General features: G+C 61.8%; 109 protein-coding genes, 3 tRNA genes and 1 pseudogene (2 of these 113 running past the window's edge). 45 read left to right on the top strand and 68 right to left on the bottom strand.

Annotated elements, in window-relative coordinates:
* The 17 genes from J7I86_RS03820 to J7I86_RS03900 all read right to left on the bottom strand — a co-directional run.
* On the bottom strand, positions 1-190 hold the 5' end (the start) of the coding sequence (locus J7I86_RS03820; RefSeq protein ID WP_214815715.1) for a LacI family DNA-binding transcriptional regulator. The gene continues 794 nt to the left of window position 1, outside the view; 190 of the gene's 984 nt are visible here — the first part of the coding sequence; the start codon lies at positions 188-190; its stop codon lies beyond the left edge, outside the window.
* 39 nt (positions 191-229) lie between these two features.
* Entirely contained in the window at positions 230-1,513 is a 1,284-nt protein-coding gene (gene mmsB, locus J7I86_RS03825; protein ID WP_214815719.1) for a multiple monosaccharide ABC transporter permease, read from the bottom strand.
* 5 nt (positions 1,514-1,518) lie between these two features.
* The gene (gene mmsA / locus J7I86_RS03830; protein WP_214815722.1) at positions 1,519-3,048 is read right to left on the bottom strand and encodes a multiple monosaccharide ABC transporter ATP-binding protein; all 1,530 of its coding nucleotides are present in this window, start codon (positions 3,046-3,048) and stop codon (positions 1,519-1,521) included.
* 128 nt (positions 3,049-3,176) lie between these two features.
* Positions 3,177-4,325, bottom strand: a complete 1,149-nt coding sequence (chvE, locus tag J7I86_RS03835; RefSeq protein ID WP_214815725.1) for a multiple monosaccharide ABC transporter substrate-binding protein — start codon at positions 4,323-4,325, stop codon at positions 3,177-3,179.
* Positions 4,326-4,614: 289 nt separating this feature from the next.
* Positions 4,615-6,900, bottom strand: coding sequence for a gluconokinase, GntK/IdnK-type (locus J7I86_RS03840; protein ID WP_286179271.1), 2,286 nt, complete (start codon positions 6,898-6,900; stop codon positions 4,615-4,617).
* Between the two features lie 7 nt (positions 6,901-6,907).
* Positions 6,908-8,137, bottom strand: a complete 1,230-nt coding sequence (manD, locus tag J7I86_RS03845; protein ID WP_214815728.1) for a D-mannonate dehydratase ManD — start codon at positions 8,135-8,137, stop codon at positions 6,908-6,910.
* A 38-nt stretch (positions 8,138-8,175) separates the two neighbouring features.
* Positions 8,176-9,546, bottom strand: coding sequence for a mannitol dehydrogenase family protein (locus J7I86_RS03850; RefSeq protein WP_214815730.1), 1,371 nt, complete (start codon positions 9,544-9,546; stop codon positions 8,176-8,178).
* Positions 9,543-10,949 carry a glucuronate isomerase gene (uxaC, locus tag J7I86_RS03855; RefSeq protein WP_214815733.1) on the bottom strand — a complete coding sequence of 469 codons (1,407 nt, stop codon included), beginning with the start codon at positions 10,947-10,949 and terminating at the stop codon, positions 9,543-9,545. The genes J7I86_RS03850 and uxaC overlap by 4 nt, the downstream gene beginning before the upstream one ends.
* Positions 10,950-11,041: 92 nt before the next feature.
* Complete coding sequence (locus J7I86_RS03860) at positions 11,042-12,088, bottom strand: LacI family DNA-binding transcriptional regulator (RefSeq protein ID WP_309476659.1); 1,047 nt, start codon at positions 12,086-12,088, stop codon at positions 11,042-11,044.
* A 75-nt stretch (positions 12,089-12,163) separates the two neighbouring features.
* Positions 12,164-13,330 (bottom strand): Gfo/Idh/MocA family protein, encoded by a 1,167-nt coding sequence (locus tag J7I86_RS03865; RefSeq protein ID WP_214815739.1) that lies wholly within the window; start codon positions 13,328-13,330, stop codon positions 12,164-12,166.
* A 42-nt stretch (positions 13,331-13,372) separates the two neighbouring features.
* Complete coding sequence (locus tag J7I86_RS03870) at positions 13,373-14,233, bottom strand: sugar phosphate isomerase/epimerase (RefSeq protein WP_309476660.1); 861 nt, start codon at positions 14,231-14,233, stop codon at positions 13,373-13,375.
* 62 nt (positions 14,234-14,295) lie between these two features.
* Positions 14,296-15,183 (bottom strand): ATP-binding cassette domain-containing protein, encoded by an 888-nt coding sequence (locus tag J7I86_RS03875; protein WP_214815742.1) that lies wholly within the window; start codon positions 15,181-15,183, stop codon positions 14,296-14,298.
* Positions 15,180-17,084, bottom strand: coding sequence for a dipeptide/oligopeptide/nickel ABC transporter permease/ATP-binding protein (locus tag J7I86_RS03880; RefSeq protein ID WP_214815744.1), 1,905 nt, complete (start codon positions 17,082-17,084; stop codon positions 15,180-15,182). The genes J7I86_RS03875 and J7I86_RS03880 overlap by 4 nt, the downstream gene beginning before the upstream one ends.
* Positions 17,081-18,022, bottom strand: coding sequence for an ABC transporter permease (locus tag J7I86_RS03885; RefSeq protein ID WP_214815747.1), 942 nt, complete (start codon positions 18,020-18,022; stop codon positions 17,081-17,083). The genes J7I86_RS03880 and J7I86_RS03885 overlap by 4 nt, the downstream gene beginning before the upstream one ends.
* Before the next feature lie 5 nt (positions 18,023-18,027).
* Complete coding sequence (locus J7I86_RS03890) at positions 18,028-19,566, bottom strand: ABC transporter substrate-binding protein (RefSeq protein ID WP_214815750.1); 1,539 nt, start codon at positions 19,564-19,566, stop codon at positions 18,028-18,030.
* Positions 19,567-19,735: 169 nt separating this feature from the next.
* Complete coding sequence (locus J7I86_RS03895) at positions 19,736-20,743, bottom strand: Gfo/Idh/MocA family protein (RefSeq protein ID WP_214815753.1); 1,008 nt, start codon at positions 20,741-20,743, stop codon at positions 19,736-19,738.
* A 47-nt stretch (positions 20,744-20,790) separates the two neighbouring features.
* Positions 20,791-21,636 carry a sugar phosphate isomerase/epimerase gene (locus tag J7I86_RS03900; protein WP_214815756.1) on the bottom strand — a complete coding sequence of 282 codons (846 nt, stop codon included), beginning with the start codon at positions 21,634-21,636 and terminating at the stop codon, positions 20,791-20,793.
* A gap of 226 nt (positions 21,637-21,862) precedes the next feature.
* Between J7I86_RS03900 and J7I86_RS03905 the strand changes: the two genes are divergently transcribed.
* The 7 genes from J7I86_RS03905 (at position 21,863) to J7I86_RS03935 (ending at position 27,865) form a co-directional block, all read left to right on the top strand.
* On the top strand, positions 21,863-22,882 hold the full coding sequence (locus tag J7I86_RS03905) for a LacI family DNA-binding transcriptional regulator (protein WP_214815760.1): 1,020 nt from the start codon (positions 21,863-21,865) through the stop codon (positions 22,880-22,882).
* Between the two features lie 67 nt (positions 22,883-22,949).
* Entirely contained in the window at positions 22,950-23,771 is an 822-nt protein-coding gene (nadE, locus tag J7I86_RS03910) for an ammonia-dependent NAD(+) synthetase (RefSeq protein WP_214815762.1), read from the top strand.
* Between the two features lie 304 nt (positions 23,772-24,075).
* A complete protein-coding gene (locus tag J7I86_RS03915; RefSeq protein ID WP_214815765.1) occupies positions 24,076-24,714 on the top strand; it encodes a PadR family transcriptional regulator in 639 nt (212 codons plus the stop codon).
* A 77-nt stretch (positions 24,715-24,791) separates the two neighbouring features.
* Positions 24,792-25,550: a MerR family transcriptional regulator gene (locus J7I86_RS03920; RefSeq protein WP_214815768.1), complete on the top strand. Its 759-nt coding sequence runs from the start codon at positions 24,792-24,794 to the stop codon at positions 25,548-25,550.
* 44 nt (positions 25,551-25,594) lie between these two features.
* Positions 25,595-26,200, top strand: a complete 606-nt coding sequence (locus J7I86_RS03925) for a TetR/AcrR family transcriptional regulator (protein ID WP_214815771.1) — start codon at positions 25,595-25,597, stop codon at positions 26,198-26,200.
* A gap of 89 nt (positions 26,201-26,289) precedes the next feature.
* Positions 26,290-27,210, top strand: a complete 921-nt coding sequence (locus tag J7I86_RS03930) for a hypothetical protein (RefSeq protein ID WP_214815774.1) — start codon at positions 26,290-26,292, stop codon at positions 27,208-27,210.
* A 91-nt stretch (positions 27,211-27,301) separates the two neighbouring features.
* The gene (locus tag J7I86_RS03935) at positions 27,302-27,865 is read left to right on the top strand and encodes a hypothetical protein (RefSeq protein WP_214815777.1); all 564 of its coding nucleotides are present in this window, start codon (positions 27,302-27,304) and stop codon (positions 27,863-27,865) included.
* A gap of 52 nt (positions 27,866-27,917) precedes the next feature.
* On the opposite strand, the gene J7I86_RS03940 is transcribed toward J7I86_RS03935, so the two are convergent.
* A complete protein-coding gene (locus tag J7I86_RS03940) occupies positions 27,918-29,504 on the bottom strand; it encodes a molybdopterin-dependent oxidoreductase (RefSeq protein ID WP_286179273.1) in 1,587 nt (528 codons plus the stop codon).
* Between the two features lie 125 nt (positions 29,505-29,629).
* Between J7I86_RS03940 and J7I86_RS03945 the strand changes: the two genes are divergently transcribed.
* From J7I86_RS03945 to J7I86_RS03955, 3 genes are all read left to right on the top strand, one after another.
* Positions 29,630-31,141, top strand: a complete 1,512-nt coding sequence (locus J7I86_RS03945; RefSeq protein WP_214815780.1) for an aldehyde dehydrogenase family protein — start codon at positions 29,630-29,632, stop codon at positions 31,139-31,141.
* Positions 31,142-32,794 (top strand): GMC family oxidoreductase, encoded by a 1,653-nt coding sequence (locus tag J7I86_RS03950; RefSeq protein ID WP_214815783.1) that lies wholly within the window; start codon positions 31,142-31,144, stop codon positions 32,792-32,794. It abuts the gene before it with no gap.
* A 145-nt stretch (positions 32,795-32,939) separates the two neighbouring features.
* Positions 32,940-34,517: an APC family permease gene (locus J7I86_RS03955; protein ID WP_214815786.1), complete on the top strand. Its 1,578-nt coding sequence runs from the start codon at positions 32,940-32,942 to the stop codon at positions 34,515-34,517.
* Between the two features lie 25 nt (positions 34,518-34,542).
* On the opposite strand, the gene J7I86_RS03960 is transcribed toward J7I86_RS03955, so the two are convergent.
* Positions 34,543-35,760: an acyl-CoA dehydrogenase family protein gene (locus J7I86_RS03960; RefSeq protein WP_214815789.1), complete on the bottom strand. Its 1,218-nt coding sequence runs from the start codon at positions 35,758-35,760 to the stop codon at positions 34,543-34,545.
* A gap of 133 nt (positions 35,761-35,893) precedes the next feature.
* On the opposite strand from J7I86_RS03960, the gene J7I86_RS03965 reads away from it, so the two are divergent.
* Positions 35,894-37,612 carry an AMP-binding protein gene (locus J7I86_RS03965; RefSeq protein ID WP_214815792.1) on the top strand — a complete coding sequence of 573 codons (1,719 nt, stop codon included), beginning with the start codon at positions 35,894-35,896 and terminating at the stop codon, positions 37,610-37,612.
* A gap of 40 nt (positions 37,613-37,652) precedes the next feature.
* Positions 37,653-38,162 carry a MarR family winged helix-turn-helix transcriptional regulator gene (locus tag J7I86_RS03970; protein ID WP_214815795.1) on the top strand — a complete coding sequence of 170 codons (510 nt, stop codon included), beginning with the start codon at positions 37,653-37,655 and terminating at the stop codon, positions 38,160-38,162.
* 19 nt (positions 38,163-38,181) lie between these two features.
* Here J7I86_RS03970 and J7I86_RS03975 read toward each other — a convergent pair whose 3' ends face one another.
* Positions 38,182-39,537: an HNH endonuclease signature motif containing protein gene (locus J7I86_RS03975; RefSeq protein WP_214815798.1), complete on the bottom strand. Its 1,356-nt coding sequence runs from the start codon at positions 39,535-39,537 to the stop codon at positions 38,182-38,184.
* Between the two features lie 147 nt (positions 39,538-39,684).
* Between J7I86_RS03975 and J7I86_RS22610 the strand changes: the two genes are divergently transcribed.
* On the top strand, positions 39,685-40,179 hold the full coding sequence (locus J7I86_RS22610; protein ID WP_286179274.1) for an MFS transporter: 495 nt from the start codon (positions 39,685-39,687) through the stop codon (positions 40,177-40,179).
* Between the two features lie 41 nt (positions 40,180-40,220).
* Entirely contained in the window at positions 40,221-40,871 is a 651-nt protein-coding gene (locus J7I86_RS22615) for an MFS transporter (RefSeq protein WP_396019855.1), read from the top strand.
* 48 nt (positions 40,872-40,919) lie between these two features.
* Here J7I86_RS22615 and J7I86_RS03985 read toward each other — a convergent pair.
* A pseudogene (locus J7I86_RS03985) lies at positions 40,920-41,812 on the bottom strand (helix-turn-helix transcriptional regulator).
* Positions 41,813-41,903: 91 nt separating this feature from the next.
* Positions 41,904-42,779: a universal stress protein gene (locus J7I86_RS03990; RefSeq protein WP_214815801.1), complete on the bottom strand. Its 876-nt coding sequence runs from the start codon at positions 42,777-42,779 to the stop codon at positions 41,904-41,906.
* 107 nt (positions 42,780-42,886) lie between these two features.
* On the opposite strand from J7I86_RS03990, the gene J7I86_RS03995 reads away from it, so the two are divergent.
* Complete coding sequence (locus J7I86_RS03995; protein ID WP_214815804.1) at positions 42,887-43,552, top strand: TenA family protein; 666 nt, start codon at positions 42,887-42,889, stop codon at positions 43,550-43,552.
* A gap of 81 nt (positions 43,553-43,633) precedes the next feature.
* On the opposite strand, the gene J7I86_RS04000 is transcribed toward J7I86_RS03995, so the two are convergent.
* From J7I86_RS04000 to J7I86_RS04010, 3 genes are all read right to left on the bottom strand, one after another.
* Positions 43,634-44,143, bottom strand: coding sequence for a dihydrofolate reductase family protein (locus J7I86_RS04000; RefSeq protein WP_214816886.1), 510 nt, complete (start codon positions 44,141-44,143; stop codon positions 43,634-43,636).
* A gap of 171 nt (positions 44,144-44,314) precedes the next feature.
* Positions 44,315-45,058: a hypothetical protein gene (locus tag J7I86_RS04005; protein ID WP_214815807.1), complete on the bottom strand. Its 744-nt coding sequence runs from the start codon at positions 45,056-45,058 to the stop codon at positions 44,315-44,317.
* Positions 45,059-45,205: 147 nt separating this feature from the next.
* Entirely contained in the window at positions 45,206-46,441 is a 1,236-nt protein-coding gene (locus tag J7I86_RS04010; protein ID WP_214815810.1) for a VCBS repeat-containing protein, read from the bottom strand.
* 319 nt (positions 46,442-46,760) lie between these two features.
* On the opposite strand from J7I86_RS04010, the gene J7I86_RS04015 reads away from it, so the two are divergent.
* Positions 46,761-47,336: a GNAT family N-acetyltransferase gene (locus J7I86_RS04015; protein ID WP_214815813.1), complete on the top strand. Its 576-nt coding sequence runs from the start codon at positions 46,761-46,763 to the stop codon at positions 47,334-47,336.
* 63 nt (positions 47,337-47,399) lie between these two features.
* Here the strand turns inward: J7I86_RS04015 and J7I86_RS04020 are convergent, their stop codons facing one another.
* From J7I86_RS04020 to J7I86_RS04055, 8 genes are all read right to left on the bottom strand, one after another.
* Complete coding sequence (locus J7I86_RS04020) at positions 47,400-47,618, bottom strand: SDR family oxidoreductase (RefSeq protein ID WP_286179276.1); 219 nt, start codon at positions 47,616-47,618, stop codon at positions 47,400-47,402.
* Positions 47,619-47,686: 68 nt separating this feature from the next.
* A complete protein-coding gene (locus J7I86_RS04025; RefSeq protein WP_214815816.1) occupies positions 47,687-48,466 on the bottom strand; it encodes an enoyl-CoA hydratase in 780 nt (259 codons plus the stop codon).
* A gap of 62 nt (positions 48,467-48,528) precedes the next feature.
* Positions 48,529-49,470: a 3-hydroxyisobutyrate dehydrogenase gene (mmsB, locus tag J7I86_RS04030; RefSeq protein WP_214815819.1), complete on the bottom strand. Its 942-nt coding sequence runs from the start codon at positions 49,468-49,470 to the stop codon at positions 48,529-48,531.
* An 11-nt stretch (positions 49,471-49,481) separates the two neighbouring features.
* On the bottom strand, positions 49,482-50,549 hold the full coding sequence (locus tag J7I86_RS04035) for an enoyl-CoA hydratase/isomerase family protein (RefSeq protein ID WP_214815822.1): 1,068 nt from the start codon (positions 50,547-50,549) through the stop codon (positions 49,482-49,484).
* Positions 50,549-52,048: a CoA-acylating methylmalonate-semialdehyde dehydrogenase gene (locus J7I86_RS04040; protein ID WP_214815825.1), complete on the bottom strand. Its 1,500-nt coding sequence runs from the start codon at positions 52,046-52,048 to the stop codon at positions 50,549-50,551. Before J7I86_RS04040 ends, J7I86_RS04035 begins: the two co-directional genes overlap by 1 nt.
* A gap of 122 nt (positions 52,049-52,170) precedes the next feature.
* Entirely contained in the window at positions 52,171-52,743 is a 573-nt protein-coding gene (locus J7I86_RS04045) for a hypothetical protein (protein ID WP_286179279.1), read from the bottom strand.
* A 43-nt stretch (positions 52,744-52,786) separates the two neighbouring features.
* On the bottom strand, positions 52,787-54,181 hold the full coding sequence (locus tag J7I86_RS04050; protein WP_214815828.1) for a deoxyribodipyrimidine photo-lyase: 1,395 nt from the start codon (positions 54,179-54,181) through the stop codon (positions 52,787-52,789).
* A gap of 93 nt (positions 54,182-54,274) precedes the next feature.
* On the bottom strand, positions 54,275-54,613 hold the full coding sequence (locus J7I86_RS04055) for a hypothetical protein (RefSeq protein WP_214815831.1): 339 nt from the start codon (positions 54,611-54,613) through the stop codon (positions 54,275-54,277).
* Between the two features lie 280 nt (positions 54,614-54,893).
* Here J7I86_RS04055 and J7I86_RS04060 point away from each other — a divergent pair, with 280 nt between their 5' ends.
* Entirely contained in the window at positions 54,894-57,062 is a 2,169-nt protein-coding gene (locus tag J7I86_RS04060; protein WP_214815834.1) for a glycogen debranching N-terminal domain-containing protein, read from the top strand.
* A gap of 19 nt (positions 57,063-57,081) precedes the next feature.
* Here the strand turns inward: J7I86_RS04060 and J7I86_RS04065 are convergent, their stop codons facing one another.
* Both J7I86_RS04065 and J7I86_RS04070 read right to left on the bottom strand, forming a co-directional pair.
* Positions 57,082-58,491 carry a ferredoxin reductase gene (locus tag J7I86_RS04065; protein ID WP_214815837.1) on the bottom strand — a complete coding sequence of 470 codons (1,410 nt, stop codon included), beginning with the start codon at positions 58,489-58,491 and terminating at the stop codon, positions 57,082-57,084.
* Positions 58,488-59,789, bottom strand: a complete 1,302-nt coding sequence (locus tag J7I86_RS04070; protein ID WP_214815840.1) for an SRPBCC family protein — start codon at positions 59,787-59,789, stop codon at positions 58,488-58,490. Before J7I86_RS04070 ends, J7I86_RS04065 begins: the two co-directional genes overlap by 4 nt.
* A 162-nt stretch (positions 59,790-59,951) precedes the next feature.
* Between J7I86_RS04070 and J7I86_RS04075 the strand changes: the two genes are divergently transcribed.
* Entirely contained in the window at positions 59,952-60,884 is a 933-nt protein-coding gene (locus J7I86_RS04075) for a LysR family transcriptional regulator (protein ID WP_214815844.1), read from the top strand.
* A 26-nt stretch (positions 60,885-60,910) separates the two neighbouring features.
* Here the strand turns inward: J7I86_RS04075 and J7I86_RS04080 are convergent, their stop codons facing one another.
* From J7I86_RS04080 to J7I86_RS04090, 3 genes are all read right to left on the bottom strand, one after another.
* The gene (locus J7I86_RS04080; RefSeq protein WP_214815846.1) at positions 60,911-61,135 is read right to left on the bottom strand and encodes a hypothetical protein; all 225 of its coding nucleotides are present in this window, start codon (positions 61,133-61,135) and stop codon (positions 60,911-60,913) included.
* Positions 61,136-61,140: 5 nt separating this feature from the next.
* Complete coding sequence (pdxS, locus tag J7I86_RS04085; RefSeq protein ID WP_309476661.1) at positions 61,141-62,055, bottom strand: pyridoxal 5'-phosphate synthase lyase subunit PdxS; 915 nt, start codon at positions 62,053-62,055, stop codon at positions 61,141-61,143.
* Between the two features lie 150 nt (positions 62,056-62,205).
* A complete protein-coding gene (locus J7I86_RS04090) occupies positions 62,206-62,886 on the bottom strand; it encodes a GntR family transcriptional regulator (RefSeq protein ID WP_214815849.1) in 681 nt (226 codons plus the stop codon).
* Positions 62,887-63,007: 121 nt separating this feature from the next.
* On the opposite strand from J7I86_RS04090, the gene purU reads away from it, so the two are divergent.
* The 10 genes from purU to J7I86_RS04140 all read left to right on the top strand — a co-directional run bounded on the left by purU (position 63,008) and on the right by J7I86_RS04140 (position 76,717).
* On the top strand, positions 63,008-63,922 hold the full coding sequence (gene purU, locus J7I86_RS04095; RefSeq protein WP_214815852.1) for a formyltetrahydrofolate deformylase: 915 nt from the start codon (positions 63,008-63,010) through the stop codon (positions 63,920-63,922).
* A 57-nt stretch (positions 63,923-63,979) separates the two neighbouring features.
* Positions 63,980-66,472: an FAD-dependent oxidoreductase gene (locus tag J7I86_RS04100; RefSeq protein WP_214815854.1), complete on the top strand. Its 2,493-nt coding sequence runs from the start codon at positions 63,980-63,982 to the stop codon at positions 66,470-66,472.
* A gap of 143 nt (positions 66,473-66,615) precedes the next feature.
* The gene (locus tag J7I86_RS04105; protein ID WP_214815857.1) at positions 66,616-67,242 is read left to right on the top strand and encodes a cyclodeaminase/cyclohydrolase family protein; all 627 of its coding nucleotides are present in this window, start codon (positions 66,616-66,618) and stop codon (positions 67,240-67,242) included.
* On the top strand, positions 67,239-68,123 hold the full coding sequence (locus tag J7I86_RS04110; RefSeq protein ID WP_214815860.1) for a bifunctional 5,10-methylenetetrahydrofolate dehydrogenase/5,10-methenyltetrahydrofolate cyclohydrolase: 885 nt from the start codon (positions 67,239-67,241) through the stop codon (positions 68,121-68,123). Before J7I86_RS04105 ends, J7I86_RS04110 begins: the two co-directional genes overlap by 4 nt.
* Before the next feature lie 11 nt (positions 68,124-68,134).
* Complete coding sequence (locus J7I86_RS04115; RefSeq protein ID WP_214815863.1) at positions 68,135-70,453, top strand: FdhF/YdeP family oxidoreductase; 2,319 nt, start codon at positions 68,135-68,137, stop codon at positions 70,451-70,453.
* A gap of 173 nt (positions 70,454-70,626) precedes the next feature.
* Positions 70,627-71,844 (top strand): formaldehyde dehydrogenase, glutathione-independent, encoded by a 1,218-nt coding sequence (fdhA, locus tag J7I86_RS04120; RefSeq protein WP_214815866.1) that lies wholly within the window; start codon positions 70,627-70,629, stop codon positions 71,842-71,844.
* A gap of 103 nt (positions 71,845-71,947) precedes the next feature.
* Positions 71,948-73,138 carry a molybdopterin molybdotransferase MoeA gene (locus J7I86_RS04125; protein WP_214815869.1) on the top strand — a complete coding sequence of 397 codons (1,191 nt, stop codon included), beginning with the start codon at positions 71,948-71,950 and terminating at the stop codon, positions 73,136-73,138.
* 128 nt (positions 73,139-73,266) lie between these two features.
* Complete coding sequence (locus J7I86_RS04130) at positions 73,267-74,073, top strand: IclR family transcriptional regulator (protein ID WP_214816909.1); 807 nt, start codon at positions 73,267-73,269, stop codon at positions 74,071-74,073.
* A gap of 386 nt (positions 74,074-74,459) precedes the next feature.
* Positions 74,460-76,481: a BCCT family transporter gene (locus J7I86_RS04135; RefSeq protein ID WP_286179282.1), complete on the top strand. Its 2,022-nt coding sequence runs from the start codon at positions 74,460-74,462 to the stop codon at positions 76,479-76,481.
* Between the two features lie 41 nt (positions 76,482-76,522).
* Positions 76,523-76,717 carry a hypothetical protein gene (locus J7I86_RS04140; protein ID WP_214815874.1) on the top strand — a complete coding sequence of 65 codons (195 nt, stop codon included), beginning with the start codon at positions 76,523-76,525 and terminating at the stop codon, positions 76,715-76,717.
* Between the two features lie 110 nt (positions 76,718-76,827).
* Here J7I86_RS04140 and J7I86_RS04145 read toward each other — a convergent pair whose 3' ends face one another.
* Positions 76,828-77,514, bottom strand: coding sequence for a fasciclin domain-containing protein (locus J7I86_RS04145; RefSeq protein WP_214815877.1), 687 nt, complete (start codon positions 77,512-77,514; stop codon positions 76,828-76,830).
* A gap of 231 nt (positions 77,515-77,745) precedes the next feature.
* On the bottom strand, positions 77,746-78,120 hold the full coding sequence (locus J7I86_RS04150) for a VOC family protein (protein ID WP_214815880.1): 375 nt from the start codon (positions 78,118-78,120) through the stop codon (positions 77,746-77,748).
* 213 nt (positions 78,121-78,333) lie between these two features.
* Here J7I86_RS04150 and J7I86_RS04155 point away from each other — a divergent pair, with 213 nt between their 5' ends.
* Positions 78,334-78,906, top strand: a complete 573-nt coding sequence (locus tag J7I86_RS04155; RefSeq protein WP_214815882.1) for a GNAT family N-acetyltransferase — start codon at positions 78,334-78,336, stop codon at positions 78,904-78,906.
* Here J7I86_RS04155 and J7I86_RS04160 read toward each other — a convergent pair.
* Complete coding sequence (locus J7I86_RS04160) at positions 78,903-79,688, bottom strand: IclR family transcriptional regulator (protein ID WP_214815885.1); 786 nt, start codon at positions 79,686-79,688, stop codon at positions 78,903-78,905. The genes J7I86_RS04155 and J7I86_RS04160 overlap by 4 nt on opposite strands.
* Before the next feature lie 157 nt (positions 79,689-79,845).
* On the opposite strand from J7I86_RS04160, the gene J7I86_RS04165 reads away from it, so the two are divergent.
* From J7I86_RS04165 to J7I86_RS04175, 3 genes are read left to right on the top strand one after another with little or no spacing between them, the layout of a single operon-like run.
* A complete protein-coding gene (locus tag J7I86_RS04165) occupies positions 79,846-80,577 on the top strand; it encodes a CoA transferase subunit A (protein ID WP_214815888.1) in 732 nt (243 codons plus the stop codon).
* An 18-nt stretch (positions 80,578-80,595) separates the two neighbouring features.
* Positions 80,596-81,297, top strand: a complete 702-nt coding sequence (locus J7I86_RS04170; RefSeq protein ID WP_214815891.1) for a CoA transferase subunit B — start codon at positions 80,596-80,598, stop codon at positions 81,295-81,297.
* On the top strand, positions 81,294-82,508 hold the full coding sequence (locus J7I86_RS04175) for an acetyl-CoA acetyltransferase (RefSeq protein ID WP_214815894.1): 1,215 nt from the start codon (positions 81,294-81,296) through the stop codon (positions 82,506-82,508). Before J7I86_RS04170 ends, J7I86_RS04175 begins: the two co-directional genes overlap by 4 nt.
* Here J7I86_RS04175 and J7I86_RS04180 read toward each other — a convergent pair whose 3' ends face one another.
* Together J7I86_RS04180 and J7I86_RS04185 are read right to left on the bottom strand one after the other, a co-directional pair.
* Positions 82,509-83,204, bottom strand: a complete 696-nt coding sequence (locus tag J7I86_RS04180) for an ankyrin repeat domain-containing protein (RefSeq protein ID WP_214815896.1) — start codon at positions 83,202-83,204, stop codon at positions 82,509-82,511. It abuts the gene before it with no gap.
* A 2-nt stretch (positions 83,205-83,206) separates the two neighbouring features.
* On the bottom strand, positions 83,207-83,794 hold the full coding sequence (locus tag J7I86_RS04185; RefSeq protein ID WP_214815899.1) for a heme-binding protein: 588 nt from the start codon (positions 83,792-83,794) through the stop codon (positions 83,207-83,209).
* Between the two features lie 193 nt (positions 83,795-83,987).
* Between J7I86_RS04185 and J7I86_RS04190 the strand changes: the two genes are divergently transcribed.
* From J7I86_RS04190 to J7I86_RS04210, 5 genes are all read left to right on the top strand, one after another.
* Entirely contained in the window at positions 83,988-85,232 is a 1,245-nt protein-coding gene (locus J7I86_RS04190) for a sensor histidine kinase (protein ID WP_214815902.1), read from the top strand.
* Positions 85,229-85,855, top strand: a complete 627-nt coding sequence (locus J7I86_RS04195) for a response regulator transcription factor (protein ID WP_214815905.1) — start codon at positions 85,229-85,231, stop codon at positions 85,853-85,855. Before J7I86_RS04190 ends, J7I86_RS04195 begins: the two co-directional genes overlap by 4 nt.
* 52 nt (positions 85,856-85,907) lie before the next feature.
* Positions 85,908-86,450, top strand: a complete 543-nt coding sequence (locus tag J7I86_RS04200; protein WP_286179283.1) for an HdeD family acid-resistance protein — start codon at positions 85,908-85,910, stop codon at positions 86,448-86,450.
* Positions 86,451-86,544: 94 nt separating this feature from the next.
* Entirely contained in the window at positions 86,545-87,351 is an 807-nt protein-coding gene (locus J7I86_RS04205) for an exodeoxyribonuclease III (protein WP_141286107.1), read from the top strand.
* Between the two features lie 32 nt (positions 87,352-87,383).
* Positions 87,384-88,271 (top strand): hypothetical protein, encoded by an 888-nt coding sequence (locus J7I86_RS04210; protein ID WP_214815911.1) that lies wholly within the window; start codon positions 87,384-87,386, stop codon positions 88,269-88,271.
* Here J7I86_RS04210 and J7I86_RS04215 read toward each other — a convergent pair.
* The 4 genes from J7I86_RS04215 to J7I86_RS04230 all read right to left on the bottom strand — a co-directional run bounded on the left by J7I86_RS04215 (position 88,268) and on the right by J7I86_RS04230 (position 92,800).
* Entirely contained in the window at positions 88,268-89,317 is a 1,050-nt protein-coding gene (locus J7I86_RS04215; RefSeq protein ID WP_214815914.1) for a LacI family DNA-binding transcriptional regulator, read from the bottom strand. The two genes, J7I86_RS04210 and J7I86_RS04215, sit on opposite strands and share 4 nt — an antisense overlap.
* A gap of 115 nt (positions 89,318-89,432) precedes the next feature.
* Positions 89,433-90,398: a carbohydrate ABC transporter permease gene (locus tag J7I86_RS04220; protein WP_214815917.1), complete on the bottom strand. Its 966-nt coding sequence runs from the start codon at positions 90,396-90,398 to the stop codon at positions 89,433-89,435.
* Positions 90,395-91,360, bottom strand: coding sequence for a carbohydrate ABC transporter permease (locus tag J7I86_RS04225; RefSeq protein ID WP_214815920.1), 966 nt, complete (start codon positions 91,358-91,360; stop codon positions 90,395-90,397). Before J7I86_RS04225 ends, J7I86_RS04220 begins: the two co-directional genes overlap by 4 nt.
* A 96-nt stretch (positions 91,361-91,456) precedes the next feature.
* The gene (locus J7I86_RS04230; RefSeq protein ID WP_214815925.1) at positions 91,457-92,800 is read right to left on the bottom strand and encodes an ABC transporter substrate-binding protein; all 1,344 of its coding nucleotides are present in this window, start codon (positions 92,798-92,800) and stop codon (positions 91,457-91,459) included.
* 249 nt (positions 92,801-93,049) lie between these two features.
* Between J7I86_RS04230 and J7I86_RS04235 the strand changes: the two genes are divergently transcribed.
* On the top strand, positions 93,050-93,451 hold the full coding sequence (locus J7I86_RS04235; protein WP_214815928.1) for a helix-turn-helix transcriptional regulator: 402 nt from the start codon (positions 93,050-93,052) through the stop codon (positions 93,449-93,451).
* Positions 93,452-93,477: 26 nt separating this feature from the next.
* Here J7I86_RS04235 and J7I86_RS04240 read toward each other — a convergent pair whose 3' ends face one another.
* The 8 genes from J7I86_RS04240 to J7I86_RS04275 form a co-directional block, all read right to left on the bottom strand.
* Positions 93,478-94,119: a DNA alkylation repair protein gene (locus J7I86_RS04240; protein ID WP_214816912.1), complete on the bottom strand. Its 642-nt coding sequence runs from the start codon at positions 94,117-94,119 to the stop codon at positions 93,478-93,480.
* Between the two features lie 152 nt (positions 94,120-94,271).
* On the bottom strand, positions 94,272-94,883 hold the full coding sequence (locus J7I86_RS04245) for a hypothetical protein (RefSeq protein ID WP_214815931.1): 612 nt from the start codon (positions 94,881-94,883) through the stop codon (positions 94,272-94,274).
* Positions 94,880-95,527, bottom strand: a complete 648-nt coding sequence (locus tag J7I86_RS04250) for a DUF6286 domain-containing protein (protein WP_214815934.1) — start codon at positions 95,525-95,527, stop codon at positions 94,880-94,882. Before J7I86_RS04250 ends, J7I86_RS04245 begins: the two co-directional genes overlap by 4 nt.
* Positions 95,524-95,904, bottom strand: a complete 381-nt coding sequence (locus J7I86_RS04255) for a hypothetical protein (protein WP_214815937.1) — start codon at positions 95,902-95,904, stop codon at positions 95,524-95,526. Before J7I86_RS04255 ends, J7I86_RS04250 begins: the two co-directional genes overlap by 4 nt.
* Positions 95,901-96,092: a DUF2273 domain-containing protein gene (locus J7I86_RS04260; protein ID WP_018779541.1), complete on the bottom strand. Its 192-nt coding sequence runs from the start codon at positions 96,090-96,092 to the stop codon at positions 95,901-95,903. The genes J7I86_RS04255 and J7I86_RS04260 overlap by 4 nt, the downstream gene beginning before the upstream one ends.
* Entirely contained in the window at positions 96,089-96,535 is a 447-nt protein-coding gene (locus tag J7I86_RS04265) for an Asp23/Gls24 family envelope stress response protein (protein WP_159735739.1), read from the bottom strand. The genes J7I86_RS04260 and J7I86_RS04265 overlap by 4 nt, the downstream gene beginning before the upstream one ends.
* Before the next feature lie 91 nt (positions 96,536-96,626).
* Complete coding sequence (locus J7I86_RS04270; RefSeq protein ID WP_214815940.1) at positions 96,627-97,139, bottom strand: hypothetical protein; 513 nt, start codon at positions 97,137-97,139, stop codon at positions 96,627-96,629.
* 265 nt (positions 97,140-97,404) lie between these two features.
* Positions 97,405-97,635, bottom strand: coding sequence for a hypothetical protein (locus J7I86_RS04275; RefSeq protein WP_214815943.1), 231 nt, complete (start codon positions 97,633-97,635; stop codon positions 97,405-97,407).
* Between J7I86_RS04275 and J7I86_RS22620 the strand changes: the two genes are divergently transcribed.
* Positions 97,586-97,999: a DUF6318 family protein gene (locus tag J7I86_RS22620; RefSeq protein ID WP_286179366.1), complete on the top strand. Its 414-nt coding sequence runs from the start codon at positions 97,586-97,588 to the stop codon at positions 97,997-97,999. The two genes, J7I86_RS04275 and J7I86_RS22620, sit on opposite strands and share 50 nt — an antisense overlap.
* Positions 98,000-98,001: 2 nt before the next feature.
* Positions 98,002-98,952, top strand: coding sequence for a PKD domain-containing protein (locus tag J7I86_RS04280; RefSeq protein ID WP_286179286.1), 951 nt, complete (start codon positions 98,002-98,004; stop codon positions 98,950-98,952).
* Here J7I86_RS04280 and J7I86_RS04285 read toward each other — a convergent pair.
* From J7I86_RS04285 to J7I86_RS04320, 8 genes are all read right to left on the bottom strand, one after another.
* Positions 98,949-99,797 (bottom strand): sugar phosphate isomerase/epimerase, encoded by an 849-nt coding sequence (locus J7I86_RS04285; RefSeq protein WP_214815946.1) that lies wholly within the window; start codon positions 99,795-99,797, stop codon positions 98,949-98,951. The genes J7I86_RS04280 and J7I86_RS04285 overlap by 4 nt on opposite strands.
* A 2-nt stretch (positions 99,798-99,799) precedes the next feature.
* Positions 99,800-100,636 (bottom strand): carbohydrate ABC transporter permease, encoded by an 837-nt coding sequence (locus J7I86_RS04290; protein WP_214815949.1) that lies wholly within the window; start codon positions 100,634-100,636, stop codon positions 99,800-99,802.
* Positions 100,630-101,601 (bottom strand): carbohydrate ABC transporter permease, encoded by a 972-nt coding sequence (locus J7I86_RS04295; RefSeq protein WP_214815952.1) that lies wholly within the window; start codon positions 101,599-101,601, stop codon positions 100,630-100,632. Before J7I86_RS04295 ends, J7I86_RS04290 begins: the two co-directional genes overlap by 7 nt.
* Positions 101,602-101,612: 11 nt before the next feature.
* A complete protein-coding gene (locus J7I86_RS04300; RefSeq protein WP_286179287.1) occupies positions 101,613-102,938 on the bottom strand; it encodes an ABC transporter substrate-binding protein in 1,326 nt (441 codons plus the stop codon).
* A gap of 202 nt (positions 102,939-103,140) precedes the next feature.
* Positions 103,141-104,247 carry a LacI family DNA-binding transcriptional regulator gene (locus tag J7I86_RS04305; RefSeq protein ID WP_214815955.1) on the bottom strand — a complete coding sequence of 369 codons (1,107 nt, stop codon included), beginning with the start codon at positions 104,245-104,247 and terminating at the stop codon, positions 103,141-103,143.
* Positions 104,248-104,333: 86 nt separating this feature from the next.
* Entirely contained in the window at positions 104,334-105,224 is an 891-nt protein-coding gene (locus J7I86_RS04310) for a PfkB family carbohydrate kinase (protein WP_214815958.1), read from the bottom strand.
* 80 nt (positions 105,225-105,304) lie between these two features.
* Positions 105,305-106,306, bottom strand: coding sequence for an SIS domain-containing protein (locus J7I86_RS04315; protein ID WP_214815961.1), 1,002 nt, complete (start codon positions 106,304-106,306; stop codon positions 105,305-105,307).
* Between the two features lie 155 nt (positions 106,307-106,461).
* The gene (locus J7I86_RS04320; protein WP_286179288.1) at positions 106,462-107,103 is read right to left on the bottom strand and encodes a TetR/AcrR family transcriptional regulator; all 642 of its coding nucleotides are present in this window, start codon (positions 107,101-107,103) and stop codon (positions 106,462-106,464) included.
* A gap of 75 nt (positions 107,104-107,178) precedes the next feature.
* Here J7I86_RS04320 and J7I86_RS04325 point away from each other — a divergent pair, with 75 nt between their 5' ends.
* Positions 107,179-107,679, top strand: coding sequence for a cupin domain-containing protein (locus J7I86_RS04325; protein WP_214815967.1), 501 nt, complete (start codon positions 107,179-107,181; stop codon positions 107,677-107,679).
* A gap of 355 nt (positions 107,680-108,034) precedes the next feature.
* Positions 108,035-109,447, top strand: coding sequence for an MFS transporter (locus tag J7I86_RS04330; protein WP_214815970.1), 1,413 nt, complete (start codon positions 108,035-108,037; stop codon positions 109,445-109,447).
* Positions 109,448-109,699: 252 nt separating this feature from the next.
* Here J7I86_RS04330 and J7I86_RS04335 read toward each other — a convergent pair.
* The 3 genes from J7I86_RS04335 to J7I86_RS04345 form a co-directional block, all read right to left on the bottom strand.
* Positions 109,700-109,775, bottom strand: a tRNA-Phe gene (locus J7I86_RS04335).
* Between the two features lie 46 nt (positions 109,776-109,821).
* Positions 109,822-109,895: transfer RNA gene (locus tag J7I86_RS04340), tRNA-Asp, on the bottom strand.
* A gap of 84 nt (positions 109,896-109,979) precedes the next feature.
* Positions 109,980-110,052, bottom strand: a tRNA-Glu gene (locus J7I86_RS04345).
* 314 nt (positions 110,053-110,366) lie between these two features.
* Between J7I86_RS04345 and J7I86_RS04350 the strand changes: the two genes are divergently transcribed.
* Positions 110,367-111,320: a DMT family transporter gene (locus tag J7I86_RS04350; protein WP_214815973.1), complete on the top strand. Its 954-nt coding sequence runs from the start codon at positions 110,367-110,369 to the stop codon at positions 111,318-111,320.
* Here J7I86_RS04350 and J7I86_RS04355 read toward each other — a convergent pair.
* Positions 111,317-112,240: a carbohydrate kinase gene (locus J7I86_RS04355; protein ID WP_214815976.1), complete on the bottom strand. Its 924-nt coding sequence runs from the start codon at positions 112,238-112,240 to the stop codon at positions 111,317-111,319. The two genes, J7I86_RS04350 and J7I86_RS04355, sit on opposite strands and share 4 nt — an antisense overlap.
* Positions 112,241-112,332: 92 nt before the next feature.
* On the opposite strand from J7I86_RS04355, the gene J7I86_RS04360 reads away from it, so the two are divergent.
* Both J7I86_RS04360 and J7I86_RS04365 read left to right on the top strand, forming a co-directional pair.
* Positions 112,333-112,833 (top strand): metallopeptidase family protein, encoded by a 501-nt coding sequence (locus tag J7I86_RS04360; RefSeq protein WP_214815978.1) that lies wholly within the window; start codon positions 112,333-112,335, stop codon positions 112,831-112,833.
* A gap of 10 nt (positions 112,834-112,843) precedes the next feature.
* Positions 112,844-113,764, top strand: a complete 921-nt coding sequence (locus J7I86_RS04365; RefSeq protein ID WP_214815981.1) for a cation diffusion facilitator family transporter — start codon at positions 112,844-112,846, stop codon at positions 113,762-113,764.
* A 32-nt stretch (positions 113,765-113,796) separates the two neighbouring features.
* On the opposite strand, the gene J7I86_RS04370 is transcribed toward J7I86_RS04365, so the two are convergent.
* Positions 113,797-114,332, bottom strand: partial view of a PEP/pyruvate-binding domain-containing protein gene (locus tag J7I86_RS04370; RefSeq protein WP_214815984.1) — the 3' end only. Its footprint extends 2,278 nt past the window's final position; the window shows 536 of its 2,814 coding nt (coding positions 2,279-2,814); its start codon lies beyond the right edge, outside the window; its stop codon occupies positions 113,797-113,799.

The raw sequence follows: 114,332 nt of genomic DNA on the forward strand, positions 1-114,332 counted from the left end.
AGGCGAGCACGCCAATGGTCCGGGACCGCCGGGTCACCAGGCTGCGGGCTGCGGTGTTCCGGCGGTACCCAAGCTGCGCGATGGCTGATTCCACGCGCTGTTTCGTGCGGACACTGACGTTCGGATGGTTGTTCAGGACGCGGGAGACGGTTTGATGTGAGACTCCTGCCATCCTGGCAACATCACCCATGACGGGAGGCCGGGGCTCTCCCCCTGTGGACATGAGCGGCTATTTCGCGTCGACCGCGACCGGCTCAGACGTGGCAGGCGTGGACGTTTCGGTTGCCGGCGGGGTTGTCTTCCACTTGAAGCGGCGGCCCATGGAGGAGCCTCCGCCGGAACCGGTGCGGTTCTTGTTGAAGATGTCGAAGCCGACGGCGAGCAGCAGCACCAGGCCCTTGATGAGCTGCTGGTAATCCGTGCCCAGGCCAAGGATGGACATGCCGTTATTGAGGACGCCCATGATCAGGCCGCCAATCATGGCTCCGGCTACTGTTCCAATGCCACCCTGGACTGCGGCGCCACCGATGAAGGCGGCAGCGATGGAGTCGAGTTCGAAGCCGGTACCACCAGCGGGCTGTGCCGAGTTCAGGCGTGCAGTGAAGACCAGCCCGGCCAAGGCAGCGAGGACACCCATGTTGACGAAGAGGCGGAAGGTGACCTTCTTGGTCTTGATGCCCGAGAGCTCAGCGGCGTGGAGGTTTCCACCGATCGCGTAGGTGTGGCGGCCGAAGATGCTGTTGTTCATCAATGCCGAGTAGACGATCACCAGGACAGCAAGGACGATCAGGACAATCGGAGTGCCACGGTAGCTGGCCAGGAGGAAAGTAATGATGAGCATCAGTACGGCGATGAACCCGTTCTTGACGGCAAACCATGCCATCGGTTCATTCTCCAGGTTGAACTTCCGGCGAACCCGGCGTTCCTTCAGTGCTTGGAAAAGAATGGCTGCCGTGCCGCCGACGCCCAGGATCACTGTCAGCCATTCCAGGACGGACGTGCCGCCGGAAATGTCAGGCAGGAAGCCGCCACCCAGGGCACGCAACTCGTTGGGGAACGGAGTGATCTGCTGGTTCTTGAGGGTAATGAGGGTCAAACCACGGAAGATCAGCATGCCGGCAAGAGTGACGATGAAGGCCGGAATGCCAACATACGCAATCCAGTAGCCTTGCCACGCACCCACCAGCGCACCCACCAGGAGGCAGGCCGGGATGGCGAGCCACCACGCCCAGCCCCAATGGACGATCATCACGCCTGCAACGGCGCCGATGAAGCCAGCGATGGAACCGACGGAGAGGTCGATGTGGCCGGCGATGATGACCATCACCATGCCGATGGCCAGGATCAGGATGTAGCTGTTCTGGACCACCAGGTTGGTGACGTTCTGCGGCTGGAGCAGGATGCCGTCAGTAAGCACTTGGAACAGAATGACGATCAGGATCAGGGCGACGAAGATGCCAACTTGGCGGAGGCGGCTTGTGAGGAAGCCAAGGGATTCTCGTAGGGCGGGCATGTTCGCTATTCCTTCTCTTTGGTCATGTAGTGCATGAGGGTTTCCTGGGTGGCTTCGGCGATGGGGACTTCGCCGGTGATGTGGCCTGCGGACAGCGTGTAGATCCTGTCGCAAATGCCCAGGAGCTCCGGAAGCTCAGAGGAGATCACAATGACGGCTTTTCCTGCCGCTGCGAGCTCCGCGATGATCGTGTAAATCTCAAATTTGGCGCCGACGTCGATTCCACGGGTTGGCTCGTCCAGGATGAGAACGTCGGGGTCTGAGAACATCCATTTGCTCAGCACCACTTTTTGCTGGTTTCCACCCGAGAGTTTGCCGGTGATGGCAGCAACGGAAGGAGCCTTAATGTTCATGCTCTTGCGATAGTGGTTGGCTACGGTGGTCTCTTTGTTGCCGTCAACCCAACCCCGTTTGGCGAGCTTGTTCAGCGCCGCCATGGAGATGTTCCGTTTGATGTCCTCGATCAGGTTCAGGCCGTAGTGCTTCCGGTCCTCGGTTGCGTACGCGATCCCGTGGTCGATTGCGTCAGAGACGGTTGAGGTATTGATCTCCTGTCCGTACTTGTAGACCTTGCCGGACACGGCCCGCCCGTACGTCCGGCCGAAGACGCTCATGGCCAGCTCGGTCCGGCCGGCGCCCATGAGTCCGGCCAGGCCTACTACTTCACCCTTGCGGACGTTGAGGCTGGCGTTGCTCACCACCATGCGGGAATGGTCTTGGGGGTGCTGGACAGTCCAGTCCTCGATCCGAAGGACTTCCTCGCCGATGTTGGGGGTCCGGTCCGGGTAGAGGCTTTCGAGGTCGCGGCCCACCATGCCGCGGATGATGCGTTCCTGGGTGATCTGGCCTTGGTCCAGGCGCAGGGTCTCAATGGACTTGCCATCGCGGATGATGGTGACGGCGTCAGCCACTTTGCGGATTTCGTTGAGTTTGTGGCTGATGATGATGCAGGTGACGCCCTGGCCCTTGAGGTGGAGGATGAGGTCCAGCAAGTGGTCCGAGTCTTCATCGTTCAGTGCCGCTGTGGGCTCGTCCAGGATGAGGAGCTTCACCTCTTTGGACAGCGCCTTGGCGATTTCCACCAGCTGCTGCTTTCCGACGCTGATGTGCTGGATCGGAGTGATCGGGTTTTCGCTCAGGCCTACCCGGGCCAGCAGCTTGGCGGCTTCCAGGTTGGTCTTCCGCCAGTCCACCCAGCCGTTCTTGGCAAGCTCGTTACCGAGGTAGATATTCTCGGCAATGGACAGGTACGGACTCAGCGCCAGTTCCTGGTGGATGATCACGATGCCGCGCTTCTCGCTGTCCGTGATGCTCGAAAATTCGCAGGGCTCGTTCTCGAAGAGGATGTCGCCGTCGAAAGTGTTGTGCGCGTAGACGCCGGACAACACTTTCATGAGGGTGGACTTCCCTGCCCCGTTTTCGCCGCAAATGGCATGAACCTCACCGCGGTTGACGTCCAGGGTGACGTCCTGAAGGGCTTTTACCCCGGGGAAGGTCTTGGTGATTCCTCGCATTTGAAGAATGGGTACGTTCATCGTCAATTCCCGCTGACTGGTTGGTACTTGGCCGGGCCGAGGACTCGACAGGCTCTAAGGGGAGGCTGTGGCCCCGCCGCGTTGCGCACTGCAACACAAAGCGGTGGGGCCACAGACCGGGGACGTAATTACTTGACGTCGGATTCCTTGTAGTAGCCCGAATCGATCAGTTCCTTCTGGAAGTTGTCCTTGGTGATGATGACGGACTTCAGGAGGAAGGCCGGGACAACCTTGACCTTGTTGTTGTAGGTCTTGGTGTCGTTGGTCTCCGGCTCGGTGCCCTTGAGGACAGCGTCAACCATCTTCACGGCCTGAGCGCCGAGCTGGCGGGTGTCCTTGAAGATGGTGGAGTACTGCTCGCCGGCGATGATGGACTTCACGGAGCCCTTTTCAGCATCCTGGCCGGTAACAACGGGAAGGTTGCCGGTGGAGTAGCCGCCGGTGCTGGACAGTGCGGAAATGATGCCGATGGACAGGCCGTCATACGGGGAAAGTACGCCGTCCAACTTGGTTCCGGAGCTGTAAGCGGAGGTAAGGATGTCTTCCATGCGCTTCTGGGCTACGGGTGCCTGCCAGCGCAGGATGGCTGCCTGTTCAAACTTGGTCTGGCCGCTGGGAACCTTCAAGGTGCCTGCATCCATGTACGGCTTCAGGGTGTCCATGGCGCCGGTCCAGAAGAAGTTGGCGTTGTTGTCATCCGGGCTGCCCGCAAACAGTTCAACGTTGAACGGGCCCTTGCCCTCAACCTTCTTGCCACTAGCGTCAACCAGGCCGAGGCCCGTCAGCAAGGAGGTAGCCTGCTGGACACCCACGGTGTAGTTGTCGAAGGTGGTGTAGTAGTCAACGTTCGGCGTTCCGTTGATGAGGCGGTCGTAGGCGATGACCTTGACGTTCTGCTCCTTGGCCTTGGCAAGGACATCGGTCAAGGTGGTGCCGTCGATGGCTGCGATGATGAGCGCCTTGGCACCCTTGGTCAGCATGTTCTCAATCTGGGAAACCTGCGTGGGAATGTCATCATTGGCGAACTGGAGGTCGGTCTTGTAGCCAAGGTCCTTCAGGGACTTCTCAACGTTGGCGCCGTCGGCGATCCAACGCTCGGACGTCTGCGTGGGCATCGAAATGCCTACCAGTGAATCGCTGGGATTCGCACTGCTGCTGGACTCCGCAGTGCCACCGCGACTACCGCAGCCTGTGGCTCCGACGGTCAAGGTAAGGACAACCGCTACGGCGCCCAGGAGTTTCTTCAATCTCACGATGCTCTCCTTCCGCGGCAGCATTGCCGCGAACTCTGATGCAGCCGGAGCATCTGCGCGTCCGGCACGGTGAAGCGTTTTGTGGTCTGCGGCCAGCTGGATGCCTCATGCCACGAAAGGTAATGCGAATGCCATTGTGAACGCTAACAATACCGCTGGTCAAGTGCTGTGGATCACGAAATGATTGCAGCCTCGAACCCCTCCCCTGAGTCTTGACTTGAAACGTTGTTAGCGTTCAGAATTGGCGACTTTACTGATGAAAGGGAAAAAGCCCGGCACCGCCTTGTAGGCAGTACCGGGCTAGTGCCTCACATCAGAGGCGAGTGTCGAACGAATCGCAGAAGACGTTTTGATTGAACGTTCCCAGGAATTCGGACTTGCCCTGGATCTTTTGGATGGTTGCGCGGATGGCTTCGCGCGTTGCTGCGTGTGCGTGGATAACGGTCTTGACCATGGGCACATCGATCAAGTGGTTCGGCTGGTTCAGCGAGACAAACACCGTGGGGACTTCCGTGGCGTACCAGGGAATTTCGGCTGCCATTGGCGAGGACCACTTGATCCGGATGGAAGCCTCCTGTGCGAAACCCTTCACGTTGGCGAAGACGAAAGCAGCGTCATACCGCTCCGCGTAGTCGCCGGTGGCTTCCTCGGACACGACTCGCATGAAGTTCATACCCGGCTCCCCTGCTGCTTCTCGCTGCTCGGCGGTCTTGAACACGCTGACGTCAAAACCAGCAGCTTCCAGCTCTTCCCGGACGGTGTCCAGGTAAGCCAACGGATCGGCGCGGGTGAAGTCGGCGCCACCGGAGATGCCATAGAGACGGATCCGTGGATGTGTCTGAGGCGTGATCGGCAGGTTGTGCGCCGTGTCCTTCACCAGGGTGACGGTCTTCTCAGCCACCTCGGCGGCGATTGCGCGGTGGGCTTCACTGCCGATCACAGCCAAGGCATCGGCTGCAGGAACCAAAGATTCCCGGGAAGCGAGGTGCAGTCCGAGGCTCGCTTTCAGGCCAAGAATCCGGCGCAGGGCATCCTGCAATCGCCCTTCGGTGATCACGCCGGACTTGTAGCCATCCAGCATGTATCCGAAGTCTTCCTCGAGGTTCCGGAAGAACAGGAACATGTCGCAGCCGGCCGCAATGGTCGCAGGTACCAGGTCGCGCCGCTTCATGGCCTGCGTTAGGCCAACCATCAGCGAAGCGTCCGTGAGGACGAGTCCGTTGAACCCAAGCTCGCCTCGAAGCAGATCCTGCAACAGTTCCGGAGCAAGGGTCGCCGGCAGGATGTCAGCATCGGACAAACCTGGACGGAAATGCCGGGACACCTCCGGAGCGCCTATGTGGCCCACCATGATGGACTGCACGCCGTGACCAATCATTTCGCGGTATACATGCCCGTAACTGGCGTCCCACTCGTCATAGCCAAGGGTGTTGTAGGACGTGACCACGTGCTGATCGCGCTCATCAATACCGTCGCCGGGGAAGTGCTTCATGGCGCAAGCTGTGGGTGATTCACTGATTCCGTCGAAGTACTCCTTGGCCCGTTCCACCACAACTTCCGGGGTGTTGCCAAAAGCACGCGTGGAGATGACCGTGTTCCGCCAGCTGTAGTGGATGTCCACGATCGGAGCGAAGGCCCAGTTGCACCCGAGAGCGGCAGTCTCGACGCCGGCCACCCGGCCCATTTGCTTGGCAATGTTCTTGTCCGGATGCGAACCTGCCTGCAGGTGCGTGGACACGAACGTGCCGTCGTCGCAGCTGCCCGCGCCACCCATTTCCGGGTTGGACGCAATCAGCAGCGGAATCCGGGTTTTGGACTGCGCATAGCGGATATGTTCCTGCACGGCCGATGAAGGACCGGGACGGTAGCGCATACCGCCCACGTGGAAGTTCTCCAGCACGCCGTCGAGGTACGCCGGGGAGTAATCGTTGTTGTGGTTGATGAACAGCTGACCGATTTTCTCTTCCAGCGTCATGGAACCGATGGCGCTCTCCACCCACTCCACCGCGGCGTCGTCAAGATTGAACGGGGCCGCTTTGAGGTCCACAAGGAACGGTCCCGAGGATGCCCCCGGCAAGGCATTGAGCCCCGCGACTGCTTCATTCACCATGTCCTCCACGGAGTTGTCGATATCCACCACCATCCCTGCTTCGTGGTCCTGTAACGGTTCCAGAGTGGCCAGCTGCGAGTCGAGGAGCGAGGCCGGCATGAAGTGTCCGGGCCGGGCAGTCATGCGCGCGTTCAGTAACTCGCGTGTGCCGTGCAGGTGCACGAACACCACGGACGGATCGGCGCTGCGGATGATGTCCCGGTACGAGCGCTTGAGCGCGCTGCACGCGATGACAAGAGCAGAGTTCGACGCCGGGAATCGCCTGCCGATTTCGGCCAACCACGGCGCGTGGTCGTCGTCGTTCAGCGGAGTACCGGAGGCCATCTTGTCGATATTCGCATGGGGGTGCAGCGAATCGCCGTCGAGAAATTCAGCGCCGAGGCGTTCCGCGAGGGCGGCTCCGATGGTGCTCTTGCCGCAGCCGGCCACGCCCATCACCACGATGTGGTGGCGGCGTCCGGCTGCAAACGAATTAGATTTACCAGTCATGACTGTCTCACCAATCATGAACCGTACCGTCCACGAGGCGGTTGTACGGCAGGTAGGCCTGCTGGTACGGGAAGGCCGCGGCGGCTTCTTCGTTGAACTCGACGCCGATGCCGGGGTTGTCGCCCGGGTGCAGGTAGCCGTCCTTGAAGGTCATGGACTGCTGGAAGACCTCGTTGGTCTTGTCCGAGTGCTGCATGTATTCCTGGATGCCGTAGTTGTGGATGGCCAGGCCTACGTGCAGCTGGGCGGCGAAACCTACCGGGGAGATGTCCGTGGGACCGTGGAAACCGGATTTGATCTGGTACTGGGCCGCGAAGTCCATGACCTTCTTCAGCGGTGAGATACCGCCAAAGTGGGTGGAGGCTGCGCGGACGTAGTCGATCAGTTGTTCCTTGATGAGGGTCTGGAAGTCGAATACGGTGTTGAAGATTTCGCCGATAGCCAGCGGGGTGGTGGTGTGCTGGCGGACCAGACGCAGGCCTTCCTGGTTCTCGGCCGGGGTGCAGTCCTCCAGCCAGAAGAGATCGTATGGTTCCAGCGCCTTGCCGAGCTTGGCGGCTTGGATTGGCGTCATACGGTGGTGGCCATCATGCAGCAAGGGAATTTCCGGGCCGAACTCGTTGCGGACAGCCTCGAAAACGGTGGGCAGGTGGCGGAGGTAGGCGCGGGTGTCCCAGTCCTCTTCCAGGGGGAAGTTTCCGCGGCCCGCGGGCTCGTAGTCATAGCGCTCACCCGAGGCCTGGGCCTGCGCAGCCACACCGTAGACGGCCTTGATGCCAGGTACTGCTGTTTGGATGCGGATGGACTTGTAGCCCAGTTCAAGGTGCTCACGCACGGAGTCGAACAGGGACGGAATGTCCGCGCCCGAGGCGTGGCCGTAAGCGCGCAGCCCGTTGCGGGAAGCGCCACCCAGCAGCTGGTAAACCGGCATGCCCGCGATTTTTCCCTTGATGTCCCACAGAGCCATGTCGACAGCGGCAATCGCGGCCATGGTCACGGGCCCGCGGCGCCAGTACGAGCTGCGGTAAAGGAACTGCCACGTGTCCTCGATCCGGTGCGGATCTTTGCCGATCAGCAGCTGCGCCACGTGCTCTCTGAGGTAGGCGGCGACGGCGAGTTCACGGCCGTTGAGCGTGGCGTCACCGATGCCCGTCACACCGTCCTCCGTGGTGATGCGCAGGGTGACGAAGTTGCGGGACGGGCTGGTCACAAAGACTTCAGCGGCAATGATTTTCACAGCTTTTCCTTTCGGGATGTGGCTGGGTCAGTACAGTTTTAGCTTCGATTGCCAACGGTGGCAATCGGTTGCATTGCTCTTGCGAATTCATGGCTAAGCTTGTGGACGAGCTCCACTACCGCAGAATCCCGGGCGAGCTCAGAATCGAGCAACGCTACAAGCGCAGCAGTGCGCCCAAGGCCGGCAAGCTGGTTGGCCTCCGCCACCGCGCCGGACTGCGGGTCCTGCAGGCCGGGGTTCGACTCCACGTACGCGGCCCACACGGCGATCATTCGGGCCGCACCGACGCCGCTCCGGCCCGCCTCACGCTCAGCGCGGAGCACAGGGATGGCCCGCATCCGGAGCTTGGTGCTGGCGTCCATGGCGATTTGAGCCAGGTGGTGGGCGATCCGTGAATTACTGAAGCGGTCCAGCAATGCCTCCCTGTACTCGGGGATGCGCAAATCATCGCCGGCAAGGTGGCGGGATGCTTCATCCCAGAACTCCTCCACAGCTTGCAAGCACACCGGATCAGCCAAGGCTTCGGCAACAGTAGTGTGTCCGCGAAGCTGGCCAGCATAGGCCAGGATGGAGTGCGCGCCGTTGAGGAGCCACAGCTTGCGGTTTTCGTAGGGCTCTATGTGGTCCACGAACACTGCGCCGGCATCCTCCCAGCGGGGCCGCCCTGCGGGGAAGTGACCGCTGAGCACCCAGTTGCGGAAGGGCTCGGCCACCACCGGCGCTTCATCCCGGTAGCCGCACTCGCGGGCTACCAACTGAACATCCTCAGCGGTGGTGCGCGGGGTGATTCTGTCCACTGAGGTGCTCACGAAGCTGACGTTGGCATCAACCCAGTCCGCCAACCCGGCGTCGAACCCGCCGGCAAGGTTGACTACCGCATGGCGCGCCACATTGCCGTTGTCCGAGAGGTTGTCGCAGGAAACAACGGCGAGGGGACCGGCGTCGGCGTCCCTGCGTGCGGCGAGGCCGCGGACCAATCGCCCCAACGGCGTCGTGGGATCCTGGCCGGAAAGGAGCAGCCTGACGTCGTCGGCACCAAACCCGTAGGCGGCTTCGGTGATGGTCAGCGTGACCACAGCCGTTTCGGGCGCTGCCACCAGTTCAACCAAGCGCTGTACGTTGGCACCATCCACGGCTTCCACGATGCTGCCCACCACCTCGAACGAGTCGCCCGAGTCAGCACGCTCCACTACGGTGAATAGCCCGTCTTGGGCGGCCAGGACCTTGGCAGCATCCGGGCGGCGGCCGGTGAAGGAGGCAATGCCCCACTCCCCCGCGTCGCCCGCGTGCTGCGTAAACCACGCCTGATGCGAACGGTGGAACGCACCAAGACCCAGGTGGACAATGCGCACGGGAGCCTTGGGGTGAGGGGCAACGTCGTGGCCAAGGCGCGGAAGTTCGGCGGTCATAGCTTGAATACCCGTCGGGGTGAGGTATCGACGACGTCGAGGATCAGCTCGTGCGCACGGTCTTCAGTAACGCGGTGTTCGGCTACAAGGCGCGCGAGGAAGGACGCCTCGATCCTGCGGGAGGCGTCGTGCCGTGCGGGAATGGAGCAGAACGCACGGGTGTCATCAATGAAGCCGGAGGACCGCGAGAAGCCGGCAGTCTCTGTCACTGCGGAGCGGAAGCGCAACATGGCGTCCGGGGCATCGAGGAACCACCACGGCGCACCGATGTAAACGGACGGGTAGAAACCGGCCAACGGCGCGAGTTCCCGGGAGAAAACGGTCTCATCCAGGGTGAAGAGCACCAGGTGGAAATCCTTGGCCGTGCCGAAGTCCTGCAGCAACGGTCGGATGGCCTCGGTGTAGTTCACCGCAAACGGAATGTCGTGGCCGGTGTCGGCGCCAAACTCAGTGAACGTAGGTTCATGGTGGTTCCGGTAGGAGCCCGGGTGGATGGTCATGACCAAGCCGTCGGCCACTGACATGCGCGCCATCTGGTACATCATGTGGGCCTCGAACGCATCACGTTCAGCAGCCGTTGCCTTGCCGGCACGCGCCCGGTCAAAGAGTGCTTGCGCTTCTGCGGCATCCAGTTTGAGGGTGGCCGGGGTGCGGACGCCGTGGTCTGCCGACACCGCGCCGTGCTCCACAAAATAGCGACGGCGGTTTTCCAGGGCCGCGATGTAGCCGGCGTAGCCGGCTGCACCGTCGGCCGCGGTTTCGATCAAACGGTCAACGTTGGCGCCCCAGTTGGGGTGCGCCACGTTCAGGTAGGCGTCGGGCCGGAACGTGGGGAGCACGCGGCCGTTGAAGCTGGGGTCCTCAGTGAGGGCCTTGTGGCTGGCGAGGTTGTCCAGGGGGTCATCCGTAGTAGCCAGGACCTCAATGTTGAAGTCCTTAAAGAGCTGCCGCGGACGGAAGTCCGGCTCAACCAGCTTTGCGGAGATAGCGTCATAGCTGGCGTCAGCCGGCATCTCGCTGAGATCCGCGCCGAGTTTGAACACATCGTTGAATTGGGTGCGCAACCAGTAACCGGAGGCAGTGCCCTCGAACAACGGCCAGGCCTGAACGAACTGCCTCCAGATCTCCCGCGAGTCGGGGGCGGAAGCCGTCCCTGTCAGTAACTGATCCATCGGAACACCGTTGGCGTGAATCAAGCGGGTGACGTAGTGGTCCGGGCTGACCAGGAGTGCTGCGGGATCGGGGAACGGCGTGTTCTGTTCGATGACAGCAGCGTCAACGTGGCCGTGCGGAGAAATGATGGGCAGGTCCTGGACGCGCTCCAGCAAGGACCGCGCGATGCTGCGCGTCCCGGGATCTGCGGGCAGGAGCCTGTCAGGGTGTGCGGCAATGGACTGTGACATAGGTCAATCTTGCGTTCCGGTTCCACAGTTTGTCAACCGGTTGCCAAATATTGCCACCCTGTTGCATTCAGTTGTTCAGCAGGACGCTGTGGTTAGGCGAGGAGCCGTCCGCTGGACCCTCGCACTACGAGTTCCGTTTCCACCCGGACAGCCTCGCCCGGGGCCTCATGGCCCTGCAGCATATCCAAGAGGATGGTCACGGCGCGGGTGCCGCACTCCCCCAAAGGAGAGCGCACTGTGGTCAACGCGGGCGTAGTGAAATCGGCCCCAAAAATGTCGTCGAAGCCAACAATGCTGATCTGGTCCGGGACGCTCATTCCGCCGGCCTGAAGTTCCTGCATCAAACCGATGGCCAGGAGGTCGTTGTAGGTGATCACCGCCGTCGCCCCGCTCTCCAGCACGTCGCGCGCAACTTGCCTGCCGCCGTCCACCGTTGGTTTGGACGACTCAAGGCGCACCGCGCTGAGCTTGGACCACTCAGCAGCGGCTTTGACGCCGTCCCATCGGCGGGCAGTCATCCAGGACTGCTTGGGACCGGCAACGTAGGCGAGCTTTTCGTGGCCGTTGGCGGCCAGGCTGCGTACGGCTTCGCTGATGCCCTTGTTGACATCCGGAACCACACACGGGACACCGGTGATCTCACGGTTGATGACGGCTACGGGCTTGTCAGCAGCCAAGGCCCGGATCTGGTCATCGTCCATGCGGGGACTCGCCAGGATGAGTCCGTCCACGGTGCTCAGCAGGCGCCGGGCGGCGGTTACTTCGGTTTCCGGTGACTCCGCGGACTCAGCCAGAACCAGCGTGTAATCACGGGCGGATCCGGTGGTTTCCGCGCCGCGAATGATGTCAAAGAACGTGGGGTTGGTGATGTCTGCCACGATCAACCCGATGGTCTGGGTACGGCCGGTGGGGAGGGCACGGGCAAACGGATTGACCTGATAGTTCAGCTCAGCCGCGGCGTCCTCAATGATCTTCTGCGTCTTGGCGCTAACGCGGCCCGGCTTACTTAGGGCCCGGGACACGGTAGAGGGATTCACGCCCGCCAACTTGGCGATGTCGTAAATCGTGGCAGAGGACTTCTCCCCCCGGCCTCGTCTGGTGGGGGTGGTCGCTGCTCCAGCGCTCGTCAGGTCAGTCACCGCTCCATCGTAGACCGCTTGGCAACAAAAAAAGCCGGTTGCCATGCATTGATCACGGCAACCGGCCCGCTCTGGCTATGAACGCTCGGGGAACTTGCCCTCTTCAGCGATGCGCTTGTTGAGCTCCTGCAGGAATACATCCTCGTCAAAGTCCAAGGACACTTCCTTTCCCGTCCAGCTGGAAAGGTGGATGGCGTTGGCCAGGCGAACGCCGTTGATGCCGTCTGAGCCTGGAGCCAGCAGCGGAGTTCCGTCCAGGATGTTGGCCGCAAAGTTCTCCAGGACGCCGGCGTGCTGGCCGCCCCACGCAGACTCGAACTCGATCACCTCGCTGTTGTACAACTCCTCGCGGTTCAGCTGGCCCATGAAGAGCTTGCGGACGCCGTCCATATCCATTGAGTCGCTGATTTCCCGCTCGGGTTTGACCAAGCGGGTGACGGTGGCAACCTTGCTGTCCTCCACCACGATCTTGCCTTGGTCGCCCAGGATTTCGAACCTGTCGGTTCCCACGATGTCGTGGGTGGCTGTCACGAAAACGCCCGTGGCGCCGTCGCCGTAGTCCACAACTGCCGTGACTTCATCTTCGACGGCGATGTCACGGCGGAAACCGTACGCCACCTTGGAGTACACGGACTGGGGGACGCCACAGATCCACTGCCAAAGGTCCAGCTGGTGCGGGGCCTGGTTGACCAGGACGCCACCGCCCTCACCGCCCCACGTAGCGCGCCACTCGCTGGAGTTGTAGTAACCCTGCGGGCGCCACCAGTTGGTGATGATCCAGTTGGAGCGGCGGATCTTGCCGATCTCGCCGTTATCGACGATTTCCTTGAGCTTCTTGTACAGGGGGTTGTTGCGCTGATTGAACATGATGCCGAAGGAAAGTTCCGGCTTGGAGGCGGCGAACTCGTTCAGTTCCTTGACCTGCTTGGTGTAGACACCGGCGGGCTTCTCCACGAGCGCGTGGATGTTGCGCTTAAGGGTTTCGATGCCCATCTCCGGGTGAAGGAAGTGCGGCACGCAGGTGACGATCGCGTCCACGGAACCGCTTTCGAGCAGGGCGATGTAGTCGTCAAAGAACGGGACATCCGGGTACAGCGAGGCGGCGAGTTCCTTCTTGGCGGGATCAATATCGCAGATGGCGCCGATTTCCATGTTGGGCACCAGGCCGTCCGTGATGAACTTGGCGTAGGCGCCGCCTTGCTGGCCCAGGCCGATGATGCCGAGGCGTACTTTCTTGCTCATGAATGCAATCTCCTGTGCTGAAAACTTCGAAGGTATTGAAATCTAGAAAAGGTCGGCGTGGCCCATGGCCACCAGGTTGTCGTACGAGGTCTGGAGTGCATCCCAGACGGTCCGGCCATACAGTTCGTCCTGCTCCACCAGGAGATACCGGGCACCTGCAGCTATGGCGGCAGGAATGATGGAGGGGAAGTCCAGGTTGCCCTCGCCCACTTCGGCGAACTGCACCACATTGCGGAACTCGGCCATGAACCCGGGGAAGTCGCCCTTCTCCAGGAGCCCGAATGACGATTCCGGCATCTGACCGATCCTGTAGTCCTTGAGGTGCACCATGGCAGTATTGCCGGCGTACTTTTCGAGGGTCCGCACGGGGTCCAGGCCACCGCGCTGCACCCAGTGGACGTCAATCTCCATGCCCATGGCCGGGGAGTTTTCGGCGATGATGTCCAGCATGTATTTGCCATCGAACTTTGCGAACTCGATGTGGTGGTTGTGGTAGTACAAGCTGATGCCGTGTTCCTGCAGCCGCTCGGCATAACCGTTGGCTTGCTTGGCAAATTCAACCACCGAGTCCAGTGATTTCATGGCCCCGAACGGAAGCATCCCGATGCGCAGCAGCGAGCTGTCCAGCCGCTTGGCGTCGTCCACGATCTTGTCGAAGTTGTCCGCCAGTGATTCCACAGGCATGCCTTTGCGGCCTTCAATGTTGACCGAAAGCGCGGCGATGTCCATGCCCAGCTCCGTGCGGGAGCGCTCCAGTTCGCCCACGTTCTCCGGGGTCATGGGGATCTGGGAAATCTCGACGGCGTTATAGCCGATCGCGCTGACCTTGCGGAGCGTTTCGAATGCTCCAACGTCAGCAAAACTGTTCTTCAGCATCATGGCTTGGACGCCTATAGTGGCCACTTTTTCCTCCGGGGTTTCCGGGCCCTTCCAGGCCCTGGATGTGTGTTGGGATGCGGGGCTGTTCAGGCCACGGCACCTTGCTGTTCGGTTTGGCTGTGTTGGTTGGCAAGCAAGCGGTGGCGGTCTGCCCGGCGTTGTTCCTGCCGGTCCGGATCGGGCACGGGCGAGGCCAGCAGCAGCCGTTGGGTGTAAGGGTGCTCGGGATCGCGGGTGACTACCTCGGCGGGGCCTTGTTCCACGATCTCGCCGTGGTACATGACGGCCACCCGGTGGCTGATGTGCCTCACGACGTCGAGGTCGTGCGAGACAAACAAATACGAAACGCCAGTGTCCTTCTGGATCTGCAGGAAGAGGTCCAGCACGCGGGCCTGGGTGGAGAGGTCCAGTGCGCTGACAGGTTCGTCGCAGACAATGAGCTTCGGGGACAGGGCGAGAGCCCGTGCAATCGCAACGCGCTGGCGCTGGCCGCCGCTGAACTCACGTGGCAGCCGGTGGATCGCGTCCGTCGGCAGGCCCACCTGGTCCAACAGTTCCTTGACACGTTTCTTGGCCGCCGCAGGCGCCATGCCTTGCACGCCTAGCGGCTCAGCGAGGATGTCGCCGATTTCCAGCGCCGGGTTCAGCGAGGTGTACGGGTCCTGGAAAACCACTTGCAGGTCACGGCTGAGCGTCCGGCGTTCCTTGCGGGACGCGTTGCTGATGTCGTTGCCCTCGAAGATCACCTTTCCGGCGGTGACCGGTGCCAAGCCCAGGACGGCGCGGCCCAGTGTGGTCTTGCCCGAACCTGACTCCCCCACCAAACCCAGGGTTTCGCCCTGGCCGATGGTGATGTTGATATCCGTCAGCGCCCGGAAAGGTTTGGCCCGGAACCGCTTGCTGGGGTATTCCACCACCAGGTTCTCCACGGACAGGAGCGGGGACTTCTGCGATGAGTCAAGAGAGGCGCTCATGCCACCGGCTCCTTCTGTGCTGCTGATCCGGACTGTGCTGCCGATCCAGCCTTCGATACAAGCATGGTCATGGGGGTCTTGCCTTCGAGCATGGACCTCAGCAGGGTCTGCGTGTATGGCTCCTTCGGGTTCCGGAGGATCTCGCGGACGGTTCCTTCTTCCACGAGCCGGCCATTCTGCATCACGGCCACGCGATCACAGAGATCGGCGACTACGCCGAAGTTGTGGGTCACCAGGATCACGCCGATGTTCAGGCGTTGCTGCAGCTCGCGCAGCAGGTCCAGCACATCGGCCTGCACGGTGACGTCCAAGGCGGTGGTGGGTTCGTCAGCAATCACCAGGTCCGGTTCGCAGCTGATGGCACCGGCGATCAGTACACGCTGGGCCATGCCGCCGGAGACCTCGTGCGGGTAAGCGTTGAAAGTGCGTTCCGGGTTGGCAATGCCGACGTCGGTGAGCAGCTTTAGCGCGCGCTGGCGGGCTTCTGCCTTGGAGACTCCCAGGACACGGACCATGGGGGTGACCAACTGGTAGCCGATGGTGAAGGCAGGGTCCAGGTTGCTCATGGGTTCCTGCGGAATGTAGGAGATCCGCTTGCCGCGCAGCTTGGACAGCCTTTCCTGGCTGACGCGGTCATCGCCGGGAGCCACCGTGTAGTTGCCATCGAACTGGATGGAACCGCCCACAATCCGTGCGTTGTCCGGCAGCAGGCCCAGAATGGAGAACGCGGTCTGGGACTTGCCCGAACCCGATTCGCCCACGATCCCCAGGATTTCGCCGCGGTCCACGTGGAACGAGACGTCGTCCACTACCTTCTTGATGGAGCCGTCAGCCTGCGGATAGCCGACGCCGAGATTGGTCACCTTCACCAAGTGGTGCTCGGTTCCGGCGTCGACGGCGGCCACGGACTTCCGTGACTGGCGCGCCTTGGCGGGGGCCGGCGTCGTGCTTTCTGCTGTTGCAAGGGCCCGCTTTTTGCGGTGCTTGATCTTTTCGCCGTCCTCCAGGGCGTCGCGGATGGCGTTGCCGAGGAGGACCAGACCGCCGATGGTGAGCGCCATGGCCAGTGCGGGCCAGAGCAGCAAGGTAGGCGTGAGATAGACGTTCTTGAAGCCTTCGGAGAGCATGACGCCCCAGGTGGCTTTGGTGGGATCACCCAAGCCCAGGAATTCGAGGCCGGACTGGATGGCGATGGCAACCCCGGCGATTGCGGCGGTTTGGATGATGATGGGTGCGCGTACCACGGAGAAGATGTGGCGGGCGATGATGCTCAGATCGGACAGGCCGGAGACCCGGGCGGCGTCCACGTAAAGCTCGTTCCGGACCGACTGCACTGCGGTGCGGGTGAGCCGGAAGTAGGAAGGACTGATCAGCACTCCGAAAGCGATCATGGAGATCCATACTGAAGGCCCGAAGGCTGCACGGATGGTGAGCAGAACGATCAGGCCGGGCAGGCTCATGAGGATGCTGACTACCCAGTTGGAGACAGCTTCGAACTTACCCGCGTAGTAGCCCGCAATCAGCCCTGCCGGGAGTCCGATTGCAATTGCAACACCGGCGCAAAGCAGCGCTGACAACAACGTCAGCTGAGCGCCGAAGAGCAAGCGGCTCCAAGTATCCCGCCCCGCGCTGTCCGTCCCCATGATGTTGACAGAATCAGGAGCGGCCAGGGTCTTGGAAATATTGGCGAAGTTCTCTTCGAACGGCGCGATTAACGGCGCCAGGATGGCCAGCGCAGCGATTGTCACCAGGATCACCAGCGAGGCGATGCCCATGGGGTTCTTCAGGAGGCGGCGCATCACGGTGGAACGGACCACCGTGCCGCTCTGGCCTGATTCGGGCTTCGCTGCCAGGCCCATGGAGTCTGCGGATACTGCTGCTGAATCTACGGAGTCGCTCATGAGACACGTACTTTCGGGTTGAGCCAACCATTGAGGATGTCCACCAGGAGGTTCACGACGATGACCACCACCACGGTGTACATCACCACTCCCATGACCACGGGAAGATCAGTTTGGGTGGTAGCGGCAACGGCCAGCGGACCCATTCCCGGGAGGGCGAAGATCTGCTCGATGATCACCACACCACCCAGCATGCCGATCAGCTGCAGGCTCAAGACCGTAAGACCCGCGGGTGCAGCGCTGCGGAGCACGTGCTTGAAGAGGATTTCGCGCTCGCCGATGCCGCGGCTGCGCAGCGTCCGGACGTAGTCACGCTCAAGCTGCTTGATCACGGCGGAGCGGATCTGTTGGGCGCCGCCTGTCACACCGTTGATCAGCAACGCGATCACGGGAAGGGTCATGGAATAGACCCAGGCCTCCGGACCCGCCTCCGGGGAGATGGTGCTGGTGGCGGGGAAGAAACCCAGCTGGATGGCCAGGATGGTTACCAGGAACACGCCGATTACATACCCGGGGATGGAGTCCCCAACGATCGCGCCAATCTGGACTACCCTGTCCACCCAGCCGCGCTTCACGGCTGCGGCAACACCGATCAGTGCTGCGCAGATGGCGATCAGGATCATTGCGGTGAAAACCATGGTCATGGTCACCGGGATGCGGGTGGCCAGGGAGTTTGCCACCGGCTCCGAGGTGAACCAGGAGGCTCCAAGGTTGCCGGTGAGGGCATCGCCCAACCAGGCGAAGTAGCGGACAAAGAGTGGCTGGTCGAGGCCCAGTTCCTGTTCCTTCAAGACAACCTGTTCAGGTGTTGCCTGATCCCCCAGGATGTTCTGGGCAATACTTCCGCTGGAGGTGTACAGCAGGGTGAAGGTGAGGACCGAGACTACGAACAACACCACCAGACCACTGCCCAGTCTTTTCGCAATGAACTTGATCATGGTTCCTACTTGGCGGGCGAGTAGTTGTAGATGGACGGAACGGCCTGCTGGACCTGCGGGACCACGTTCACTTTGTCGTTGTGGTAATACATCTGGTTTACGCGGAACAGCGGGGCGAACCAGGCTTGTTCCACCACGTATTTATTGACTTCCTGGGCCAGCTTGCCGGCCTCAGCACCACCGGTGCGCACGGCCGCGATCTTGGCCTCAAGCTCAGGGGTGGTGGTCTTGAACGGGTTGTAGAGGGCCTTGGTGGAGACGATCTGGTCGATCGCCACAGTGGGCTCACCCTGGAAGAGGTTGAAGAAGAGCGCGGGGTACTTCTGGGCGGCAACGTCAGAAGTGAAGGTGTTGGTGATGGCTGCACCCGGGTTCAGCGTAATTCCCACGTCTGCAAGCTGCTGCTTCATGACGGAGATCAGGGTTTCCGCGCCGGGAAGGGTGGGAACTTCGAAGCTGACCTTGCCCTCGAATCCGGATTCCTTCAGGAGCTGCTTGGCTTTCTCGGGATCATAGCTGTAGTAGTTCTCCAGCTCCTCGGTCCAGGCACCGCTGTCCTTGCCAAATGGCTGCGTGGTGGCAGTGCCCTGGCCCAGCATGACCTGATCCAGGATGGTCTTCCGGTCAAAGGCGTGGTTGATGGCCTGGCGGACCTTAAGATTGGCCAGGGCCGGGTTCTTAGTGCCGTCACGGTCCAGAAGAAGCAGGCCGGACCAGTCAACCTGGTTGGTTTCGAGCTTCATCTTGGCGCCCTCGGCCTGCTTGCCGTTCTTGGGGTCCAGCAGCGTGGCGTCGATCTGGCCGGACACCAGCGCATTGGTGCGGGCCGTGGGGTCAAGGAGGACCTTGAGGGTTAGCTTCTTGTACTTCTGGAGGTCCTTGTTCCAGTAACCCTCGCGTGCGGTAAAGACTGTCTGGGAATCCTTGACGGAGGCTGCCTTATCCATCACGTACGGGCCGGAGCCTACCGGGACGGTCTTGATGGCATCGGTGCCCAGTGCTGCGGGGCTTCCCATCAGGCCCGCGGCCTGGCTCAGGAAGTATTCAAGGGCCGGCTCCGGTGCGCTGAGGTTGATGTCGATGGTGTCGGCGTCCACCACTGCGACGTCGGAAACTGAACCCAGTTGGGCCATCTGCGGGCCGTTGGCCTTCTTGAAGTGGTCCATGTTGGCTTTGGCGGCAGCAGCGTCGAACTTGGCTCCGTCGCTGAACGTGACGTCCGTGCGGAGGTCAACAGTGAGCTTGGTGTTGGTGTCGTTGTACTTCCAGGCGGTTGCCAGCATGGGGCTGAGCTTGCCGTCCGGTTCGCGGAGGATCAGGGAGTCGTAGGCTGCCTGATACGGCTGGAGGGCGTGGCCTACGTGAGCCTGCGCCGGGTCCCAGGAGGTAAGGTCCCGCAGGGTGCCCAGCGTCAGGGCGGTGACGGTCTTGGTGCCGCTGGTGGAACCAGTTCCGGCGCCGGCATTCCCGCCGCCACAGGCGGTGAGCGCCAGGGAGGCGCTAAGTACGATGGCGGCTGCTGCCGCCTTGGGACCTAACTTCATTGTTGGCTCCTACTGAGTCTTTGCCTGATGCGAGTCAGAGCTTGGGGCGTGTGGCCTGCACCACACTTTTCTGAGGTGTGAGTTTTACAGTACGGACTTTGCGCGATCTTGGCAACCGATTGTCAAAAGTTTCTTAGATTGTTGCCAAGATGGCACCCGAGGGTGGTTCTCAACCCACCCGGTCGGCCATCTCCGGGTAGCTTTGGGCATAGATCTCCTTGATGATCCTCAAGGATTTTCCGGCTTCTGCGGGGTTGATCCAGAACGGCCCGGCCTCGTGGAGCTTGTTGTAGAAATCCGCGATCAGGAGCTCATGGGACACACCCCAGTAGGACCTGCCACCGCTTTCAGCCACCCTCTCCGGGATGACATCAACCCTGCCGTCGGAGTAGCTCACCGTGAGGTCACCACGCAGGCTGAGCGTCGCCTTCTCTGTAACGATGTCCAAGGTAACCGGCGCATTCACCGCATTGGCCAGCGTTGCGTAGAAGACGCTTCGTGCACCGTTCACATGCTCGGCAACGAACTCCGCGGTGTCCTCCACCTCGATCACGCCGCCCAAGGAACGGGTGGACGCATGGCCTTCCACCTTGGCAACATCACCCACCAGCCACTGCAGAAGGTCCACGGTGTGTATGGCCTGGTTCATCAGCAGACCGCCGCCGCCCTCCGCCCAGGTGCCGCGCCACGGGCGGCTGCGGTAGTAACTGCCGTCCCGGTGCCACATGACGGTTGCCGAGGCGCCGATCACCTGACCCAGCGTGCCGCCGTCGAGCAGTTCATGCATTGCTTGCGACGTCGCGTTGTAGCGGTTCTGGAAACAGACGGCGATCTTCGCATCGCTTCGCTCCGCAACGTCAATCAGCCGACGCCCCTCTGCCGAGGTGTGAGCCAGCGGCTTCTCAACAATGACGTTGACGCCGCGCTCCAAACAGTCGGCGGCCACCGAGGCGTGAAGGTGGTGCGGCGTACAAACATGCACGACGTCGGGACGCACCTTTTGGAGCATGTCCAGGTAGTCCGCGTAGCCGGTGACGCCGTGGGCGGCTGCCGCCGCTTCCAACCTCTCCGGATCGGTGTCGCAGACCGCCACTAAGTCGGCAGTTTCCATGGTGGCCAGTGCTGCGAAGTGGATGGTGGAGATATCACCGCAACCAATGACTGCTGCTGTAGGCATACCTGCTCCTTTGAAGGTTGATGCTGGGTAAGTTGGATGCCGGGCCGTTAGGCCAGGGTTACGCCGTTCTTGACTGCGAGGCCCGCAAAGGCACGGGCTGCGATTCCGAAAGCAACCGGACCGGAGTATCCGCCGAGCTCGTGGGCGCTGGCCAGGTGGGGCTCAAGTGAAGCGAAGCCGGTGTAGCCGTCGGCGGCAAGGGCGCTGATGGTCGCGTCCAGCTCGCCGTCACCTTCGCCGGAAGGAACCACTTCGCCGGTGGCGGCGATTGCATCCTTAACCTGCAGGTACTCAAGGTATGGACGCAGGATGGCATAACCCTCGGTATAAGGCTTGACGCCCACTTGGACGAAGTTGGCGTTGTCCCACGCCACCCGGAGCGCCGGCGAGTTGACCGTTTCCATGATGTCCAGGACGCGATCAGGGGTATCGCCGTAGATGCCCTTCTCGTTTTCGTGCAGCAGGACAATGCCGTGGGCTGCGGCTTCTGCAGACAGTGCGGACATGCGCTCCATGACGGCCTCACGGATGTCTTCCTGGCTCTGCTCCTCGCCGCGGTAGAAGGAGAAGATGCGGACGTACTTGGTGTCCAAGGCTTTGGCAACGGAGATGATCTGGCGAAGCCGGGTCACCTCATGGTCCACGGGAAGGCTGACGTCCACCTTGCCAATGGGGCTGGCAACAGCTGAAACCTTGAGGCCACTCTCGTCCAGGATGTCCTTAAGCCGAAGCACAGCGTCATGCTCGAGTTCCGAAACATTGGTCCCCCACGCGCTGCGGACTTCGATGTGGCTCGCACCCAGAGCCAACAGCACTGCGGCCTGGATGGCGGGATCGGGGTCTACTTCGTCGCCGAAACCGGACAGGCTCCACACGGCGCTGGGTTGAGTCACGAAATCTCCTTGGTCGTCCTGTTGCGGCACACGAGGGGCGTGGTGACGCAGTTCACAGGCAGGTCTTGTCCCTCGAGTTTAGCCATCTTGGCACGGACTTGACAACCGATTGCCATTATCTGCCGTCCTATGGCATCCTTGTTCAACGGTGTGGCAGTAGTCACAGCCGGACGAATTGGTCGTTCTGAAAGGAACGCCTATGTCTGCCGTTCAGAGAGGAACGCCCATGGCGACGCAACCCATGGCAACAGGCCGGCCCGCCACCATCCACGACATCGCTGCGCTCTGTGGCGTCGCAGCGTCCACTGTTTCCAGGGCTCTTGCCAATCCGGAGCGCGTCAATATCCGCACCCGCGAGCGGATCCAAGCCGCCGCCGTCGAGCTTAATTACACGCCCAACTCCCAGGCGAAAGCGCTCAGCTCCGGCAAGACAGGTGCCGTGGGCGTCCTGGTTCCGGATATCACCAACCCGTTCTACTTCGACCTCATCAGGGGAACGCAGCTTCAGTTGAAGGCAGCCGGTTACACGCAGTTGCTGGTTGATACGGAGGAATCAGACGAGGTGGAGGCCAGCACGCTGGAGCAGCTACGCAAAAGTGCCGACGGCGTCGTTGTGGCGGCGTCCCGCCTCAACGACGAAGCACTTGCTGCTGCGGCGGCCCGCATGCCCATGGTCACCGTGAACCGCGACGTCGACGGCGTCCCGGCAGTCCTCATCGACACCCCCTCAGCCATGCCTCAGGCATTGGACCACCTGATTTCCCTGGGCCACACTTCAGTTGCCTACGTCTCCGGGCCCGCCGTTTCGCAATCCAGTGCCCGGCGCTGGATTGCCTTGTCAGAAGCCGCCGAGGAACGCGGGGTTGATGTCCGCAGAATCGGACCCTTCGCACCAAAGACCCAATCCGGCGCAGCTGCGGCAGATGCCGCCGTGCACAGCGGGGTAACTGCGTGCATCGTCTTCAATGACCTCATTGCCATCGGCATGCTGCAACGGCTCCGCGAACGTGGACTTCGAGTACCGGAGGACATGAGCATCGTGGGCTGTGATGACATCTTTGGGGCAGACTTCTGCAATCCGCCACTGACCACCATGAGCTCGCCCATTGAGCAGGCAGGACGTGTGGCGGTGTCCATGTTGCTGGCCCAGCTGAATCCGTTGGCCGGCGGCGGGAACCGCAGCCGCTCCGTCATGCCCACCCACCTCACCGTCCGCGGTTCCACAGGTTCGGCCCCTTCCAACTAGCTGACATGTGGGCTGTAAGTGAGCAATATGGTTGAGCGTCCGCAACCATGCTGACTAGTGTTGGAGCATGCGCGAACTCCAGGCAAAGATCATTGAAGAAATGGGCGTCCAGCCCCGGATCGATCCTGCGGAGGAGATCCGCAAACGGGTCGCCTTCCTCAAGGACTACGTGAAAGCGACGGGCACCATGGGCTTCGTCCTGGGGATCTCCGGCGGGCTGGATTCCACCCTTGCCGGCAGGCTTGCCCAGCTGGCCGTGGAAGAGCTGGCCGCCGATGGCGTGGACGCGAACTTCGTAGCCGTGCGACTCCCCTACGGGATCCAGCACGACGAAGACGACGCGCAGGCAGCCTTGGACTTCATCAAGGCCAAGACCGAGTGGACCTTCAACATTTCCCGGGCCGTTGACGGTTTCGAGGAAGAGTTCGAGAAAACCACCGGCGCCGAAATTTCCGATTTCCACAAGGGCAACACCAAGGCCCGCGCCCGCATGATCGCCCAATACGCCTTGGCCGGCGAGCACAACTACCTGGTGATCGGCACAGACCATGGCGCCGAGTCCGTGACCGGCTTCTTCACCAAATTCGGCGACGGCGGCGCTGACATCCTCCCGCAGTTCGGCCTGAACAAGCGCCAGAACCGCGCAATCCTGGCCGAGCTGGGCGCTCCCGCCCGCCTTTGGCAGAAGGTGCCCACGGCCGACCTCCTGGACGACAAGCCCGGCCGCACTGACGAGGACGAGCTCGGCATCACGTACGACCAGATCGACGATTACCTTGAGGGCCGCGACGTCGCCGACGGCGTTGCCGAGATTCTCGAGCAAAAGTACCTCCGCACGCGCCACAAGCGCACCGTTCCGGTCACCATCTTCGACACGTGGTGGAAATAGCCACTAGTCTTTACAACCACTAGTCTTTACAACCACTAACGACGGCGGGTGCCGGCTTCCCCACGGAAGCTGCCACCCGCCGTCGTGCTTTAACCGTCCCTCTCTCACATCCCTCAAGCTTCCCGCCGTCCCTCTCTCACATCCCTCGGGCTTCCCGCCGTCCCTCTCTCACATCCCTCGGGCTTCCCGCCGTCCCTCTCTCACATCGCGCTTCCAGGGTCTTGACGTTGCGATAGTTACCGATATATCGTTAACTATCGCCGATACTTCTTCGGCGACATTCAACCGAAAGGACGATGCTGCTATGAAAGGCATCAACGAACACAACAATTCATTCCCCGAGCACGACCATGGACATCCCGAACACGGACATGGCCGGGGTCGCTTCAACCGAGGCAAGGGCCGGCGCGGACCGGGCGGACACGGCGGAGGCGGATTCGGACCCGGCTTCGGCCCCGGCGGTTTCGGACCCGGCTTTGGACCAAGGAGCTTCGGTCCAGGCGGTTCACGACGCGCCAACCGCGGCGACGTCCGCGCAGCGATTCTCTCGCTCCTGGCTGAAGCCCCGTCCAACGGCTACGGCCTGATCAAGACCATCGCCGAGAAGACGTCCGGCGCCTGGCGTCCCAGCCCCGGCTCGGTCTACCCCACCCTGCAGCAACTGGTGGACGAAGAACTGATCGTCGCCGTCGGCGAGGGTCGCCGTACCGAGTTCACCCTCACGGACGACGGCAAGGCCTATGTAGCCGAGCATGAGGAAGAACTCGCCAACGCCTGGAATACCGAGGCTGATGGAACCGGTGCAGCTTTCCACCAAAGCGTCGGAAAGCTCATGGGAGTCATCCACCAGTTCCGCGGAGCCGCTACCGACGAACAGCGTCAAGCGGCCATCGAGAAACTGGACGAAACCCGCCGGGCGCTCTACCTGATTCTGGCTGACTAAATGCTGGTCACCATCCCCTTGACCTTGACGTAACGTCAACCTCTACTGTCGAAGAATAAGCACACGACGGAGGACGTATGGACTGGTCAATTCAGGAGATCGCCAAGATTGCAGGGACCACCAGCCGCACGCTGCGTCACTACGACGACATCGGGCTGCTGAAACCAAGCCGGACCGGCCATAACGGCTACCGCTACTATGACGGTCCGGCACTGGTTCAGCTCCAGCGCATCCTCCTGCTCCGGGAACTAGGGCTCGGCTTGCCGGCCATTACCGAAGTTCTTGACCGCGAGACGGACACCGTCAAAGCGCTGAGTAGTCATCTGGAATGGCTTGCGCAGGAGCAGGACAGGCTGACCCGGCAGATCGCCTCTGTTCGGCAGACCATCGACACTATGAAAGGGGATGGAAAGTACATGGCACACAACATGTTTGACGGCTTCGACCACACTCAGTACAAGGACGAGGTGGAGGAGCGTTGGGGCAAGGATGCCTACGCCGCCAGTGATTCATGGTGGCGCGGAATGCACGCCGAAGAAAAGCAGCAGTGGAAGGACCGGGTCCAGAAGCTGGGCGCGGACTGGATCTCAGCCGCAGACTCAGGAGTTTCGCCGGACAGCGCCGAAGCGCAAGACCTGGCGCGGCGCCACGTCGAGTGGCTTAGCGGAATTCCAGGAACCCCGACGGCGGCACCTGGCGGAGACGTCAAGGGTTACGTCACAGGACTCGGCGAGATGTACGTTGCCGATCCGCGGTTCGCCGCCAACTATGGTGGCGAATCAGGGGCGACCTTCGTCAGGGATGCCCTGCGGGTTTACGCGGAAAAGAACCTGTAGAGGGTCAGGATGCGCTGATCTGGGTTAGGCAATAGTCTGGCCGAATGGGTACAAGCACCGTAAAGTCCGGCGAACAGGTTGACAGGCAGAAACGCATTCTCGACGCGGCCCTGGAACTGCTGTCCCGCCACGGCATTTCGGGCATCAATATGCGTGCCGTGGCGCGTGAAGCCGGCGTCGCTCTTGGGCTTGTGAACTACTACTACGAAGACAAGTCGAGTCTGATCCGCGCGGTGCTCCACCAGATTGAAGAGCACGACCTCCTGCTGGTGGAGCCGCAGGCTACGTCAACACCGGACGAGCATCTCCGGGAGTCCCTGCGGCGCGTGGCGGATCCGGGGCTCCTGACCACACCGTACCTATCGCTCCGCCTCCATTTGTGGGCCCTCGCCCAAGCAGATGAGGACTTTGCCCGAATCAATGCCGCGGCCTTTGAAAGATACCTCCAAGGGCTCGCGGCTTTGATCGGCAATGCAATTCCGGGGCTTTCCCCCGAGGAATGCCGGGAGCGGGCGGCGGACGTCGTTGTAGTGCAGAATGGCATGTGGCTTACCACGCTGTTGGGCATAGACAAGGCAGCAATTGAGCGCGGGATTGCCCGGACGGAAGAGATCGCTTTCGCCCCTACGCGGCAAAACGGGCGGCGGTGACGGACCAGGTGGGCAGTTCGCCCCATAGCGTGAGGGGCCGGCTGTGCCCGAGTATCGAGTGACTACCAATCGGACTTTGGGGGATGTCCATGAAACTCACCACGAAACTGTTCGGGGGCCTCGCCGCGTGCGCACTGGCACTCTCCGGCGCCGCGCCTGCGAGCGCCGCCACTGCTTACCCCACTCCCACCCCGACGCCCACCGACTGCTACGGCGGCCTGCTGAGCATGGAACCGAACGGGAATCTCGGTGCCGTCTTCCTCAGCGGCGGTGAGGTCCGCTGGGAGAACAACAGTTGGTCCTCGCCCGTTCCGTTCGATGCGACGTACCTGACGCAGACCGGCGGGTTAGGGGACGAGACCTTCGGCAAGTTCTCCTACTTCGGCACCTCTTCGGACGGCAAAGCGAAGTTCTACAACCAGCGGCAGGACCTCCAGGCGGACGGCACATGGAAGCACTCCATCGACGGACCGGTGACGACCATCGGTAACGGCTGGTTCCAGAAGTCCATCACCACCACATACAGTGGCACAGCCGACGTCCAGGGCCAGCAGTTCATCTTCCGGCTCACCAGCGGCGGCGAACTCTACCGTTACACCCTGGACACAAACGCCCGGACCATCACCGGCACGGTCAAGGTATTCGGTGGAGGCGCTTCCATCACATCCATCGGCTCGGCGCCTTCAGTCGCCGTCAACGGCAGGCCTGTGGCCGTGTTGATGGCCACCCTCTCAACCGGCGAGCTGCGCCAGTACATCATCCCGGATGCAACACCCACCCAGTGGAGCTCCAAGACCATCCGCCCGGCTGCGGGGAACGGCTGGCAGAACTTCACGGCCATCACCGCCAGGAACTGCGATTCAAAGGGCCAGATAGTCCTTGGCTACATCAAGCAGCGCTTGGTTGCCGCCTACTACGATCCCACCGGCCTGACTGCCAATGACAAGGACCTCGGCGGCGGAGCCTCCTCCATGCCGGCGCTACCTGAAGGTACCCGGGTGTTCGGATAGCCACTACCTGCGGACTGTAGTAGGAAGCCAACGACGACGGGCACAGTTAGACTCTCAACCCATGGGGACCGGGGGGAGAGTGAAGAGTTCGATGAACATTCCGGTGCTGCAACGCCTGGAGGCAGTGTGCCTGGCAATTGCGTCGGTGGCGGCCATGGCGCAACTTGGCTCGCTGCTCTGGGTTGTGGGCGAGACAGTACTAACCTTCTGGGCTCTCAGTGGCATTCTGCTGGCCACCTCCGTAACGCTTCGTCTGGTCTCCAGCCGGGCAGCTCGCGGCGCTGGCGTGCCACCGTTTCCATTGCATGTCCGGCTGATGCGCAGCACCGTGGCCGCTGTGGTGTGCGTCCTCTTCCTAGTCGGTGCCTTCAGCGACATGGGCGCCAGCTACCGGGTCTTGGACCCTCCTGCGGCCAACGGTTGCCGTGCCGTTGTGCGCGAGGTTTCTTTCCTTTTCGCTGGTAGGGGTGACGTATACGCGATGAGGTTCGGCGGGATCGGACTGCACAAAAGTTCGTGGACCACGGACGACGGGTATGAACCGGTTGCCCACGGCTCATACACCCTGGACTGGGATGGGAACGAAGGCGTCCTGGATCTCATCGGAGGCATTGACCCGGTCTGGCCCACCGTCCATGCGATCTCCTGTAGCTGATATCGGTTTCAAAGGCCGCCGGACCTGGTCCGGGTGGAACAGGACCGAGCAATTACTCCACCGTCACCATCACCGACGGCCAGCCCGAGGCTCCGTCGGGAACCGGATCGGCGCGCTTTTCCGTCTGGGTTTCGCCGGTGGCGTCGGTGGCGCGGGCTTTCACGTAGTGGATGCCGGGTGTGGCGTCCCATTCGTAGGACCATTGGCGCCAGGTAACGGTGGATGCTTCTGTGGAAAGGGTTGCTTCCACCCAGTCGCCGTCGTCGATCTGTACTTCCACCTTGGTGATTCCGCGGGTCTGCGCCCATGCGGTGCCGCCCACGGCCACCTTCCCTGCCTTCAACTTCGCGAAGGACCCGGGCACGTCCACACGTGCCATGGTCTTGATGGGGCCGCGTTCTGACCAGCCGCGATCGGTCCAGTAAGCCTTGCTGTCTGCGAAGCGGGTGACTTCCAGGTCCATTACCCATTTGGTGGCGGAGACGAATCCGTAGAGTCCCGGAACCACCATCCGCACGGGGTATCCGTGCTCTATGGGAAGGGGCTCACCGTTCATGCCGATGGCCAGCATGGCATCGCGGTCATCCTGTAGGACCTCCAGCGGGGTGGAGGCACTGAAACCGTCAATGGATGTTGAGAGCACCATGTCCGCGCCATCTTTCGGTTTGGCCATGGCCAGGACTTGGCGGATGGGCATGCCCAGCCATTTGGCATTTCCGGCGAGCTTTCCGCCCACCGGGTTGGAGACGCAGGTGAGGGTGACGTGCGATTCGATGAGATCGGCGTCGAGCAGGTCCTGGAAGGTGAGGGTTACTTCCTTCTCAACCATTCCGTGCACCCGCAGTACCCAGTCTTCGACGTTGATTTCCGGGACACTCAGGGCGGTATCAATGCGGTAGAACTCGTTGTTCGGTGTCAGCCAAGAGGAGACTCCTGCCACCGGGGACTGGACGCCGGCTGGAACAGGGGGCGCAGCCTTCAAAGGCGACGGCAGACGGAGTGCATCCCGAGCCTGCGCAACATTGTTTCGGGCGGCACCCAGCAGCCGCCCACCGGTCGCCGCGATTCCGGCAGCTACCGCGGTGATCCCGGCAGCAGCGAAGAAACGACGGCGGCTGGTACCGGCGCCCCCAACCTGGGCATCGGCGTCGGCCGCCATATCGGCGGGGGCTTCAGGCCACGCTTTCATCCTCCACAACGGCAGCATGAGACGGCGCAGGACGATGAGGCCTGCAATGGTTCCCAGCACGGAGGGGATGGCGTCGGCAGGCCCCACACCGGCACGGGTCAGAACGGCGGCCACAATCACCGCACCCATGAAGAGGACGCCCAGGACGCCAAGTGCCCACTTCCGGTAGGCCACAACGCCCAGAACGCAGGCCAGGACGGCGATGGTGAGGCCCATGCCTACGAACAGCGCGGCTTTGTCGTTGGTGCCGAACGTTGCAATCGCAAAATCCTTCATCCACGGCGGCGTGAAGTCGATGAAGGTTGATCCCAGCGCAAACACCGGGGTTGCCCTGGCGGTAAAGAATGCGCCGATCAGCTCGGCAACGGCGAGTACGACGCCGGCCGACACCACGCCTGCCAGCGCTGCCATGGTTTCGGGGCCTTTGGTCCGGAGTCCGAGCTTTTTCATGTCAGTGGTTCGTAGCGGCAGGGAGCAGGGATGGGTGGGAGAGTCCCCCGACACACAACAGCACTTTGAACATTTGTTCATAATTTTTCTTGAACGGACGTTCAAAGTGCACTAGCCTGCTTCGTATGACCCAAGCCACATTTTCCGATTCCGCCTCCACTCTTTTCATCAACGGCGCATGGGAACCGGCCGCTTCCGGTGCGGTGCGCGAAATCCACAACCCGGCCGACGGCGAACTCGTCGCCACGGTCTCAGAAGCCGGCCGCGAAGATGCCGAGCGCGCCATTTCCGCCGCCCGCGCAGCCTTCGACTCCGGCGTCTGGGCTTCAGTCCCGGCGCCCGAGCGAGGCGCTTTCCTGCTCAAGGTCGCCGCGGAACTTCGGGAACGGCGAGAAAAGTTCGCCCGCGCCGAATCCTTGGACACCGGCAAGCGAATCATCGAGAGCCGCATCGACATTGACGACATCGCCGCCTGCTTCGAATACTTCGGTCGCCTCGCCGGGCAGTCAGCCGGCCGGGTGGTGGATGCCGGAGACCCCGCCGTCGTGAGCAAAATCGTCTATGAGCCCGTGGGCGTCTGCGGCCTGATCACGCCGTGGAACTACCCGCTGCTGCAGGCGGCGTGGAAGATTGCGCCGGCGCTGGCGGCCGGTTGCACCTTCGTCCTGAAGCCCGCCGAGCTGACCCCGTCCACCGCCATCCTTGCCATGCAGTTGCTTAAGGATCTTGGACTGCCGGACGGCGTCGCAAACCTGCTGACGGGCCCCGGCGCAAAAGCGGGCGCACCGCTGTCGGAGCACCCAGACATTGACCTGGTTTCCTTCACCGGTGGGCTGGAAACCGGCAAGCGCATTGCCGCAGCCGCGGCCGGCACCGTAAAAAAGGTGGCACTGGAGCTCGGCGGCAAGAACCCCAACGTCGTGTTCGCTGACGCTGACTTCGACGCCGCCGTCGACAATGCGCTGAACGGCGCCTTTGTGCATTCAGGGCAGGTTTGCTCGGCCGGGGCGCGGCTGGTGGTGGAGGAATCCATCGCCGAACGCTTCGTCGATGAACTGGTCCGCAAGGCCAAGAACATCCGCCTTGGCGGTCCGTTCGACGAGTCCGCCGAAACCGGACCACTGATTTCCGCAGCCCACCGCGAGAAGGTGGACGCCTACGTCCAACGTGGTGTGGCCGAAGGCGCGCGGCTGCGGTGTGGCGGTGCGGCGCCTGTTGGCGAAAAGTTCGACGCCGGTTTCTACTACCAGCCCACCATCCTGGACCGCGTGACCAGGGGAATGTCGGTAGTCATCGACGAAGCTTTTGGCCCGGTAGTAACAGTGGAGACCTTCCGCACGGAAGACGAAGCCGTAGCCACTGCCAACGACACCATCTACGGACTGGCGGGCGCGGTCTGGACCCAGGATGCCGGCAAGGCGCAGCGGGTTGCGGGCCGTTTGCGGCACGGCACGGTGTGGATCAATGACTACCACCCCTATCTTCCTCAAGCCGAGTGGGGCGGCTTCGGCCAGTCCGGCGTTGGCCGTGAACTCGGTCCCACTGGACTGGGTGAATACCAGGAAGCCAAGCACATCTACCAGAACACCAGCCCGCAGGTAACCGGCTGGTTCGCAGACCACGGCAAGGAGAAATAGATGCACGTTGACAACATTGAGAACCTCAGCGAGCGCGGGTTCGATTACGTCGTCATTGGTGGAGGATCTGCAGGAGCTGCCGTCGCCGCCCGGCTGAGTGAGGACCCGGCCGTCACGGTAGCTTTGGTGGAAGCCGGCCCGGACGACCGGAACTTGCCTGAAATTTTGCAGCTGGACCGCTGGATGGAACTGCTGGAATCGGGTTACGACTGGGACTACCCGGTGGAACCGCAGGAAAACGGCAACTCTTTCATGCGCCATGCCCGCGCCAAGGTGATGGGTGGCTGCTCCAGCCACAACTCCTGCATTGCTTTCTGGGCTCCCCGCGAGGACCTTGATGAGTGGGAGTCGAAGTACGGTGCCACCGGCTGGAATGCTGCTGCCGCCTGGCCTTTGTACCAGCGTCTGGAAACCAACCAGGACGCGGGTCCGGAAGCTCCCCACCACGGCCACGATGGCCCGGTGCATTTGATGAACGTTCCCCCGAACGATCCCGCCGGCGTCGCACTCCTTGATGCTTGTGAGCAGACCGGGATCCCCCGGGCGAAGTTCAATGACGGCACCACGGTGACTAACGGCGCCAACTTCTTCCAGATCAACCGCCGCTCGGACGGCACACGTTCTTCCAGTTCCGTCTCCTACATCCACCCCATCGTGGATCGCGAAAACTTCACGCTGCTGACAGGCCTGCGGGCCCGCCAGCTGGTGTTCGACGCAGACAAGCGCTGCACCGGCGTCGACGTTGTGGACTCGGCTTTCGGCCGGACGCACAGGCTCTCAGCACACCGAGAGGTCATTCTGTCCACCGGAGCAATCGATTCCCCCAAGCTGCTCATGCTTTCCGGCATCGGCCCGGCCGCTCACTTGGCTCAGCATGGCATTGAGGTCCTGGTGGATTCCCCCGGCGTCGGCGAGCACCTGCAGGACCATCCGGAAGGCGTGGTGCAGTTCGAGGCCAAGCAGCCGATGGTTCAGAAGTCAACCCAATGGTGGGAGATCGGCATATTTACTCCCACCGAAGAGGGCTTGGATCGCCCGGACCTGATGATGCACTACGGCTCTGTCCCCTTCGACATGAACACCCTGCGCTACGGCTACCCCACCACTGAAAACGGCTTCAGCCTGACTCCGAACGTTACGCACGCCCGTTCCCGTGGAACGGTCAGGCTGCGTAGCCGGGATTTCCGCGACAAGCCCATGGTGGACCCCCGCTACTTCACCGATCCGGAGGGCCACGACATGCGCGTCATGGTGGCCGGCATCCGCAAGGCCAGGGAAATTGCGGCGCAGCCGGCCATGGCTGAGTGGACCGGACGGGAGCTCTCCCCCGGCATCGAGGCACAGACCGACGAGGAACTGCGGGACTACATCCGCAAAACGCACAACACCGTCTACCACCCCGTGGGCACAGTCCGCATGGGACCTGTGAGCGACGATATGTCACCCCTGGATCCCGAACTACGGGTCAAGGGCGTTACCGGATTGCGCGTGGCAGACGCCTCCGTCATGCCGGAACACGTCACCGTGAACCCCAACATCACCGTGATGATGATCGGAGAACGCTGTGCCGACCTCATCAAGGCCCACCTCAGTGCCAGCCGGGTGGAGGAAACCACGACGACGGAGGCGGACTTCAGCTTGTCCCTCGCCTGAACAGGCACCCTGCTTTTAGACCCACGCAACAAACAATGGGGGAAACAGCCGTAGGCACACCGTGGTGCCCGGCTTTTGATATCGACTGCGTCCTATGGCGGCCGCGGGCTATCACCATTCATGCATGTCTGAACTAGGAGTTCGAATGTTAGAACCCAGCAAAACAGGACCCTGCAAGAGCGATGCAAGCGGTATGGACGAGTTTGGCTATGCCCAAACCCTTGACCGCAGCATCGGTAAGTTTGCCAGCTTCGCCGCCGGCGTCAGCTATATCTCTATCCTCACCGGCGTTTTTCAACTGTTTTACTTCGGATTTTCGACGGCGGGACCCGCCTATGCGTGGTCGTGGCCCATAGTTTTCGTCGGCCAGCTCATGGTGGCCCTGTGCTTTGCAGAACTGGCCGGCCGCTACCCGGTGGCCGGATCGGTGTACAACTGGGCCAAGAGGCTCTCCACCGGAACGTGGGCCTGGTTGGCTGGCTGGTTGCTGTTGCTCTCCTCCATCATGGCCTTGGGGTCCGTTGCCTTGGCCCTTCAAATCACCTTGCCGCAGATCTGGAGCGGTTTCCAGCTGGTGGGCGACGGAACGGGTCCTTACGACTTCGCCGTCAACGGGGTCATCTTGGCCAGCATCATGATCGGCATTTCCACACTCATCAACGCGTTCGGCGTGAAACTCATGACCATGATCAACAGCGTGGGCGTGTTCGTGGAACTGGTTGCTGCCGTCCTGCTTATTGCGGCGCTCATCTGGCACTCCGTGCGCGGACCCGAAGTCCTCCTGGATACCGCTGGATTCGGCGAAGAGCATCCGCTGGGATTCTTTGGAGTGTTCCTCATTGCCGCCATGGCTTCCGGCTACGTCATGTACGGATTCGACACCGCGAGCTCCTTGGGTGAAGAAACCAAGGACCCCAAGAAGACGGCTCCCCGGGCGATCCTGCGCGCCGTCACGGCCTCCTTCCTCTTGGGAGGTCTGCTCCTGCTGGGCGGAATCCTGGCCGCACCGGATCTTTCCGATCCCAAGCTCGGAGCGGCCGATGGCGGACTGCAGTACATCGTGCTGTCGGTGCTGGGCGGCCCCTTCGGCAAAGCCTTCCTGGCGTGCATCGTGGTAGCCGTTGTGGTTTGCACGCTGGCCGTCCACGCAGCAGCCATCCGGATGATGTTTGCCATGGCCAGGGACAACAACCTTCCCTTCAGCCGTCAGCTCAGCAAAGTACACCCCACCCGGAAAACCCCCACGGTGGCTGCGATCGTGATTGGCGTGGTGGCCGTCATTCCGCTGATCGTCAACATCTCCCAGCCGGCCATCTTCACCATTCTGTCCAGCATCAGCATCGTTCTGATCTACCTGTCTTACCTGCTGGTGACCGTGCCCATGCTGCGGCGCCGGTTCTTGAAGAAGTGGCCCCTCAAGGACGACGCCACAGAACCCGGATTCAGCCTCGGCAAATGGGGATTGCCCGTGAATATTCTCGCCGTGCTGTGGGGCGGCGCAATGACGCTGAACCTTGTGTGGCCGCGGTCGGAGATCTACAACTCGGTACCGCCTTTCGAGTGGTACCTGCAGTGGGGCGGCGTCATCTTTGTCGGCACGGTCATCATTGGCGGAACGCTGCTCTACCGCCTTCGCATCCGGCACCACACCGGAGTCTTGGCCGAGCACGCCGCCCTGGCCACGCCCCAGGAGTCTCCCCAAGTGGTAACCCAAAGCTCCTAGCTCCCACTTCAAACCAGCGCAGGACTTAGACGAACGCCGACTTCCCCGTCACCGCGCGGGCAACAATCATCGAGTTGATCTCGTAGCTGCCCTCGTAGGTGTAGAGGATTTCGGCATCGCCAAAGAGCTTGGCCATCTCGTAGTCCGTGGTGATCCCGTTCCCGCCCAAGAGGGAACGGCCCATCGCCACGGACGCGCGGGCCAGCCGTGTGGTGGTGGCTTTGCACATGGCCGCCTGAACCATTTCGAGCTTCCCGGCCTGCTGGATTCGGGCCAATTCCACCATCATGGACAGTGAGGCGTTGGCGTTGCCCAGAATGTCGGCGAGCTGCTGCTGCACTAACTGAAACCGTGCCAGTTCCTTGCCGAATTGCTTGCGCTCCAACGCATAAGAACGGGCGATATCAAAGGCTGCCAACTGAATTCCGGCGGCCTGCCATCCCACCCAGGCCCGGGAATCGCGCAAAAGATCGTTGGCGCGGGAAAACTCTGTAGCACCCGGAAGGAGGTTCTCCGCCGGAATGCGGACCTCGTCCAAGACGATGTCCGCATTCTGCATGATACGCAGGCCGATCTTGTGGGAGATCTTGGTGGCCGAGTAGCCGGGGCGGTCCGTTTCCACAATGAAGCCTTTGATGTGGCCGTCGGATTCGTCCCGGGCCCAAACCAATGCGAAGTCGGCAATCGTCCCGGCCCCAATCCAGCGCTTGGCACCGTTGATGACCCATTCGCCGCCGTCGCGTCGCGCCGTCGTCGAGAGTCCTCCGGCGATGTCCGAGCCGTGGTCCGGTTCGGTGAGGGCGAAGGCGCCCAGCTGGGTAAACGCCTCCAGCCCGGGCAACCATTTGCGCTTCTGATCAGGAGAACCAAGCTCGTCGATCATGCCGACGATGAGCTCGTTGTGGATCCCTACCAGCGCCGAAAGAGACACATCCGCGCGGGCCACCTCCGTGTACATGAGGCCCTTGAACAGCTTTGAGGAGCCGTCCGTTTGCAGCCCGCCCAGCCCGTATTTGGCCATGTCGGCCAACAGCCCGAAGGGAAATTCCTCCCGGTTCCAATAGTCGATGCTCGCAGCCCGGATCCTTGTTTGAAGGAACTCCCTGATCTCGAGGTACCGAGCACGCTCCTCCGGAGGGAGCAGGTCAATGACGTGCATCAAGTCCGCCTCCGGATAAGGAGGCAGGACGCGTTCTGATGCCGCACCGTTGGTAACGGTACCGGCAGCTTTTTCGTCGAGCATTGGACCCCTTCGTCATGTCCCGCTTAGGCTCTTCCAAACCCTTGGATGTCCTAGTATATTGCAAGGTGATGTGGATCACTAGGCGGGATGCTTCGGCAAGGATGCCAGGGAACCCGAACGCGAAAGGCGGACTATGACAGTCACAGAAGACTTCCGTGCGGCCCGCGACAGGCTGCTGGAACTGCGCGAAGACTACAAGTTGGCTCACGCCGAATTCCAATGGCCACGCTTTGAAGAATTCAACTTCGCACTCGACTGGTTCGACAAGCTCGCGGCAGACCAGACCAGGGGCAACAAGCCGGCACTAGTGATCGTGGAACAGGACGGCAGCTCCACCCGCCGCACGTACAAGGACCTCTCCCAACGCTCCTCCCAACTCGCCAACTGGCTGCGGGAGCAAGGAGTCAAGCGCGGCGACCACATGATCATCATGCTCGGCAACCAGGTTGAGCTGTGGGAACTCATGCTGGCCGGCATCAAGCTGGGCATCGTTATGATCCCCACCACCACCCTCATGGGCGCCCGCGATCTTCAGGACCGGGTGGAGCGCGGCGGGGCCACCTGGGTAGCCGTGGGAAGTGCGAACATAGGCAAGTTCGCCGACGTCGCGGGCGGCTACACACTGATTGAGGTCGGCTCTGGAAGATCCAACGCAGAGGCAAAACAATACGCAGACTCGTACGACGCCGGCACGGACTTCACGCCCGACGCCGCCACAAAAGCCGATGAGACCCTACTGCTGTACTTCACGTCCGGCACCACCTCGCGCGCCAAGCTTGTGGAGCACACCCATACGTCCTACCCCGTGGGCCACCTGTCCACCATGTACTGGATCGGCTTGGAGCCCGGCGACGTCCACCTGAACGTCGCCTCCCCGGGCTGGGCGAAGCACGCCTGGTCCAACGTCTTCACGCCGTGGATCGCCGAGGCCACCGTCTTTATCTACAACTACGAACGGTTTGACGCCGCCGCCCTCATGGATCAGATGGGCCGCGAAGGGGTCACGAGTTTCTGCGCCCCTCCCACCGTGTGGCGCATGCTCATCCAAGCGGACCTCACCCAGCTCACCACCCCGCCACTCAAGGTGGTTTCGGCTGGCGAGCCACTCAATGCCGAGGTCATCGGCCAAGTGGAAAAAGCCTGGGGCGTCACTATCCGCGACGGCTTCGGCCAGACCGAGTCAACAGTCCAGATTGCCAATACCCCTGCCCAGCCGGTGAAGATCGGCTCCATGGGGCGGCCGCTCCCCGGATACGACGTGGTCTTGGTGGACCCGATCACCGGTAAGGAAGCCGACGACGGCGAGCTCTGCTTGCGCTTGGAACCCCGGGCCGTGGGACTCATGAAGAGCTACTTCGGAGACGAAGCCAAGACGGCCGATGCTTTCCGCGATGGCTACTATCACACGGGCGACATGGCGAGCCGGGACTCCGCCGGGGTCATTACGTACGTTGGACGGGATGACGACGTCTTCAAGTCCTCCGACTACCGGTTGTCGCCTTTCGAACTCGAAAGCGTCCTGATCGAACACCCCGCAGTGGCGGAAGCCGCCGTCGTGCCTTCGCCTGATGCTGTAAAGCTATCGGTGCCCAAAGCGTTCGTCGTGTTGGCTGCGGGCTATGAAGCCGGGCCGGCGGTTGCCGAGGATATTTTGAAGTATTGTCGGGAGCACTTGGCGCCGTTCAAGCGCATCAGGCGGCTGGAATTCGGCGAACTGCCCAAAACGATTTCCGGCAAAATCAGGCGCGTGGAGCTGCGCGGGACCGAAGTAGCCAGGCACGGTGACGGTCCGCTGCCCTCCGGGTTGGGTGTCGAATACACGGAGGAAGAGTTCCCGAATCTGAAAGACTAGCCACCCGAACAGTAGGCCAACCAAGCAACGAAGGAGGGCCATGGGCACCCCACTCCCCCGAGACCCCATCGCCGACGCCCAGCGCAACTGGGAACGGCATGGCTGGGGCGATGTCGCCGCGCCCATGGCTGCCATTACCGCGATCATGCGCACGCAACAGATTCTGCTCGCGCGGATCGAAACGGTGCTCAAACCGTTCGGACTGACCTTCGCCCGCTACGAATTGCTGGCGTTGCTGAGTTTCGCCCGTAGCGGCGCGTTGCCCATGAACAAAGCCAGCGCGCTCCTGCAAGTCCATCCCACCTCGGTGACCAACGCCGTCGACCGTTTGGAAAAAGCCGCCCTGGTTGCCCGTTCTGCACACCCAACAGACGGACGCACCACCTTGATCGAGCTCACCGCAGATGGCCGCACCTTGGCCAAAAAGGCGACGGCAGCGCTCAACGCCGAGGTTTTCGGCAAGTCAGGTTTCGGGCCCGACGACGTCGATCACCTCATCCGCGTCTTGGGCACCTTCCGCAGGGATGCCGGGGACTTCACGGAGGAATAGAGGATTCATCCCCAAGAGCCTACGTTCGGGAAGGCCGATGTCCAGGCAGTGGTGGAGCTTTTGATTGGTAGCTGTGCCCAGTGGGGGTGCTGATTTCCAGCGTGTGGACGTCGGCATGTACAGCCCGGGTGGTCCAGCCCGGGTTTTCTTTGGTGTGGTTGCACGCTTCGCACAGTCCTGCGCCGTTCGAGAGACTGGTCTTGCCTCCCGAGTGCCACGGCACCACATGGTCAATGTGCCGGATAGGCGCATCACAGTACGGCGTCCGGCAGGTGTGATCACGGGTTTCGATGAAACGCCGGAGCCGGCCGGTAAAGAGCCGGGCTTTGGAATCGGCGGCCAGGAGTTCTCCCGTGCCCGGCGCGGTGTACAGCCGACGAAGCCAGACAGTGAGCTCTGTGTCCGACGTTGTTGCGTGATCTTGGCCGGCTTGCCCCAAGCCGAGAAGTTCCCTTCCCCATTCCGCCGGGACGATTCCGTAACCCTGAAGCCGTGCTGGTTCGCTGTCCCCTTGGAACAGGGTCCGGTCCGTCATGACCAGGTCCAGGTTAATTCCGGAGAACCCGCCCGGAGTTCCGGTGACACATTCGACCAAGGTGTCAGCCATAACCTGACCACGGCCCCTGATAACCCCGCCAGTCTCTGCTTCCCCGGTGGAACGGGCCGAATCAGCCGCCCGGCTCAACGCGGCATACACAGCCACACCCTGGGCGACCGGCAACAGCGCAGTCAGGTACGTCATGGTATCCGGCGCCGGACGCAGGCTCACCGTCCGCTCCGCGACGGCACGGCTGGCCCGCCCGGCCACCGACCGCGGATCACGACGGTACGCAGCAGCCTTCGCCGCCGCAACGATCGCCTTATCCCCGGCCCCGTCGAAGGTCCCGGTATCGGGGGCAAGTTCCTCATCCACAGCACACCGGTCCTCAACAGAAAGACACGCGGTCTCCTTCACCAACAACGTGGCCCGCCACTCATTCAAGAGCCCGGACTGTAACGCAGCCAAAGTCCGTGGCATCTCCATCACCAGGGCCTTCGCCAAACCCAACAACCTAGACCCGCGGTTCGGGGACTCCCGCCGCGCCAACGCCACCTGAGCACCCACCCCCTGACCACGCTCCGACGCAGGAACACCAGCCTCAGCCTGCTCGGCACGCTGAGCAAGATCAAAAGCCACAACCACCCGCGCCTGCAAAGCCGAGATAGCCGACTTCATCTCCTCCAGCACCCGCAACTGCTCAATCAAGTCACCACTCACCGTCCTCGCCGGAACAGTGTTGGCCGGATCCGCCCCGGGTTGGAAGGAATCCGCAAGCACGGGAGCGTGCCCAAGCGCCACTACTGCGCCTGCTCGACTCTCCCCAATTCGCTCCATGCCCTAACTCTGGCAGCAGGCACGGACAATATAACGTCAGTGAAAGCAGGGGAACCCAAATCGCGGGGCGCTCAGAGAGAGAGTCCTTTGGAGGACCTCCCTTAAGCGGGACTCCCTAACACTCCGTAAACCTGATGTTCTGAAGTCATGACCACTACCCTTTCAACCACCAAGACCCGACGTTTGCCGCTGGTGACCTACGTTCTGGCTGCGGGTGTGTTCCTCATGGGGACTACCGAGTTCATTGTGGCGGGCATTCTGCCTGAGATTGCGGGCGACCTCGAGGTGTCCGTGGCAAGCGCCGGTCTCATGATCACGGTCTTCGCGGTGGGCATGATCGTCGGCACCCCCAGCATGTCCATCCTGACGCTCAAGCTGCCACGTCGCCTGACGCTGAGCCTCGCGTTGGTGGTCTTTGCCGTGGGCCACGTGGTCGTTGCCCTTACTTCCGACTTCACGCTGATCCTGGTGGCTCGTTTCGTGACGGCCTTGGCGACGGGCGCTTTCTGGGCGGTAGCCGCCGTCGTGGGTGCGAAAGCCGCGGGCGCGGCGTCAGCGTCCCGTGCACTGGGTGTTGTGTTGGGCGGTGGCATGCTGGCCAACGTTGTTGGTGTGCCGGTTGGTGCCTCGCAGGCCAGGTAATTGGCTGGCGCGGCCCTTTCTGGGCTCTGGCTGTTCTCGCGCTGGGGGCGGCTGTTGCGGTGTACCGGCTGGTGCCGGTCGGGCCGGAATCCGGAGCCACTCCGTCTGTGCGCGCTGAACTTGCCAGCATGCGCGACGCGAGGGTCTGGCTTGTCCTGGCCGGCTGCGCGATCGTGTGCGGCTCGTCCCTGGCTGCCTATAGCTTCATCTCTCCACTACTTACTGAGAACACGGGACTGGCCGCTTCCGTCGTCCCGTTGGTTCTGGTGGCGTACGGCGTGGGCGCGTTCATCGGCTCAAATCTGGGAGGCCATTTCGGGGCGCACCGCCCCTATCCTGCACTGTTCATCTCCGCGGGTATGACCTTCCTGATGCTGGCCGCTCTTTCCCTCTTTTCCCGCTACGCCGTGGTGACAGTGGCGCTGATCTTCCTTCTGGGGCTCTTCGGCATGGCCACCAATCCGATCCTGATCGGCAAAGCCGTTGGTTATGCGGGGCACGCACCCACGCTGGCATCGGCACTGAGCACCTCGGCGTTCAACCTCGGCACAGCCGTGGGATCCTGGATCGCCGGTTACGCCTTGGAGTCCGCGCTTGGAGCCACGGGTCCGGTGCTGGTGGGGACAGGTATTGCCGCGCTCTACTTCGTGCCGCTCACCATCTTGATGCTTAAAGATCGACTTGATGCTTAAAGATCGAAAGGATGCCAGCCTCGCCGAGTAGCGGCAGCGCCGCCGTCGTCAGCTGTCCGTTCGTGTCTTTTCCGACGCCGCCTGGACGCCTTGTCCGTATTCGCTGGCTGCCCACGATGCGAGGAGCTGCAGGCGCTCGGCCGACGGCGACCCGGGTTCCGCTGCGTAGATGGTCAGGGTCAGTCCGGGTTCCGCGGCCATTTCCAAGCCCTCGAAGGCGAGTGTCATTTCGCCCACCACCGGGTGATTGAACGTCTTGAACCCCGTGCCGTGATGACGGACGTTATGCGCGCCCCAGCGAGTGCGGAATTCCTCGCTGCGGGTGCTGAGCTCACCAATGAGATCGTGCAGTTCCTTGTTATGGGGGTCGCGTCCGGCCTCCGTGCGAAGAATGGAAACCGTTACCTCCGCAAAGGCGTCCCAGTCCGGGTAGAACTCAAAGGCGCGTTGATCCAGGAACGTGAACCTGGCGATGTTGGGCGCCTGGCCCGGCATGTCATAGCAGTCCTTGTAGAAAGCCCTGGCCAAGGGGTTCACGGCCAGCAGATCCATCCGGCCGTTCCGTACAAACGCGGGTCCGGCCGTGACAGCATCCAACGCCCACTGCAGGCTCTGGTGGGGAACATAGGATTTCGAGCTCCGGCGCCGCGGCGGTCTGGCAACTGGACTTGCCGCGTGCGCAAGATCGAACAAGTGAGCGCGCTCAGCGTCATCCAGGTTCAGCGCACGGGCGATGCTCTCAAGGACTTGCGGGGAGGCGCCACTGATGGCGCCGCGTTCCAAGCGGGTGTAGTACTCAACGCTCACCCCGGCAAGGGTGGCCACTTCGCTGCGGCGCAGCCCCTTGACCCGCCGGTTGGATCCCGTAGGCAGCCCCACTCCGGGGCCACGTGGGCACGCCGGGAGATCAGAAATTCGCGTACTTCCGCCCGATTATCCATGCCCTCCACCATAGGTCCGGTTCATTGCCGGAGGGAGTCCCTGTGAGGGCCTCCAAAATGTCGGATCCGTACTCCCCGGGAAGCCAGGGCCCTACGTGACCTCGGAGGTGGCCTTGCGACGGGAGACCAATACGGGACTATGGGCATGGTGGAGCACGGCGTGGGCCGTGGAGCCAATGGTGCCCTTAATCAGACCGTGTCCTTTGGTCCCCACCACCGTGATGCGCGCCCCTTGTGAAGCCTCGACCGCCGCTCGTGAAAATGATGTGTCGAAGAGCAGCTCTCCGCCCACAGTGATCCCGGGGGCTTTATGGCGGGCCCGGCTCAGCACGGCATCAAGCATCGCTTCAGCGTCCGGATATGATTCCACGGGCTCACGCAGCCGCCGGTACCCCTCGGGTTCGTGCAGTACGTGAACGATTCTGAGCTCGGCACCTGTTGCTGCTGCGAAAAGGCAGGCGTCGTCTAGGGCAGCCGGTGATCCCGAGTCGTCAACTGCAAGCAACACGGGACCCTCCGGGTGGTCATCGGCACGGATCACTGCCACCGGGCACTCTGCGGTTGCTGCCATCTCCAAACTCACAGACCCCACCAGCAAGCCCATGAACCCGCCGAGGCCGCGGCTTCCAAGCACCAACATCTCGGCACCCGTCGAGACGTGGGCCAGATGATCGCGCGGCATTCCATGAAGCAAAGTGGTGCGGACCTCCAGCTCCGGGGCGGTCTCCTTAGCGAGCATCATCCCTTCTTCTAGGACTTTCTGAGCGGCCCGTTCCAGGCCGCTATCGGCAACGCCAGGAACGGGGCCCCTGTTGTGGGACAGCAGCACCCATAGGGAACAGTGCACAACGTGAAGGGAACACTTCCGCAGGATCGCGTGCTTGGCGGCCCATTGGACGGCGCGGTGTGATTCTTCGGATCCGTCATAGCCAACCACGATCGTCTTCGATGCGCCCTCGTTCGTCATGGCCCGAGCCTACGCTGGCACCAGAACCGGCACCATAGCGTAACGCCCGCCTCAACAGAGCGGCACGCTGCTAGGCTCCGAGTGCTGACATCTCAGGAGGAAACACCGTGAGCTTTGCCAATGAACTCAGGAACCAGCACGCCGAGGACTGGGACGCCGCCGTCAACCATCCGTTCGTGGACCAGTTGCTGGATGGGTCCCTTTCCGATGAAAACCTGCGCCGCTACCTCGTTCAGGACTACCAGTTCTGCGATGCCTTCACAGCGCTCCTGGGCCAAGCCGTCGCATCGGCACCTTCGCTGCCGTCGCGGCTGGTGTTCGCCCGGGTTCTGGGGGCCTTCGCTTCGGATGAGAACACGTACTTCCACGATTGCTTCAGTGAGCTGAGCGTTCCCGAGTCGGAGCGAACCGCGCCCACGCTGGGGTCTGCCACGCGGGATTTCGACAACCTAATGCGCAGCACCCTCGCCACGCGTTCCTACCCGGAGGTCCTGGCAGTGCTGCTGGTCGCGGAGTGGCTCTACGGAGATTGGGCTGCCCGCGCCGGCGACCCCACCCAATGGCCCGCCCACGCAAAGCATGCCGAATGGATCCGTCTCCACAACAACCCTGAATACAACGCATGGGTGACTTGGCTACGCGACGAATTCGACGCCGTCGAGCCTGCCGACGCCGCAGCACGCGAGCGCGTTGCTGGCACCTTCGCCGAAGCGGTGCGGCTGGAGCGGGCGTTTTTCGACGCGGCTCTTGTGCCGGCGGATGCGTCGGTTTAGGGCTGTTTCCGGAAGGTGTAGTTGAGCTCCACAAGGCCTTGGTCGTAGGTGTTCACGTCCACGAGCTTCAACAGGGCAGGATCATGTCCCGCCGGGAATACGCCCCCTGCCTGAGCCCTGGCCTACCGGCATCACGACAAGCCGGACGGCGTCCACTTCACCCGCAGCGAAGAACGTCTCTCCAAGCGACAAGCTCTCCCAGAGCACGATGTCCTTTGCGGACTCCTGCTTGATGCGGCGGATCGCCTCGATCGCGTCGCCGGACTCAATGGTCGACGGCGGGAAGTCGCCCCAAGGAGCTTCCTTCAACTGGCGTGAAAACACATGACGGCGGAGCGAGTTGAGAGCCGGTGCGATGATCTCGCCGTGAGATGCTGGCGTGGGCCAGAATTCAACGAAATACTGGTACGTGTTGGCGCCCAGAATAATGGCTTCAACGGTGCCGAGCCATTCAAGTTGAGCCCGGTCAAACTCGGCCGTACCCCCTTCCAGTAGTTCGTAGGCTTTGAACTCGTTGTTGGTGTCGGCGGCGAATCCGTCGGCGGTAACAAAATCCTGGACGATCAGCTGTCCCTGAGCGAACTCCTCGATCCGGTGATGGCCCGCAGGATCCTACGCCGCGAAGAATGAGTCGACAACCCCTCGAGGCCAGAGTGACCGAGTATCTGAGTCAATGTCTCATTGCCGGAGATAGACTCCCGTCCCGGATTCCGCCGTCCTAATGTCGGCCTAAGGAACGGACCGGGCGCCGCGGCGCGGGCGTCAAAGCGCGTTGATAGTGACGTTCTTGCGGATCTCAGGCAGGGTGACTTTGAGGGTTTCGAGACTCGGACACAATGCTTCGACCTTGAGCGTGACCGCCGGCTTGCTAAAGGTCCGTGCCGCCGTATAGCCGTAGCTGTCACCTGATGTGTACGTCAGCGACAGCATATCCACCTCAGGGTTGCCGGCCATGCCGTAGCCCAAAGTTGTGTCCTTAACTTTTGCGGCGAGGTCCGTCTGGCCGGGGATGAGGATGGCGAGGACCTTTAAGGTGGACGCCCTGTCGTCACCGGGCACCAGTTCGGAGGGTTGGTTGCGCACCTGAATCGTCCGTACCTTGCATTGCGTGTTCTCGGAAGTGAAGGTCATTATCCCGTCTGTCGCCATACGGCTGTAGTCGCCCTTCCACCCAGCCGTCGGGTCCGTCAGGGAGCTGCCGATATCAGGAGTGTGTCCACCGTTCTCATCTCCCAGGATCCTGTTGCCGTTGTCCCAGGACAGATTTTCCGTGGCCGGGTCGAGCCTTCCGCCGGCCTGGTCATTGCCAACGATCGCTTCCGCCGTGGGTGAGGCTGCACTACCGCTGAAGCTTGGGTTCTGCGACAGGGTAGAGCTTGCCTCAGCAGTGGCGGGAACGTCGGCGGGGGCCGGTGCCCCGGCCGCGCAGCCTCCCAGTGCCACGATGGCAAGAACAGACGTGAACAACGTAAAGGACAGCTTCCGGGATGGGCTCAGGGTCTTCATGACGATCCTTTGAGGTGCGGGGTACGTGCGGGAGCCGAACCGGCTGATTCCAATTCAATATATCTACCAACTTGATTAACCTACCAGTCGGCAAGTGGTGCCTGCCATGCGTACCCGCAACTATGGCGTCCGAATTCAAACCAAGAATCAGATGAGAGTGTTAAGGATGTCCCAGCCGTTACCGATGTGGTGTCCGCCGTAGAGTCCCCCCGGTTCCCGCGACCCGTAGTAGTGGCGCAGGTACCCTTCCTTGTCTATTGCGGTGATGTCATTCATGGGGAAGCCGGAGTCATATATGCTCGCTGGTCTAAAGTTCAGGCGGCCCGGATGGAACGTGCCGGCGCCGATGATTTCGGTCATGACCTCCCACCCGGGGCCCCCAACAGACGGTGCTTTCCATGCGCCATGCCCGTCGCTTGGGTATTGATGCAAAACGCCGCTGGGTTTGCGGGCGAAAACATCCATCGCACCGTCGCCGTCCGTGTCGGCGGAGGCAACGATCTTGTCGAAAACCTGCCAGCCCACACCAACCTTTTTAGGCGCCAGCCAACCCCCGTCACCATCGCCGGGATAGAGGAACAGGTCTCCCACGCTGTCCCGGGCCAGGACATCATTATTTCCGTCGCCGCTGAAATCTCCGCCAGCAATGATGGAATCGAAGATGTTCCAGCCTGCGCCGACTTGTACAGTGGGCAGCCAGTCTCCGGCACCGTTGCCTGGGTAGAGGAACAAATTTCCCGCGCTGTCCCGGGCTAGGACGTCGTTGTGTCCGTCCCGGTCGAAATCACCCGGGGAGAAAACAATATTGAAGATCGCCCAGCCCGTTCCGACTACCCTTGGCGTATCCCACGAAGAGGTGTAGTAGCGATCTCTCGCCCAAAAGCCCCCGTCCTGCCAGTGGGACTCGTAAGTCCGCGGGTACAGGATCAGCTCGCCGCTGTCAGTGCGGCCCAGAAGCTCATAATTACCGCGGCCTGTCCAGCCCATGGCTCGGTTGGACGCGGCGATGGGAGGTGTCGCTATGCTCTGAAAGACCTCCGATGCAGAACACTCGCCGTGAACATTGAAGGAGATACGGTTTCCCTGGTCCTCGGTGGTGAGCTTCAGAAACTCCCCCTGCCGTTCGGCAGGCAAGGGAACACCATTGCTAAGCCATTCCAAGACGAAGCCCTGAGGGGCTTCCTCCGTCGGAGGGCAGTCAATCAGATCTGTCCTGGTTTCCCCTATGGTCAATTCCGAGCCGACGTAGGCCATTCCCTGCAACGGAGGGATCCACTCTTCAGACGCGGCCTGCGCGGATGGAGCTACGCTTACCAGCGTTGAACCCGCCAATAACGCGGCAAGAGCCGCCGATTTCAACGCAAACGCGCGAAAATTTCCCATGATCCCCCCAAGTTCTGCCCCAACAGAAAATTCGTGCCGAGCCCAAAGCTGAGTGACTTTCGGCTAGCGGCTGGTTACAGTGTGCGGGCGAACCGTTGCCAGGGCAATGGGAAAAGGTCAACCATTGAGTGGAGAGCAATTTCCAGCGCGGCAGGGGTCGAACGCCAATAACGCGGTTCACCGGATTGGAACCAAGCAAGGCTGTGCGAGAAGCGGCACGTTTGGTACTGAAAACGGACTTAGCATGGCGGGTCACCACACTGGTATTCGCATATCGAGTTCCGTAGCAAACCAGGAACGGTTCTTGAATGATGGTTACATGCCGCTGACTACGCGCTTACTCACCCTTGAGACCTGGCCCGACTTTAGCGCCGTTGTGGAGGCCAACAACGGCGTGTGGGGTGGCTGCTGGTGCATGGCGTTCCATCCCGAAGGCGTAGGCCCGGGACACTCGGTCGAGGGAAACCGCGAAGCCAAGCGCCAACACGTCGAAAACCGCACCGTGCGCCAGGTCCTTGTCTACGACGACGACATCTGCGTCGGTTGGTGTCAGTTCGGCCGGCCCGTCGAACTGCCCAACATCAAGAACCTCCGCACGTACGAAAAGGGAGACGAGGGTCCGCCCGACTGGCGCATCGGTTGCGTATTTACGAATCCAAAGCACCGCGAGACGGGCGTTGCAGCCGCTGCGGTTGCTGCAGCACTCGAACACATCGCTTCCCTAGGCGGTGGGATCGTGGAGGCATACCCCGAACAGACTGAAGACCGACCGGAACAGCGGGGCGCCTACCTCCACACCGGGCCTGAAGCACTTTTCGAGAAATACAACTTCACTCGGGTGCGGAAGATCGCGAAATGGCGCTGGGTCGTGCGCGCCCACATAACAGCCACCTAAACAAGCAAAGAGCCCGGCCCGCTCATCGTCCCGTCGTCAACGGGGCCCGGGCGGTCTCCATTACTAAGTCGGCCACCCATCAGGACGAGTCCGGCACCGACTATTGCCGTCACTTTGCCCACCGTCCACCGGAAGGTCCGCACCGGTGACGAATGCAGCCATGGGACTAAGGAGGAACAGCACGACGGCGGCCACTTCCTCGGGCGTTCCGGTACGGCCAAGCGGGGTCTCGAGCTGACGGTAGGTGATGCGATCCGGGTGTTCGATGATCGCAGTCTCCATGTCAGCAGAGGCCCGCGGTCAGGTCCGTTGCGATCACTCTGGCCCCGGCTCCAGCCCCGCAAATCAAGCTACCGGTGCTTGAACTCCGGCTGGCGCTTCTCGCTGAACGCGGCCATGCCTTCCTTCTGGTCCTCGGTGGCGAAGAGCGAGTGGAACACCCTGCGCTCAAACAGCACACCCTGTGACAGACCCATCTCAAAGGCTGCGTTCACGGCCTCCTTGGCCACCATCGCGGCCGGCTTGGACTTGGATGCGATGACTTCGGCCGCCTTGAGGGCTTCTTCGATCACCTCTGCAGCGGGTACGACGCGGGACACCAGGCCGGAGCGTTCGGCCTCTTCAGCATCCATGAAACGCCCCGTGAGGACCATGTCCATGGCTTTCGCCTTGCCCACAGCCCTGGTGAGCCGCTGGGAGCCGCCCATTCCGGGGATTACACCCAGGTTGATCTCGGGCTGGCCGAACTTGGCGTTGTCGCCCGCAATGATGAAGTCGGCCATCATGGCCAGCTCACAGCCACCGCCCAGGGCGAAGCCGGACACTGCAGCAACAACAGGGATGCGCAGACGGGTGAGGTCCTCCCAACGCCGGAACCAGTCCGCCGCGTACATTTCCATGTAGCTGTTGGAGGACATTTCCTTGATGTCAGCGCCGGCAGCAAACGCCTTGGCCGAACCCGTGATCACCACGGCCCCAAGGTCCGGATCAGTGTCCATCGCAGTAACAGCGTCCACGAGTTCGTTCATGAGCGCGGTGTTCAGCGCGTTCAGCGCATCCGGCCGGTTCAGTGTCACCAAGCCAACCCGTCCCCGACGCTCAACCACAATGTTCTGATACTGCTCCGTCATGCTCTCCCTCTCGCCAAAGTCCAACAAACCCGCCAAACTCATCAACTACCGACTCAAACCTCTCACACAGACTTATCGCGGATCTCCGTGATGATCCCCGAGAAGTCCCTTCCAGCCCCATCCCCGGCGGCAAAGGAGTCGTAGATACGCGACGCCAGGGGGCCCATTTCCGCAGCAACCCCCGTGCTTTCCAAGGCGTTCAGTGCCAGACGCAGATCCTTGGCCATCAACGCACCGGCAAAGCCCGGCTGGTAGTCACGGTTGGCGGGGCTGGTGGGCACCGGGCCCGGAACTGGACAGTTGGTGGTCAGCGCCCAGCATTGGCCGGACGCGTTGGAGGCGACGTCGAACAACGCCTGGTGCGTAAGCCCAAGCTTCTCGCCGAGCACAAATGCTTCGGCAACGGCGATCATGGACACACCCAGAATCATGTTGTTGCAGACCTTGGCGGCCTGCCCGGCCCCGTGATCACCGCAGTGGACAATCCTTTTGCCCATGAGCTCCAAAATGGGCTGCACGGTCTCGAAATCCTCCGGCAAAGCACCCACCATAAAGGTCAAGGTTCCGGCTTCAGCCCCCACCACTCCCCCGGAAACAGGGGCATCCACGGATCGATGACCGGCTTCCACGGCCAGAGCTGCAGCCTCGCGGGCTTCGTCAACGTTGATGGTGGAACAGTCCAGGAACAGCGTGTTCGGCTTGGCGATGGAAAGTAGCCCCGGCCCATCCACCCCGCGGTAGGCATCCAGAACATGCCTGCCACTGGGCAGCATGGTCAACACCACGGCCGCCTCCGCAGCAGCGTCATGCGCCGTGGAAGCCATGGGAATCCCATGAGCCAAAGCGGCCTCAACTGCCGCCGGAACGGGGTCGTAACCGATCACGTCGTGCCCGGCTTTGATCAGGTTGGCGGCCATGGGACCGCCCATATGGCCCAGACCAAGGAAAGCGATGAGTCCCGTTGCCGGGGCTTGGATATCTGACGTGGCTGCGTTCTCTGTCATGATCGTCTCCTTCAATTCGCTTGGACTGGACTGGCCGAAAGCCCCAGCTCCCGTTCGCCGAGCGGCGCAAAGTAGCCCTCGACGTCGGCCTCCCGGACTTCGGCGAGGGTCGGCGGCTTCCATTGCGGGTTGCGGTCCTTGTCCACCACCTGCGCGCGGATGCCCTCCCGGAAATCAGGCCCGGCCAGGCACCGCAGCCCCACGCGGTATTCCTGGTCAAGCGCCTCCTCCAAAGAGAGTCCCCTGACCCGTCGCAGCGATTCCAAAGCGACCTTTACCGACGTCGGCGATTTCGCCTCGATCGTGTCCGCTGCAGCGGCTGCGTCGTCGCCCAAAGATCGCAGGCTCCGGACGATCTCTTCCGCGTCGTCATGCACATAAGCGGCGTCGATCCACTCGCGCTGCTCCGCCAAGGCCGAGTCCGGCGCGGCTTGGGCAAAGCGCTCGACGGCGGCCTCCGCCGTCGAGCCTTCCAACGCTTCCGCCAGCGCGGGCAGGTTTTTGGACGGCACGAAGTGGTCCGCGAGCCCCAGGAAGAGCGCGTCCGCACCGGACAAATGTGCTCCGGTCAACGCAGCGTGCGTTCCTGCCTCCCCCGGTGAGCGTGAAAGCAGTAGCGTGCCGCCGACGTCGGGCACGAATCCGATGGTGGTTTCCGGCATGCCGGTGCGCGTCCGCTCGGTAACTATGCGAACGGAACCGTGCGCCGAGATGCCCACGCCGCCGCCCAGGACGAGCCCGTCCATGAAAGCGACGTACGGCTTGGGATAGTGCGAGATCAGCGCGTTGAGCCGGTATTCGTCAGCCCAGAACTCCGCCGTCTCGGTTCCACCGTGCAACATGTCTTTGTAAATCGCCACGATGTCGCCCCCGGCGCACAGCCCACGGTCGCCCGCGCCGCGCAGCAAAACGGTGGCAACGGCGTCGTCGTCAGCCCAGGCGGCCAGCTGCTGGAGCATGGCTTTTACCATTCCCAGGTTCAGCGCGTTTACTGCCTTGGGCCGGTTGAGGGTCACGATGCCGAGGTGGCCGCGACGCTCAAACAGAACGTCTTCTGCCTCTACCTTTTCAGACCCCATCAGCTGCCTGCCGGCATGATGAAGCTGGCGCCCTGGCGAATGCCGGAGGGCCACCGCGACGTCACCGTCTTGGTCTTGGTGTAGAAGCGGAACGCGTCGGCGCCGTGCTGGTTGAGGTCGCCGAAACCGGACGCCTTCCAGCCGCCGAACGTGTAGTACGCGATCGGCACGGGGATGGGCACGTTGATGCCCACCATGCCTACCTCAACGCGGCTGGCAAAGTCGCGGGCGGAGTCGCCGTCGCGGGTGAAAATCGCGACGCCGTTGCCGAACTCATGCTCGCTGCAGAGCCTGAGCGCTTCGTCATAGTCAGCCGCGCGCAGCACGCTGAGGACGGGACCGAAGATTTCTTCCTTGTAGATCTTCATGTCCTTGGTGACGTTGTCGAAGAGCGTGGGGCCCACCCAGAAGCCGCCGTCGTAGCCGTCCACGGTGAGGCCGCGACCATCAGTGACCAGCGTTGCGCCTTCATCAACGCCGGATTGGATGTAGCCCTCGATCCTCTCCTTGGCGGAAGCAGCCACCACGGGGCCGAAGTCTGAATCCTTGTCCAGGCTGTGGCCCACTTTCAGGTCCTTGACGCGTTCGGTCAGCTTGGCCACCAGAGCGTCCGCGGTTTCCTGCCCAACGGGCACGGCTACGGAGATCGCCATGCATCGTTCGCCGGCGGATCCGTACCCGGCACCAATCAGGGCGTCGGCAGCCATGTCAAGATCGGCGTCGGGCATGATCACCATGTGGTTCTTCGCCCCGCCGAAGCACTGAGCGCGCTTGCCGTGCGCAGCTGCCGTTGCGTAGATGTACTGGGCGATCGGCGTGGAGCCCACAAAGCCGATGGCCTTCACCCGAGGATCTTCGAGCAGAGCATCCACGGCTTCCTTGTCACCGTTGATCACGTTGAAGACGCCATTGGGCACGCCGGCTTCGCTGTACAACTCGGCCAGGCGCAGTGGAACGGAAGGGTCCCGCTCGGAGGGTTTGAGAATGAAGGCGTTTCCGGCTGCGAGCGCAGGACCGGACTTCCAGAGCGGGATCATGGCCGGGAAGTTGAAGGGCGTGATGCCTGCGACCACACCGAGTGACTGGCGGAGCGAATGGACATCAATCCCTTGGCCGGCGTTGTCCGAGAATTCGCCCTTGAGCAGGTGCGGTGCGCCGGCTGAGAATTCCACTACCTCGATACCGCGCTGGATATCGCCCTTGGCGTCCGCGAAGGTCTTACCGTGTTCGGAGGACAGGAGCTTGGCGAGCTCGTCCATGTTTTCGTTGACCAGGTCCACGAACTTCAGGAGGATGCGCCCCCGGCGTTGGGGGTTCATTGCCGCCCATTCGAGCTGACCCTTTTCGGCATTTGCGACGGCGTTGCGAACCTCGTCCGCGCTGGCCAGCGGAAGCCGCGCCTGGACCTCGCCCGTGCAGGGATCATAGACATCACTGAACCGACCGGATGTGCCGTCGATCCTCTGGCCGTCGACGTAGTGGGAAAGCTCGCGCACCATGGTGAAATGCTCCTTTGCATCGGTGAATGACTGCCGTGCCGCCGGGTGCTGGGACCGTCGCGGAACACGTGACCAACTGTGATCCAGGTCATCTCTGAGTCCGAATATACTCGGACTTCCTACTAATTTCCAGAGGGGTATTTCTCCGTCCCTTGCCCTCCGCTCAGCACATCCGTGCGGGCAGGCCAGTGGCCGGTGACCTGATGAAAATCGATGGCCCGCAAGAGCGGCGTCATGCCATAGGCCCTGATATTAAGGCTGAGCTTGACGCCCTCGGCCGACTTGACCGTTAGGTACGGCTGCCCCTTCATTGTCTGGAAGCTGTAGTGGGCAATGTCGCTGTAGGAAAGAAGGTGCTCTTTGCCGAACACGCTGCGGAAGGCCACCTCGAAGTCGCGGGGTGCCACATAGAAGTTGCGGTACATCAGCACGAAAACCAGTCCGCCCAGAACAAGGGCAACAGCCGTGATCCGGGCCCCCAAAGGAGTAGGAGCATAGGAGAACGAGACCAGGCTCATGAGGAAGCCGAAACTCAGGAATACCCAGCCCACAATCGGCACAACCTTGGGCATGCGAACCTGCTCCGGGTACTGCTTGGACCTGTTGGGGTGCTTCCGCGCCCACCAGGCAATCGCTGCGATAAACATGGCCACGAACGCCATGATGAGGACCTTGAGGATGGACTCTGCTGACATGAACCCAGCCTATAGCCGACCCCTGCCGAGTCTGCGGAACCCCTCAGTGGACCTCCCTCATCTCCTTGTACGCTTCCAGCGCTTCCGCCCTGGTGGTCTTGAGATCCACAATTCCCTCGGGGTATTCCGGTGTCCCGAACTCCGGAATCCAGTGGGCGATGTACTTCCCCTGAGGATCGAACTTCACGCGCTGAGCCTCCGGATTGAAGATCCTGAAGAACGGTGAAGCATCCGCCCCGGAGCCGGCTACCCATTGCCAGTTGGCGGGGTTCGACGCAGGATCGGCATCCACCAGGGTGTCCCAGAACCACTGTTCCCCGAGCTGCCAATGAATGCCCAGGTTCTTCACCAGGAAACTGGCCGCAACCATGCGGACGCGGTTGTGCATCCAGCCCGTGTGCCACAGCTGCCGCTGCCCCGCGTCCACCATGGGGAACCCGGTGCGGCCCTGCTGCCAAGCCCGGAACTCCTCGGGTGCTGACTCGTGGCCGGGATGCTTGTTATTGCCACTGTTATCGCTACCCGGCCACGCCCACGGAAAGCGATCAAATTCAGTTCGAAGGTTTGCCGTTGCGAGCGTGGGATTGTGGAAGTACTGGTGCCAGCAGAACTCACGCCAGCCTAATTCGGAAGCGTAAATCGAGGCGCTTTCGGACCGCTTGGAACCTAGGGCATGCCACACCTCAAACGGGCTGAGCTCACCCCAGCGAAGGTAAGGCGAGAGGCAGCTGCTTCCATCCGTATCCGGACGGTTGCGGCCCTCGCTGTAGTTGGACAGGCCGTTTGCCACGAATTCGGCGAGCCGCCTGTGCCCGGCGGCGGCGCCCGGCGCCCACATTTCGGCCAGTCCCCCGGACCAGTCCGGCTTTGCGGGCAGCAGATGCCACGATTCCAACTGGTCGTACACGGGTAGCTTTCCGGTGAATCCGTGGCCCGCTTCCGGGACGGCCAGCGGCTCGCGGAAGTCCTGCGCAGAAACGGTCCGCCAGAAAGGGGTGAAGACCTTGTACTGCCCACCCGTCTTGGTGGTCACTTCCCACGGCTCATGGAGGAGGGAGGCCTGAAAGCTCGCGACATGCAGGCCTGTCTCACCCGCCCAAGCCTTAATGCCGGCGTCGACCGTTCGCTCAGCGGAACCGTACCGCCGGTTCCAGAACAGCCCGCCGGCGCCAATCTCCGTCGTGGTTTTATGAACGACGTCCGCTGCCGGCCCACGGCGGAGGAGCAGAGGAACACCAAGCTTGTCCAACTCCTCGCGGAGCTTGGTCAGCGAGTGGTGGAGCCACCAGCGCGCAGCGCCGCCGTGGGGGCGGATACCGGGCGATTCTTCGTCAAGGACGTAGAGGGCAACGGCCGCGCCGTCGTCGACGGCGGCACGCAAGGCCGGGTTATCGGCGACCCGCAGATCGTCGCGAAACCAAACGATGGACGGTTTCATGAGTACCTTTCAGCGAAAGCCCCTTGGAAACAGGAACAGCCCATGCCCCCTAAGAATCCTAGGGGCATGGGCTGGAAGCTCGCCGGTATGAAATCAGGCGATGGAAGCCAACGCTTGTTGGCGGATCTCAGAAGCCGGGATATCAGCTTCTGTTTCGCTCCACAGGGGAACGCTATTCACCACGTAGTCTCTGGCGGCCGGACCCACCATGGTCATGCCGGGGTAGATCCTCCGGCCATTTTCTTTGATTGGCTTGTGGCCCTCGAGTTCCAGAGCGGTCTTGAAGGCGGAGTCGGGAATGGGGATTTTGCGTCCTAGGACACACCAGCTGATGTACAGGCCGTAGAAAGTGTCAAAGTCCAAGCCGTTCTCAGTGTCGTCCTCAAACACCACGCAGTCGCGAATAAAGCTGCCAATTTGGGTGTCGGTCATTACGGGGCCTCCGGCGTCGGAAGAAATATCGGGCCGCCGGGCTGCATCAGCGAATGTCCTGTTCCCTCACTATAGACCCGTTCCGGTTGCGCGGACGAGGAAATGAGGTTAACTCTGGGTTGCATGCTGGAATTATCCGCCGTGGATGCGCCGGGATTCCCGGCTGACTCTGGTGCCCGCACGCTCCCCGGCGTACCGTCAGTTACATCCATGCAGGAGGCCGCCACGGACGGGCCACCAGGCTCAAGCGATCCGCAGGCTCAGTGGTAAGGAGCATGAAGTGGCTGGATGGAATGCCGACACAGCAGCGGGGCCGCTGGGCTCTGGAACTGTCACGTTGGTGGAGGGCTCGTCCTTCTGCATTTCTTCTGCCAACGGGGACATCCACCCCGGGCTTCCCCACGGCGTCTTCCATCTGGACACCCGCATACTGTCCCGATGGGAACTGACCGTCAACGGCCAGATGCTCGAACCGTTGGCAGCTGAAACCCGGGAACCTTACCGTGCCATGTTTGCGGGCCGGGTACCTCGTCCGGATGGGTACGCGGACAGCCCCTTGCTGGTGGAACGGCTGCGGGAGGTCGGGGCGGGAATCCTTGAAGAGATCACGGTCCGCAACTATTCCAAACGGCCCGCGGAGTGCCGGATCCTGCTGACTGCAGAGTCGGATTTCGCGGACCTCTTTGAAGTGAAGGAAGCCCGCGTCACCCGGGAGTGGACGGAAACCCGAGTCCCGGACGGCGATTCCCTGGAGATCCGCGGAAAGTGGGAGGGCATCCGCAAGGGCGTGGTCATCCGGGCCGAGGGCGCCGGCGCCGGGGCCAGGGCGTTGGGTTTCACGGCCAAGATTCCACCTTCGGGCAGCTGGAGCACCCGGGTGAGCGTCGTGCCCACCGATGGTGCAGTTCCTTCCCTTGGCGGTGCCAGGCCTTTCGCCCACCCGCCCCGCGGCGAGATGTCTCCCAGCGATCGTCGCCGGGAGGAATGGGTGGCCAAAATTCCCCGCCTGCAGGTGGGGAATCGCTCCATCGAACGCACCCTGAGACGCAGCTATGAGGATCTGGGCGCTTTGAGGATCCAGGACCCGGACCATCCCAGCAGGGTGGTTGTGGCCGCCGGAGCGCCCTGGTTCATGACCCTGTTTGGGCGCGATTCCTTATGGGCGTCGGAGATGGCGTTGGCCGTTGACCCATCCTTGGCCTTGGGAACCCTCCGTACGCTGGCTGACCGTCAGGGAACGGTGGTGGACACCACCAGCGAGGAAGAACCGGGCAAGATTCTGCATGAAGTCCGGCTGGATGTCTCCAGCGGTCTGGCTCTGGGCGGCAAATCCGCGTACTACGGCAGCGTCGACGCCACTCCCCTCTTCGTCACGGTCCTGGGTTCAGTCAGCCGCTGGGGATTCGCCAAGGATGTGATTTCGGAGCTGCTCCCCAACGCTGATCGCGCGCTCGAATGGATCAGGGACTACGGAGACCGGGATGGCGATGGCTTCGTGGAGTACGGGCGCCCCAACGAGCACGGGCTCATCAACCAGGGCTGGAAAGACTCCTGGGACGGGATCAACTTTGCCGATGGCACCATCGCCGAGCCGCCGTTGGCGCTTTGCGAAGTCCAGGCATACGTTCACGGCGCCTACATGGCGCGCGCATGGATGGCGTACGACGACGGCGACCTCACCTTGGCAGCTGAACTCCGGGAACGCGCGGATCGCCTGAAGAAGAAGTTCAACGAGGAGTTTTGGCTCCCGGACAAGGGCTACTACGCGGTGGCCCTTGATAAGGACAAGCGGCCCGTGGATGCCTGTGCTTCAAACATGGGGCATTGCTTGTGGTTTGGCCTGGTTGATGAAGACAAGGCTCCCCTGGTGGTGGAGCGGCTGATGTCTCCGGAAATGTTCAGCGGCTGGGGCGTCCGGACACTGGCCAGCGACATGGGCGCCTACAACCCTGCCAGTTATCACAATGGATCGGTCTGGCCACATGACAACGCGCTGATAGCGGCCGGGCTGCTCCGTTACGGCTTCGTGGAGGAGGCGCAGCGTATCGCCACGGCCCTTTTTGAAGCTGCCGAGTTTTCGGGCGGCAGGCTCCCCGAACTCTTCTGCGGTTTTGACCGCGAACAGTTCAGGGAGCCCGTGCCGTACCCCACGGCCTGCTCCCCACAAGCATGGGCTGCAACTACTCCCATCCAGCTGATCACCGGACTCATGCGCTACGACGCCCACATTTCTTTGGGCGGTGTCTGGCTCGATCCAGTATTGCCGGAGTCTTACGGTGACCTGCACATCAGCAACGCCCCCATGGGAAGCGGACGCATCACTATCGACGTCATCGGTTCTACATCCCAGGTCCAGGGACTTCCGGACGGCCTGACACTCCACCGTGCGCAACGGCCGTGGATCACCGAGCTCGTGGAAAAGGCCGAGCTGAGGCGCGCCGATCCTTAGCAAGCCAATCCCCTGGGATCTAGGCGTCAATCACCATGTCGGTCCGTGCGGTGGAGCAGCAGGGAAGGAACTTTCCTGCATCGATCTCACGCGCCCGAATGCCGCCTTGGTGATTCATCTCCACTTCCCCTGAAAGTTTGACCACCTTGCAGGAGCCGCACATGCCCTCCTTGCAGTTGGCACCGATCCTGACGCCCGCACGCTGGGCCGGGCCCAGAATGTGCTCGGTGGGATCCACACGCACATTGATGCCAGTGCGCATGAAGGAGAGTGTGAGGCTTCCCGTTCCCACTGTCTCGAAGCTCGAAGCATCGGGAGTTGAGACCTCCGCTCCCGCCTCCGAACCGCCGTCGGATGCTTCAGGTGCATCCGGGTCAATGGTTTCCAGCGGCAGCCCCGTGGCCTTCAGGGGCCCTTCGGCGTCGTAGCCGGGCTCGTAGAGCCCGAACGCTGTGGGCTGACCCTCGTAGTAGCCCTCTGCGGAGTCCGCGATTTCCTCGGCGATTTCCTCGGCTATGTCCACCGCAAGGGCAAGCTCTGCCTGGTACTCAAGGATGGTCTGGCGATCTCCCGTGAAGAATTCCATGTGGATGGAGGTATCGTCCACGCCCACGTTCCCCAGGAGTTCGGTGGCGGTATTCAGGTAGCCCTCAGGGCCACACGCATACACCTGCCGGCCATTGGCATCCGGGGCCACCTCGTCCAGCATGGCCGCAGTCAGCCGTCCACTCAGCCCTTCCCAGCCCTCGGGTATGCTGCGATCGCCCAGGGAGTAGAAGACCTTGATGCGTGAATCCACGGACGCTATGTAGGCCAGTTCCTTGTTGAAGGCAAACCCTCCGGCTTCCGCTCCGTGGTACAGCACCACCACATCGGCCTGTCCCGGCAGCGAGTGGATGGTCCGCACCATGGACATGATGGGCGTGATGCCCGCACCGGCGGCCAGCAGGAGGTACCGTGCCCGCCGGTCCGCGTCGGGCAGGTGGAATGCCCCTACCGGACCGAGCATTTCAAGGACCGTGCCCGGCTTGATGTTCTCGTGCACCCACGGTGAAACCTGGCCTGCAGCATCGCGTTTGACCGTGATGTCGAAGGTCCACGGCTTGGTGGGCGCGCTGGACAGCGAGTAGCTGCGGTCCAACGGGTCCTGGTCCTCGCCGTTCACAGGGAAAGCAACGTTGACATACTGACCGGCACGGAATGCCAGGGGCGCACCGTCGGAGCGACGGAACACGAAGGTCATCATTCCGCCCACTTCGGGAACAATCTCCACGCATTCGGCCATGAACTCCTGCGGATGCCAGGGACCCAGCGCACGGGCTGCGCTGGCGGGTCCCTCGGTGCTTCCCATCACCCTGTTCCACGGCATTTCAAGGCCGCGAATGCGATGTGGCTCCTGGACTACCGTCTCAGTGAGGAGTTCGGTCATGCCAAGTGCTCCTGGACACGCTGTACGTACCAGTTGATGAATGCCTCCACCTGGTACTCGCTCTTCATGTACGGGCCGGGCTCATAGGCAGGGCTGCCGGCGCCGGTCTGGCATAGCTCCACGAACGCCTTGTCCTGGAGGTTGGTCTGCTTCCAGGTGTAGGTGAGCTTCTCCAAGTCGTAGTCCACGCCTTCAACGGCGTCGTCAGCAACGAGCCATGTGGTGCGCACCAAAGACTGGTGTTCGTTGATGGGGAAGACACCGAACGTGATGACGTGGTCGCTCTGGAAGTGGAACCAGCTGTTGGGCTGCAGGTGCATCGAGCAGCGGCCCAAGCGGAAGTCCCGCAGGTCGCCGAGCAGCTTCTTGGAAAGCCTGCGACCATCGGCAGAGAACGATTCGCCCTCGCCGTCCAGCGATTCACGTGAGATGCGGATTCCTGCAATACGGGTATCGAGCTCCTCCACCACCTCGTAGGGAAGGCCATAGCGGCGGCAACGCTCCTCGAGTGAGGACTGCGCTTCCTTGTTGCGGTCCCATACTTCCTCGAGGTGGGCCGGAATCAGGCCCTCCGTCAGGCCCCACGTGGGGAAGAGGGAACAGGCGAGCTCAGGGTGGCCATCGCAGTGATAGCACTCGCGGTTGTTCTCCATCACGAGCTTCCAGTTGCCCTCTTCAATGATGTTCTGCTGGTAAGCAATCTTCGTCTTGGAGAGGTCGTGGGGCGCGAGGTACGGCTCGAAGATCTTGGAAGTTTCGTCAAAATCTGCCGGCGGCTCGTCTGCGATGCACACGAAGATAAGTCCGGCCACCACGCGGCTGTGGGCGCGCTTGAGGCCGAAGCAGCCTTTGTCGAACTTCGTCTCTCCCGGCGCAGAGGCGTGGATCAGGTTGCCTTCAGGGGAGTACGTCCAGGAGTGGTAGCCGCACACCAGGTTTCCTGTTGATCCGGCAGCTTCGGTCAGGACGCGGGCGCCGCGGTGGCGGCAGACGTTGTGCAGGACGTTCACGCCGCCGTCGTCATTGCGCAGCACGATCAGGGAGTAGGGACCATAGTCGACGGTGACGTAGTCGCCCGGCTCGGGCAGTTCGGCGATGCTGCCGGCAAAGATCCAATGCTGGCCAAAGATGGCTTCCATGTCGATCTTGAAGATCGTGGCATCTGTGTAGAAAGGCGCATCGAGGGAAAATCCCTTGCGCCGGAACTCGAACAACGCGCTGATCTCCGCCAGCTGCTCTGCAGGCAAAGATGAAGCGAGTTTTCCGCGTGAGTTGAGGGGCAAGACTGGAGCAGACATATGTTTTCCTCCCGGGAGGCGTGGGTCAGAGTGTGTTTCGTGGGGAGCACTGCTGCGTTGGGTGCGAGCGGCGTTGTCGAAAACCTTATAGTCATGAGATTAGGGATCATTGAACCGCAACAAAAGCGCAAGATTCAGAAGATAACCGTGCACAATGGGTGCATGATCGATGCGAGACTCATCACACTTCGGGTATTTGCCCGCTGCGGCACCATTGGCGCCACAGCAGAGCTCACCGGCTACTCCCCTTCCGCTGTCTCCGCACAGCTGCGGGAGCTCCAGCGCATGCTGGGAATGCAGCTGCTGACCAAGGACGGACGGGGCGTGCGGCTGACCGCCACGGGCCGCTTTCTTGTGGCTGGCTCGGACACCCTTATTGCCGAATGGGAGAGCCTGCGCGCGGCAGCAATGGAGGCCGGCGATCAGGTGCAGTCACATTTTGGGCTCGGCGGATTCTCCACCGCGGCCGCCCAGTTGCTGGCCCCGCTGGCAGCCACCCTGCGCTCCACACGCCCCCAGCTGGAGGTGCAGGTCCTCGAAGCGAATCCAGCCCGATGCTTCGACTTGCTGGTTGCCGAGCGCATCGATCTTGCGGTGATTGTTGCCATGCAGTCCGACACCTACGTTGAGGACGATCCCCGGTTCGAACAGACGGTTCTGCTCGATGATCCCCTGGATGTGATCATTCCTGCCAACCACCGCTTGGCGTCGCGGGAAACGGTAACCCTCGAAGAGCTCGCATCGGAACCGTGGATCACCGAATCCGCGGGATCCACGTACCACGCCCTCTTCACAGCGGCTTTCACGGCTGTTGGAGTGACACCGCGCATTGCCCATGAGGCCGTTGAGTGGGAAACCCAAATTGCTTTTGTGGGTGCGGGGCTCGGCGTGGGCTTGCTGCCGCGACTGGCACCCCTGCATAGTCCCGAGAATGTGGTCCGGCTACGCATTACGGGCAAAGGGAAGCCTGCACGCCGCATTGTGGCAGCCGTGCGCAGGGGCAGCATCGCGTCGCCCTTGATCCAGGAGTCGCTCGCCATCCTTCAGGCGAGCGCTCACCGGATCCTCACGGCCCGCCCCGACGACGACCGCTGAGCGCCGCCCAGGGACGACTTATCTCCTCAGGCCCAGACCTGGTAGCCCGTCGACTTGTCGAACAGCCTCCTGGTGGAGAGTCCCTCTGCTGCGATCCAGAGCACCGAATCATCATCCGCAGCCTGCTCCACCACCCCGGTGAGAACGTGATGATCGAGCAACCACACCTCTACCGTATGGCCGATCAGCTGGGCCCAGTCCTTTCGGAGGCCACGGCCGTGGACGGTTCTGACGAGAGCAAGGTCCGTCATTCGCTCTACCAGCCGCGCTCGGCGAGGCGGTGGGGTTGGGGGATGTCGCCTACGTTGATGCCCACCATGGCTTCGCCGAGTCCGCGGGAGACTTTGGCAATGACATCGGGGTCGTCGTAATAGGCAGTGGCGTTGACGACGGCGGCGGCTCGCTCTGCGGGGTTGCCGGACTTGAAGATACCCGAGCCAACGAATACGCCGTCGGCGCCGAGCTGCATCATCATCGCAGCATCAGCCGGGGTCGCGATGCCACCGGCGGTGAACAGGACCACGGGGAGCTTGCCGGTAGCGGCAACTTCCTTGACCAGTTCGTAGGGGGCCTGCAGTTCTTTGGCCGCAACGTAGAGCTCGTCCTCGGGAAGGGCTGCGAGCTTGGCGATCTCGGAACGGATCTTGCGCATGTGGCCGGTGGCGTTGGAAACATCGCCGGTACCGGCTTCACCCTTGGACCGGATCATGGCCGCGCCCTCGTTGATGCGGCGCAGGGCCTCACCGAGGTTGGTGGCACCACAAACAAAGGGAACCGTGAAGTTCCACTTGTCGATGTGGTTGATGTAGTCGGCCGGGGTCAGGACCTCGGACTCGTCGATGTAGTCCACACCGAGGGACTGCAGGACCTGGGCTTCAACGAAGTGGCCGATGCGGGCTTTGGCCATGACCGGGATAGACACGGCGGCGATGATCGCATCGATCATGTCAGGATCGGACATGCGGGAGACGCCGCCCTGGGCGCGGATATCGGCCGGGACGCGCTCGAGCGCCATGACAGCGACGGCACCGGCATCCTCGGCGATGCGGGCCTGCTCGACGTTGACGACGTCCATGATGACGCCGCCCTTGAGCATCTCCGCCATGCCCCGCTTAACCCGGCTGCTGCCCGTGAGCGGTATGTGTTCGAAAAGGTGAGGTCTTGTAAGCACGCGATACTCCAGGGCTGAAGGCTGTGATTGCATCACAAGCGCCCGAATGCAGACCCATGGAAGGGGCCTGATATCCGGGTGATATATTAGTTGGAGTCTTCAGTATGCAATCACCGGGACACGGAGTCAACAGCGATATTCAGGCCGAAACTAGGCCGCGAAAAGCGCCTGACGCACAGCGTGCTCGAAGCCGCTGACGTGGACACGGGCCAGCTCGGCGGCCTTGTCCTCTTCGCCGTCAATGACCGCCCTTAGCAAATCCAGGTGCTCACGCACGTGGTGCTCAAGCTCCGGTAGCCGATCCAGGACCATGCACCAGATCCGCGTGGCCAGGTTGTCGTAGCGAATCAGGATGTCCTCAAGGTGCGGGTTGGCAGCCGCCGCATAGATTCCCCGGTGAACGCTGGCGTCCAGCCGCAAAGTTTCAACCACCGTGGCTGCGTTGACGTCAAAGTCCTCCACTGCGCGCATCACTTCACGCAGGTGTTCTTTGGTGGCAGCAGAAGCAACCCGCGCTGCCCTTGCGGCCGCAAGGGGTTCCAATTGCGCCCGGATCTCGGAGATGAAGGCGAGGTCGGTTACTTCCACGCGGGTGGCAAACGTGCCCCGCCTCGAATAGGTAATGACCAGCCGGTCCAACTCCAGGCGCTTGAGAGCTTCGCGCACCGGCGTCCGGCCGATCTCCAAGTCCTTGGCCAACTGATCGTCGTTGAGGAGGTCGCCTGGTTTGATGTCCAACATCAAGAGGCGATCCCGGAGGCGTTCGTAGGCGATGTCAGCCAAAGACTTCTTTGCGTCTTCACCGGCGATTGCCAGAGTTCCAAAAGCCATAGCGTCATCTCCTGTCTTCACAACCAAAAAACCTATTGACCTGCCTGAGTCACCAGTATACGCTGAATCCCAATCCTAATATATCAGTTCAGGACCCAGGAATATATCTAAAGGAGGAGACATGACCCTCGTGGCGACAGACTCACCAGTAAGCACACTGCCGAAGCCCGAATTGCTCAAAGAAGAGCAAGCACAGAAGTTCGTACTCACATTGTCGTGCGTCGAGCGCGCCGGGATTGTTCAGGCAGTTACCACCTTCCTTTACGAGCGCGGTTTCAACATTGAAGAGCACCAGCAGTTCGACGACGGCCTCCGCCAGACGCTGCACCTGCGGACGGCTTTCTCCGGCCCGCTGTCCTACTCCCCGGAGCGGCTTGAAGAGGAATTCAGCGCAATTGCTGACCGCTTCGAGATGAAGTTCAGCTTCCATGACCAAACCAAGAAGCGGGTTCTGGTGATGGTGTCCAAGTTCGGGCACTGCCTGAACGATCTCATCTTCCGGTGGCGCGGTGGCAGCCTGGGCGGTGACCTCGTAGTGGTCGCCTCCAACCATGAGACCCACCGCGCCATGGCTGAAGCGGCCGGCCTGCCCTTCGTCTACATTCCTGTTACCCCGGATACCAAGGCAGAGGCCGAACAGCGGCTCCTGGACCTGGTGGAGGAGTACAACGTGGACCTCGTAGTTCTGGCACGGTACATGCAGGTCCTTTCGGACGATTTGTGCCGCGCTCTTGAAGGACGCGCCATCAATATCCACCACTCGTTCCTGCCGGGATTCAAGGGCGCCCGCCCCTACCACCAGGCCTATGACCGCGGCGTGAAGCTGGTGGGCGCAACTGCGCACTACGTCACCGCGGACCTGGATGAGGGACCGATCATCGAGCAGGAAGTCATCCGCGTCGATCACAGCTACGGTCCCAACACCCTCTCAACCGTGGGCCAGGACGCCGAAGCTCTGGCGCTGTCCCGCGCCGTCAGGTGGCACTGCGAGCACCGCGTGCTGCTGGACCAGACCAGCACAGTGGTTTTCCGCTAAACCAAGCACCAGAACACCAGCAGACTCACCCCTCTTAACTTCAGCAGGAGAACCCCCATGGCATCCACGCCTCGCATTGTCATCATCGGAGCTGGGATTGTTGGCACCAACCTCGCCGACGAACTGGTCACCCGCGGTTGGAACAACATCACCGTCCTGGACCAAGGACCCCTGAACATGCCCGGTGGCTCCACGTCCCACGCGCCGGGCTTGGTTTTCCAGACCAACCCTTCCAAGTCCATGGCGCTCTTCGCCAAGTACACGGTGGAAAAGCTCCTGTCCCTCACTGAGGATGGCCAGAGCTGCTTCAACCAGGTGGGCGGACTGGAAGTAGCCACCACAGAGACCCGCCTGGCCGACCTGAAGCGCAAGCTCGGCTACGCACAGTCGTGGGGCATCGACGGCAAGATCCTCTCCCGCGAAGAGTGCAAGGAGCTCTACCCGCTGATCAATGAGGAAGACATCCTCGGTGGCCTCCACGTCCCCACCGATGGCCTGGCGCTTGCAGCCCGCGCTGTGCAGTTGCTGATCAAGCGCACCGAAGCCGCCGGCGTGAAGTACATCGGCAACACCGAAGTGACCGGCATCGAGCAGTCAAACCACCGCGTTACCGGCGTCGAGACCGCCGACGGCGTAATCCCTGCGGACATTGTGGTTTCCTGCGCCGGCTTCTGGGGCGCCAAGGTGGGCGAGTTGATCGGAATGTCCGTTCCACTCCTCCCACTGGCACACCAGTACGTAAAAACGACTCCGGTTCCCGCCCAGAAGGGCAAGAACGAGCTGCCCAACGGCGCCCAGCTGCCCATCCTGCGCCACCAGGACCAGGACCTCTACTACCGCGAGCACGGTGACCGTTACGGCATTGGCTCCTACGCTCACCGCCCCATGCCCGTGGACCTTGACGAGTTGGGCAGCTACGAGCCCAGCAGCATCACCGAACACAACATGCCCTCGCGCCTGGACTTCACGTTGGAGGACTTCCTCCCCGCGTGGGAAGCAACCAAGCAGATCCTGCCCGCTCTCCGCGAAAGCGAAATCGAGGATGGCTTCAACGGCATCTTCTCCTTCACCCCGGACGGCGGCTCGCTGGTGGGCGAGTCCAAGGAAGTGGACGGGTTCTTCGTGGCCGAAGCCGTGTGGGTCACCCACTCCGCCGGCATTGCCCGCGCCGTGGCCGAGCTGCTGACCACCGGCAAGTCCGGGATTGATCTGGGAGATTGCGACATCCACCGCTTCGAAGAGGTCCAGCTGACCCCCGAGTACGTCAGCGAAACCTCCCAGCAGAACTTCGTGGAAATCTACGATGTGATGCACCCGCTCCAGCCCAAGCTCTCTCCCCGCAATCTTCGCGTCAGCCCCTTCCATGCCCGTCACAAGCAGCTGGGCGGATACTTCCTGGAAGGCGCTGGATGGGAACGCCCCTACTGGTTCGAAGCCAACGCTGAACTCCTCAAGGAGATGCCGGACGAGTGGCAGCCGCCGGCCCGTGACGCCTGGTCCGGCATGTTCAGCTCGCCCATCGCCGCAGCTGAAGCCTGGAAGACCCGTACAGCAGTTGCCATGTATGACATGACGCCGCTGAAGCGCCTTGAGGTTTCCGGCCCGGGAGCCTTGAAGTTGCTGCAGGAACTGACCACCGGCGACTTGGCCAAGAAGCCCGGCGCAGTCACTTATACGCTGCTCCTGGACGAGGCCGGCGGCGTCCGAAGCGACATCACTGTGGCCCGCCTCAGCGAGGACACCTTCCAGCTCGGCGCCAACGGCAACATTGACACCGCCTACTTTGAGCGAGCGGCCCGGCAGCAAACAGACAATGGCGACGCCGGCGACTGGGTCCAGGTCCGTGACACCACCGGCGGCACCTGCTGCATCGGCCTGTGGGGCCCGCTGGCCCGCGACCTGATCAGCACGGTCAGCAGCGATGACTTCAGCAATGACGGCCTGAAGTACTTCCGCTCCAAGAAGGTCACCATCGGAGGCGTCACGGTCACTGCGATGCGCCTTTCCTACGTGGGCGAACTCGGCTGGGAGCTCTACACCAGCGCAGACAACGGGCAGCGCCTTTGGGACGCTTTGTGGAAGGCCGGCCAGCCGTTTGGCGTCATCGCCGCAGGCCGTGCTGCTTTCAGCTCGCTGCGACTCGAAAAGGGCTACCGTTCCTGGGGCACGGACATGACCACCGAGCACGATCCTTACGAGGCGGGCCTGGGGTTTGCCGTGAAAATGACCAAGGAGAACTTCGTCGGTAAGGCCGCGTTGGAAGGCCGCACTGAGGAAGGCTCGGCCCGCCGCTTGCGCTGCTTGACGGTGGACGACGGCAGGAGCCTGGTACTGGGCAAGGAACCGGTGTTCTACAAGGACCAGGCCGTTGGTTACGTCACCAGCGCCGCCTACGGCTACTCGGTCCGCAAGCCGATTGCCTACGCTTACCTGCCCTCTGCAGTATCGCTGGGAGACTCCGTGGAAATCGAATACTTCGGACGCCGCATCCAGGCCACCGTCACCGAAGATCCGCTGTACGACCCCACTATGAGCCGGCTCCGGGGCTAACACCCCGCGCAGGGCACCTTGATGCCTGCGTAGCCACCAAGGGCACACGGCCCGGACCCTCCCCCCTCGCAATGAGAGGGTCCGGGCCGTTGCTTTACCGCTTCCTTCAGTCAGCCTTCTTCTTCAGTCAGCCAGGAAGACCCATGATCAGTTCAGAAACCATCAATGATTACCTCTCCAGGCTTGCTTCACGTCAGCCCACCCCCGGTGGAGGCGCGGCCGCAGCGCTGCATGCTGCCCAGGGTGCTGCCTTGGTAGCCATGGTGGCCAGGTACACCACCGGCGCAAAGTATGAGGAACATGCCGCACTGGTCACCCGGATCACCAGCGCCGCCGATCACCTGATCGTTGAGTCCCTGCGTCTCGCAGACGCCGATGAGCACGCCTTTCAGTCCGTGATCGACTCCTACAAGCTTCCGTCGGAAACCGACGAACTCAAGGCCGTAAAAACGGCAGCAATCCAGGAAGCCCTGGTCCAGGCAGCCCATACTCCCGCGCAGCTGATCAAGGTTGCCGGTGAAGTGGTGGAACTTGCCACCGAACTTTTTGATGTGGCCAACCCCAATGTCATCAGCGACGTCGCCGCTGCCGCCGACGCAGCGCGCGCCGCCGCCACAACAGCCCGGGTCAACATCGACATAAACGTCGTCGCCATCAAACACGGCGAAGCCCGTTCCCGCCTGGTGGAGCAGACGGATGGGATTGAGGACAAAGTGGTTCTCGCCGCCGATGCCCTGGTGAAGCGTGTCCGCGAAAGGATCCTCTCATGAGCACCGCAATGCTATCCGGCAAGCCGCTCGCTGCCCTCATCCAGAAGCGGGCCCACGAGGAGACCGCCCTCCTGGATGATGAAGGCCTCCGACCGGTCCTGGCAGTTGTTGTTGCAACGGACGACGAATCCACGCACTGGTATGTACGGTCCATTGAGCGTGCCGCAGGGCGCGCAGGTATCGGTTGCCGGATCATCGACCTTGGCCACGACGCCACAGAACAAGTGCTGGCCAGTGTCCTGGCGGACCTCAGCGCGGAACCCACCGTCCACGGCATCATCCTCCAAACTCCCCTGCCGGCCGCCGTCCGCGCTGACCGGTTGGTAGGCCTCATCGCCCCGGAAAAGGACATCGACGGCGCCAATCCCCTCAGCCTCGGCCGTTTGGCTGTGGGGCAGCCCGCCTTTGCACCCGCTACTGCCCAGGCTGTGGTGGAGCTGCTGGACCACTTCCAGATCCCGGTTGCAGGACGGAACGTGGCCGTCGTCGGGCGTTCCGCCGTGGTGGGCAAGCCGCTGTCCCTGCTCCTCCTCGAGAAGGACGCCACCGTCACTATCTGCCATTCCAAGTCCGGACCGCTGGAACGCTACACCCGGCCGGCCGACGTCGTGGTTGTTGCCGCCGGGCGGACCGGGCTGCTGAAAGGTAGCCACGTCTCGCCGGAGGCGGTAGTGATCGACGTCGGCACGAACGTCCTGCCCGATGGTTCCCTGGTGGGAGATGTTGACGAAGCCAGCGTCACCGGCGTTGCGGCCGGGTTGAGTCCTGTCCCGGGAGGCGTAGGATCAGTGACCACTGCGCTCCTGCTGCTGCACACCGTGGAAGCCGCCCGGCAGCAATCCCGAACCACGCTGCTCACTGCTTCCACTTCCCGGATCTGAAGGGGTTCCCCATGCATTCCAAAGCTCCACGCGAGAACATTGACGAGTCAAAGCTGACCGTCACCAAACCCAAGACCAAGGCCGTAGGCATCCCCGCTGTTGCCAATGCCCTGAAAATTTCGCTGGAACAGATGGGACCGCTGCGGAGCGTCCAAACCCTTTTGGCCGTGAATCAGCTGGACGGGTTCGACTGCATGGGATGCGCGTGGCCCGAGCATGAGAAGCGCAATGCGGCAGAGTTCTGCGAGAACGGCGCCAAGGCAGTGGCCGAGGAAGCCACACGTCGCCGGGTCACGCCGGAGTTCTTTGCCCACCACTCCGTTGCCGAGCTCAAGACCCGCGACGACTTTTGGCTGGGGCAGCAAGGCCGGATCACGCACCCGATGTTCCTCGATGAAGGCGCAACGCATTATAGGGCCGTTGGCTGGGACGAGGCCTATGACCTCATGGCCGAGGAACTGCGGGGCATGGACCACCCCGATCAAGCGGTGTTCTACACCTCGGGCCGGACCTCGAATGAGGCAGCATTCGTCTACCAGCTCCTGGTGCGGGGCATTGGTACCAACAACCTCCCGGACTGCTCCAACATGTGCCATGAATCCTCGGGCTCGGCGCTGGTGGAAACCATCGGCATTGGCAAGGGTTCGGTCAGCCTGACTGACCTGGAAACGGCGTCGCTGATTTTCGTGGCCGGGCAGAACCCCGGCACCAACCACCCGCGCATGCTTAGCGCGTTGGAGAAGGCGAAGAAGAACGGCGCGGTCATCGTGTCCGTCAATCCCCTTCCCGAGGCCGGGCTCCTGCATTTCGAGAACCCGCAGCATGTGGCCGGCATGATCCAGGGGACCCAGCTGACGGATGACTTCCTGCAGATCCGTGCGGGCGGGGACCAGGCCCTTTTCCAAGGCCTGGGCAAATACCTGCTGGAGGCCGAAGCTGCCGGACGGAACACTCCGGGTCTGCAAACGGTGCTGGATCACCATTTCATTGACAACCACACGGTGGGTCTGGACGACTACCTGCGTTTCCTGGAAAAGGTGGAGTGGGATGACATTGTGGAGGCAACGGGCCTCACCCTGGAACAGATTCATGCAACCGGTGAGCGGATGCTCGCTTCCAGTGCCACCATCGTGTGTTGGGCTATGGGATTGACCCAGCACAAGCATTCCGTTCCTACCCTCCGCGATGTTGTCAACGTTCTGCTGCTTCAGGGCAACATCGGCAAGCCCGGCGCCGGCGTATGCCCGGTGCGCGGCCACTCGAACGTCCAGGGCGACCGCACCATGGGCATCTTCGAAAAGATGCCGGAGACGTTCCATGACCGTTTGGACCAGGAATTTGAGTTCCGCTCTCCGCGTGAGCACGGCTTTGACACTGTGGCAGCCATCCGCGCCATGCGGGACGGGAAAGTACGCTTCTTCATGGGGATGGGTGGCAACTTCGTCCGGGCTGCCCCGGACTCGGACGTGACCGAGCTGGCCTTGGCCAACACCCGGTTGAGCGTCCAGATCTCCACCAAACTCAACCACTCGCACCTGTCCACAGGCCGCCGTGCGCTGATCCTGCCCACCCTTGGACGCACCGAGAAGGACACCCAGCGCACAGGCGACCAGCGGGTCACCGTGGAAGACTCCATGAGCGCGGTCCACGCATCACGGGGACGCCTCAAGCCCGCAAGCGAACACCTTCACTCCGAAGTAGCGATCGTGTGCAACCTTGCGGACAGGCTGTTCAAGGACGGCCATCAACGCCTGCCCAACACCCCGCAAGCTTCCTGGTTGGCCATGAGGGATGACTACTCTCTGATCCGGAAGCACATTGAGGCCGTCTTCGATGGTTTTGAGGACTTCGAAGCACGCATCCAGCATCCTGGCGGCTTTGTGTTGCCCCACCCGCCGCGCGATGCCAGGAAGTTCGACACCGCCTCCGGGAAAGCACATTTCACGGGCAACGAGCTGGAATTCATCAAGATCCCGGCCGGCCGATTGGTCCTTCAAACCCTTCGCTCACATGACCAGTACAACACCACCATCTATGGCAAGGACGACCGCTACCGCGGCATCCACGGAGGACGCCGCGTGGTGCTCATCAACGCCGAGGACATCACCGAGCTGGGATTCTCCGACGGCGACATGGTCCACCTGATTTCCGAGTTCCAAGGCGTTGATCGCAGGGCTGAGGACTTCCGCATCGTGTCCTATTCCACTCCGAAAGGTTGCGCCGCAGCCTATTACCCGGAAACCAACGTCCTGGTGCCTTTGGATTCCGTGGCGGATACCAGCGGAACACCCACCTCCAAGTCGGTGATCATCCGGCTGGAGAAAGCCTGAATCGGCAACAAAGGCCACCAACAGAGTTTCCACCCGTCAGATGTTCCACCCGTCCAGTGGTCCGTAATTGGTGCTTCGGTGCCTGAAACCTGGGGAGGTATTTCCTCATCGAAGCACCGCTTTCGGATCATTGGGCAGCATTTTCAGTAACAGCCAAAGAATAGGGAGTTACCATGTCAGGAAACAGAGCAGTCGCCTACAAGGAACCCGGTGTCGTTGAGATCATCGACACTGACTACCCAACGTTTGAGCTCAAAGACGGACCAGGCGTCAACCCCGCCAACGTAGGACGGAAGGTGCCGCACGGCGCGATCCTCCGGACGGTGACCACCAACATCTGCGGTTCGGACCAGCACATGGTCCGTGGCCGCACCACAGCTCCGAAGGACTTGGTCCTCGGCCACGAAATCACCGGCGAAGTAGTGGAGGTGGGACCCGACGTCGAGTTCATCAAGGTAGGCGACATCGTCTCGGTGCCGTTCAACATCTCCTGTGGCCGCTGCCGGAACTGTAAGGAACAGAAGACCGGCATTTGCCTCAACGTCAACCCCGATCGCCCCGGCAGTGCCTATGGCTACGTTGACATGGGCGGGTGGGTGGGCGGCCAAGCTGAGTTCGTGCTGGTCCCCTACGCTGACTGGAACCTGCTGCGCTTCCCGGACCGCGATCAGGCACTGGAAAAGATCATGGACTTGACCATGCTCTCGGACATCTTCCCCACCGGCTTCCATGGCTCCGTCACCGCCGGCGTAGGCGTGGGATCCACCGTCTACGTCGCAGGTGCCGGGCCCGTGGGCCTCGCTGCCGCCGTGGGCGCACAGCTGCTTGGCGCCGCCGTCGTCATTGTGGGCGACATGAATGAGGACCGCCTGGCTCAGGCGCGCTCCTTCGGCTGCGAAACCGTCAACGTGTCAAACGGCGATCCCAAGGAGCAGATCGCCCAAATCCTTGGAGTTCCGGAAGTGGATTGCGGTGTGGACGCCGTTGGCTTCGAAGCCCGCGGCCACGGTAAGGATGCCTCCCACGAGGCTCCTGCCACAGTGCTCAACTCGCTTATGGACATCACTGCCGCCGGCGGGTCCCTGGGCATCCCGGGCCTCTATGTCACCGGCGATCCGGGCGGAATCGACGAGGCCGCCAAGCACGGCTCCCTCTCGTTATCCCTTGGTACCGGCTGGGCAAAGTCATTGTCCTTCACCACCGGCCAGTGCCCCGTCATGAAGTACAACCGCCAGCTGATGATGGCCATCCTCCATGACAAGGTCCAGATCGCCAAAGCCGTCAACGCCAAGGCCATTCCGCTCGAAGATGCTCCGCGCGGCTACGCCGAATTCGACGCCGGATCAGCAACAAAGTTCGTACTGAACCCGAACGGCTATGTGAAGGCCTAATACAGTACGCATCAACTGATACCGGGGACTGCGGCAAGAATTACGGGAAGGCCGTGCAGTCCCCGGTATCTGCGTCACATCCCACCTTAGGAAGCGGGCATCAATGCTTGCACAAGCGACGTGCACCCACGCAACCACCTGGGCCCAAGCGCGGCAGCTGGCCTACCAGTGCGCCAGGCCGCTCCCAGCCTTGGCGGTCACCCTTCGCGAAGCAGTCGGCGGCACGCTTACCAGCCCCATCACTGCACAGCAGGACCTCCCACACTATGCGTCATCAGCCATGGACGGCTGGGCTGTTAACGGCAACGGACCATGGAAGTTAACGACGCCGGGGCGGCCGCTCGCCGAAGGTGAAGCGAGCGTTATCGCCACCGGAGGGCTCGTCCCCACCGGTGCCGCGACGGTCCTGCGCAAGGAAAGCGGCTGCGTCTTAGGCGACGGGTACCTCTCCCTCGGGCACGGTTCAAAGCCTGGTGAGACACTCCCGGGCCGTCACATCCGTCCAGCCGGAGAAGAAGCCACAGCCGGCGATGTCCTCATACCTGCCGGCACCCTCCTCAACCCGGCGCACATTGCCCTGGCTGCTGTGGCGGGCCACGACCACCTACAGGTACAGCGCAAGCCGAGGGTCGCCGTCGTACTTACCGGCTCGGAAGTGGTGACCTCAGGTGAGCCCGCGCCGGGACAGGTCCGCGACGCGTTCGGCCCGCAACTGGATACCGTCATTTCGCAACTGGGCGGAGAGCCCGTTGGTCAGCAAAGGATTGGTGATTCGTACCAAGAGTGGATGGCAGCGCTGGGCGGTGGCCGCGGCGCCGAGCGGCCGGACGTGATAGTTACCACCGGTGGAACAGGAAAATCCGGCACAGATCACTTTCGCGACGCCGTTGGCGCGCTCGGCGGCAGGCTCCTGCTGGACGGGGTTGCCATGCGGCCGGGACATCCGGCAGTGCTGGCGGAACTTCCTGATGGCTGTTTCATCATCGGGCTTCCGGGGAATCCGCTGGCCGCCATGATGACCCTCATGACCCTTGGAGAACCTCTTCTGGCGGCTCTGGGAGACAGACCCCTCCGAGCGGCCCACTTTGTGACGTCCGGGGCGGACATCGATCCCGACCCAGGGCGGACCCGGCTCATGCCCTGCACCTTGATCCACGGCCTCGCAATCCCCGCCTCCCACACGGGTCCGGGCATGATGCGCGGCCTTGCCTGGGCGGATGGATACATGGCTGTTCCCCCTGAAGGTGTGGCAGCCGGCGCACCCGTTCCCATGCTGCCGCTGCCGTGGACTTAGCTCGTTCGAGTCCCCATGGTGTGAAAGGGTACGTGCAAAACTCCGTCTAGGATGAGGAAAGACGAGGGTGCAGGCCGAACATGGCTACCGGCTCAGGGCGGCCTGCCTGGACAATGACACGAGGCATCATGGCCGCAAGCAACAAACCGGACCCTGACAAGAATGTAGACGCCCAAGGCGGCGGCGTCCAGTCAGTGGATCGCGCACTCCAAATACTGGAGATCCTGGCGCGCGAAGGAGATGCCGGCGTCAGCGAGATCGCCGAGGAGATGGGCATCCACAAGTCCACAGTGTCCCGCCTGGTGGGCTCCTTGGTCAACCGTGAACTCGTCCGGCAGAACAGCGAACGCGGCAAGTACCAGCTGGGTTTTGGGATCCTCCGCCTGGCGTCCTCCATCCCCGGCAGGTTGAGCGTGGTTCATGAGGCGCGCCAAGTCCTGGAGGCGCTCGCCGCAGAATACAAGGAGACGGTCAACCTCGCCGTTCTGCGCTCGAACTACGCAGTCAACGTAGACCAGGCGATGGGACCCTCAACACTTGCCACCTACGACTGGGTGGGTAGCCTAACGCCGCTGCACGCAACCTCCAGCGGCAAGGTCCTTCTTGCCGCTCTGACCGCGGATGAACGAACCCAGGTCCTCAAGGCGGTCGGCCTGCCCGCACGTACGCCGCGTACCGTCACAAACCGCGGCGAGCTGGAGAAGCAACTTCTGGACGTGGCCCGCAACGGGTACGCCACAGTCCACGAAGAGTTTGAAATCGGCCTTACTGCCGTTGCCGTGCCCATCTTCAACCACTCGGGTAGCGTCATCGCCGCAGTCAGTATCTCCGGCCCGGCGTTCCGCTTTTCGCCTGAGGACCAGCCGGGGCTCATCGACGGCCTCCGGGAGGCCGGGCTAACCATCAGCGCCCGGATGGGTTACAGGCGCCGATAGCACGCAATACCCAGCGAATCCAAAGCTCTCCGACCCAACCGTCACCCTGAAACCCAACGGCGCAGGTCAAAGCCAATTGATATATCAAGTTGCCGTTAAACAGGCGAAAGTCCTTGACTTTTGCTTGTGACGGGGCGCACTCTGTTGCTTAGCGCGAATGTTGTTGATTCATGCGGAACGCGATCCCGGCTCCACGGGCCCCGCGTTCCACCAATCAGTCCTACCTATGAGGTGCATCTTGAAACTGCCCGTCAACGCTGAAGAAGCACAGATCGTAGACGGCATCCTCAAGGTCAACGGGGGAACCCCCAACCATCCCTGCGGCCTCACCTTCCAGGGCCATGTTTAAACGCAAACCCATGACTCGCCGAGCAAAGGACCCGCTCATGGCTACAAACAGTGACACAAAACCCCTAACACCAGAGGAGTTACCTGCCGACGATCAGCCGGCAGGTACTTCAGCAGCAACCAGCCCCGCCCGCACGGAGAACCCTGAAGCAGTTATCAGCATCTCTCCCACCGACACCAACTTGGCAGCCCTCGACGCTGAGGACGGAGGCGCAGAGCCCATTTCCGATTCTGTAGAACACGAACAGATCATGGAGGAGTTGCGCCACGCCAAGACCGAGCAGGCCGTTTCGGCCCGCCGGAACCGCAAACTTACCCTCGACAAAGTCACCTTCGGGATCACGGGCGCCATCGCCGTCGCCTTCGTGGTCTGGGGCTTTGTGGGACGCGACAGCCTCTCCGATACCTCCAAGGGTGCCCTGAACTGGGTCATGGAGTACACAGGCTGGCTCTTCATGGTTCTCGCCTCATTGTTCGTCGTTTTCGTCCTATGGCTTGCCTTGGGCAAATTCGGCAACATCCCGCTGGGCAAGGACGGCGAAAAGCCCGAGTTCCGAACTGTCTCCTGGGTGGCCATGATGTTCGCCGCCGGCATGGGCATCGGACTCATGTTCTACGGTGTTGCCGAACCGCTGTACCACTACATTTCGCCGCCGCCGGGAACAGTGGACGGCCGCACTCCCGCAGCCATCCAGACCGCCATGGCCACGTCCATCTTCCACTGGACCCTGCACCCGTGGGCCATGTACGCAGTAGTCGGCATCGCCATGGCTTACGGCACCTACCGCCTCGGCCGCAAGCAACTGGTCTCCGCGGCCTTCACCTCGCTCTTCGGCATCCGCATGGTGGAAGGGCCGATCGGCAAGTTCATCAACATCCTGGCCATCTTCGCCACACTCTTCGGAACTGCCGCCTCGCTGGGCCTGGGTGCCCTCCAGATCGGCAGCGGCATGACGTCCAACGGCTGGATGGGTGAGATCGGCACTCCCGTGCTGGTAGTCATCGTCGCGATCCTGACGTTCTGTTTCGTGGCATCAGCTGTTTCAGGCATCAGCCGCGGCATCCAGTGGCTGTCCAACATCAACATGGTCCTGGCCGTTGTTCTGGCCCTCATTGTGTTCATAGCCGGACCCACCTTGTTCATCCTCAACCTGATCCCTTCAGCCGTGGGTGACTACGCCCGGGATCTGGCTGAAATGTCCTCACGTACCGAGGCCGTGGGAGATGACTCGCTGCGCAGCTGGATGACCAGCTGGACCATCTTCTACTGGGCCTGGTGGATCTCTTGGACGCCCTTTGTGGGAATGTTCATCGCCCGCATCAGCCGTGGCCGCACCATCCGCCAGTTCGTCACCGGCGTGCTGCTGGTGCCCAGCGTAGTCAGCGTGATCTGGTTCGGTATCTTTGGCGGTGCCGCGTTCCACGTTCAGCAAGAGGCGGACAAGGCCGGCACTCCTGGTCTTGTGACCATGGTGGACGGTGCTCCCTCCATCAACTTCGACGGCGCGCTCTTCGACCTCGTGAAGAATCTGGGCATGCCTGGCTGGCTGACAGCAGCCGTCATTGTCCTGGCCATGGTCCTGGTGGCGATCTTCTTCGTCACCGGTGCCGACGCAGCGTCCATCGTGATGGGATCCCTCAGCTCCAATGGTGCTGAGCACCCGCGTCGAGGAGTGGTGATCTTCTGGGGAAGCCTCACCGGCGCAGTAGCAGCGGTCATGTTGCTTGCCGGCGGCGATAAACCATCTGAAGCGTTGTCAGGCCTGCAAAGAGTGACAATCGTGGCTGCCCTGCCCTTTGTCATCGTCATGCTGTTGCTCTGTTTCGCACTGGTCAAGGACCTTCGCCGCGATCCCCTGCAACTGCACAAACGCTTGGCCACCTCAGTGGTGGAACGAGCCATCCGGACCGGCGTCGAGCAGCACGGCGGCGTTCAGTTCGACCTCGTCACCAGGCACGATTGCGCTGAAAAATGCACGGAGTCCGATTGCAACGGGGGAACACCTACGGGAACCATCCCCCTGGTTGGCAAACCCCCTCAGGACTCCGACCACAAGTAACCCCTCCGGTTAACCCCATTTACACATCAGGAAGGTCCCCCATGCCCAAAACCTCTGCCCCAGGCACGCTCCGCCTCAACACCCAGGCCAGCCGCAACACCCAGGCCGGCGAGGATGTGACTCTTACCCTGGACTCATCCAAGCCCTTGACCGTCCGGATTGAAGTTGACCATTGCCCCTGCGGATCGGAACACAACCGGGCCGGCTCCTACGTGGACAGTGACTTCAGCCGCTAACAGGTCATCAACTCGTCGCAGGGACAAAGCAGTTAGTCCCTACGCAACAAAGCAGGCGCCGGATCAGATCCGGCGCCTGCTTTGTTGTTGGTACTGCTAAGCCCTATTGCCTATTTGGGCATCAGCACTGAGTCGATCAGGTAGACCGTGGCGTTGGCGGTCTGGACACCACCGCAGATCACGTTGGAAGATCCGTCCACCGTGAGGGCATCCTTGGTGCCACCGACAGTCACTTCGCCACCCTGAACAGTCTTGTGGGTGCCGATGATCTGGTCCGGGGTCAGCTGGCCGGGGACTACGTGGTAGGTGAGAATCTTGCTCAGCAGGGCATCGTCCGTCTTGAGCGTCTCGATTGTCGCGGGGTCGATCTTTGCGAAAGCATCGTCAACCGGTGCGAACACCGTGAATTCGCTGCCGTTCAGGGTGGAAACCAGGTCGACCTTGGGGTTGAGCTTTCCCGAAACAGCGGCGGTCAGGGTCTTGAGCAGCGGGTTGTTCCCTGCTGCAACTGCTACCGGGTCCTGGGCCATGCCCATTACCGAACCGGCACCGTCCGGAACCTGTGCGGCGTAACCGGCGCAGCCGGGGCCCACAAGGTTAGCGGCCGGATCCATGGCGGCGCTGCTCATGGCGGACGAGGACGGCGACGGTGCCATCGACGACGGAGCCGCCATGGAAGTTTCTGGGGCGGCAGAGGTGGCAGCCGGCGTGCTGGTACCACCACAGGCAGTAAGTCCGAGAAGGGCGGCTGCAGTGAGGCCAACGAAGGCGAGGGCGGGGCGCTTTGTGGACAACATGTCATTCTCCTTGTTTTTGGAACCAGGGCGTTGGATCCATTGGTTGGTGGGACTCGGGCTGCAGGTTCTGCTTTTGCTTCACCTGCGGTTTGTGTCTCACCAGCTATTCGGAGGATGGGGCGGGGTGGATGGGTCCGGATTGAAAAGTTTTTTGAGCAACCTTGAAGGCTCGGTTTCCGGACGCTGGATAGGGGCTGGACCGCGGCCCCTATCCAACGTCCGTTGCCACGTTTAGAAGTACGGTTTGGTGATGAGCTCCAGAGCGTGACCGGCAGGGTCTTTGAAATACACGCCACGGCCGCCATGTTCCGTGTTTGTCTCACCCGGGCGGGTCATCTGAGGATCCGCCCAATGCTCGACGCCATCACTCACCAACCGCTCATAGGCGCGGTCAAAGTGGGCGTCGTCAACCAGGAATGCATAGTGCTGCATCTGGATGTCCACCGGAGGCTCGGCGAATTGAAGCATCACCCCTCCGCCGAGCGTGAGATTGGTGAAGGGACCCCAACTTGGGGCTTCCTTGGCTTCAAGGATGGAACGGTAGAACCCGGCAGAAATTGCGCGGTCAAGGGACGCGATGATGGTGTGGTTGAAAAGTGCAGGCATGTAGAACTCCTTGATGTGTGGGGGTCATTTCGATGTTTTTGAAATTTCATCGACCCATAAGGAGGTGCCCGAGGGGCACCGGCGCCACAGCTGCAGGAGCAAACGCGCGTCAGAGGTCGGCCGGGTAGCCGATCCGTGCAGGGCAGAAGCCCGATCCGGTCATCACGTTGGCAAGTCTAGCGGAGCGGCGCACCCGGTGACAGGATGGTCCGCATGGCTATCGAGGTTCGACCCGCAGCGGTGTTCGATGACGTGAAGACCATGGTGGGGCCCAAGAGCCCTGATTCGAATGTGTGCTGGTGTCTGAGCTACAGGATCCCGTCCAAACTGAACCAGGAGCTCCAGAAACAGGAGCGCGGGAAGTTCGTGAAGGGACTGGTGGCCGAGGACCCTCCTCCGGGCGTTTTGGCCTACGACGGCGACGAAGTGGTTGGGTGGGCTGCGGTCCACCCTCGCGCGGACACCACTTTTGCGAAGAACCGCAAGATCCCGCGTGTGGATGAGAGCAACGTTTGGTCGGTCTGGTGCATTCGGGTGCGGCCGGGGCATCGTGGCAAGGGGATCTCCCACGAGCTGCTCCGCGGGGCAATCGACTTCGCCAAGAGCCATGGGGCGCCTGCCATTGAGGGCTATCCCGTGGACAACAAGGGCGGCAAGGTGGACCTGACCATGGCCTATGTGGGCACCCGCCGGTTATTCGAGAAGGCCGGCTTCAAGAAGGTGACCGAGACGACGTCGGTCCTCAACGGCTTCCCACGAGTGTTGATGCGCCTGGACCTCAGCTAGCCCTGCAACCGCGCGCTCATTCGGTGAGCCTCATCGAGCAGCAGCTTGCCAAGGAACTCCTGGCGGTCGGGGCGGAACCTGGGCTCAATTCCCGTCAAGGAAAGAGCCCACGCTGGCCGTCCCTGCTGATCGAACACGGCAGCGCCCATTCCCCAACTGCCTTCCAGGATCAGCCCGGGATTAACGGAGTATCCTGCCAGCCGGGTCTGCTCCAGATTCTCCCGCACCACATCGGCAGGATGTCCCACAGCAAAATCCCCGGCGTGCACCGGCCAGAGGTCCAGCAGCGATTCCTGTTCGTCGGGAGGCAGGAAAGCCATGATGGCCGTTCCGGCAGATGCCACTCCCAACGGAAAGCGCACGCCTTCGTGCAGCACGAAAGACCGCACCGGGAACGAACCTTCTTCACGCAGCACGCACACTGTTTCATTCCCACGGCGGATAGAGAAGAAGGCGCTCTCCCCCGTCTCGGCAGCCAACCTCCGCAGTGACGGCCGCGCAATGTCCTCCATGGGGAAACGTGCAGCAGCCACCGAGCCCAGCAGGAAAATCTCCGGCCCCAATACCCACTTTCCGGAGGCGGAGTCATGTTCCAGCAAACCCTCCGCAGCCAAGGACGTCAGCAGCCGGTGAACGGTGGGCCGGGTCAGCCCTGACTCGCGCACCAAACCTGCCAATGAGGTGCCTTCGGGCTTGCGTCCCACCAGCCGAAGCAGCAGGGCTGCCCGGCCTACCACTTGCGCTCCTTGAACCACCACAGCAGCCTCCTCAAGAGATTTCATCCACAATATGGACAACTTGCATCATAGCGTCCACACCATGAGTGGAACACTAACAACGCCGTCGACCGCCCAGTAGAGGAAATCTAGGCTCCTATCTAAGAGACAACACAGTCCACAAAGTGGATGCCCGGCAAACGTACTCAAAGAGGAGCACAGCATGACCAAGATCCACGCGAGCGCAGCCCAAGCGCTTCATGACCTGATGGCAGACGGCCTGACAATCGCCGTCGGCGGTTTCGGCCTCAGCGGTATCCCCGCGGATCTGATCGACGCCGTCCGGGAATCGGGCGCCAAGGACCTCACCATCGTTTCCAACAACATGGGCGTGGACGGCAAGGGGCTTGGCGTCCTGATCGAAGCCGGCCAGGTCCGGAAGGTCATCGCTTCCTACGTGGGCGAGAACAAGCTGTTCGCCGAGCAGTACTTGGCGGGGAAGCTCGAGGTTGAGTTCACGCCGCAGGGCACACTCGCCGAACGGCTCCGGGCTGGGGGCGCCGGCATCCCCGCGTTCTACACCAGGACCGGGGTGGGAACCCTGGTTGCCGAAGGCAAGCCGTTGGAGGAGTTCGACGGCGTCACTTACGTCCGCGAGCGCGCCATCACCGCCGACGTCGCACTGGTTCATGCCCACACCGCCGACACGGACGGCAACCTGATCTACCGCTACACGGCGCGGAACTTCAACCCGGTGGTGGCTACCGCCGGCGCGGTGACCATCGCCGAGGCTGAGGTCATTGAGCAGCCGGGCGAGCTGGACCCCAACCACATCGTCACCCCTGGCGTGTACGTGCAGCGGCTGGTCCAGGCTACGGATCGGGTCAAGGACATTGAACAGCGCACCGTCCGCCCCCGCACCGAGACACAACGCGCCGAAGCAGTAACGGTCTAGAACAAGGAGCTCATCACCATGGCATGGACACGTGACCAAATGGCGGCCATCGCGGCCGAAGAATTGAACGACGGCGACTACGTCAACCTGGGCATCGGCATTCCCACGCTGGTGGCCAACAACCTGCCCGACGGCGTGCGGGTGGTCCTCCAGAGCGAGAACGGCCTGCTCGGAATGGGCCCTTTCCCGTACGAGGGCGAGGAAGATGCCGACCTTATTAACGCCGGCAAGCAGACCGTCACCATCACCCCCGGTGGCAGCATTTTCGACTCCGCTACCTCGTTCGGCATGATCCGCGGCGGGCACGTGAAGGTGGCCATCCTGGGCGCCATGCAGGTGTCCGGCTCCGGGGACCTGGCCAACTGGACCATCCCCGGCAAGATGGTCAAGGGGATGGGCGGGGCCATGGACTTGGTGGCCGGGACGCCGCGGGTGGTGGTCCTCACCGAGCACAATGCCAAGGATGGTTCGGCCAAGATCGTCGCCGAATGCACGCTTCCGCTCACGGGACTGAAGTGCGTTGACCGGATCATCACGGACCTCGCCGTTTTTGACATCGAGGAAACCGACGACGGCGGCACCCGGCTGCTGCTGACCCGCCTCGCCCCGGGAGTCACGGTGGAAGAGATCCGCAGCAAGACAGACACAGACTTTTCGGTGGTGCTCGGCTCTGTTGAACCCACGTCTGAGGAACACACGCTTGAAGGAGCACACGCATGAGCCTGAAAGACCAGTTCGGCAAAGACATCCTGCTCACGGGGTGGGGCCACAGCAAGTTCGGGAAGCTGACTGATGACACCTTGGAGTCGTTGATCATCCAGGTTGCCGGCGAAGCCATCAAGAACTCGGGGCTGGACCCCAAGGACATCGACGAGATCTACCTCGGCCAATTCAACTCGGGCATGCAGCCACTGGGATTCACGTCATCCCTGGCACTCCAGTTGTCCGCGGACCTTGCCAACGTTCCCGCAACGCGCACTGAGAATGCTTGCGCTTCCGGATCGGCCGCTTTCCAGCAGGGCGTCAAAACTGTCCTCGCCGGAACTGCCCGCAATGTGCTGGTAATCGGGGCGGAGAAAATGACCGACGCCGGTGCTGACGTTGTGGGCGCTGCCCTCCTCGCCGCTTCGTACGAGATGGCCGGCAAAGCCTCCAGCACCGGATTCACGGGCCTGTTCGCGGAGGTCGCCAAGCACTACGGGAAGCGCTACGGGGCTGGAATCAGCGGGCCGGGTTTCGAAGGCGGACTCGGTGATGTCCTCGGTTCCATCGCTGCCAAGAACCACCGCAACGGCATGGACAACCCGTACGCCCAGATGCACCGGGACTTCGGCGAGGACTTCTGCCGGACCATTTCCGAGAAGAACCCCATGGTGGCCGAGCCCTTGCGCCGCACTGACTGTTCGCCGGTCTCCGACGGTGCTGCCGCCGTCGTGCTTTCCACGTCCGCTACCAGCGGCGCAACCGCGCCCGTGCGGCTGGCCGGTTTCGGTCACGCCAATGATTTCTTCCCCGCGGAGAAGCGCGATCCCACCGAGTTTGCAGCCACCAGGGCTTCATGGGAGCGCGCCCTGGGCATGGCCGGCGTTGGGCTTGAGGACTTGGACTTTGCCGAGGTGCACGACTGCTTCACCATCGCCGAACTCATCATGTACGAAACCATGGGCCTCACGCCGCGGGGCGAGGGTGCGCGGGCCATCCAGGAAGGCTGGGTCTACAAGGACGGCAAGCTGCCCGTCAACGTCTCCGGCGGACTCAAGGCAAAGGGCCACCCGGTGGGAGCCACCGGTGTGTCGCAGCACGTCATCGCTGCGATGCAGCTCAGCGGGACCGCGGGCGATATGCAGTTGCCCAACGCCCGCCGCGGCGCGGTACAGAACATGGGTGGCGTGGGCATCGCCAATTACGTGAGCGTGCTGGAGGCACTCTAGCTAGCGGCCGCGGATCAGCGCCGCGATCTCCGTGAACCCGAGCCGCTCTGCATTTTGCAGGGCGGTTCGGCCTTGGGGGTCGCGGATGTCCGGGTTGGCTCCGGCCGCAAGGAGTTGCCCAACCACCTCCTGCTGATTGGGCCCACCGTTATTGAGCAGGATCGCTTCCTGCATGGCGGTCCAGCCCAGGTTGTTGACGTGGTCCACGGGCACACCTGCTGCGATGAGAATCCGAACAGTTTCCGTGTGCCCATGCTCGCTCGCCGGGATCAGCGCGGTGCCGCCGTACCGGTTGATGCTGCGCACGTCCGCCCCGGCGGCCAACGTCAGCTGTAGGACCTCGTTGAAGCCTTCGGCACCGGCGTAAAGGAAAGCGGAGTCCTGGATGTCGTCCTTGGCGTTCACATTGCCGCCGGCCGCGATGAGTTCGCGAACCCTCACAGCGTCGTTGGCTTTCGCGGCAAGAATCAGGAGTCGGTCGGTTTCCAGTTGGGCCTCCGGTGACAGTTGGGGCGGCACAGCAGCCGCCGACGACGGGCCGGGACTCGCGCTCGACGACGCGGCTGATGTGGGGGCTACGGAAGTCGCGGCAGGGCTGGCGGACGGCGTCGGGCTGGAAGGCGGGGGCGCCGTCGTCGTACATCCGGACAGCAGCCCAAGCACAACCAGACTTGCCCCCACCACCGGAATCTTCATGGCTACTTCGATGCCACGGCCAAGGCATCAGCGCCGGCGGTTGCGCAGGCTTCGTCGAGGGCGCCGTCGGGTGCGCCGCCAACTCCGATGCCCGCCACGGACACGCCGTTGACCTTCAGCGGCACGCCGCCAGCCAGGAACAAGGTGCCGGGGAGGTCGGCGATGGACGGGCCGTTGCCGTTGGTGCGCTTGGCGAGCTCGCTGGTGGGAGCACCGAAAGCGGCAGCCGTGTAAGCCTTCTGCTTGGCGGCCTCGATGGTGTGCTCGGCGGCGTTATCTCCGCGAAGGAGCGCCTGGACCGTGCCGAAACGGTCAACCACGGCAACGGTCACGAACGGCAGCTTGTCCGCCTGGCATTTGGCGAGCGCGGCGTTGACGGCTGCGCTTGAGGCACCCACGGAAATGCGGTTCTGGGCTACAACGTTCTCCGGTGCCGGCTGAACCTCTGCGGCAACTTTCACGGGGGCGGCGGCCGGTACGGCGGCCGGCGCGGCTGCGGGCGAAACGGCGTTGGCCACGGCAGTAACACCCCCGGTGAGCAACAATGCTCCGGCAGCGGCGACGGCAATCATCTTGTTGGACTTCTTCACGGGATTCTCCTCGTAGTAAGCATCGGGTACATCTCATGCTTTCGCGAACTCCCTCACGCCACATCGGCCGGGCGCCGTTCCCGGGCTCAGCCTTTCCGCCCCCGGTATCAGCCAAAAGGTGGAGAGACCAATGAACACAAGGGATCTAGCATGGGAAGAACGCCTTCCACCAAACCGGGAACGGGAACCATCCATGCCAATTGCCCGTCCACTGCCAGAACCCGGCAACGGGACCATCAACCGGCCCGGTAACCGGATTGATGGCCGCATTGATGCAGTTGTGCATTTGGGCTTTGCCGTCCTGATGGTGGCCTCTGCCGTCCGCTATGTCATGCGCCACTCCCCCGCGGACAACCTGTGGACCGTTGCTCTGGCCGTTGCCGTGTGCGCGATTTACGCGGTTACTGCGGTACTGGCCCACCGCCAATCACCGGGCCAGCGCACACAACAGCTGTGGATTCCGTGGATGGTGGCTTTAGTGGCAGCGTGGGCGGCGTTGGTGGTGGTCGCTCCGAGCTTCGCCTGGTGTTCCTTCGCCATCTTCTTCCTCACGCGCACCGCCTTCAGTGGTTGGGCCGGCTTCGTGGCGGGAGGCGCGACGGCGGCCGCTACCGCAGCAGGGCTCTTCCGGATGAGCGGGTGGACGGACATCGCCATGCTGCTCGGCCCGCTGGCCGCGGGCGCACTCCTCACCCTGATTTACGACAAGTTTGAGCGGGACGCGGCACTGCAGCGCAAACTTTTTGACGACGTCACCCATGCCCAGGAGCAACTCGCCGCGAGACAGCGTGAAGCCGGAATCGACAGCGAACGCGAGCGCGTTTCACGTGAAATCCACGACACCGTCACCCAAGGCCTGGCCAGCAGTCTGCTCCTCCTCGAGGCAGCCCAACGCTCCTGGCCAGCCGACACCTCACACGACGACGTACGCAATGCAACGGACCTGTTGCGGCGAAACCTTGCAGACACCCGCAGCTTGGTGCACGAACTCTCCGCCCCCGGCCTTGAGACCGGGCCGCTCCCGGAAGCCTTGGAGCATGCAGCCCGGCAGTACTTTGAGACCGTCACCATCCGTGTCACGGGTGAGCCGCAACCTCTCCCCTCCGAGGTGCGGCACGCCCTGCTCCGCGTCACCCAGAGCGCGGTGGCCAACATCAAACTCCATGCCCGCGCGGACCACGCCAGCGTGACGCTCGGGTACCTTCCGGGTGCGGTCACCTTGGACGTGTTCGACGACGGCCGCGGCTTTGATCCCGCAGCGGTACCTCCGGCGTCGGCAAACGGAGGATACGGCCTCCGCGCTATGCGGCAACGAGTTGAGCAGTTGGGCGGAGAATTGTCCGTGGAGAGCTCACCAGGTGAAGGAACCATCATCGCCGCGCAATTCCCACTGGCCCGGGTTGCTGATCCGGCCAATGCTCTAAAGGAGGCCCTGTGAACACCATCTCCGTGCTCCTCGTGGACGACCATACGGTAGTCCGGAGCGGGCTCAAGGCGCTGCTGGGCACCCAAGCTGATATCGCCGTCGTCGGGGAAGCGTCCACCGGGGAGGAAGCGCTGGAAGCTGCGCAGGAGCATGCGCCCGCAGTGGTCCTCATGGACCTGGCGATGGGCGCTGGAATGGATGGCATTGAGGCCACCAAGCAACTGCGACAGAGAAACCCGAAGCAAGCCATCATCGTGTTCACCACCTATGATTCCGATGCCGACATTGTGCGGGCAGTAGACGCCGGTGCCATGGGCTATTTACTCAAGGATGCCGCGCCGGAAGAAATCTTCGCAGCCGTTCGGGGAGCGGTGCAGGGGAAAAGCGTGATGAGTGCGCCCGTGGCCTCGCGCCTGTTCCAACAATTACGGAATCCGGACGAAATTCTCACCCCCCGCGAAGCCGAACTGCTCAGTCTCCTGACCGAGGGCCTCAGCAACCGGGATCTCGGAAAAAGGTTGTTCATTTCCGAAGCCACAGTCAAAACCCACCTCGCCCACATCTACGCCAAACTCGGCGTCGAAACACGTGCCGCAGCAATTGCCACAGCTATCCGGCGCGAGGGGATGCGGTAAAGGCACGCGGTTGGTTACGCTGAGCCGTATGCAAGACGCTGCGGATCGCAGAATGTTTAAAAGCCCGGGAACTGCTTTGCTGGTCCGGGGAGTCCTTTCCATAGTTTTTGGACTGTTGATCTTTGTTGTGCCGAGCGCTACCGCTTTGGTGATAGTTGTCATGTTCGGCGTTTTCGCGATCATTGATGGCATAACCAGCGTGGCTCACTATTTCTATGACCCTGCCGGCCGTTCCCGCTGGACCATAGTGGGTGGGTTCATCTCCATCGCGGCCGGCATTCTTGCCATTGCCTTGCCGGGAATTACGGCGGCTGCAATCGGTGTGCTCATCGGATTGTGGGCCCTGGTTCTTGGTCTTTCCCAAATCGTCCTGTCACTTGCTGCAAGGACCTTCGTCCGAAGCTGGGGCATCTGGTTCCTGACAGGCCTGATCACCACCGTGTTCGGGATCGTGGTGCTGGTGAATCCGGGTCTGGGTCTCCTGGGCTTGGTGTGGATGTTGGCAGGCTTCGCGATCCTGACAGGGCTGCTCCTGGTTGCGTCGGGTATCGGGCTCCGCAAAATGACATCGACCTCGGCGCTCTACGCCCGCTAGTTCATCCGCGCACTAGCTCGTACGTCCGCTGGTCCGTCAAGGTAAAAACCCGTCAGGGGATGCGCTCAGCGCCAAGTTCGGTAAGTTAGTGGCTGTGAAGATAGCTACCTGGAATGTGAACTCCCTCCGCGCCCGTGCCGACCGCGTTGAAGCCTGGCTTGAGCGCAGCGACTGTGATGTCCTGGCCATCCAGGAGACCAAGTGCAAGGACGAGAACTTCCCGTGGGAGCTCTTTGAGCGCATGGGTTACGAGGTCGCACACTTCGGCGTGAACCAGTGGAACGGCGTCGCCATCGCTTCGCGCGTGGGCCTTGAGGATGTGCAGCGCACGTTCTTGGACCAGCCTGCGTTCGGCAAGGCAGGCAAGGACCCCGCACAGGAAGCCCGTGCCATCGCAGCCACCTGTGGCGGCATCCGCATCTGGAGCCTCTACGTTCCCAACGGCCGCTCGCTGGATGACGAACACATGCCGTACAAGATCAAATGGCTGGACGTCCTGCAGGGCCATGCAGCCGAATGGGTCAAGTCCGACCCCACCGCCCAGATCGCCCTCATGGGTGACTGGAACATCGCACCGTTCGATGACGACGTGTGGGACATCGAACTTTTCCGCAACAACAACTACACCCACGTCAGCGAACCCGAGCGCGCCGCCTTCCACGCCTTCGAAACCGCCGGGTTCACCGACGTCGTCCGTCCCTACACACCAGGCCCCGGCGTTTACACGTACTGGGACTACACGCAGCTGCGCTTCCCCAAGAAGGAGGGCATGCGCATTGACTTCTGCCTCGCCTCCCCCGCACTGGCGTCACGGGTCACAGGCGCCTCAATTGACCGCGAGGAACGCAAGGGCAAGGGTGCCTCGGACCACGCTCCGGTCATTGTGGAGCTCGCAGACTAAGTACAAGCTCACTGACGAAAGGGGCGGATGACATGACCGGAAACCTGTATCGGGGCCAGGCAGGTCTGCCGTTCTCTTCGTCACTGCGCGTTTACGAACCCCTTGAGGCGTTCCCGCCCGAACAGCAGCGCCAACTCGCGGCGGAGGGCACCAAGAGCGGTTCCCGGGCCGCCGTCGAGAACGCGGAGCTCCAAGCCTCCCTGGGACGCATTACGCGTTCCGGCGGTGATCCTTTCCCCACCGGCCACACGGACCTGGTCCGCATGACGCGCGTGCCTACCGGGCGGCATGCCGCGCCTCAGGACACAGAAGATCACGACGCCGGACGGGTGCTTTACTGCCCCAGCCAACTGGTGATTCGGGCCGGTTTGGCGGCCAATGCACTCATGGACGGTGTGCACAGCCCGCTGGCCGATCTCCTCATTCCGGTCTCGCAGCGGGATAAGCACCAGGCCAGGATTGATCGGATCAACGCCGGCGACGCCGCAAAACGCGTGCACACCCGTGCCTCAACGTGGGGTATCCCGTTCAGCTGGTTCTCGCTCTTCAGCGAGTCGGACCGCAAGGACGTGGTGGAGGCCGAGGGGCGCATCCTCACCGTCCGGGTGTGGACGCCGCTCACTGAAGCCCTGGACCGGGCACGGTTCGCTGTAGCCCATTTGGCATTGGCCGCGCCGGACTTGGACATGCTGGATGACCTCACTCAACTCACGGAATGGCTGGAACTCTTCCATGTCCAGTCCATGGTGGAGCTTGATTATGGCGCTGTGGCTGACAAGGTGTATCCGGACGAGTCCCCCATGGACGTCCGGCTGGGCATCGAGTGCCTGGCTGAAGGAGACATGACCGGCGCGGCCGCTGCCTACCGGCGGCTGGCCTCGCGGTGGATCCCCATCCGGCAACTGGCTCGCGCTTCCTAGCCCGGCGGGGCTGTTGTCTCGCGGACAATCAGCTTGTGCGGAGCCACCTCGGAATGAACTGCTCCCGGATTGCCGTCCAGTTCATCCAACAGCATTTTGGTGGCCAGCTCGGCTTGGTTGTCAGGGCGCTGGCCCACAGTGGTGAGCCCGATTGACGACGAGAAATCATGGTCGTCGATCCCAATGACTGAGAGGTCTTCCGGCACCCTCACGCCGTGCCGTCCCGCCTCGAAAATGACGCCCATCGCCATTTCGTCGGACGAACAGAAGATGGCCGTTGGTTTGCGGCCGGGTTGGCCCCAGAGCCGGTTGAACGCTTGCTGCCCGCTGGCGACAGTGAAGTCACCCCACTGGTCCCATTCAGGGCGGACTTCCAGGCCGGCGTCGGTCATGACTTCCTGGAAGGCGCGGATACGCACGCGGGGAACGTCGAAATTAAGGTCCGTTTCGTCGTCTCCATGGAGCAGTGCGATGTCCTTGTGCCCCAAGTCCAGAAGATGCCGCACGGCGGCGGACGCGGCGTCGTAATCGTTGATGCCGATGTACGCGCAATCCTCAACGTGACCGCCAACAACTACCAGCGGGATGTCGATCTTATGGAGGTGTTCCAGTTCTTCCTCGGTCAAGGACATGCACAGCACCAGCAGGGCATCGATCTGCTTGTAAACCATGGTGGAGCTGAAGAGCCGCTCACGGTTGCTGCCGTGGCCGCCCAGGTTGAACAAGGAGAGGTTGTACTTGCGTGAATGCAGTTCCCGGTCCGCGCCCTCAATGGCTTTGGAGAAGAACCACCTGCTGACGAAAGGGGCCAGCACGCCGATGGTGCGCGTACGGCCCGTCGCCAATCCCGACGCCGAAGACGACGCTACATACCCGAGGGAGCTGGCTACTTGGAGGATCTTTTCGCGGGTAGCGGGAGACACTCGCGGTAAACCCCGCACTGCACGTGAGACGGTGGCGGTCGAGACTCCAGCGGCTGCGGCGACGTCCTCAATACTGACGCCGGTATGGCCGCCGCGTTGGGATCTACCCGTTGTTTTTGACACAGGCTCCCCTCTCCGGCCGCCGTTGCTCCGCCTTCAAACCTTAGGTGCGTACTTGTGGATTGCGGCCCTCGGTTACGCAGCCACGTAATGCGCTGCGCAACCGAGGCCGCAGTTCCTACCCCTTGAGGCCACCGGAAAGCAGGCCGCGCACAAAGTAGCGCTGCAATCCGAAGAACACCAGGAGCGGGATGATGATGGAGACGAATGCCGCTGCCGGGTTCAGGTAGTCCCTGGCACCACGGGTACCGGAGAGTTCCGCCAAGCGCTGCGTAATGGGTGCGACGTCCCCGGTTCCACCCGAGAACACCAAGGCCACCAGCAAGTCATTCCAGACCCACAGGAACTGGAAGATCGCCAACGAAGCAAGTGCCGGAACTGAAAGCGGCAGGATGATCCGCCAGAAAATGGTGCTGTGCCCGGCGCCGTCCACCCTTGCCGCCTCAATGACTTCACCGGGAATCTCGGAGATGAAGTTGTGAAGCAGGAAAATACCCAAAGGAAGGCCGAACATCGTGTGCGCCAGCCACAGTTGGGCGTAGGAACCCGCTGGCAGATGCAATGTCTGCGTGAAGAATTGCAGGAGCGGAATCAGGGCCATCTGAAGCGGGATGATCTGCAGGGCAAAAACGAAGATGAAGAGTGCGTCGCGGCCCTTGAACTTGCCCCAGGCGAAAATGTAGGCGGCCATGGACGCCAATACCAGCACGAAGACAGTGACCGGGATGACGATCGCTATGGAGTTGACGAAGTACTGCGAGAGGTTGGCGGACTGCGAGCCCGCGGGGGTCAGGACATCCGCATAGTTCTTGAACGTGAAGTCCCAGTCAACAAAGGCATTCCACCAGCCGTTGGATCGTGGGCCGATCTGTTTGGCGGCGGGACGGAATGAGGTGACAAAGAGGCCGAATGTCGGCACCGACCAAACGACGGCGATGATGATCGCTGCCGCTGTTGCCCACTTGGAGGTGAGCTTGGTCTTGACCCGCCGCATGATCGGCTGGGCGTCCTCCGTGGGATCGGATCCAGGACGCTGCCTTGTTGCGGCCTTCGAGGCCTCTTTCGGGGCTGGCGTGGCTGTCAATGGATCTCCCTTTGCTTGCGAAGGACTCGAGCGTTGTACACGACGATCGGCAGCACCATGAGGAACAGGACAAGGGCCAATGCGGCACCGCGTCCCGGCTCACCTGCGCGGAAGGCCTGCGTATACATTTCGTTGGCCACCACGGACGTGTCGTAGTTGCCGGCAGTCATGGTTCGGACAATGTCGAACACCTTCAGCGTGGCGATGGTGATGGTTGTCAGCACCACCACCAAGGCTCCGCGGATACCCGGGACCGTGACGTTGCGGAACTGCTGCCAGGCGTTGGCCCCATCCAGGCGGGCTGCCTCGATGAGTTCCACGGGGACACCCTTGATGGCGGCAGAGAGAATCACCATGGCAAAGCCGGTCTGGATCCAGACCATCACGATGATCAGGAAGATCGTGTTTTCCGGGGCGTCCAAGAGGAACTGCTTGGGATCCATGCCCAAGGCGTCCCGGAAGAAGTTGATGACACCGGTCTGCTCGATGTTCGGGCCGCGATAGTCATAGACGAGCTTCCAGATGATGCCGGCGCCCACAAAGGAGATGGCCATCGGCATGAAGACCAACGACTTCAAAACCCGCTCTCCACGGGCCTTGTCGATGAACACGGCGTAGGCCAGTCCAAAGCTCGTAGACAGCAGCGGAACCAGGATGGTCCAAATGACGGTGTTCCTCAGCGTGGTCAGAGCCTCGGGCTGCGTGAACATCCAAACGAAGTTGTCAAAGCCGTTGCCGTTGCCGCTGGCATCGGTGAAGGCCAGCATTGACGTGCGGACCGCCGGATAAACCAGGCCCACCAGCATCAGGATGGCCGCGGGGGCAAGGAAGCCCGCAACGGTTACTTTGTCCTTGACCGATTTAGGTGCCCTATCCACCAGCAGCATGATGATACCGATGACCGCTGCGAATATCGCCAGGGCTATTACTACTTGAAGGAGTTTTTCTCCAACGAATTCCATACCCAACCTCCGGGGCGTGAGTGAATCACTAAGTTCCGGGAAAAGCACTGCCTCCCCGGCTGGGGGTTCCAGTCAGGGGAGGCAGCACTTTGGGAGTTAGCTCTTAGGCCAGCTGGACTCGATGCTGTCAGTTACCTGCTGGGCAGAGCTGCCGTTGATCCAGGAAACAATGCCCTTCCAGAACGAGTTGGAACCCACTGCGCTCGGCATCAGGTCCGAGCCGTCAAAGCGGAAGACGGTCTCGGGGTCCTGGAGGAGCTGGATGGACTGCTTGTCGAGGGCGGACTGAGCGTTGTTGGGGTCAAGTCCCTTGTTGGCGCTGATGGCACCGCCAAGCTTCACCCTGTTGTTTGCAAAGTCGGCACTTGCCATGAACGCCAAGAACGCCTGAACCTCAGCAGTGTCCTTGTATGCGCCCACGGACTCGCCGCCGCCGGTGATGGCTTTGCCCTTGGATTCGTCAATTGGAGGTGTCATGAAGGCCCAGACGTCACCGTCCTCGGCAACGTTGGTACCGGCAGGCCAGTTGGCTGCCTGGAACGAGGCCTGGTGGTGCATGGCGCACTGTCCGTCAAGAACCGGCTGACCCGCCACGGAGAAGGCCGTGCTCAAGATGGATCGTGAATCACCGAAACCGCCATTGACGTAGTCCTGGTTGAGCAGGACATCGCCCACCTTGTTGAAGGAGTCCACGATCTTGGGGTCGTTGAACGGAATCTGATGATTGACCCACTGGTCGTAGACCTCGGGGCCGTGGGCGCGAAGGACAACATCCTCGATCCAGTCGGTACCGGGCCAGCCCGTAGCCTCGCCCGATTCAAACCCGGCGCACCATGGCTTCATGGTCTTGTCGTCAGCGATCTTCTTGGTGAGATCCATCATTTCATCCCACGTCTTGGGAACTTCCCAGCCCTTGTCTTTGAAGGTCTTGGGTGCATACCAGACGTAGCCCTTGACGTTCGCCAGCATCGGGGCAGCATAGTACGTGCCGTCCACCGTGCCGTACTTCTTCCAGTCAGGGGACCAGTTCTTGTCCACCAGATCGGAGACGGTCTTCGGGGCGGGCTTCAGGTAACCGGCCCGCGCCTGGGTGGCGAGCAGACCCGGTTGCGGGAAGATCGCTACATCGGGGGCGGTGCCGGACTGCGCACGCACACCGATCTGAGTTTCGAATTCCTTGCTGGCCTCGTACTTGACCGTGATCCCGGTGCACTGCTCGAACTGCGCCCAGGATTCCTCGAGGTTGGTTCCTTCAATATCGACGATGCTCGCGTACACGGACACGGTCTTGCCATCGTGCTTGCCGTAAGTGTCGTAGGCGGAGCAATCACTGGATCCGGCAGTGGATCCCCCACCGCCACCATCCCCACTACAGGCGGAAAGGGTAAGTGCCAGAACACCGGCGGCTGCGACCGGTAGGAGGTACTTGGTTTTCTTCATGCTAAAGACTCCTCGCTGAGTACAAAGATTCGGCGGCGCAATTGATGTGGTGACGCTCACACTAGCCATGATCCGTCAGGTTATGCAAGCGCTTACATAGAACGTAACCGCATCGATACCAAGCAGTCTGATCTTCTCGGTGCATGGCTGGCTCGAGGGCAGGCCCGACAGGTTGCGGCCAGGCGCCGAACGTCACCATATGCAGCGCGGATTTGATTGCCCACTATTGCCTATGGAAGAGTAGGAATCGTGGATGAACTTGAAGCCCTGCAAACCATAGGCCGCCTGATCAAAGAAGAACGGTTGGCCCAAGGGTTGAGCCAAGTTCAGTTGGCCAAGCAAGCTGGTACTGCCATCAAGACGGTCCGCACACTGGAATCCGGGACCAGGCGTACGCAGGAGATCAACCAACGCAAGCTTGAGCACGCTTTGGGCTGGAGGGCAGGTTCGGTGTCCGAGGTCTTGAAAGGTAAGTCGAACTTCGCTCCGGAAATGATCACCCCTGATGACATGCGCACGGGCGACGAATCACGGCAGGGACCTCCGCGCGTAACCGTTCCCAGCGCCCCCATCGCGCGGGCCTCACACCTCTCCGACGAAGAGCTGCTTGCCGAGCTCACTTATCGGATGATGCACCGCAACCGAGGCTGATAGGCCCTGCTTCTCTGCTTGACGCCCTACACTGACTGACGCCGCACCATTTCCGTGATCCAGGCCGGCGCGAACGGCGAGGTGCAATTAGGCGGCGTAGGGTAATCCTTCAGGACTTCCAAGCGCTCACCGATGTCCAAGGCCCTAGCCCTGTGCTCCGGGAATTCGATCCCGATCTGCGCCAGGCAGTGGTTCATGGCCCACTGAAGGCGGTCCGGGGCTTCCTTCATCCGGGCCTCGATAATGTCCAGCAACTGCACCAGGTCCAAGCCCTCGGGCTTCTTGACCACACGTTCGGAGGTCAGGGCCCAGCCGGCACTGGACACCAAGGGATCGGAGTCAGCGAACCATGCCACGCGCATCTCTTCGGCGTGCGGACTCTTCTTGACTACATAATTGACCAGCCAGTCCTGCACTTTGGGAGTCCTTGCATCCCGCAACATGCTGTCCAGTTCATCGCCTCCAAAGGCCTTGGGCCTGCAGATCAGGAGAGCCAGCAATCTGGCTGCGGTTTCACCGGTTGCCCACAGTTCACGGGAGAGATCCTGCTGGGTCTTCAACCTCTTCGCAATGGCACGCAGCTTGCTGAGGTTTACCCCGTGGTCATCGCCGTGTTTTTCGTTCACTTCGCGGGCCCGGGGTTCTTCCAGTGAGGCCAGTTCCGCCATGAGCCCGGACACCGTTGCCTCGAGTGCCGACTTTTCAGCCACTGTTGTTTCAGCCACCGTGGCCTCCTGTCCTTCGGGTATGGGAATCAGGCTACCCTCTACCGAGAGCAGGAGGGCAGCCTACTTCCCGCCCTTGAACATGCCTGCGATTCTCAGCGGACCCTCTCGGCCCTGGTAAACCTTGCCCGCGCGCCGGAAACCATATGCACCAGCACAGGGGTCTTCTGCCCGATGACAAGGTCCAACGCTTCAACCAACTGCGACACTTCCGCAGCGAGAATATGGGGGGCCACACCTTGCCTCGGTTGGATGCGAATGCGCAGTCCCGGCCGGCCCTTTACCTCAAGGGTTGCCACGGATGCACCCGCGAGGTCCGTCCTCTCAGAGAGGGCGGCCCTTAGCGCCTGCTCGGCGACGCCGCCACCGATCCGGACTTCGCCGTCCACCGCGCTGTCGTCATCGCTGGCCACCAGAAGGTTTGCCCGGCCTTTGCCTTGCTGGGACAACCAGGCGATCATCGCAACGATGATGGCCACCAGGATGAGGCCGGCCACAATCCACAGCCAGCTCTCTTCACGACCGGGGATGTGCGTCTGCCTGAAGGCATTTTCAGCGCCCGCCCACACGGAAGCAGACCAACCATGCCACCAAGCCGCCACTGCCGGCACGGTGGCCAACAGCACCAGAAGCACTCCGACGGCCAGCAGTTTCACGCCGATGATGAAGAGCAGTATTCGGTTGAGGGTCCGTGGTGTTCCGTTCACGCTCCGATCACCCCCGACGACGCCAGATTGACCCTGACAGCAGGCATCGGCACCGGCGACATTTCCTCAAGTTCGGCCTGCACGGCTGTTAGTACTGCTTCTTCACTGACCCTGCTGCCGGAAGTCGGCCGCACGTTCACCACAACCAATTGCCGCGAGACAACCACCATGACCTGTTCCTGGGTGACGTTCGCGGCAGTTCGTGCACGACGCGCCAGTGCCGAGGCAACGACCTCATCATCAACCACGACGGCGGTGCGCGGGTCCCTGAGCAAGTGGCGGGCGCGCCTGCCCGGCAGAACAGCATGCAGCAAGAAGAAGAGCCCCACCATGGCGATGACGGCACCACTCGCCCCGAGCAGCAATGGAGATATGCCCTCCGGAAGGGCGATGATGCGCTCAGCGGCCGTGGTGGGATCGATAAGCCATGGCGGCTGGCCAATGGCGCGGACTCCTGCTTCGAGCAAGGCGTAGGCGCAAAGAACTATTACAAGGACAGCCGCGATCACGGACGCTCCCGCGCGGGACGAGTGCGTCTCACGGCGCAGGATACGGCTCATACTCGGGTCTTCCCCGGCTACCGGACTGGCTCCCGTGTTCGAGTCCGCTGGGTTCACTTGCTGTGTTTCCTGATCCTGGGTCACTGGACGCGGCCTCCCTCAGTGACGTGTGCTCCGCTGATCCTGATGTCCACCCTGCTGAGTTGGGAACCACTGAGCCGGGTTACGGTTTCAAGAACGAACGCCTTGGCCGCCACGGCACGGTCCCAGATGGAGCCCCCGAAGCCTTGGACACGCTGCGGATCACGCAACACCTCCGTCAAAGCCGGGACGCTGATAGGTGCCACGATGGACAAAGCCAACAGGCCGTCGTCGTCCGCCCAATCAGCGCGGATGTCGCTGGCGTCAACGCCGAGCGCCTGTGCTGCTGCCCCCCGAGCCAACGATGTCAATGCCTGGGTACTGATCCGGTTATGGCCGGCCAGGCTGGTGGTGTACTCCACAGCCTCAGCCACGCTCATGACGAAGAGCGCCGGCCCGTAATGGCATCCAGCACACTGCGAAGATCCAGCTTGCCCTCAGCCGCGCGGCCAAGCAGGGCGCCTATGCCCATGAAAAGCAGGGAGATCAGGAAACCCCATAACCCGAACGAGAAGGACATGAAAGCCACGAAAGCGCCGATAGCGATTCCCACCACGGTCATGCTCATTGGAGTGCCTCCCTTTCCACTACCACGGTCTTGCTTCCGGCAGGTTTTGCCGGCGGTGCAATAAAGACATCGGTGATCTCGATATTGACCTCAATCACTTGAAGACCAACCAGTTCCTCCACGGCGCGGTACACGGCGGCCCGGACCTGGTTGGCGACGCCGTGCAGGGGATGACCGTAGAGCGCAACCAAGGTGATGTCCACTGCCACTTGGGTCTCCCCGACCTCGGCACGGACGCCTGCTGCATGGTCCGAGCTTCCGACGGCGTCCCGAATAGCGCCCAGGGCACGGGACGGTGCCGAGCCCAAGGAGTAGACGCCGGGCACTGTGCGGGCCGCGATGCCCGCAACTTTGGCGACGGCCGCCTCGGAGATGATGGTGCGTCCGGTACCAGGGATTTCGCCCCCGGGCACGGGATCAAGCTGCACATTGTGGTCTTCCATGGAGCACTCCCCTTCTCTTGAGTACCACCCTAGCGTCTAGCGCCGACGCTTTGGGAGAAGCGTCGGAGGGAAGGGAACGCGCCCGACTCCGCTACTTGCAGTTCTTCTCGGTCCAGTCCTGGATGGGCTTCATAAGTTCTTCAAACTGCCCGTCGCCGTATTTACTGAAGTCCGAGCCGGCCGACTCCGTGAAGGCGCGAAGTTTCTCGAACGAAGGCTTCAGTTCTTCGGGCACTTTGCCCTCCATCTGGGACAATTCCTGCTTTGCCTTGTCAATGTCTTCAGCTTTGCCGCCCGCCATTGCCGCCAACGGCAGGATGGTGACGCTCACCATGGTGGCGCTGACCGAAAGACAGGCCTCGGACATGGAGGTGAACTCGCCGTAGACACCGCTGGTTCCCGAGGATGCACCGGGGCTCGCACTTGCATCGGCGTTAGCGGACACTTCCGCTGCCGGCGCCTCCGGGGACGGCACCGCACTGGGCGTCGACTCCGCAACAGGCGCCGGAGCAGAACAGGCGGTGAGAGCCAGCATCCCGGTGAGCACTGCTGCAGTGAGCAGCCGCCCGGACGTAGACAAGCGCGGACGTTCGATTGTGGCCATGATTCCCCCAAGAAGATGCGAGCGATTGCCAAGCCGGCGAGGCAAGAATACGCCGGGGGCTCTGCGGAGACCATAGGCAAGTTATCCACAAGGCTGAATTCCCGGCTGGGCCGCGGTTGTTTGCCCCACCTAGACTGGCCGACACATCACCAAAACAGCTGCTGGGGAGCCTTGCCATGCCACGCCACTCGTTCGTGTCTTTATCCTTTGTTCGTGCCCGGTCAGCGGCAGTGGCTCTCGCCGCTGCGATGCTTTTGAGCGGCTGTCAGGGCGGCGGCACCGCATCCGGCAGCGCGGCCTCCCAAACAGGCTCGACGACGGCGGCACCCACCTCAAGCGCTGCGTCGCCGGACACTCCGGCAGGGAGCCCCGCCACTGAGGCAACGCCTGCCGTGTACAAACCAGCTGATGCCCACGGGAAAGCACAGAACGTGCCCGTTCCCGTGATGCCCGAACTGGCGAAGGAGAACTCAAAAGCGGGGCTGGAGGCGTTCATTGCGTATTGGTACGCGCAGCTGTCGTACAGCTACGAGACGGGTTCCACCGAGCACCTGACGCCTCTTAGTAGTTTGACATGCGCCTTATGTACATCCCTCGGCAAGGGTGTGGAGAGCGCTTGGGAGGATGGACGGTGGGTCGCCGGGGCAACCATCAAATCAGCGACCATTGAGAGTGACTTCAATCCATCAGTTTCCGTCCAAGTCGCCACGGTGCAAGTCATCCAAGAACCCATTGAAATAAGGGCGCATGACGGGTCGCTTTATCAAGTGCCCACTGCCGCAACGAATTCAGCAAGTCGGGCAGCGCTTACGTTTGAAAATCAGAATTGGGTACTGACCGGCCTAGGTTTGATCCGCTAGGTATGCAGAATTTCAGGCGTGTCACCGTAGCTTTTGTTGCCTCCACTTTCCTAGCACTGTCTGTCCAATGCGGAATCGCCAGCGCCCAAGACTCAAAGATAGACATCGGGTACGTCGACAATGGGTTGAAACTCATTGGGACTCAGTGGACGAAGGACCCCACCACCGGCAGTTTTGCACCGTTCATTGAAGGCAGCACCTCTAGTACCGACGACCCGAATCAGTACATGGCCGATACCCACTGCCGGGACGACGGGCCCGACACGAGGGATCCGGGCTGCGACGCCCTGGACTGCCCGGCCACGGCAACCGGCGGCGAAGAAGGAACACCGGTCATCTGGAAGGAGGCCCCCAAAGCAATCACCAACCCGGGCTGGACGGACTGGATCCCGGTCAGCGGACCCACCTGCCTCTACGACCCCGAACCCGAGAACGTCCTGGACAACATCGCCGCCCGGATCCTCACCGACTTCCAACAACTCCCCGTCAACCCCGGAACACTCCAAGCCCAACCCTTCCCCCACACCCTCAAAGGCGGACCCACCAACTTCTACACCACCGCCGGCGAACAAACCTTCAACATCACCATCCTCGGCCAAACAGTCCACCTCACCGCCACACCCGCCAACCACACCTACACCTTCGGCGACGGCACCACCCTCGGACCCACACCAGCCACCGGCTACTCCATCCCCGAAACCGAATGGCTCAGCAACGAAACACGCACCAGCCACACCTACACAGAAACCGGCAACTACCAAGCCACCGTCACCACCAGCTTCACCGGCACCTACTCCGTCAACAACGGACCACCACTACCCATCAACGGCACCCTCAACATCACCACACCCGCCAAAACCATCCACGTCTGGAAAACAGAAAAAGCACTCGTCGCCGACACCTGCCAGGAAAACCCCAACTCCTGGGGCTGCCCCGGCACAAAGCCGGGCTAAGTCGGGATCTGCGCCAGGCCGGCTTCAACGGCAGCCAGGCATTGGGTAACCGCAGCGCGGGGGTCCAACGCGTAAGAGCCGTCGCCAAACAGTTCAAAGGTCAGGGCGCCGCTGTAGTTCAGCTGACTGAGTTCGCGCAGAATCTCTTCAAGGTCCAGGGAACCGTCTCCCCAAGCCAGATGTCCGGTGGGAGCACCGTCAATCAGGTGTACGTGCCTGATGCCCTCGCCGAAAGCCTTGGCATAGTCGCGGATATGCTCGCCTGCTGCTGCCATGGCAACAGTGTCAACAACCACCCCCAAAGTTGAGGATCCGACGTCGTCGAGCATTAAACGGAGCGAGCCCGCATCAGTGACGAGATTCGACTCCACACGTTGAAGAGGTTCGAGGACACACGCCACACCCAAGTGGGCTGCGTGCTGAGTGATGGTCTGGAGGGCTTCGACGGACCTCGCCCAGGCGACCTCAGCCGGTTGGTCCTCGTATCCTCGGCCCGTGGTGAGGAACAGAAGCGGTGACTCAAGCTCGCTGCATACCTCAGCGGCCCGCAGGAAAAGCTGCAGGCTTTGATCCTTGAGCCACTCCTCCCCCGAGGCAATGTTCACGGGATAGGCAACCTGCTCCGGGGTAAGGCAGGACACTGCAAGCCCCCGTTCGAGCAGCTGTTTCCTGACTTTTTGCAGATGTGCTGAATCAACTTGCGGAATGTGAAGGTGCGGGGCGATACCCCACAGCTCCACAGTGTTCCTTCCCAGTTCGGTCATGTCGTCGAGGCAGCGCTCCAGGGTGTGGTGTTGGTAGGCAAAATTTGAGCCACTCACCTGATCCAGGTTCAGAACACGCATGTCTACTTGCCAACTCCATCAGCGAGACCGCGGATGAAGTACCGCTGCCCTGCGAAGAACAGCACAATCACAGGAATTGCCGCTATGGCCATGCCCGCGAACACTACGGGGTAGTCCGTACCGTGTTTGGACATCAGATTGGTCAGCCCCACGGGAAGTGTTTGTAGCGCTCCCCAGCTGGTGAACACCATGGCGAACAAGTACTCGTTCCAGGTGAACAGGATGTTCAAGAGAACAGTCGAAACCAGGATCGGCTTGCACATGGGCAAGATGACCTGCCAAAACGCCCGGGCCTTGGAAGCTCCGTCCACGGACGCCGCCTCATCCACCTCTGCGGGCAGGTCCATCATGTAAGCCCGGATAAGGAACGTTGTGAAAGGGACCCGGAACGCCGTATACAGAATGAGCAACGCCCAGAGGTTGTTGTAGAGCCCCAAACTCTGGAACATCTTGACCAGCGGTATCAGTGCCACCGTGGGGGCGAGCATCAGGCCGCCCAGAATAAGAATCAGCACCACCCTGTTGAACGGGATATTCACACGGGTCAGTCCGTAAGCAGCCCACGCGCTGATAAACACTGTGGCGATGGTGGAAGCAACGGTGACCAGGACACTGGTGGTGAGATAGTCGCCCACCCCTCGGTTCCACGCGGTGACGTAGTTGTCCCATTTCCACGCAACGGGCAGGGCGAAGGGATTGGAGAACAGCTCGGAGTTGGACTTCACGCCGTTGAGCAGCATCCAGACCAAGGGATAGATAACGACGACGGCGAGGGCGATCAGGAACGCTTTGACGAGGACCCGTCCGAGTACCAGCAGAACAGCTGAGCGCGTCACCATTGGACCCTCCTTTTCTTGGAGATACGAAGCTGAATGGCGGCGAGGATCAACGTGATGATAAAGACGGCAGTGGCGACGGCGGCCGCATAGCCAAAGTCGTTGCGGACGAACCCGCTTCGGTAGAGCCAGGTGCCAAGGACCTGGCTGGAATTGTTCGGGCCTCCGCTGGTCATGACCATGACTTCGTTGAACACTTGGAAGGCTCCGGACACGGTGACAATCATCATCAGGCCGGTCATTTCCCTGACGAGCGGCAAGGAAATCGAAAAGAAGCGCTGGAAAGGGCCGACGCCGTCGATGGACGCTGCTTCATACAGTTCAGACGGGATCCGCTGCAGCGCCACTGAGAAGAGAAGCGTGCAGTACCCGAATCCTTGCCACTGACTCATGGCAATGATGGCAAAGATTGCCGTGTTTTCCTGCCCCAACCAGGCCTGAGTGAAGTTTCCAAGACCCAGGAAATCCAAGGCTGCGTTCAAGATGCCCATCTCGGGTTCGTAGATGAAGTAGAACAAGAGGCCGGCCACTGTCAGGGAGATCGCGGACGGTACAAAGTAGACGGCTCGAAGGATTCCCCGCCACCGCTGGCTTCGGAGTCCCTCGATCATTGCTGCGAGGATCATCGCCCCGAACACTTGGAAAGCAATGGAGATGATGGCGTACAGCGTGTTGTTAAGGAGTGACTTCCAGAAGATGGGGTCGTTGAACATGCGAACGTAGTTGTCCGCTCCCACAAAGGTTTGGCGGCCACTGTAGATGTCCCACTTGAGGAAACTGAACCCAAGGTTCTGTACCAATGGCAGGTAGGCGAAGACACCCAACAGCAGGACCGCCGGCAGCACCCACACAATGTTGCGCCAGCGACGGGTCCGGGCAGACTTGGCGGCCCGGTTTTTCGGCGACTTAGGGGAAACGGACGCCGGAGGCGGAGCCGCGGGCTTCCAGGCAGTATCGGAAACAGTCATGGCGTCGCCTGCTACTTTGCTGCACTGGAAGCAGCCCGGACGGAGGCAAGAACCTGATCCGGGGTCTGGGTTCCGGCCACCAGGGCTTCCCCACCGGCCAACCAGGCATCAGCAACCGCAGGAACAGTAACGGAGTCCAGCCAAGTGATCGCGGCCGATGCCTCGTTTACCTGCTTGATGCCCTCGATCACAGGTCCGGAAGAGTTCTCGGTGGAAACCGCGCCTTTGACCGCGCTGGGCTGGCCGTACGGCGGGGCCGAGAGTTTGGCAGCATTCTGGCTGTTGGTGGCGAACTTCATGAAATCAGCTGCGAGCGCGGCGTTCTTGGAGCGCGCATTAATGATGTAACCCTCAGGGGAACCTTCGATCGCTTGTGGATCGCCGTTGGCGTCTGCTGCTGCGGGAAGTTTAAAGATGCCCAGCCCGTCCTGCTTGAGCTTTGAATCGGCAGAAGCAGTGGAGTCGAATTCGAGGATCTCTTGGTAATACATACCTGACTTGCCCTCAGCCAATGCCTGCTGCGCTGTGGTGTAGAGGACACCGTTGGAGTCTTTGCCGCTGCCGGTGCACTCGTTGACCAAGGTGGTGAACTGGTCCATGGCCTTGAGGTATCCCTTGTCCTCGAGCTTGGCCGTTGCCGGACTGAAGTCGGACTGCAGTGTTTCTGCCGGTACTTCGTAGGCGAAGAGCTGCTGCAGGTAGTGGAGCCCTGGCCAACCGTCCTTGTTTCCGAACGAGATCGGCTCGTAACCGGCTCCCTTCAGGACCGAGCAGGAAGAGATGAGTTCATCGAAAGTGGATGGCGGGGTTAGTCCGAGTTCTTTGAAGATCCGCTGGTTGTAACCCATGAACTTGCCGTTGTTATAGAGCGGAACCGCAAAATACTTGCCGTCCTTGGCGAAGGCCTTCAGTGCGGACTCACCAAAGTTGTTGCCCCACTCGGTGCCGGGGGCAATAACCGGGGTCAGATCGGCTGCGAGTCCCCCGTCGATGAAGTTGTTGGCCCAGCTGCCGGCCCAAGTGAAATAGATGTCAGGCATGGCCTGGGAGGCGGTCAGCGTCTTGGTCTTGTCCTTGATGCTCTGGTCCGTCTCCTGGATGAGCTCGAAAGAAACCTCAGGATGCAGCTTCTTGTACTCCGCTGCCAGGTCCTCAAAGTAGGGTTCAAGCGGGTCGCCGCCAAACTTCGTGAGGATGCTGAGGGTTCCTGTGTACTGTGGCTCGGCGTTGGGGTCCAGGGCAGCAGCCGGTTGGCTACCGCCGTCGGCACAAGCGGAAAGCGCCATAGCGGCGCCGGCCAGCAATGCCATGAGTGACTGGGTGCTTTTACGCATCATTTCTTCTTTCGGTCGAAGGGCCGATCAGCCGGAGTGTGAAGTCACGCCCGCCGTTGGGATGTACTTCACCGCGGACGGGCTGAAGGGGTAACTCCTGAGATTGAACTTTGGGGAGGATTGGAACTTGTGATACCGGTACCACAGTGAATCATGATTTGGGTCAGCGCGGAAGAGACCTAACGGAAAAACAGGAGGGAATTTGCTAGTCGCCGCGAGCAGCGCGCACAGGGCCGTCCGAAGAGCGTGCCACGAGCTGTGACGGCAGGACGTGCTTCTTCGGAGCAGAAGTATCGCCGTCGATCCTTGCGATGAGCTGCTGGGAGGCGACGGCGCCCATCTGGCGCATGGGTTGCTGGATCATGGACAACGGTGGTTCCATGACGGCCGCCCAGGGGCTGTCGTCAAAACCGATGAGGGAGACGTCCTTCAGCACGCGAAGGTTCTTGGCGCGCAAGGAATGAAGAGCCCCCACCGTCGCCTCAGTTTCCGTGGTGAAGATGGCAGTGGGCGGGTCCGCAAGGGCCAGCATTCCGCTGACAGCCCGCGTCGCCTGGCCCTCATTCTTAAGAACGTGGGTGATGAGCGCGGTGTCGAAAGGAATTCCCGCCTCTTCCAAGGCGTCGAGGTAACCTCTCAGCCGCTCCCCGTCACTCCACAGCGCCTCATCCAGGATGCTGTGCATTTGTTTCAAATCCGTCGCCGGACTCAGAGTTACGGGACCCCAAGCGAACGCTATCCGCCGGTGCCCATTTTGAATGAGCGAAGCCACGGCCGACCTTGCAGCTTCCCGGTTATCGATCACCACCGAGTCCGTCTCCAACTTGTCCACCAAACGGTCGATGAGAACTACAGGAGTCCCGCGATCAATAGCGTTGGAAAGATGTGAAACGTCGTCGCTTCGACCCGCGGCGGAAGCCACAACGAGTCCATCCACTTGCTTTGCCAGGAGCACCGCGATTGCATCCCGCTCCAGCTCAAGCTTCTCGTCGGTGCTCAGGATGATGGCATCATATCCGGCCGTTTTTGCGGTTTCCGAAATACCCTTGAGTACACCTGAGAAGAACGGGTTGGCCACATCCGCCAGCACGATTCCAAGAGTCTTGGTAACTCCCGTGGTCATGCTTCGCGCTAAAGTGTTCGGCTGATAGCCCAGTTTTTCGGCTGCCCGCATCACCTTGGCACGCGTGGCTTCACTGACCGATCCATAATTGCCGAGGGTTCGGGCAACCGTGGCCCTCCCCACTCCGGCAGCTGCTGCTACTTCGGTGATGGTGGGGGCAGCCGGGTGGTTCTGATGATCCGTCGCCATCCGGCCCCCTTCAGTTGTGGAATCCGCGTCTGCGGTTCCTTCCGTTGATTTGTCTCTGCATCAGATCCTAGTAGCTCACCCGACGGCTAGTAGCTCCCTCGACGGCTAGTTGCTACCTCGACGGCCCGGCCGTAGCCGAAGGCACCCTCCACATAGCACTGCGCCGCGGCATACTCGGATCCTCGGGCCAACGCTCTCTGCAAAGCATCGGCCGGCGGCCTGGACGTTCGGCTCCAACCGGAGCCAAGCAAACTGACCACGAGTCCGGCCAGGAAGGCATCGCCGCAACCCATCGTGTCCGCAAACCTCCGCGGATCGGTAGGTGCCGCTGCCTGCGTGAGGAAGCGATCGCCGTCGTACATCACTGCCCCTGACTGGCCGCGCGTCCCCACCGCGAGCGAAACGCCCGACGCATGTACGCGCCTGAGGTCATGCTCGACGGCGGTAAGCGTCATGTTTCCGCACGACAAGAGTGCCAGGTCCACATAGGGAGCCGTCTGCATCAAATAGGAATCTGTTCGACGTTCAGGCTCCGACGAGTAGTCGAAGCTGACCAAGGCCCCAGTGCTTCGGAGGGCAGGCAGCTGGCCCTCCGACGCAGAATAGACGCTCGAATGCACCAGATCGGCCGAGGCCAGGTACGTGAGGTGTTTCTCCTCCAACGTGAAGGGATCACTTGTGGTGACGCCCCCTTCATTCCATCCCAGGAAGACCCGGTCACCGTCCACTACCTTGATTTCAGTGACCCCGTTGAGGCCGTCGCGGATGATGCACTTGCTGGTGTCCACGTCCTCCGCATCAATGGCATCGCGGACAAAGGCGCCCAAGGGATCCGAGCCGAAAACGCCGAGATAAGCGGACTCGACGCCCAGCCGACGGGCAAATACCGCGACATTAACGCAGTTTCCCCCGGGGTACATCACTTTGCGGTCGAGAAAACGGTCCACAATGTTGTCCCCGAACCCGATTACTTTCATGCTCTTCCTGTCTCGAATCTGCGGGCCCGGCAGAGCCGGGCCCGCAGCGCGGCCTTATGCCTTTGCGGGCGTGGTGTCGGTCAGTATTCGACCACCCGGTAGTAGCGGCGCAGATCCAGCGAGTGGTTGCGGACGCGCTCGAGGTGCTTGCTGAACCTGTCGAGGACGGTGTCCAGAATCAGCGGGGACAGGAGTGCGCGGAAACGAGGGCTGACGCCCGGCAGTTCATAGTCCTTGCTGTCCAGCAAGGTGGTGTTCTTGTTGTAGTTTTCGGCGAACTTAGCCACGCGATCCATCAGCGGACGCGTCTCGTCCTCGCCTATCAGCAACATGAGGCTGGTGTCTTCCTCGATGAGTTCCAAGGAGCCGTGGAAGAACTCTGCACCGTGCACCCGCGTGGTCCGGAGCCACTGCATCTCTTCCAAGATGCACATGGAATAGAGGTAAGTCAGGCCCCACAGGTTTCCGGTGCCCACCAGGAAGTGGTAGTCAGCGTCCTTGTTCTTCTCGGCAAACGCTTCCGCCACTGATTCCGCTTGCCGTGCGACGCCCACCAAGCTTTCGGGGACGGTCTGGAGCTCGGCTGCCAGCTCTTCATACCCTTCAAATTCGCCCCGGGCGGCGAGCAGGCGGGTGCTCAAAAGAATCATGGGGATGTCAAAGGGCCAGGTTTTGGGTTCGGTGACCAACGCGACATCGAGGGCTTTGGCGAACGGGCTATCTCCGAACCCTGTGAACCCGATGGTGTAGGCGCCCTTTGCCTTGGCGAACTCGATGGCCTCGATGACGTCTTCCGTGGTGCCTGACACGGAGGCGAAGACGGCCACCGAGCCGGGGCCGAACGTGGGATCCTCCGTCAGCATGAGTTCCTTGCCGATGGATGCGCGGACAGGGAGGGTGGAACGGGACCGGATGAAGTGCTCGTACGGGAGCATCGCGGCGTAGGTTCCGCCGGCGCCGATGAGGAACAGGTTGGTCAGTTCCCGCTGCTGGATGGAGTCAACCACCGATTCGATCTGACTCTGCAGGGCCAGTGCACTGCGGGTCTGCGTGAGGAATTCCTCTTCTTTGAAGCCAAGCACGGATGGTCCTTTCGAATGACAACTTTGGGGTGTTGGAACAAGTTGATACCGGTATCAACCTGTGCTCATCATGGTGTCATGGCGAATTGAACGCGTCAATAGCTTTTTTATTGGAAGGTTTTACGTACCGTTCCTGTTGCCCATGCGCGCGTGAGCTACCGCGGGGGTTCTCCATCGGAAGAGTGTTCGTAGCCTGCGGGGCCATGCGTCCGGGCGTGGGCCAACAGGGCGCTGGCAGTCCATCGCATCGAGGCAGTCGCCTCTTGGCGGCTTAGACCGCCAATATCGGTAAGCCAGACCAGAGACTCGATGCCAATGGCGCTTCGGACCGCCAAGGCCAACTTGCGAATCTCGGTCGCCGCCATGGTCCCTTGAAGCGGCGACAAGGCTTCGGTGATCCAGGGGATGGCTCGTCCCTGGCGGAGGGGAAGACCGTTGTCTTCATTTCTGGTTGGCTCCAGCGAAAGCCTCAGCATGGTGCGCTGTTGCGATTCGGTCTCGACGACGATTCTGATGAACTCACAGACCACGGCGTCAAGTCGTTCTGCTACGTCTTGCGGTTCCGGCGTTGGCAAGAGCGATGTCCGGGCGGTTTCGGGGTGCGCGGCGGCCAGAAGTTCCCGCTGGCTCGGAAAGTACCGGTAGGCGGTACTCCGCGCGATCCCGGCGGCCTGCGCTGCGTCATCGACTGTAGGCGAAATTCCAGATCCAACGAGGGTTCGGGCAGCATCAACAAGGGCGTCCAGTGTGCGCCGCTTCTGCCCCGTCCGTCCGACCTCGATATAACCCCTTGACATGCCACTCATGGTACATGAGTCTTGTTATGGGACATAAGTCCCATAAGTCTTCTACTACGCATCGAGGCGAACATTATGGAGACGAACAAGACCGCAGCAGCTATCGTCCGGCAGCCAGGAGAAGGAGCGCGGCGCTGGTTCTTCGGTGGAGGAGTGCACACTTGGAAGGCGACCGAGGATGAGACCGGTGGGGCATTCCTTCTCTTTGAGGATGAGATGACCCTGAACAAGGTCACGCCTCTGCACACCCATCCAGAGTCCGACGAAACCATGTATGTCCTGTCGGGGGAAATCCTGATGCACATGGACGGAACGGAGTACCAGGTCCCTGCTGGCGGTGTAACGATTGCACTGCGCGGAGTTCCCCACGCGTTCAAAGTCCTTCAGGACGGAACCCGCGTTCTATGTCTTCACACCCCAGGGAGCGCTCAGGCCTTCTACGACGGTGCCAGCGAGTCGCTCGGGCCCGACGGAGAGGGAGGGGATGTGGATTTCGACCTGATTCGCGAGTCTGGCAGGGTCAACGGCGGTATCCAGATCATCGGACCGCCGCCGTTTACCGACACTTCGACCTGAGACCAACTCAGCAGCCCTCAACCACTCCGGTTTGAGAAAACAAATTACTTGTCGTGCTCTTGACCGGGACGTATCGGACCCTTAGAGTACTGATATATGAGTTATATGTCACACCTCGCTGACCCCGACTCCAGGTTTGAGCTCGATGGATCGGCGGGGGCCCGGGAATCCCGGACAGCAGTGATACATGACGACGCCGAAAACAGTTCGCGAATTCTGCGTGACATATCGGTTGGCATCGAGCCACTCGGCATCGTCCACCGGCGGCTAAGGGCTGCGGCTGTCCGGCCGTCTATGAAACGGCGCTCTGGTGCCGTCAGCGGTCTGCGCTGAAGCCAGAAGGGAACAAACCTCAATGATCCATCCGACCAGGACGACGGCCTCCGTCGACACCTCCATATCAAAAGAGACCAGCTCCAAGTTCAAACGCCTCTTCATGGTGCGGCTTGTCGCTGTCTTCATCGGTGGAATGTTCCTTGACGGCTACATCCTCGGAATCATCGGCCCCATCACCGGACCCATGCGGTCAGAGCTTCAGCTCGACGCACTATCTCTGGGCATGATCGCTGCGGGTCCACTGGTTGGTATCTTCGTCGGCTCCCCGCTGGCCGGCTGGGCTACTGACAAGTTCGGACGTAAGCCCATGTTTCTCGTGGACATGGGCCTGTTCCTGGTCGCCTCAGGGGCCCAGTTCTTCGTAACCTCCGGAGACGGGGCCGTGATCCAGCTGGCCGCCATCCGGTTCTTCATGGGCGTCGCGATCGGCGGCGAGTACTCAATCGGTGGGCCATTGCTATCAGAGTTCTCCCCTCCAAAACTCCGCGGGCGATTGCTCGGGCTGACTCTGATCGCTTGGTACGTCGGTTTCATGGTGGCATTCATCATCGGCACGCTCCTGCACGACGCCTGCACCCCATGGCGCCTCGTAATCGGCACGAGCACGATACTGGCATTCGTCCTGTTCCTCGCCCGTTTGGGCCTCCCCGAATCGCCGAGCTGGCTCATTACGAAGGGACGGCATGAGGAAGCACTAGCGATTGCACGCCGATACGTCGAATCGCCCCAGATGCACAAGAGCATCACCGAGGAGATGGATCTGAGGATGATCCAGGAGGCCCAGGCCGCGCAGAGTAGGACCAAAATCAAGGGCGCCTCCTTTGGAATGCTGTTCTCGAGGCAGTACTGGCGCACCACCCTCTTCACCTCAGGTTTTTGGTTCTGCGCGGTCACTCCGTACTTCGCGATCGCGACCTTCGCCGACGAAGTGCTCAAGCAATTCGGCTTCGGCGGCGGCTGGGCCGGTGGAGTCGGCCTGTCCGCACTGGCGGCCGCGGGTGTTGTCGCCACCGTACTTCTGATTGACAAGCTCGGCCGCCGAATCCTCACCGTGCCCGGGCAGTGGCTTTGCGCGGGCATCCTGCTAATCATCGGAGTCTGGGCGGACGCACCAGCGATCTTGGTGCTCGTCCTGTTTCTCGCATTCTCCTTCTTCAATGCCGGCTACACCACCATGACCCAGGTCTATCCGGCCGAGGTATTCCCCGGCCACCTGCGCGGCATCGGCATGGGCTTCGCCGCGGCCTTCAGCCGCGTCGGAGCCGCACTCGGCACCTTCGCCCTGCCATGGGCGATCAGCAACATCGGTATGGGCCCAAGCATGGTCGTAGCCGCCGGCGTAGCACTACTCGGCGCAGTCCTCTCACAATGGCTCGCGCCTGAGACGAAGGGGCGCACCCTCGCCGAGATCTCAGCAAACTTCTCCCACTAACACCGGGATGGCACGGTGACTTCCAGTCAGAGCCGAGAGCCATCATCCTGCCCTGGTTGCGGAAGGCGTCGCCTAAAGCGCTATGACGTCCGGATACGCAGTTAGGATCTTCTGAAGCGTCACAGTTTCTTCCCGCCACTTCAGTTCTTCCCACTACTTCAGGAGATGGCGGACTGACTTCAGGAGAGGGCGGCCGGCGCCAACCACGTTAAAGAAGAAAAGCACCAGTTCCGAAGAACTGATGCTTCCCAGTGGTGGCTCCGACCGGCGTCGATCCGGTGACCTTTCGATTTTCAGTCGAACGCTCTACCAACTGAGCTACAGAGCCTAGGTGACATGTCACCTTGAGAACCGAATTACTTCGGCGCTCAGAGCGACCCTGACGGGACTTGAACCCGCGACCTCCGCCGTGACAGGGCGGCGCGCTAACCAACTGCGCTACAGGGCCTTGCGTTTGCAGTATCTCTACCGCGTTTTTTTCAAGGCTTCTAGCTTACCAGACTTTATTCATCCGGTTTACCACTTCCTTGCGTACCCCCAACGGGATTCGAACCCGTGCCGCCGCCGTGAAAGGGCGGTGTCCTAGGCCGCTAGACGATGGGGGCCTGAACTCAATTCGGATTTCGCAAAGAAAAGGGACGCTTTACGCGTTCTTTCCGTGTCTCGCTCGTCCGAACTGGACTCTAAAACTTTAGAGCATAGATGGCGATATTCCCAAATCGAGGGTTGCGTAGTGTCCCGGGCCACAGAAGCGATGGCCGCCGAGGGGCGGGATCTCAAGGGAAGAAGCACCCAAAGGGTCGAGAGGCCACCCCTCAGCGGGCGTCCAGGAGGCCAGCACTGAACATTGGCAGGATCTTGTCCTGACGCGTCCGAAAACCGCCAGCCGCCCCGGCTGCATGCCGGATAGATTTGCCCTATGACAACCACCACCCCGGCCGAACCCGGCCACCCCTCCCCGGACTCGTCCCCGCGCACCACCCCCGCGCCGGGAGCAGCCATCAGCAAACTCGGCATCGCCGCCGTCATCATCACGGTGGTCCTGTGGGCTTCGGCCTTCGTGGGCATCCGTGCAGTGGGCCCAAGCTTCTCCCCCGGTTCCTTGACGCTCGGACGGTTGGCGGTTGCCGCCGTCGTGCTTGGAATCGTGGTGCTGCCAACGTTGAAGGTCTGGCCGAGCGGACGGGAATGGCTACCGATCGTGGCCTACGGAGTGATGTGGTTCGGCGGCTACAACGTGGCGCTGAACGCCGCGGAACACATGCTCGACGCCGGCACCAGCGCCATGCTGATCAACGTCTCCCCGATCCTCATCGCCATTCTTGCCGGAATCTTCCTCAAGGAGGGCTTCCCGCGCTGGCTGCTGATCGGCAGCGGTGTGGCCTTCTGCGGCGTCGCAATGATTGCGTTGGGTTCCGGACAGCGCTCGACGGCGGACGTGGCCGGTGTGCTGTTGTGCTTGCTTGCCGCTGTGCTCGCCTCGGTGAGCGCGATTTTGCAGAAACCCGTGCTCCGGAAGTTCTCGGCAGGGCAGGCGACCTGGTTCGGCATCATGGTGGGCGCGATCTGCTGCCTGCCATGGACGGGGCAGCTGATCTCCGAAGTCCAGGCGGCGCCGCTCCCCGCGACACTGGGACTGGTGTATTTGGGCATCTTCCCCACGGCCATCGCTTTCACCACGTGGGCGTATGCGCTATCCCTGATCTCGGCCGGAAAGCTGGCCGCCACCACATACCTTGTCCCGGGCACCACCATTTTGATTTCGTGGGCTGTCCTCCAAGAGGTGCCCACCATTTGGGGATTGATCGGCGGCGTAATCTGCCTGATCGGCGTCGGATTGACACGGCGCCGGACCCGCCAGCCCCGCAGCTAGCGGGCCATGCCCATCAGGAGTTCGCGGTGCGTGGGCGGGTTGGCACCTGACCGGCCCACGGCAATGGAAGCAGCCATGGAGGCAATGGTACCGATCCGTTCCATCACGGTTGGCGCAAGTCCGTCACTGCCACGCAGCAGCAGCCCCATGATGAGAGCTGCCATGTAGGAGTCGCCGGCGCCGATGGTGTCCGCCACAGTCGCCGGGACGGCCGGGACATTGAGCTGTATGTGCCGGGTGGCCATGAGCGAGCCCTTGACCCCCTGGGTCACCACAACAAGCCCCGTACCAAGGGACAGTAGGTGGTTCGCCGTGTCCTCAAGGTCCTTGCCCGGGTAGAGCCAACGGGCGTCGGTGCCGCTGAGTTTGACCACGTCCGTCAGGGGCACTATTTCCTCGAACAGTGAAAGTGCCTCGTGCTGACTTCCCAGAAGATCGGGGCGGATGTTGGGGTCGTACGTGACCATGCATCCGCCCTGGGCCTGCTCCAGTAAGCTCCGGACAACGCTCGCACCGGGCTCCAGGAACGTGGCAATGGAGCCGGTGTGCAGGATTCTTGGCGCATAGGGCAACGCGAGCGGAGCCAGGGACCAGTAGATGTCGAAGGTGTAATCTGCGGAACCGTTGGCGGCTATCCGGGCTGTGGCCGTCGCGGTCTTGCCTGCCGACATGGATCCGGGCAACAGCACCACGCCTGCCCGTTGTAAGTGCGCAGCGATGGCATCACCCCGCTCGTCACGGCCGATCGCTGTCAGCAGGCCCGTTTTCACGTCCAACAGGCCAAGGCCGTAGGAGACATTTGCCGGCGAACCGCCGGGGTACTCCTTCTGCCCGTCCGCAGACTGGACGATGTCGATCAATGCCTCACCCACAACGACGACATCGAGGGGCTCAGGTGCGAGGGAAGCGGTGCCGGTCATGCGGTTCCTGTGTCTGTCGAAAAGGAGGATTGAGTTCAGTATCTCCCATCACACACGGAGCCATTGCTGCGTTCGCCGACTAAAGTCGAATCATGCCCGTGAATCTTCCTCCCGGCCTTCCAATCGTTCCCGACGGCGAGCGCCCTTCCTCGCCGCTACGGGAACGGAACGCGGTGCACAGTCCTGTCGAAAACAGGCCTGCTGATGAGGCCTATGTTTCAGGGCCTTACGAGATGTCACCCGAAGACTTTGAGGAAGCCGTCAGTGATGCCCTGCAGCTGATCCCGCCCAAAGCGGCCAGTGCCATGGACAACGTTGCGATCTTCATCGAGGACGACTACACCCCACAGCCCGGAGAAGATCCGGACACCGTGTTGTTGGGGCTCTACGAGGGAGTTCCGCTGACCGAACGCGACTCCTGGTGGGAGGCAGGCTCCCTCCCGGACCGGATCACGATCTTTCGTCAACCCATCCTTAACATCTGCAGCACCCGTCAAGAAGTCATCGATGAAGTGGCCATAACGGTGGTGCACGAGATCGCGCACCACTTCGGAATAGGCGACGACCGCTTGCATGAACTCGGCTGGGGCTAGCCTTATAGGCATGGGGCACGACCACAACCACTCCCACGGAGTCACAGCAACCGGCAAGCACCGGAAGCGGCTTATCGCCGTCCTGGCCATCACCTTAGGGGTGGTGGGCATCCAGGTGGTCGGCGCCGTCGTCTCCGGGTCCTTGGCGCTGCTGGCTGATGCCGGCCACATGCTTTCTGACGCGGCAGGGGTGTTCATCGCCCTGATGGCGGCGTGGATTGCTACCCGTCCGCCGAGCGACCAAAGAACGTACGGCTATCAAAGGGCCGAGGTGCTGGCCGCGCTGGCCAATGCTTTGATCCTGATTGTGATCGCCGTGGTGATCATGATCGAGGCCATTCGCCGATTCGGCGAACCCTCCGAAATCCAAACGGACGTCATGCTATGGGCCGCCATCCTGGGCGCGATAGCCAACCTCATTTCCTTGTTGATCCTCCAGGGAGCGCAGAAGGAAAGCCTCAATGTTCGAGGTGCCTACCTGGAAGTCCTTGGCGACCTACTGGGCTCCATCGCGGTCATCGTGGCGGCCGTGGTGATCATGACCACGGACTTCAGTGCTGCTGACCCGCTGGCGTCCGTACTGATTGCCCTGATGATCATTCCCCGGGCCTGGCATCTGCTGCGCGACGTTGTGGATGTCCTTCTGGAAGCCACGCCCAAGGGTGTTGATGTGAACATGATCCGGGAACACATCATTGCCGTGGACGGCGTGGTGGATGCTCATGACATTCACATCTGGACCATCACTTCCGGCGTTCCCGTGTTCTCTGCCCATGTGGTGGTGGAGGATGAGGTCCTCAACGCTACGGGGGCGGACAGCATCCTTGATCAGCTGGGCTCTTGCCTGGGCCGGCACTTCGACACCGAGCACTGTACTTTCCAGTTGGAGCCAGTGAGCCACTCCGAGCACGAATCCCACCAGCACGCCTGACCTTTTTCAGGGATTAGGGCCTTCTTTCAGCCTTAAGTGTTTTCCGTGCTGACCGTCCCGGCCGCGCCGTCCACCGTGATGTGCTGGCCTGTGCTGATGCGCGAGGTGGCATCCGGGACGCCTACCACCGCAGGTATGCCGTACTCACGGGCCACTACGGCGCCGTGGGAGTTGGGTCCGCCCATCTCCATGACCAGTCCCCCGGCGGTGAGAAACAGCGGCGTCCAGCCAGGGTCCGTTGATGGCGCCACAAGGATTTCCCCGGGTTCCAAGTGGGCGCCAACCGGATCCATGATGACCCGCGCAGGTGCAGACACCAGACCCGCCGACGCCGGACTGCCGGACAAAGTGCCAGGGCGCTGTTTGCCTCCGCTCGCACCGGCCGTAGCCTCGGGTTCTGTCCCATCAGACAACAAGACTCTGGGAATGTGCCTGCGGCGGAGTTCCTGTTCATAGGCCGCACGGCGCTCAGTGATCACGCCACGCAGGTCATCCCCTGCCAAGGCGATCTCGACGTCGCCGAGGTCCAGAAAGAAGACGTCCTCAGCATTCTCGATCCGATGTGCTG

Origin of the sequence: Arthrobacter sp. ISL-95, assembly GCF_018613695.1 — a bacterium.
Classification (GTDB): domain Bacteria; phylum Actinomycetota; class Actinomycetes; order Actinomycetales; family Micrococcaceae; genus Arthrobacter.

Coding starts and splice junctions, on each gene's coding strand:
- mmsB (WP_214815719.1), bottom strand. CDS start 1,513: ATGCCCGCCCTACGAGAATCCCTTGGCTTCCTCACAAGCCGCCTCCGC.
- mmsA (WP_214815722.1), bottom strand. CDS start 3,048: ATGAACGTACCCATTCTTCAAATGCGAGGAATCACCAAGACCTTCCCC.
- chvE (WP_214815725.1), bottom strand. CDS start 4,325: ATGCTGCCGCGGAAGGAGAGCATCGTGAGATTGAAGAAACTCCTGGGC.
- J7I86_RS03840 (WP_286179271.1), bottom strand. CDS start 6,900: ATGACTGGTAAATCTAATTCGTTTGCAGCCGGACGCCGCCACCACATC.
- J7I86_RS03850 (WP_214815730.1), bottom strand. CDS start 9,546: ATGACCGCCGAACTTCCGCGCCTTGGCCACGACGTTGCCCCTCACCCC.
- uxaC (WP_214815733.1), bottom strand. CDS start 10,949: ATGTCACAGTCCATTGCCGCACACCCTGACAGGCTCCTGCCCGCAGAT.
- J7I86_RS03865 (WP_214815739.1), bottom strand. CDS start 13,330: ATGAGCAAGAAAGTACGCCTCGGCATCATCGGCCTGGGCCAGCAAGGC.
- J7I86_RS03875 (WP_214815742.1), bottom strand. CDS start 15,183: ATGAGCGCCTCTCTTGACTCATCGCAGAAGTCCCCGCTCCTGTCCGTG.
- J7I86_RS03880 (WP_214815744.1), bottom strand. CDS start 17,084: ATGAGCGACTCCGTAGATTCAGCAGCAGTATCCGCAGACTCCATGGGC.
- J7I86_RS03885 (WP_214815747.1), bottom strand. CDS start 18,022: ATGATCAAGTTCATTGCGAAAAGACTGGGCAGTGGTCTGGTGGTGTTG.
- J7I86_RS03890 (WP_214815750.1), bottom strand. CDS start 19,566: ATGAAGTTAGGTCCCAAGGCGGCAGCAGCCGCCATCGTACTTAGCGCC.
- J7I86_RS03895 (WP_214815753.1), bottom strand. CDS start 20,743: ATGCCTACAGCAGCAGTCATTGGTTGCGGTGATATCTCCACCATCCAC.
- J7I86_RS03905 (WP_214815760.1), top strand. CDS start 21,863: ATGGCGACGCAACCCATGGCAACAGGCCGGCCCGCCACCATCCACGAC.
- nadE (WP_214815762.1), top strand. CDS start 22,950: ATGCGCGAACTCCAGGCAAAGATCATTGAAGAAATGGGCGTCCAGCCC.
- J7I86_RS03915 (WP_214815765.1), top strand. CDS start 24,076: ATGAAAGGCATCAACGAACACAACAATTCATTCCCCGAGCACGACCAT.
- J7I86_RS03920 (WP_214815768.1), top strand. CDS start 24,792: ATGGACTGGTCAATTCAGGAGATCGCCAAGATTGCAGGGACCACCAGC.
- J7I86_RS03925 (WP_214815771.1), top strand. CDS start 25,595: ATGGGTACAAGCACCGTAAAGTCCGGCGAACAGGTTGACAGGCAGAAA.
- J7I86_RS03930 (WP_214815774.1), top strand. CDS start 26,290: ATGAAACTCACCACGAAACTGTTCGGGGGCCTCGCCGCGTGCGCACTG.
- J7I86_RS03935 (WP_214815777.1), top strand. CDS start 27,302: ATGAACATTCCGGTGCTGCAACGCCTGGAGGCAGTGTGCCTGGCAATT.
- J7I86_RS03940 (WP_286179273.1), bottom strand. CDS start 29,504: ATGAAAAAGCTCGGACTCCGGACCAAAGGCCCCGAAACCATGGCAGCG.
- J7I86_RS03945 (WP_214815780.1), top strand. CDS start 29,630: ATGACCCAAGCCACATTTTCCGATTCCGCCTCCACTCTTTTCATCAAC.
- J7I86_RS03950 (WP_214815783.1), top strand. CDS start 31,142: ATGCACGTTGACAACATTGAGAACCTCAGCGAGCGCGGGTTCGATTAC.
- J7I86_RS03955 (WP_214815786.1), top strand. CDS start 32,940: ATGTTAGAACCCAGCAAAACAGGACCCTGCAAGAGCGATGCAAGCGGT.
- J7I86_RS03960 (WP_214815789.1), bottom strand. CDS start 35,760: ATGCTCGACGAAAAAGCTGCCGGTACCGTTACCAACGGTGCGGCATCA.
- J7I86_RS03965 (WP_214815792.1), top strand. CDS start 35,894: ATGACAGTCACAGAAGACTTCCGTGCGGCCCGCGACAGGCTGCTGGAA.
- J7I86_RS03970 (WP_214815795.1), top strand. CDS start 37,653: ATGGGCACCCCACTCCCCCGAGACCCCATCGCCGACGCCCAGCGCAAC.
- J7I86_RS03975 (WP_214815798.1), bottom strand. CDS start 39,537: ATGGAGCGAATTGGGGAGAGTCGAGCAGGCGCAGTAGTGGCGCTTGGG.
- J7I86_RS22610 (WP_286179274.1), top strand. CDS start 39,685: ATGACCACTACCCTTTCAACCACCAAGACCCGACGTTTGCCGCTGGTG.
- J7I86_RS03990 (WP_214815801.1), bottom strand. CDS start 42,779: ATGACGAACGAGGGCGCATCGAAGACGATCGTGGTTGGCTATGACGGA.
- J7I86_RS04005 (WP_214815807.1), bottom strand. CDS start 45,058: ATGAAGACCCTGAGCCCATCCCGGAAGCTGTCCTTTACGTTGTTCACG.
- J7I86_RS04010 (WP_214815810.1), bottom strand. CDS start 46,441: ATGGGAAATTTTCGCGCGTTTGCGTTGAAATCGGCGGCTCTTGCCGCG.
- J7I86_RS04015 (WP_214815813.1), top strand. CDS start 46,761: ATGCCGCTGACTACGCGCTTACTCACCCTTGAGACCTGGCCCGACTTT.
- J7I86_RS04020 (WP_286179276.1), bottom strand. CDS start 47,618: ATGGAGACTGCGATCATCGAACACCCGGATCGCATCACCTACCGTCAG.
- J7I86_RS04025 (WP_214815816.1), bottom strand. CDS start 48,466: ATGACGGAGCAGTATCAGAACATTGTGGTTGAGCGTCGGGGACGGGTT.
- mmsB (WP_214815819.1), bottom strand. CDS start 49,470: ATGACAGAGAACGCAGCCACGTCAGATATCCAAGCCCCGGCAACGGGA.
- J7I86_RS04035 (WP_214815822.1), bottom strand. CDS start 50,549: ATGGGGTCTGAAAAGGTAGAGGCAGAAGACGTTCTGTTTGAGCGTCGC.
- J7I86_RS04040 (WP_214815825.1), bottom strand. CDS start 52,048: ATGGTGCGCGAGCTTTCCCACTACGTCGACGGCCAGAGGATCGACGGC.
- J7I86_RS04045 (WP_286179279.1), bottom strand. CDS start 52,743: ATGTCAGCAGAGTCCATCCTCAAGGTCCTCATCATGGCGTTCGTGGCC.
- J7I86_RS04050 (WP_214815828.1), bottom strand. CDS start 54,181: ATGAAACCGTCCATCGTTTGGTTTCGCGACGATCTGCGGGTCGCCGAT.
- J7I86_RS04055 (WP_214815831.1), bottom strand. CDS start 54,613: ATGACCGACACCCAAATTGGCAGCTTTATTCGCGACTGCGTGGTGTTT.
- J7I86_RS04065 (WP_214815837.1), bottom strand. CDS start 58,491: ATGACCGAACTCCTCACTGAGACGGTAGTCCAGGAGCCACATCGCATT.
- J7I86_RS04070 (WP_214815840.1), bottom strand. CDS start 59,789: ATGTCTGCTCCAGTCTTGCCCCTCAACTCACGCGGAAAACTCGCTTCA.
- J7I86_RS04075 (WP_214815844.1), top strand. CDS start 59,952: ATGATCGATGCGAGACTCATCACACTTCGGGTATTTGCCCGCTGCGGC.
- J7I86_RS04080 (WP_214815846.1), bottom strand. CDS start 61,135: ATGACGGACCTTGCTCTCGTCAGAACCGTCCACGGCCGTGGCCTCCGA.
- J7I86_RS04090 (WP_214815849.1), bottom strand. CDS start 62,886: ATGGCTTTTGGAACTCTGGCAATCGCCGGTGAAGACGCAAAGAAGTCT.
- purU (WP_214815852.1), top strand. CDS start 63,008: ATGACCCTCGTGGCGACAGACTCACCAGTAAGCACACTGCCGAAGCCC.
- J7I86_RS04100 (WP_214815854.1), top strand. CDS start 63,980: ATGGCATCCACGCCTCGCATTGTCATCATCGGAGCTGGGATTGTTGGC.
- J7I86_RS04105 (WP_214815857.1), top strand. CDS start 66,616: ATGATCAGTTCAGAAACCATCAATGATTACCTCTCCAGGCTTGCTTCA.
- J7I86_RS04110 (WP_214815860.1), top strand. CDS start 67,239: ATGAGCACCGCAATGCTATCCGGCAAGCCGCTCGCTGCCCTCATCCAG.
- J7I86_RS04115 (WP_214815863.1), top strand. CDS start 68,135: ATGCATTCCAAAGCTCCACGCGAGAACATTGACGAGTCAAAGCTGACC.
- fdhA (WP_214815866.1), top strand. CDS start 70,627: ATGTCAGGAAACAGAGCAGTCGCCTACAAGGAACCCGGTGTCGTTGAG.
- J7I86_RS04125 (WP_214815869.1), top strand. CDS start 71,948: ATGCTTGCACAAGCGACGTGCACCCACGCAACCACCTGGGCCCAAGCG.
- J7I86_RS04130 (WP_214816909.1), top strand. CDS start 73,267: ATGGCCGCAAGCAACAAACCGGACCCTGACAAGAATGTAGACGCCCAA.
- J7I86_RS04135 (WP_286179282.1), top strand. CDS start 74,460: ATGGCTACAAACAGTGACACAAAACCCCTAACACCAGAGGAGTTACCT.
- J7I86_RS04140 (WP_214815874.1), top strand. CDS start 76,523: ATGCCCAAAACCTCTGCCCCAGGCACGCTCCGCCTCAACACCCAGGCC.
- J7I86_RS04145 (WP_214815877.1), bottom strand. CDS start 77,514: ATGTTGTCCACAAAGCGCCCCGCCCTCGCCTTCGTTGGCCTCACTGCA.
- J7I86_RS04150 (WP_214815880.1), bottom strand. CDS start 78,120: ATGCCTGCACTTTTCAACCACACCATCATCGCGTCCCTTGACCGCGCA.
- J7I86_RS04155 (WP_214815882.1), top strand. CDS start 78,334: ATGGCTATCGAGGTTCGACCCGCAGCGGTGTTCGATGACGTGAAGACC.
- J7I86_RS04160 (WP_214815885.1), bottom strand. CDS start 79,688: ATGAAATCTCTTGAGGAGGCTGCTGTGGTGGTTCAAGGAGCGCAAGTG.
- J7I86_RS04165 (WP_214815888.1), top strand. CDS start 79,846: ATGACCAAGATCCACGCGAGCGCAGCCCAAGCGCTTCATGACCTGATG.
- J7I86_RS04170 (WP_214815891.1), top strand. CDS start 80,596: ATGGCATGGACACGTGACCAAATGGCGGCCATCGCGGCCGAAGAATTG.
- J7I86_RS04175 (WP_214815894.1), top strand. CDS start 81,294: ATGAGCCTGAAAGACCAGTTCGGCAAAGACATCCTGCTCACGGGGTGG.
- J7I86_RS04180 (WP_214815896.1), bottom strand. CDS start 83,204: ATGAAGATTCCGGTGGTGGGGGCAAGTCTGGTTGTGCTTGGGCTGCTG.
- J7I86_RS04190 (WP_214815902.1), top strand. CDS start 83,988: ATGCCAATTGCCCGTCCACTGCCAGAACCCGGCAACGGGACCATCAAC.
- J7I86_RS04200 (WP_286179283.1), top strand. CDS start 85,908: ATGTTTAAAAGCCCGGGAACTGCTTTGCTGGTCCGGGGAGTCCTTTCC.
- J7I86_RS04210 (WP_214815911.1), top strand. CDS start 87,384: ATGACCGGAAACCTGTATCGGGGCCAGGCAGGTCTGCCGTTCTCTTCG.
- J7I86_RS04225 (WP_214815920.1), bottom strand. CDS start 91,360: ATGGAATTCGTTGGAGAAAAACTCCTTCAAGTAGTAATAGCCCTGGCG.
- J7I86_RS04230 (WP_214815925.1), bottom strand. CDS start 92,800: ATGAAGAAAACCAAGTACCTCCTACCGGTCGCAGCCGCCGGTGTTCTG.
- J7I86_RS04240 (WP_214816912.1), bottom strand. CDS start 94,119: ATGGCGGAACTGGCCTCACTGGAAGAACCCCGGGCCCGCGAAGTGAAC.
- J7I86_RS04255 (WP_214815937.1), bottom strand. CDS start 95,904: ATGAGCGTGGCTGAGGCTGTGGAGTACACCACCAGCCTGGCCGGCCAT.
- J7I86_RS04260 (WP_018779541.1), bottom strand. CDS start 96,092: ATGAGCATGACCGTGGTGGGAATCGCTATCGGCGCTTTCGTGGCTTTC.
- J7I86_RS04265 (WP_159735739.1), bottom strand. CDS start 96,535: ATGGAAGACCACAATGTGCAGCTTGATCCCGTGCCCGGGGGCGAAATC.
- J7I86_RS04270 (WP_214815940.1), bottom strand. CDS start 97,139: ATGGCCACAATCGAACGTCCGCGCTTGTCTACGTCCGGGCGGCTGCTC.
- J7I86_RS22620 (WP_286179366.1), top strand. CDS start 97,586: ATGCCCGAACTGGCGAAGGAGAACTCAAAAGCGGGGCTGGAGGCGTTC.
- J7I86_RS04275 (WP_214815943.1), bottom strand. CDS start 97,635: ATGAACGCCTCCAGCCCCGCTTTTGAGTTCTCCTTCGCCAGTTCGGGC.
- J7I86_RS04280 (WP_286179286.1), top strand. CDS start 98,002: ATGCAGAATTTCAGGCGTGTCACCGTAGCTTTTGTTGCCTCCACTTTC.
- J7I86_RS04285 (WP_214815946.1), bottom strand. CDS start 99,797: ATGCGTGTTCTGAACCTGGATCAGGTGAGTGGCTCAAATTTTGCCTAC.
- J7I86_RS04290 (WP_214815949.1), bottom strand. CDS start 100,636: ATGGTGACGCGCTCAGCTGTTCTGCTGGTACTCGGACGGGTCCTCGTC.
- J7I86_RS04295 (WP_214815952.1), bottom strand. CDS start 101,601: ATGACTGTTTCCGATACTGCCTGGAAGCCCGCGGCTCCGCCTCCGGCG.
- J7I86_RS04300 (WP_286179287.1), bottom strand. CDS start 102,938: ATGATGCGTAAAAGCACCCAGTCACTCATGGCATTGCTGGCCGGCGCC.
- J7I86_RS04305 (WP_214815955.1), bottom strand. CDS start 104,247: ATGGCGACGGATCATCAGAACCACCCGGCTGCCCCCACCATCACCGAA.
- J7I86_RS04310 (WP_214815958.1), bottom strand. CDS start 105,224: ATGAAAGTAATCGGGTTCGGGGACAACATTGTGGACCGTTTTCTCGAC.
- J7I86_RS04320 (WP_286179288.1), bottom strand. CDS start 107,103: ATGTCAAGGGGTTATATCGAGGTCGGACGGACGGGGCAGAAGCGGCGC.
- J7I86_RS04325 (WP_214815967.1), top strand. CDS start 107,179: ATGGAGACGAACAAGACCGCAGCAGCTATCGTCCGGCAGCCAGGAGAA.
- J7I86_RS04330 (WP_214815970.1), top strand. CDS start 108,035: ATGATCCATCCGACCAGGACGACGGCCTCCGTCGACACCTCCATATCA.
- J7I86_RS04350 (WP_214815973.1), top strand. CDS start 110,367: ATGACAACCACCACCCCGGCCGAACCCGGCCACCCCTCCCCGGACTCG.
- J7I86_RS04355 (WP_214815976.1), bottom strand. CDS start 112,240: ATGACCGGCACCGCTTCCCTCGCACCTGAGCCCCTCGATGTCGTCGTT.
- J7I86_RS04360 (WP_214815978.1), top strand. CDS start 112,333: ATGCCCGTGAATCTTCCTCCCGGCCTTCCAATCGTTCCCGACGGCGAG.
- J7I86_RS04365 (WP_214815981.1), top strand. CDS start 112,844: ATGGGGCACGACCACAACCACTCCCACGGAGTCACAGCAACCGGCAAG.